Origin of the sequence: Rhizobium aethiopicum, from assembly GCF_900094625.1 — a bacterium.
In the GTDB taxonomy this organism is placed as follows: domain Bacteria; phylum Pseudomonadota; class Alphaproteobacteria; order Rhizobiales; family Rhizobiaceae; genus Rhizobium; species Rhizobium aethiopicum.
The window spans coordinates 225781-339838 of the sequence record NZ_FMAJ01000007.1 but is presented as its reverse complement, the minus strand read 5'-3'; the positions used below and the strand labels follow the sequence as shown (position 1 = coordinate 339838).

The following is a 114058-nucleotide window of genomic DNA, read 5'->3' as shown; positions in this document are numbered from 1 at the left end:
TCATCGTCGGCGTGCTGATCATGGGCATTGCCGAAAATGTTATGAATCTGCTGAATATCCAGGCATTCTATCAATATGTCGTGCGTGGGCTGATCCTGCTGATCGCGGTGCTGCTCGACAATTTGAGATCTTCGGCTGCGGGACGACGAGGATGAGCCAAAAGCGGGCAGGGGACGAAATCGAGCTGAGGCATGGCGACCTCGCCGTTCGGGTCAGCCGCGCAGGCGCTGCCGTCACCGCTGCGACCTATCGGGGGACACCCTTTCTCGTGGCGGCCGGCGGGCCAGATGGTGCGATGGCGAATTTTGCGATGGTGCCGTTCGGCAATCGTGTCGAAGGCAATAGGATGTCCTTTGCCGGACGCGACTATGCCTTCCTGCCGAATACTTCCGATCCGCTCTATCGGCACGGCGACGGCTGGCTCGGGTTTTGGGAGCTTGAAGAGGCTAGCCCGGCGCATGCGCTGTTCTGCTTTTCCCGCCCCGCCGACAAAGTTTCACCCTATGCCTATCTGACCCGGCAGGAGATCCGTCTCACCGGCGATACCTTGGCGCTGACGCTTTCCGTGGAAAACCGGGGGCAAACCGCGCTTCCCTTCGGGCTCGGTCAACATCCCTTCTTTGTCCGGACGCCAGAGACGAGGCTGGCGATTGCGGCCGAGCGCTACTGGAACGAGCGGCCCGACCATCTTCCTGAGAAGGCCGGCCCTGTGCCCGACGAGTTCGATTTCAGATCCGGCAAGCTGCTGCCGCAAAAATGGATGAACAATGCCTTCGAGGGCTGGAATGGGCGAGCGGCCATCGCCTGGCCGGAGCTTGGAATTCAGGCGGCGCTGGAAGCCGAGGGTGCGCTTGATCGCTTCATGCTTTATGTGCCGGTCGACCGCAGCGACTTTTTCTGCCTGGAGCCGATGAGCCACCTTCCGAATGGTCATCACCTGGCCGATTTCGGCGGACTCGCGCCGCTTTCGCCAGGTGAGGTCATTGCCGGCAAGATGACGATCCTGATGTCCGGGCTGCCGGTTCAATCGGAGGTGAGATAGATGGGTGGTCGGCTGCAAGGCAAAAACATCCTGATCACGGGCGCCGCGCAGGGTATCGGCCTTGCGATCGCCAAGGCGTTCATTCGGGAGGATGCCGCCGTGTATCTCATCGATCGCGATGGGGCGCTGCTGGCGCAGGCAGCGGGAGAGGTCGCGAGCACCGGCGGCCGGGTTGGTTATCTGCCGGCCGATATCACCGATAGCGGAACGATCACGAGGGCGGTTGCGCAGGCGAATGACGAGATCGGGACGCTAAATGCGCTTGTCAACAATGCCGGGGTCAACGTCTTCGCCGAACCGCTCGACACGACGGACGAGGCGTGGAGCCGCTGCTTCGACATTAATCTGAAGGGAGCATGGAATTGCTCCAAGGCGGTGCTCCCCGGCTTTATCGAGCGGGGCGGCGGCGTCATCCTCAATATCGCCTCCACGCATGCCTTCACCATCATTCCGCACACCTTTCCCTATCCGCTCGCCAAACACGCGCTGCTCGGGATGACGAAATCCCTGGGGCTTGAATATGCGCCCCGCAATATCCGCGTGAACGCCCTCGCCCCGGGCTATGTCGCGACCCAGAAGGTGATCGATTACTGGAACAGCTTTCCGGATCCGGAGGCGGCAAAGGCCGAGACGATGAAACTGCATCCCGGCGGCCGCATCGCGACGCCGGAGGAAATCGCCATGGCGGCCGTGTTCATGATTTCCGACGAATGCCCGTTCATGAATGCCACCTGCCTGACGGTCGACGGCGGCCTGAGCGTGCTGCAGCATCCCGTTTGAAAAATGCTCAATTCGTGCTGGCTTTTTACAGGCCTGTCGTCTTCTCGATATAGAGCGTTATATTGTTCTGCGGGGGAGCCTATCCAATCTCCCGCCGGCACGCAGCGGCGCCCCGCCGCTTGCTTGATAAAGTGAGGGCATGATGTCGTCCGAAAACCGTTCACACTTTTCGGCATCATGCTCTGAAAGCTCAATCGAAAACAGGAGGACGGCATGCAGATCAATCGCACGGCTTCGGCTCATTGGGCCGGTGGACTCAAGGATGGCAAGGGCCTGATCTCAACCCAGAGCGGCGCGCTGACGGACTATCCCTACGGCTTTGCCAGCCGTTTCGAAGGCATTCCCGGCACCAATCCGGAAGAACTGATCGGTGCTGCCCATGCCGGCTGCTTCACCATGGCGCTGTCGCTCATCCTCGGCGAAGCCGGTTTCAATGCCGAGCATATGGAAACCTCCGCCAAGGTGACGCTCGAAAGTGTTGAGGGTGGCTTTGCCGTCACCGCCATCCACCTTTCGCTCTCCGGCCGCATTCCCGGCGCCGATGAGGCAACTTTCACCGAGCTTGCCAACAAGGCGAAGGCCGGCTGCCCGATTTCCAAGGCGCTCGCCGCCGTTCCGATTACGCTCGACGTCAAGCTCGCCTGATTTTCCTGCCTGTTGCCGATGAAGTGCCGCGCGTCTAACGTCGCGGCACTTTCATTGGGGTCATCGTCAGATCGTTCCGAAATTGACCGTGCTCAATCCGTGGGTATCCGTGGCATTGACAAATGACAGCTGATATCTTACGACTGAGGAAATTCAAAATTCGTCAGTCGTAACTCGAGGCATCGAAACTCATGAACGACATCGCGGAAAATACGCTCGACGTCACGCGGCAGGAGAATGTCACGCGCATTCTCGACGCGGCTGAGCGGCTGTTCCGTCACTACGGTTACAGCAAGACGACGGTGGCCGACATCGCCCGCGATCTCGGCATGTCGCCAGCCAATATCTATCGTTTCTTCGCTTCGAAGGTGGAAATCCATCAGGCGCTTTGCGGGCGCATGCTCGCTACCGCCTATCAAATCGCCTACGACATCCGCCATCAGCCGATCAGCGCCAGCGAGCGGTTGCGCCGCTATGTCGAAACCCAGCATCAACTGACGCTGGATCTGATGCTCGATGAGATGAAGGTGCACGAGATGATCATCGTCGCGATCGAGCGCGACTGGCATGTGATAGAGAAACATATCGATCGCGTCCATGATCTCATCGCCGAGATCATCGCCGAGGGCATCGCAGCCGGGGAATTCGCCGAGCAGGATCCGGTCGTTGCTTCACGCTGCTTCGGCGCGGCGACGATCAATCTCGTCCATCCGCAGATGGTGGCCCAATGTCTTGCTAAAACCAACCGCGCAAGCGTCGACGAACTGATCGATTACGTGATCAGGGCGCTCAAGAAATAAGCGACGGCAAAGGCCGCCGGAAATCCCGAAACGATCTAGGAGTGCGGAAGATGTTTTCGCTGAAGACCGTCAGTAATCGCATGCCGTCCGTCGCGAGCCTCGTGCTCGTCGGCGCCATCGGCATCGGCCTTTCCGCCTGCTCGGAAGAAAACGCTGAGGTCAAGGAAGTTATCCGGCCGGTGAAGGTCGTCGAGATCGCCAGGGCCGACGATACCCGCAAGCTTGATTATTCAGGCTCGGTCAAGGCGCGCACGGAGATGAATCTTGGATTCCGGGTGGCGGGCAAGATCACCGAGCGGCTCGTCGATATCGGCGACCGGGTGATGCCGGGCGACGTTCTCGCCCGGGTCGATGCCACGGATTACCAGCTCGCCGTCAAGACGGCGGAGGCCAATCTCGCCGCTGCGGAAAGGGGCGTCGAAACCGCCGATCTCGCCAACAAGCGCGCCGAGCAACTGTTCGACAAGAGCGTCGCTCCGAAGTCGCAGCTGGAGCAAGCCGCGCTCAGCCATGACCAGGCTGTTTCGCAGCGCGATGCAGCGCTCTCGGCACTCGATCAGGCGAAGAACCAGGTGAGCTACACCGAACTCCGGGCCGGCCAGAGCGGTATCGTCACCGCGATAAATGCCGATATCGGCCAGGTCGTCGGCTCCGGCAGCCCTGTTGTCACCGTTGCAGTCGACGGCGAAAAGGAAGTGCAAATCGCGGTCCCGGAAAACGACATTGCCGAATTCAAGCCCGGCAAGACGGTCAAGGCCAGTTTCTGGGCGGACGATCGGCTGGTGCTCGACGGCAAGGTGCGCGAGGTTTCCGGCAGCGCCGACCAGCAGTCGCGCACCTTTGCGGTTCGGGTGAGCCTGCCGAACGATCAGCGCGTATTGCTCGGCATGACGGCGACGATCGAAGCCGATGTCAACAACGGTAACAGCTATGTCGCGATCCCGCTGAGCGCCCTGGCTGAGAAGGACGGCAAGCAAATGGTCTGGACCGTCGACCGCGACACGGCGACGGTGCATGGCCGCGCCATCAAGGTCGCCGATTTCACCGCCGACGGCGTGCATGTGACCGAGGGTCTCGATAGCGGCGATCTCGTCGTTGCGGCTGGCACCCAATTCATGAGCGAGGACCTGAAGGTGAAGGTGCCGGATCAGCAGTCGGCCCTGGTTGCTACGGATCAGACGGTGCGCTGATCGCGTCGAAAGGACACAAGACCATGGACGCCACCACCACCGAGAAGCGGCCTTTCAATCTGTCGCGCTGGGCGATCGGACATCCGAGCATCGCGCGTTTCCTCTTCGGGCTGATCATCATCACCGGCGTGCTCGGGCTGATGCGCATGGGCCAGCGCGAGGATCCCGAATTCACCTTCCGCGTCATGGTCGTCCAGGCGCTCTGGCCGGGTGCTTCCATCCAGGAAATGGAAGACCAGGTCGTCAACAAGATCGAGCGCAAGCTGCAGGAAACGCCACATCTCGACTGGGTGAAATCCTATACGCGGGCGGGCAGCGCCATCATCACCCTGCAGGTGCAGGGCGACACGAATTCGCAGGAGGTGGCGGATGCCTTCTATCAGGTCCGCAAGAAGGTCGGCGACATCGCGAACGAACTGCCGCAGGGCCTGCTCGGCCCCTATTTCAACGATGAGTTCGGCGATACTTTCATCACGCTGCATTCGATCAGCGGCGAGGGTTATTCCTATCCGGAACTGAAGAAATACGCGATCCAGGCGCGCGACATGCTGCTGACGACACCAGGCGTCGAGAAGGCGGTCATCATCGGCGACCAGCCGGAAAAAATCTATATCGACGTCTCGTCCAAGGCGCTCGCCGAGCGCGGCCTGACGATCCTCGACCTGCAGAACGCCATCAAGGGCCAGAACAATGTCGACCCGGCAGGCTCCGTCGATACCGGCCTCCGTTCGGTGCGCATTTCGGTCGAAGGCGACGTGAAGAAGGCGGCCGATATCCGCGAGTTGCGCCTGCGCGCCGGCGGCCAGGTGACGCGCCTGGGCGATATCGCCACAGTCAGTTCCGGGCTCGAAGATCCCTACCAGCGCAAATATCGGTTCAACGGCCATGACAGCGTCCAGGTCGGCGTCGTCATGGCCAAGGGCTTCAACGTGACTGATGTCGGCAAAGACGTGGAGGCGACCTATCATCGCTTCGAGGAGGCGCTGCCTTACGGTGTTGCGGTCGACCAGATCGCCAACCAGCCCGACGTGGTGACGGATGCGATCAGCGAATTCATGCATGCGCTCGGCGAGGCTCTGGTCATCGTGCTTGTCGTCTCTTTCCTGTCGATCGGCTGGCGCTCGGGCCTCGTCATCGCCATCGCCATTCCGCTTGTCCTCGCCGCCACCTTCGCGCTGATGTACGAACTTGGCATCGACCTGCAGCGCATCTCGCTCGGCGCGCTGATCATCGCGCTCGGCCTGCTGGTCGACGACGCGATGATCGTCGTCGAGATGATGGAGCGAAAGCTGGAGGAGGGGCTGGTCAAGATCGAGGCGGCAAGCTTTGCCTATTCCTCGACCGCCTTCCCGATGCTGACCGGCACGCTGATCACCACGGCCGGCTTCATCCCCGTGGGTTTCGCCGCATCGACGGCCGGCGAATATGTGCGCTCGCTGTTCTACGTCGTCGGCATCGCGCTTGTCACCTCGTGGTTCGTCGCGGTCTATTTCACGCCGTGGCTCGGCTACATGATCCTCAAGCAGCGCCATCACGCCGGCGAGCATCACGACGCTTTCGACACGGGCTTCTATCGCCGGCTGCGCGGCACGGTCGGCTGGGCGGTTCGCCATCGGGTCATCGTACTGCTGTTGACGCTCGGGACATTCGTCACCAGCCTCTGGGCGTTCCAGTTCATCCCGCAGAATTTCTTCCCGCAATCCTCGCGGCCTGAGATCCTCGTCGATCTCTGGTTGCCCGAAGGCACCAGCATTCGGGAAGTCGAGGTGCAGGCAAAGGCGCTCGAAGCGAAGATGATGGACGACCCCGATAAGCGGTTCATCGCAACCTATATCGGCGAAGGTGCACCACGCTTCTTCCTGCCGCTCGACCAGCAGCTGCGCAATCCGAACTTCGCCCAGCTTCTGGTCATGGCGAAGGACGAACCGGCGCGCGAACGGCTGATTGTCAAGCTGCGCACCATCCTTGCGGAAGATTTCCCCGACGTTCGCGGCAAGGTCGACCGCCTGTTCCTCGGCCCGCCCACAGGCTGGCCGGTGCAGATGCGCGTCATGGGACCTGACCGCCAGGAAGTGCGTGAAATTGCCGATCAGGTGAAGGCGCGCTTTACCGCCAATCCGATGCTTGGCGCCATCCATGACGACTGGCTGGAGCCGGTTCCGGCGATGAAGCTGGTGATCGATCAGGACCGCGCCCGGGCGCTGGGTGTCACCTCGCAGCGCGTGCGCCAGATGCTGCAGACTGCCATGTCCGGCGCTGCGCTCGACGATTTCCGCGACGGCGAGGAGACGGTCTCGATCGTAGCCCGCGAGCCGGATGCCAGTCGCTCGCTACTGTCGGCCGTCAACTCCGTCTATGTGCCGACGGATTTCGGCGGCTTCGTGCCGGTCTCGCAGGTCGCCAAGGTCGTGCCCGTCATGGAGCAGGGCATCGAATGGCGGCGCGACCGACTGCCGACGATCACGGTGCGCGCGACGCTGCCCGACGGCGTGCAGCCGAACGACGTTGTCATGAAGATGTATGCCGACATGAAGGACCTGCGCGACAGCCTGCCTGCCGGCTACAAGGTCGAGATCCAGGGCGGCGCCGAGGATGCGGCGGAAAGCCAGATGTCGATCGCGGCCAAGGCGCCGATCATGCTTGCCGTCATCATCGTGCTGCTGATGGTGCAACTGCAGCATTTCGGCAAGGCGATGCTGGTGCTTGCCACCGGGCCGCTCGGCATCATCGGGGCTGCGGCCGCCTTGCTGATCAGCGGCGCGCCCTTCGGCTTCGTGGCGATCCTCGGCGTCATCGCGCTGCTCGGCATCATCATGCGCAACTCGATCATCCTGGTCGACCAGATCGATCAGGATATCAAGGCCGGCATGCACCGGCAGGAAGCGATCGTCGGCGCGGCCGTTCGGCGTTTCCGGCCGATCATGCTGACGGCGCTGACCGCCGTGCTGGCGCTGATCCCGATCTCCCGCGGCGTCTTCTGGGGTCCGCTCGCCTTTGCGATGATGGGCGGCATCCTGGTTGCCACAGTGCTCACCATTCTGGTTCTGCCCGCCGGTTACGCCCTGTTCTTCGGCCGCGAGCCGAAGGCGAAGGACGAGCCAGGGCGGGATGCCGACGCCGTCCAGGAAGAGGCGGATGACAGACATCCGCCGGCGTTGGCAGCCGAGTGAAGGCGGCGCGGCGAAAGCCGCGCCGTTTTCCTTTCGAGGTTGCTTCGCCTGGGCTCGCGCCGATTCCCTTGCCGCCTCGAAAAAGCTAAGCTCGTGAAAGCATGCCGGGGGAGCACCGCGAACCCGGCCGCTCACCACGAGGAGGGCGCGATCATGGCTGATTATCGTCTGGAAACGAGCTGGCGTCCGATCGAAGGCGGTTTCGGGCGCTTGACCTTAACGCTCTTCAACCTTTCCTCCGAGCCTCTTTCCGGCTTCTCGCTCGCCTATACGTCGGAGACGCGGGCTGCCGACACGCATGTCTGCGACGGCGGCAGCCTCAAGCGGCAGATCGCGCATTTTCATGAATTCCTGCCGCCCGAGGGGCTGAGCGTGCCGCCGGGCGGGTGCTGGCGGTTTACCGTCGAAGGGCTGACCCGGGAGCCGAAACATGCGACATCGGGCGTCAAATCGGCCTATCTCACACTTGGCGACGGGCGCCATCTTCCCGTCGGTTTCGGCGATCTCATTCTCGAAGGCCGGGATGGCGGTGCGGCGCCGCCGCTTCTGCCGTCGGGCCGCGCGGAGGAGCCATATTCGCTGCTGCCCTGGCCGCTGGCGCTTGGGTTGAAGGCGGGAGAGCTGCCGGTCGTCCTTTTTCCGGACGAGAGGACACCGCCCGAGGCGGTTAAGGCGTTGTCCCTGGTTCTGTCGCTCTACCAGCGGCTCTTTCCGGCCGAAAACGTGCCATTCTCGCTCAGCGCCGTAAAGGGCGGGCGCGTCATTCGTTTCGTCACCGAATCGTCGATCGCTGCGTTCGCCTACGAATTACGATTTGCCGCGCAGGAGGTCGTGCTCTCCAGCGCAGATAAGGCGGGCCAGCACTATGGGTTGATCAGTCTGGCGCAACTGATGCACGGCGCGCGTGCCGATCGGGAGCGCTTCAAATTCCCGAATTTCGGCACGATCGCCGACCAACCGCGATATGACTGGCGCGGTTGCCATCTCGATGTGGCCAGGCAGTTTTTTCCGGTCACGGACGTCATGCGGCTGATCGATATTCTTGCCTGGAACAAGCTCAACATCTTTCATTGGCACCTGACCGACGACGAAGCCTGGCGGCTGGAGGTCAAGGCCTATCCGGAGCTTACGGAGATCGGCGCGCGGCGCGGGCCGGACCAGATGCTCGTGCCGCAGCTTGGCGACGGGGCGGAGCCGCGCTCCGGCCATTACACGCAGGAGGATGTCAGGCGGATCGTCGCGCATGCCTCGGCGCTGCATATCGAGGTGGTGCCGGAGATCGACGTTCCCGGCCATAGCACCGCGACGCTGTTCTCGCTGCCCGCACTCGTCGACGGGCAGGAGGCGCCGGAAAGCTACCGCGCGGTGCAGGGTTATCCCAACAACGCCCTCAACCCGGCGGTCGAATTCACCTATGAATTTCTCGGCGAGGTGTTCGACGAGATGGCCTCACTGTTTCCCGGCGAATATATCCATATCGGCGGCGACGAGGTGGCGAATGGCGCCTGGCTTTCCTCGCCGCTCTGCAGGGCTTTGATGGAGCGGGAGAAACTTGCCGGCACGGCCGAGCTGCAATCCTATTTCCTGAAGCGCATCAAGACGATGCTGTCGAAGCGCGGCAGGAAGCTTGCCGGCTGGAACGAGGTCTCGCATGGCGGCGGCGTCGATCGCGACGGCACGTTGTTGATGGCCTGGGAAAAGCCTGCGGTCGGGATCGAGCTGGCGCAGCAAGGTTACGACGTGGTGATGACGCCTGGCCAAGCCTATTATCTCGACATGGCGCAGGATGAAGCCTGGGAGGAGCCCGGTGCGAGCTGGGCGGGCCATGCACCGCCGGAACATACCTATGCTTACGAGGCCGAGGGCGAATTGCCGGAAGCGCTGCGGGAAAAGATGCGCGGCATCCAGGCGTGCATCTGGACTGAAAACTTCCTCTCACGCGCCTATTTCAACCGGCTGGTCTTTCCGCGGCTTTCGGCAGTCGCTGAAGCCGCGTGGACCTCATTGGAACGCAAAGACTGGGACCGGTTTGCTGCGATCGTGCGGATGTGGCCGGTACTTTAAAGCACGGCTGCTTCAGCCTTCAGCCCCAGCAGCGCGGCGCCGATCAGGCCGGGTTCGATGCGGCATTGGCTGGGCACCACCAGCGGACGGTCGAACTTGCGCAGGGTGCGGCCGCGCACCGCCTGGTCGAGCTCGGCCAGCAGCGGCTCGACATTGGAAAGCCCGCCCCCGACCGGAACGATGGTGGCGCCGGTTATGTTGATCGTCAGCGCCAAGGGCGAGGCGACGAGATCGACATAGACGTTGATCGTGCGCGTCGCTTTCTTCTCCCCTTGCCGCCACGCATCGATGATCTCTTCGCTCGAAAGGTCGAGATCATGCAATGTTTTGTGCAAGCGCTCCAACCCGCGGGCGCCGCCGATGGTGTCGACGCAGCCCTTCTGGCCGCAGCCGCAGGCATAGGCGGGAATGGCGACGGACGGATTTCCGGCCGCCGAGGCGATGATCGGGCCATGACCCCATTCACCGGCGAAACCACCGGCCTCGTTGACGAGACGCCCCTCGGCGACAAGGCCACCGCCGACGCCGGTGCCGAGGATGGCGCCGAAGACGATGCGGTGTCCTCGGCCAGCGCCGAGGCCGGCTTCGGCCATGGCGAAGCAGTCGGCGTCATTGGCGATCAGTACCGGCAGTCCGAGTTCGGCTTCGAGGTCGGCGGCCAGCGTGCGGCCGTGGATGCACGGAATATTGGCGCAGGTCAGCCGCTGCGTATCGGGATCGACGACGCCGGCGATGGAGAGGGCAATGCGGCTCGGCTCTTCGCCGGTCTCGGCGATGATGTCGCGAAGGGTCTCGACAAAAGCGGAGAAATCCTCCTTCGGTGTCGGCCGGCGGCCGAGGGGGACGATGTCCTTTTCGGAGCGGGCGATGCCGCCCTTGATGGCGGAGCCGCCGATGTCGAATGAAATGATCATTGCCACCCCGCCATCTCTTTGGGTCTTTGGTGTCTGCTCGCACTGTTGGCGGGGAAATACAAGCCTTCATTCGCGGTCGGGCCAGGTTGTGCCGTATGATGCCGCACCGGATGAACGAGGTGGACATGATCGACGCCGCGCCACAATTTCTGCCTCGTAAGTCATTCAATTGGCATATTGCCTCGCCAGAATTCAGCCCGACATTTCCACCATTCACCGGTATCATGACCATCGAAAACGCCGATTCCAACAGACGCAGAAGACCACGTCCGCCACGTCCCAAAGGCCGCCGCCTTTCAGCCGTCTTGCGGCAGCTGGCTGCCGACCAGAGCCGGGAATGGATTTCGATCGGCGACCTGTTCCAGACGATGGGCGACAGGGCGATCAGCGCGCTGATGCTGATCTTTGCGCTGCCGAACGCCTTTCCGACACCGCCCGGAACCTCGGCCGTGCTCGGCGCGCCTTTGGTTTTCCTGGCGGTGCAACTGACCTTCGGGCTCAAACCCTGGCTGCCGAAGGCGATTGCAAACCGCTCGATGCGGCGGGAGGACTTCGAGACCATTGTCGGGCGCGTTCATCGCTGGCTCGCTTGGGCCGAGCGCATGCTGAAGCCGAGGCTTGCGATCTTCGCCGAGCCGCCGGCGGAATATTTCGCCGGCCTCGCCTGTCTGCTGCTTTCGATCGTGCTGGTGCTGCCGGTTCCGCTTGGCAACATCCTGCCGGCGATCACCATCTCGGTCTTCGCTTTCGGCATTATGGGCCGTGACGGGCTCTTCGCACTCATCGGCTTCATCATGACGACGGTGTCGCTCGTCATCGCCGGCGGCGTGATTTACGGTCTGGCGAAGGCGTCGATTTATTTCATCATGCAATGGTTTGCCTGAGCGGTGTCGCCAACGGGCTCGACATTTCCCGGAATTTTGTTTTGATCTGGCGCGATAGAGACTCACATCATGCCGGTGGCGGCAAGCCGGCTCATTTTGCGCGGTAGGCATCATATGGCAAAAAGATCCGAGACCCCTGCACGGCTCGACGATGCGGCGCGTGCCGGCTGGCTTTATTACGTCGCCGGGCGCACGCAGGATGAAATCGCCGCCGCGATGGGTATTTCACGGCAATCGGCGCAGCGGCTGGTATCGCTTGCAGTCGCCGAGCGTCTGATCAAGGTGCGGCTCGATCATCCGATCGCCGCCTGCCTCGAGCTTGCCAATCAGCTGCGGCGGAAATTCGGGCTGAAACATGTGGAGGTGGTGCCGAGCGATGCGAGTTCCTCATCGACCACCGTCGGCATCGCCGAAGCGGCCGCGGCCGAGATCGAGCGCTGGCTGAAGCGGCCGGAACCGATCGTGCTGGCGGTCGGTACCGGCCGCACGCTGAAGGCGGCCGTCGACCAGCTTCCGGCGATCGAATGTCCCAATCACCGGATTGTCTCGCTCACCGGCAACATCGCGCCTGATGGGTCGGCCGCCTATTACAACGTCATCTTCAGCATGGCGGATGCGGTCAAGGCGCGGCACTATCCTATGCCGCTGCCGGTGCTCGTGACCTCGGCCGAGGAACGGGAGCTTCTGCATGGCCAACAGCTGGTGCGCTCGACGCTCGACATGAGCGCCCAGGCCGACGTCACCTTCGTCGGCATCGGCGAGCTCGGCATCGACGGGCCGCTCTGCGTCGACGGTTTTCTCGAGAAGGACGAGATGATGGAGCTGATGCGCGGGGGCGCCGTCGGCGAAATCTGCGGCTGGATCTTCGATGTCGACGGCAAGCTGCTCGACAACCCGATCAACGAGCGCGTCGCCTCGGCGCCGATCCCGTCACGCGAGGCATCGATGGTCATCGGGCTTGCCAAAGGCAAACGCAAATTCAAGGCAATCCGCGCTGCCGTCGTCGGCCACCAAATCAACGCTCTGATTACCGACGAGGAAACGGCTGAGTTTTTGCTCAAAAGCTGAGCAAAAAATATTCCAATCAAATCAAATAGAAGACTGCCGCCTTCGGCATCGCAGCAACGATTGCGATTGACATTTTTCGCCCCGTGGTGAGTAATTGCCCATGAGCAAAGCGAATGCTCACATCTCGTCTTCTGGGAGGAAGATATGACATTGAGAACTTTCCTGCTGGGCGCCTGCTCAGCATTGGCGTTTGCCGGCATGGCTTCGGCCGAGACGCTGACAATCGCGACCGTCAACAACGGCGACATGATCCGGATGCAGAAGCTGACGGATGATTTCAAGGCGAAGAATCCCGGCATCGATCTTGAATGGGTCACCCTCGAAGAAAATGTGCTGCGCCAGAAGGTTACGACCGACATCGCGACCAAGGGCGGCCAGTACGACGTTCTGACGATCGGCACCTACGAGGTTCCGATCTGGTCAAAGCAGGGCTGGCTGCTGCCGCTCGACAATCTCGGCGCCAACTACGACGTCGACGACCTGCTGCCGGCAATCCGCAGCGGCCTGACCACGGACGGCAAACTCTATGCTGCGCCGTTCTACGGCGAAAGCTCGATGGTCATGTACCGCAAGGATCTGTTCGACGCCGCCGGCCTGAAGATGCCGGACGCCCCGACCTGGGACTTCGTTGCGGATGCTGCCCGCAAGATCACCAACAAGGACAAGGAAATCTATGGCATCTGCCTGCGCGGCAAGGCCGGCTGGGGCGAGAACATGGCCTTCCTGACCGCCATGTCAAACTCCTTCGGAGCGCGCTGGTTCGATGAAAGCTGGAAGCCGCAGTTCGATCAGCCTGAGTGGAAGGAGGCTTTGGACTTCTACGTCAAGCTGATGAAGGACGCCGGCCCTCCGGGCGCTTCTTCGAACGGCTTCAACGAAAACCTGGCGCTGTTCCAGACCGGCAAGTGCGGCATGTGGATCGATGCGACCGTTGCTGCCTCCTTCGTCAGCAACCCGAAGGAATCCACGGTTTCCGACAAGGTCGGCTTCGCGCTCGCCCCGGACAAGGGCCTAGGCAAGCGCGGCAACTGGCTCTGGGCCTGGAATCTCGCCATTCCGGCAGGCTCGCAGAAGGTCGAAGCCGCCGAGAAATTCGTCGCCTGGGCAACGAGCAAGGACTACACCAACCTCGTTGCCCAAAAGGAAGGCTGGCTGAACGCACCTCCCGGCACCCGCACCTCGCTTTATGCGAATGCGGAGTACCAGAAGGCTGCTCCCTTCGCCAAGATGACGCTCGATTCGATCAACTCGGCCGATCCGACAAAGCCGACCGTCAAGCCGGTCCCCTATGTTGGTGTCCAGTTCGTGGCGATCCCCGAATTCCAGGGCATCGGCACGGCGGTGGGCCAGCAGTTCTCGGCAGCCCTTGCCGGCCAGATTTCGGTCGACCAGGCGTTGCAGAGCGCACAGCAGCTGGCAACGCGCGAAATGACCAAAGCCGGCTACATTAAATAAAACCTCCTGAGCAAGAGGCGGATCCTTGACAATCCGCCCCTCTGGGTCGCCGATTGCCCAACTGCATCGGCGGCCTCTTTTTCCAGACAAAGCTGCCTTGCGGCCGCTCCCCGCTTCAGTCCAGATCGGTGATTGCCATGGCAACGTTACACACCCGTTCCGCCGCGCGCCTGATGATCGCGCCCTCCGTGCTCTTCCTCTTTGCATGGATGATCGTCCCGCTCGCGATGACGATCTATTTCTCGCTCTTGAACTACAATCTGCTCAATCCGGGCATGGAAAGCTTCGTCGGCTTTCTGAATTACGAATATTTCCTTTCCGATCCGGCCTTCTTTGCGGCCCTGGTCAATACGCTGCTGCTCGTCGCCGGCGTGTTGCTGATCACCGTCATCGGCGGCATCGCCTTCGCACTTCTGCTCGATCAACCGATGTACGGACAGGGCATCGTGCGCATCCTCGTCATCGCTCCGTTTTTCGTCATGCCGACGGTGGCAGCGCTGGTCTGGAAGAACATGTTCATGAACCCGGTCAACGGCCTCTTCGCCCATCTTGCGAAGGCGCTGGGCCTGCAGCCGATCGACTGGCTGGCGAATGCGCCGCTGTTTTCCGTCATTCTCATCGTCGCCTGGCAGTGGCTGCCCTTTGCCACCCTCATCCTGCTGACCGCGCTGCAGTCGCTCGACGAGGAGCAGAAGGAGGCGGCCGAAATGGACGGTGCCGGCGCGATCTCGAAATTCATCTACATCATCCTGCCGCACATGGCGCGCGCCATCACCGTGGTGATCCTGATCCAGACTATCTTCCTGCTTTCGGTCTTCGCCGAAATCCTCGTCACCACCAATGGCGGGCCGGGCACCGACAGCACCAATCTCACCTATCTCGTCTATGCGCAGGCGCTCCTGCAGTTCGATATCGGCGGCGCTTCGGCGGGCGGCATCGTCGCGGTGGTGCTGGCCAATATCGTCGCGATCTTCCTCGTCCGCCTCGTCGGCAAGAATCTGGAGGCTTGAGAGATGGCAAGAAAAGTCACAACCCGGCGCAAGGTCATCGTGACCGCGGTCGCCTGGACGCTCGGCATCCTGATCTTCTTCCCGATTCTTTGGACGTTCCTGACCAGCTTCAAATCGGAAGCCGATGCCATCGCTTCGCCGCCGCAGTTCCTGTTCTTCCACTGGACGGCTGAGAACTATGCGGAGGTGCAGAGCCGGTCGAACTATCTCAGCCACTTCATGAATTCGGTGGTCATTTCCTTCGGCTCGACGTTGATCGGGTTGATCATCGCCATCCCGGCCGCCTGGGCGATGGCGTTTTCGCCGACCAAGCGAACGAAGGACGTGCTGATGTGGATGCTCTCGACCAAGATGATGCCGCCGGTCGGCGCGCTGATCCCGATCTATCTGCTGTTCCGCAATTCGGGCCTTCTTGATACGCGCACCGGGCTGGTGATCGTACTGACGCTTATCAACCTGCCGATCATCGTCTGGATGCTCTACACCTACTTCAAGGAAATCCCCGGCGAAATCCTCGAAGCGGCGCGCATGGACGGGGCGTCGCTGATGAAGGAAATCGTCTACGTGCTGACGCCGATGGCGGTGCCGGGCATTGCCTCGACGCTGCTTCTGAACATCATCCTTGCCTGGAACGAGGCATTCTGGACGCTCAACCTCACCGCCTCGAAGGCGGCGCCGCTGACGGCCTTCATCGCCTCTTATTCCAGCCCCGAGGGCCTGTTCTACGCCAAACTCTCGGCGGCCTCGACCATGGCGATCGCGCCGATCCTGATCCTCGGCTGGTTCAGTCAGAAACAACTCGTCCGCGGCCTGACCTTCGGCGCAGTGAAATAAGAAAAGGGAGACAAACATGGGCAGCATTACCCTTCAGAAGGTTTCCAAGGTCTTCGGCGAAGCCAAGGTCATCCCTTCGATCGATCTCGATATCAATGACGGCGAATTCGTCGTCTTCGTCGGCCCGTCGGGTTGCGGCAAGTCCACGCTGCTCAGGCTGATCGCCGGTCTCGAGGATGTCTCCGGCGGCAAGATCGTCATCGACGGCAAGGACGCCACCGAAAAGGCGCCCTCGGAGCGCGGCCTTGCCATGGTGTTCCAGTCCTACGCGCTCTATCCGCATATGAGCGTGCGCAACAACATCGCCTTCCCGCTGAAGATGGCCGGCGCCGACAAGGCGGAAATCGACCGGAAGGTGACGGATGCCGCCCGCGTGCTGAACCTCACCGACTATCTGGAGCGCAAGCCGCGCCAGCTTTCCGGCGGCCAGCGCCAGCGCGTCGCGATCGGCCGTGCCATCGTGCGTCAGCCTTCGGCCTTCCTGTTCGACGAACCGCTGTCGAACCTCGACGCCGCTCTGCGCGTCAACATGCGTCTCGAGATCAGCGAATTGCACCAGCAGCTGAAGACGACAATGGTCTACGTCACCCACGATCAGGTCGAGGCCATGACCATGGCCGACAAGATCGTCGTGCTGAACAGGGGAAATATCGAGCAGGTCGGCTCGCCGCTCGAACTCTACAGCCGTCCGCGCAACCTTTTCGTCGCCGGCTTCATCGGTTCGCCGAAGATGAATTTCATCAAGGGCCAGAACGCGGCCGAGCTCGGCGCGCACACGCTCGGCATCCGCCCCGAACACGTGCTGCTGTCGATGGAGAGCGGTGATTGGAAGGGCAGGGTCGTGGTCGCCGAGCATCTCGGCTCCGACACGTTCCTGCATATCGATGTTGAGGGGATCGGCATGGTGACGGCGCGCGGCAGCGGCGATTTTGCCGCCAAGGCGGGCGATACGGTCTATCTGACGCCGGACCGTTCGCGCATTCATAAATTCAACGAGGGCGGTCTCGCTATCTGAGGCGGGCAGCCGGCTGGGGGCAGGCATGCGAGCCGGGCGATGGCGCCCGGCCGTCTCGGCAAGACCTTCAAGAGGACTAAAACATGACGTGCAAACTTTCGCTGGCAACGCTTTCGGACGCGGCGCGCACTGCCGCCATCCCTTCTTATGAGAGGGCGTCGCTGAAAGCCGGGATCGTGCACTTCGGCGTCGGCAATTTTCACCGTGCCCATCAGGCGATCTATCTCGACGACCTCTTCAACCAGGGCGTTGACCATGACTGGGCGATCGTTGGCGCCGGCGTGCTGCCATCGGATGCCGCCATGCGCGAGAAGCTCGCGGCCCAGGATTTCCTGACGACGGTGGTCGAGCAGGACAACAACAAGACAGCGGCGCGTGTTACTGCGCCGATGATCGACATCCTGCCGGTCGGCGATCACGCCGCGATCATCGCCAGGCTTGCCGATCCGCAAATCCGCATTGTCTCGCTGACGATCACCGAGGGCGGATACTTTATCGATGCTTCTGGCACCTTCAATCCGGCCCACCCCGATATCGCCGCCGATGGACAGAATCCCGGCGCGCCGAAGACGGTTTTCGGTCTGATTGTCGCCGGCCTGAAGGCCCGCAGGGATAGAGGCATCGAACCGTTCACCGTGATGTCCTGCGACAACATTCCTCATAACGGCGTCGTCACCGCCAATGCTGTTGTCGGCACGGCCGCACTTTCGGATGCCGCCCTGGCCGACTGGATCCGCGCCAATGTCGCCTTCCCGAATGCGATGGTCGACCGCATTACGCCGGCGACGGGCCAGCGGGAGATCGATTTTCTCAGGGACAATTTCGGGATCGAGGACAACTGGCCGGTTTATTGCGAAGAATTCAAGCAGTGGGTCCTCGAAGACAAATTCACGGCCGGACGGCCGGCGCTCGAAAAGGTCGGCGTGACCTTCGTGCCCGACGTTACCCCTTACGAACACATGAAGATCCGCATCCTCAACGGCGGGCATGCCGCGATCGCCTATCCGGCGGCGCTGATGGATATTCACTTCGTTCATGATGCCATGGAAGATCCGCTAGTCCGTGCCTTCCTCGCCAAGATCGAGAAAGACGAGATCATCCCGATCGTGCCGCCGGTGCCGAACACGTCGCTGACCGATTATTTCGCACTGATCGAGCATCGGCTTCTCAATCCGAAGATTGGCGACACCATTCCGCGTCTGGCGCAGGACGGTTCGAACCGCCAGCCGAAATTCATCCTGCCCTCGACGCTCGACAATCTGCGCCAGGGCAGGGATATCGTCGGTCTGGCGCTGGTTTCAGCGCTGTGGTGCCGTTATTTCGCCGGCAAGACCGACAGCGGCAAGGATATCGTCTTCAACGATGCCAGCGCCGAGCGCCTGCATGCGGCTGCGCTGAAAGCAAAGGACGACCCCTCAGCCTTCCTCGTCTTCGACGATATTTTCGGCGAAGCGGCAAAATCAGAACTGTTCCGCAAGCGTTTCGCCCATGCGCTCAAAAGCCTGTGGGAAAAAGGCACGCGGGAGACGCTGCAGCTCTATCTCGACGGCAAACTTGCAGTGTAAGGGAATCCTGATGGCGGCATCGGCTGCCGCCATCAGGGACGGTCATGTCCGAATTGAACTCAGGTTGGGTCTTTCATGGCTGATGCTGAACCAAGGCTGGTCATCTTCGATTGCGACGGGGTGCTCGTCGATAGCGAGCCGATCTCGATCAGCGTGCTCGTTCGGGCGATGAGCGATCTCGGCGTTTCGATCACGGAGGACCAGGCCTATGAGCGTTTTCTCGGCCGCAGCCTCTCGACTCTCGTCGACACGCTGGAAACCGAATTCAACGTCCATGCCGGTGAGGAATTCCTGGAGCGCATCCGCACCGATCTCTACGCGCGATTCCGCACCGAGCTGAAGCCGATCGAAGGCATTGCGGCGACGATTGACGGGCTCGGCATTCCCTGCTGCGTCGCCTCTTCAAGCCAGATGGAGCGGATCCGGCTATCGCTTTCCGTCACCGGACTTCTCGATAAACTTCCCGACATCTTCAGCGCCACGATGGTCAAACGCGGCAAACCCGCGCCCGATCTGTTCCTGCATGCGGCCCGGCAGATGCGGGTCGAGCCCGACGTCTGTCTTGTCATCGAGGACAGTCCGGCCGGCATTGCCGCCGCCAAGGCCGCCGGTATGACGGTCTTTGCCTTCACCGGCGGATCGCATGCGAACTTCGCCGGTTACCGGGCCGAACTCGACCGGCTTTCGCCTGATGTGGTGTTTGACGCCATGCCGGATTTGATACACCTTGTCCGCAACCATAAGCTGGACGGGACCGAGATTTGATGCGTGATCATGTGGTTGCGGTGGATGTCGGCACCGGCAGCGCGCGCGCCGGCGTTTTCGATGCCAGCGGTCGTCTGCTGGCCAAAGCCGAACATCCGATCGCAATGAACCGGCCGCGTCAAAACCACGCAGAGTACGATTCGGAAGACATATGGTTGGCCGCGTGTACAGCGGTGCGCAGGGTGATGGAGCAATCCGGTATCACCGCCGCGTCGGTCGCAGCGATCGGCTTCGACGCTACCTGTTCGCTGGTCGTCCGTGACGTCGAAGGCCGGCAGATCAGTGTGTCGACGGGAGGCGAGCAGCGTTTCGACACGATCGTATGGCTCGATCACCGGGCGCTGAAGGAAGCCGATTTCTGTACGGCGACGGAACACAGGGTGCTCGACCATTCCGGCCGGGTCATGTCGCCTGAAATGGAAATGCCGAAGCTGATGTGGCTGAAGAAGAAGCTGCCGGCGACATGGGAAAAGGCCGGCTATTTCTTCGACCTTGCCGATTTCATGACCTGGAAATCGACTGGATCGCCCGCCCGTTCGCGCTGCACGCTAACGGCAAAATGGAACTATCTTGCCCATCTCGAAAAGGGCTGGCAGCAGGATTTCCTACAGCGTATCGGTCTCGACGATCTTCAGGCGCGCGGCCAGCTACCGGATGAGACTGCGCCGGTCGGCGGCAGTATGGGCCGGCTGACGCCTGATGCGGCCGAGGCGCTGGGGCTGACCACGGAGTGCCATGTCTCCGCGGGTATGATCGATGCTTATGCCGGCGCCCTCGGAGCTCTCGCCGGTTATGCCGCCGATCCAGTGAAACGCGAACGCCAACTGGCGCTGGTCGCCGGCACGTCAAGCTGCATCGTCGCCTTTTCACAGCAGCGCAAGCCGAGCCATGGCATGTGGGGCCCCTATTACGAGGTTGTCTTCCCGCAGTCCTGGCTGGTGGAAGCCGGGCAATCTGCGACCGGCGCACTGCTCGATCATATCGTGCGCATGCATGCGGCCGGCGGCGAGCCAACGGCGACGCTGCACCAGAAGATTGTCGCGCGCATCGCCGAATTGCGCGCAGAGGAGGGCGAGGCTTTCGGCGAGCGCATTTTCGTGCTGCCGGACTTTCACGGCAATCGCTCCCCGCTTGCCGATCCGCATGCCGTCGGGGTCATCAGCGGGCTGACTCTCGATACATCGTTCGACGGGCTCTGCGCGCTCTATTGGCGGGCTGCCGTCGCAATTGCCCTCGGCATTCGCCATATCCTCGAGAATATGAAGGAGTATGGCTACGTGCCTGATACGCTGCATATCGCAGGCGGGCACGTGAAAAACCCGGTGCTGATGGAACTCTATAGCGATGCCACCGGCTGCAAGGTCGTAGTGCCGAAGATGAACGAGGCGGTGCTGCTCGGCACGGCGATCGCGGCATCCGTCGCCTGCGGCCTGCATGATGATTTGGCGGCAGCCGGCGAGGCGATGTATCCCGGCGGCGACGAACGGTTTCCCGACAAGGCGAAACAGGTGTTTTACGACCGCGACTATCGCCGTCTTCTGGCCATGCAGCGGCATCGCGCCGAACTGGAAGCGCTGCATTAGAAGACAGCCAGTTTCAGTGGTTCGCAGTTTCGCCGAGAACGGTCGCGAATTCCAGCATGCGGCGGCGGCGAAGGGCTGCCTCCTCTCCGACTTCGAGAATGACGGATTCCGAAAGACAGTCGAGCAACGCGATCAGCGGCGGAAGATTGTCGAGATCGGGGGCGCGAGCCGGCGGCAAGGGTAGCATGACGTTTGACTGATCCGCCATCCAGTCTGCTTGTTGCGGCGAAATCAGCACGACCTTGTAGCCGTAGCGCCGCGCGGTTCTGGCAAGCAGCCGTGCCTTGGCGAATCGGCGGCAGTCGATGATCACGAGCAAAGCGTCGTCGACGGCCTGCCGGGCGAAGAGTTCGGCAAAACGGTTGTCAGTGGCATCGAGCGTGCGGACGCCGTCGCGGGCTTGCGTCAGCCGCTGGCAGAAATGGTTGGCAAGGCTCGCAAGCCGCGCATGAGTGGCGATCGAGACTTCGCGGGCGGTGCTGATCAAACGGACGGCTTCGGCCCAATGCGGTTGCGCCGTCAAATGATAGATGTGATGCAGGGCCTGGATCTGTTCGGCAACCAGCACGGCAAGCGGCTTGCCCTCCGCAGCGTCCGCATGCAGCTCGCTCATGGCGCTCTGCAACTGCGCCGGCGATGTCGTCACGGTCTCGCGAATCTCCACCTTGACGCTGTCCAAACCCTGATAGCCGAGCGCGCGCAGGAAGCGCCCGACGGTCATCGGCGACAGATCCAGCCTGTCGGCGACAGAGGCTGCCGTTTCGAACGGCAGGTCATTCAGGTGTTCGGAGAAATATTTCGCGATACGGCGCTCCGCCGGTGTGCCGCTTTTTACGTATTGCCTGAGCTTGTGCACAAAGTCTTCCACATCAGCCTCCCCGTATTTCCTCAGAGGCCTTCCGTGGATGCGCTATCGCGACCCCTTGTCTTGGCAACTATTTTCGGAAGCTGCTTCTCAGGTTCATGCTTATTTCTGTATGTCATAATATTATATTTGTTCTAATATTGCGACAAGTTTCTATTACAGCCTGCAATTTTATTCTCTCTTGTCGGTGGCATTCGCCTTTCCTACATCTTCTGCGCAACCGGAGACGCCGACAATATGATTCTCGATGCCGCACGACTTTCGCTCGCCAATCTGTTCGCGCAGGAGACGCGCTCGGTTTTCTGGAAGGTTCTCGGCCTGACGCTTCTCGTGCTCGTGGGCCTCTGGTTCGCGTTGCGCGGGGCCTTCATGGCCTTCCTCTTTCCCTGGCTCACCAGCTTTTTTCCCGAGATGCCGGATTGGGCGGGGTGGTTCGCGCTGGTTTTCGCGATCTTCGCCGGGATCGGCCTTGCGCTCGTGCTGGCGCTCTTGCTTTCGCCGGTGACGGCGCTGATCGCGGGCCTTTTCCTTGACGATGTCGCCGAGGTCATCGAAAAGCGTGACTATCCCGGTGACGCACCGGGCACCGCCATGCCGCTCGGCCCGGCGATGGCAAGCTCGATCAAGTTCCTCGGAGTGGTGATCCTCGGCAATGTCGTGGCGTTGTTGCTGCTGTTCATCCCCGGCGTCAATCTGATCGCCTTCTTTCTGGTGAACGGCTACCTGCTCGGACGGGAATTTTTCGAGTTCGCCGCCATGCGCTTTCGTCCCCCTCAGGAGGCACGGCTCTTCCGCGCCAAACATGCGCCGACGGTCTTTTTCGGCGGGCTGGTAATCGCTCTCTTTCTGGCGATCCCCGTGGTCAACCTGCTGACGCCTCTCTTTGCGGCGGGCATGATGGTGCATCTGCACAAGCTGATTTCCGCAAAGGATGCCGGTCCTCGCGCCTGAGCTTCAACCGGGTAAGGCTGATGTCTCGTACATCGATGCGAATTCAGCGCTCGGCGGGATCGGCTTGATGATGTCGATCAGCACGCCGTTCGGGTCGGCGGTGATGAAATGCCGCTGGCCGAAATCCTCGTCGCGGATTTCCTGGAGGATCGGCAGGTTTGCGCTGCGGCAAGCCGCGTACACCACATCGACATCGGCAACCTCGAAATTAAGGAGCAGTCCGGACACCTTGCCGCGAGCCACGGCCGGGATGGATTCGTGGCTGCCATGGAGAATGGCAAGAGCGACATTTTCTTCCTCTGTCGATTGCAGATGAACGTACCAGTCGCTCTCGAACAGCGCCCTGAAGCCGAAATGCGCGCAATAGAAGCGGGCGGAACCGGCAACGTCTTCGGTCATGATGACGGGATAGTAGCTCGTCGATTTCATCACTTTCCTCCCTGGTTACATACAGACTGTATGTTTTTGTCCTTAACATACAATCTGTTTGTATGTAAAGAGAAATGATGAGCCGCAGCAATCGCGAAAGAACGGAACAGACAAGGCAGGCGCTGATCGATGCGGGGCGGCGCCTCTTCGTCGAGAAGGGCTATGCCGAAACGGCTACGCCGGAGATAGCCGCGGCGGCGGGTATGACGCGCGGAGCGCTCTATCATCATTTCGAAGACAAGAAGGCGCTCTTTCGCGCGGTTGTCGAAAGCGAGGCGCGCGCAGTTGCGGAAGCGATCGAGGCATGTCCGGCGCCTGATGATGCGCCGCGAGACGCGCTGCTTGCCGGCGCTTCGGCCTATTTCGATGCGATGATGGCGGACGGCCGCACGCGGCTGCTGTTGATCGAGGCGCCTGCCGTTCTCGGCCTGCCGGCGAGCCAGGCGATCGATGCGGAGCATGCGGAAACGGTATTGCGGGCAGGACTTGCAGCCATGCTTCCGGGCGCCGGCGCTGCTCTTGGGCCTTTGACATTGCTGCTATCGGCGTGCTTCGACCGTGCGGCGATGGCGATTGAGGCGGGCGGGGAAAGGCGGAGTTACGAGCAGGCGATCACTGTTTTACTCGACGGCCTCGCCGATCACTTGCGGCGGTAGCTCGACGAGTGGGGCCGGCACATCCGAACTCTTCTCCGGCGATTTGCAAATATCGGCGATGACGCAGCGTTCGCATTCGGGACGGCGCGCCTTGCAGGTGTAGCGTCCGTGCAGGATCAGCCAGTGATGGGCGTGATAGAGATAGTGTTTCGGCACCACTTTCATCAATCGTGCTTCGACTTCATCCGGTGTCTTGCCGGGAGCAAGCCTGATGCGATTGGCGATCCGGAAAATGTGGGTATCGACGGCCATGGTCGCCTGGCCAAAGGCCATAGACAGCACGACATTGGCAGTCTTGCGGCCGACGCCCGGCAGGCGAACCAGTTCCTCGCGCGTTTCCGGCACCTTGCCGGCGAATTCGTCGACCAGCATTTGCGAGAGCGCGATGACGTTTTTCGCCTTGTTGCGGTAGAGGCCGATCGTCTTGATGTAATCGCGAACCTTGTCCTCACCGAGATCGAGCATTTTCTGCGGCGTGTCGGCCGCCTTGAACAGCGCCCGTGTCGCCCTGTTGACACCGGCATCGGTGGCCTGGGCGGAGAGAGCTACCGCCACGACAAGGGTGAAAGGGTTGGTGTGCTCCAGCTCGCCCCGCGGCTCGGGCCGCTGCACCGAAAAGCGACGGAAGATTTCCTCGCGCTCCACCAGCGAATAGACGGTTTTCACCGCCGTCGCCGGCTTGCGGCGGACGATCACATTCGTGCCTCGCGGCGGGGATTTGATTTTCGGATTCGCCATGGAAACTCTATACTCAGCGGTCATGATGGAAAGCAACGCCAACAGCTCTCACGAGCAGCCTGTTTTCGCCGCCGAGCTCTTCCCCCACCGGTCGCTCGGCCGCCGGGGTTTTAAGGTGCTGCTCATTCTCTCCGGCGCCGTCTGCTTTCTCTATGGGATGTTCTTCATCGCCACCGGCGCCTGGCCGATCGGCTTTTTCTTTGGATTGGATTTCGCGCTTCTCTACGGTGCCTTCTGGCTGAATTACCGCTCCGGTAGGGTGCGCGAACAGGTCACCGTGTCGCGCACGGACGTATCGGTGCGCAAGTTTGCCCCGTCGGGGCGGATGGTGGAGCATCATTTCAACCCGTTCTGGGCGCGTTTCCTCGTTCGAAGGCACCATGACATCGGCATCCTCTCGATGCATATTTTCGGCGAGGGCCGACGCACGGATATCGGCTCCTTCCTCAATCCTGACGATCGCGAAAGCTTCGCCAAGGCCTTCAAAGGCGCGCTCGCCACAGTCAAGCAGCGTATCTGAGCCTATCACGCGCGCAAGAATCGGGTGGTTTACCCCGGACCTATTGATTATCTCCTTGTTACAAGGAGAAAGACCATGGATATGATCGCGAATCCGCAGACCGACATCACGCCTGACGGCCCTGATTACGATATCGTCCGTCGGGTCATCGAACTCATCACCGAGGATTACCGCGACCAGCCATCGCTGGAGGCGATCGCCGCGCGGCTCAACCAGTCGCCGACGCAGCTGCAAAAGACCTTCACCCGCTGGGCCGGCCTCTCGCCCAAAGGTTTCCTGCAGGCGGTGACGCTCGACCACGCCAAGCGGCTGTTGCGCAAGGAAGATATGCCGTTGCTCGAGACGTCGATCGAGGTCGGCCTGTCCGGGCCGAGCCGGCTGCATGATCTCTTCGTCACCCATGAGGCGATGTCGCCCGGCGAATGGAAGGCCAAGGGCGGCGGCCTCATCATCCGTTACGGCTTCCACATCTGCCCCTTCGGCGTGGCGCTGATCATGGTGACCGACCGCGGCCTCGCCGGCCTTGCCTTCAGCGATTCCGGCGACGAGAGGGCCTGCCTCGAAGACATGACCTGCCGCTGGCCGAACGCCGGTTATACCGAAGACCTGCAGGCGACGATGCCCTATGCCGCCCGCATCTTCGAACCCGGGAAATGGTCGTCCGAGCAGCCGCTCCGCGTCGTGTTGATTGGCACGGACTTCCAGGTGCGTGTCTGGCAGAGCCTCATGAAGATACCCTTCGGCAGGGCGGTCACCTATTCCGACATCGCCGAGGATATCGGCCGGCCGACGGCGCAGCGCGCCGTGGGCGCGGCGGTGGGGGCAAATCCGATCTCCTTCGTGGTGCCCTGCCATCGGGCGCTCGGCAAGAACGGTGCGCTGACGGGCTACCACTGGGGCCTTACCCGCAAACGGGCAATGCTCGGCTGGGAATCGGCGCATGCGTAGCGCGCTAAAAAGCACGGCTTGAAGCGTTTCAGGCCGGTTCGGCCAGTTCCAGCAATGCTTTCGCCGCGCCTTCATCGGTGATCAGCGTATTGCAGCCGATGCGTTTGATCGTGGCGCGGATGGCGGTGGCCCGGTGGGCGCCGCCGGAGGAGAGCACGATGTGCTTGGCCTCCTTCAGCATGTCGAGATCGACGGACATCACGCGCTGGTTGATCGAGTGGTCGACCGAATTGCCGTCCTTGTCGAGAAAGTTGAACATGGTGTCGCAGACGCAGCCGGCATTGATCAGCTCCTGCAGCTCGGCCTTCGATATCCAGCCTTCCGACAGCGAGGTCGAGTGCGGGCCGATATCGCCGCAGCTGACGATCGCGAGATCGAGGCTCTCAGCGAGACGGTAGATCGTATCCAGCCCGCATTTTTCGATGAGGTTGCGTTTGGTCTCGACTGAATCGACGAGCAGTGGCGCCAGGAACATGTAGCATTCGGCGCCGAGCTGATTGGCCAACCGCCAAGTGTAGTCGATAGGGTTTGTCTGGTGCACGGCAACTATACCGCCGAGCAGCGAAACGACCTTGCAGTTGGTGCGGCGCGGCGGCCGGAAGCTCGCCAGCGAGGCGGTCATGGTGCGACCCCAGCCGACACCGATCGTATAGTCGTCGGGGATGGCTTCGGAGAGGAACTGGCCAAGCGCCAGACCGACATTCTTTGCCAGCGAATCGACGTCGCAATGGACCGGTGCAGGCACGACGATCGCCTCGTCGAGGCCGTAGGCACGCTCCAGCTTCACCGAAAGCTCGACGCAATCGCCGATCGAATCGTTGATCCAGATCTGCACTTCACCGCGTTTCATCGACTCGTCGAGCAGGCGGATCACTGTCGTCCGGCTGATGCCCAGCTGTTCGGCGACGTCCTTCTGGGTCAGGCCCTCATTGTAATAGAGCCATGCGGCCCTCAGCCGCAGCGAGGACGCTTCGGAATAGGCGGTATGGGTGCCGCGTTTGAGCTTGACCACGTCTCCTCCTGCAGGATTGCTGTCCTAAATGCGCGCGATCTTTAAGATTCGCTCCTCGCGCATTAATGTCGTCATGTCAAAACCGCCGCACACTTTTGCGCGACCTGCCCTCAATTCTCTTGAGGACAGGGGCTTTCGACGATGCGCTTGCTGCTGGGATAATGACGGGCGTGACACTTATGTCAATTGAAATGCACAAATGTCCTTGACTTTTCCTTGGCGGGGCGTTGATAGTCCTCGCGACATAAAGTCGTTCCTGTCCGTCCGAGGAGGACATAGTGCGGGCATGCCGAAAGTCACGACCGGCCTTCGCGCCTCAGGCGGTATCGCTTGCGCTCGAGCAGCCGTTCACACGCGGCCGGAACACGTCGACTGTCCCTCACGTTTATGAATCATCCGTGACGGAAGCGCGTATATTCGCCTGCAGCATGCAAACCATCTGTCCCTAGATCATCTCTTTGCCGGGCGGAAGTCGCGCCGGTCCGCTCTGAATTCAATAAGGATCACCAACCATGACATCCAAGCTTGACCAACTTCGCGAGATTACCACCGTCGTCGCCGATACCGGCGATATTCAGGCCGTCGCCCGCCTGAAGCCGGTCGATTGCACGACCAACCCATCCATCGTTCTCAAGGCGCTCGGCACCGAAATGTTCGCTGACGACATGAAGGAAGCGATCGCCTGGGGCAAGAAGCTAGGCGGCGATGCAAATGTCGCCGCAGCAGCCGTCGCCGACCGCCTTGCCATCTCCGTCGGCGCTGCCCTGGTGAAACTCGTCCCCGGCCGCGTTTCGACGGAAGTCGATGCCGACCTGTCCTTCGATACCGAAGCATCGCTGAACAAGGCACGCAGCATCATTGCCGCCTACAAGGAACGCGGCATCGAGAAGGACCGTATCCTCATCAAGCTTGCGTCGACCTGGGAAGGCATTCGCGCAGCGGAAATCCTGCAGAAGGAAGGCATCGACTGCAATCTGACGCTGCTCTTTTCCAAGGCACAGGCGATCGCCTGCGCCGATGCCAAGGTTTTCCTGATTTCGCCCTTCGTCGGCCGTATCCTCGACTGGTACAAGAAGTCGACGGGCAAGGATTTCACCGCCGAGGAAGATCCAGGCGTCCTGTCCGTCCGCGACATCTACAACTACTACAAAGCCAACGACATCAAGACCGTCGTCATGGGCGCATCCTTCCGCAACACCGGCGAAATCGAAGCGCTGGCCGGTTGCGACCGCCTGACCATTGCTCCGAACCTGCTCGACGAGCTTTCGAACGACCAAGGCAAACTCGAGCGCAAGCTGTCGCCTGAAACGATCAAGCCGGCCGCGAAAATTGCCGTCGACGAAAAGACCTTCCGCTGGATGATGAACGAAGACGCGATGGCGACCGAAAAGCTCGCCGAAGGCATCCGCGCTTTCGCCAAGGACCTGGGGACGCTGCGCACTATGGTGCAAAAGGAATTGCAGCTCGCCGCCGCCTGATAGGGTTCGGCAAAGGATCGCAGGCGCGGTGGTCTACTGGCAACCGCGCCTTTTTCATGCTGTTATCAAAGACCTATTCGGCCGGAGGCGAAGATGGAGGAGGAAAGGACAACGTCTCTGGCGGTGCTTTCCTCCCGACATGCAAGCTTCATCATCGCCGCCCTTGCCGGCTTGGCAGTCTTCCTGGCCGTGACCTCGCGGGACGTCAGCGCCCGCAACGTGCTGTTCGGATGGAATGCCAGCGCCGGCGTCTTCATCGCGCTCAGCTGGCACAAGATGCTGCGGGCGACGGTCGATAGCATCCGCAAACGTGCCGAGGATCTCGATTTTTCCGACACGGTTCTGTTGGCTCTGTCGATCGGCGCGGCGCTTGCGAGCATCGCCGGCATCGGCCTCGAACTTCATTCGATCAAGGAGGCGGCGCCCGACGTCGCGCTGGCACGGGCGGGTGCCGCCGTGCTGACGATCCTGATCTCCTGGGTCTTCCTGCATACGCTTTTCACCATCCACTATGCCCACTACTATTATGGCGGGGCGAACGAAGAGGGCGGTCTCAAATTTCCCGATGGAATCGAAGAACCCGGCTATTGGGACTTCCTCTATTTCTCTTTCACCATTGGCGTTGCCGCGCAGACTGCGGATGTTGCGGTGAGCTCGACCAGCATGCGCAAGCTGACGCTGCTGCACGCGGTGCTGTCGTTCCTGTTCAATACGACGATTCTGGCATTGGCGATCAATGTCGGGGCGAGCCTGCTATAATAGGCCGTGCCCGGGCGATCGCGAGAATCCGAGCCATCAGTTCCTCGGGCGGACGGGTGGGAGATAAACGCAGGAGCAGGGCAGGCGCACCATCTGCCCTGGAAACAGGAGGCAATGATGGAAAGCGCCGCAAGCCGGTACCGACCGGCCGATCTTGTTCTGCTCCTCGGCAGGCTCCTGCTGTCGTTGATCTTCTTGCATGAAGGCTGGTCGCTTGCGGCAAATCTCCCGGCGACCATCGACACGTTCGCGAAATTGGGGCTGTCAGCGCCGATAGCCCTCGCTACCATCGCCCTTCAGTTGGGAGCCGGCGCTTCCGTTGCGATCGGTCTCCTCGGCCGTCTCGGTGCCACGGCGCTGGCGCTCTTCTGTCTGGCGACCGCCCTGCTTTTCCATACGAACTTTGCCAGCCACAACGAACTCCTGCATTTCGAGAAGGACCTGGCGATTGCCGGTGGCATGTTCGTCCTGGCGGCCACCGGCGCGGGATCGATATCGGTCGACAACCTTCTGAAAAGGCGGCCAAGAGGCATTCATCCCTGGCTGAGGGCCGTGATGTAATCGCATGCGTCCGCAATCCGACGGTAGTGGAACCGATTACAAGACCGCCTGGCCGGCCATCAGCGCCAGAACCAGGAAGATCAGGAAGATCACCAGCGCAATACCGAAGAGCACGCGGGCAATGGTCGCGGTGGCGGCGGAGACGCCGGAGAAGCCAAAGAAGCCGGCGACGATGGAAATAACGAAGAATATCAGAGCCCATTTCAGCATGACATCATCCTTTGCGTTTGCCTGAAAAGACGCGGCAACCGGGAAATTGTTCCATTTCGCGCGAAATCGGACGGTGTCCGCTGCCGTCGGCGTGGCTCCTCTATGTTGCCTGTCAGCCGTGATTGATCATCACATGGCGAACGGCGGTATAATCCTCCAGCGCATAGACGGACATGTCCTTGCCGTAGCCCGACTGTTTGAGGCCGCCATGCGGCATCTCGTTGACCAGCATGAAATGCGTATTGATCCAGGTGCAGCCATATTGCAGGCGCGCGGCTGTCTTCATGCCGCGGCCGACATCCCTGGTCCAGACCGAGGAGGCGAGGCCGTAGTCGCTGTCGTTTGCCCAGGCGATGGCGTCGTCGGGATCGGAGAAGCGGGTGACCGAGACGACCGGCCCGAAGACCTCGCGGCGGACGATCTCGTCGTCCTGCAGGGCGCCAGCTATGACGGTCGGAGTGAAGAAGAAGCCCTTGTCGCCTGAGACAGTGCCGCCCGCGGTGATCTCCATGTGCTTGTGCTCTGAAGCGCGAGCGACGAAGCTCTCGACGCGGTCGCGCTGGCGCCTGGAGATCAGCGGCCCGATCTCGTTTTCGGTATCGTCAGCCTGGTTGAAGCGGATGCTGGCGACAGCAGAGGAGAGATCGGCGACGAAATTGTCGTAGACCCGGGCGTCGGCATAGATGCGGCAGGCGGCGGTGCAGTCCTGGCCGGCATTGTAATAGCCGAAGGTGCGGATGCCTGACACGACGGCATCGATATCGGCATCGTCGAAGACGATGACCGGGGCCTTGCCGCCGAGTTCCAGATGGGTGCGTTTGACGGTCTTGGCTGCGGCCTGAAGCACCTTCTTGCCGGTGGCAACATCGCCCGTTATCGAGACCATGTTGATCTTGGCATGGTTGATGAGCGCATTGCCGACGCTTTCGCCACGGCCGAGGATGACGTTGACGACGCCTTCGGGAAGAATGTTGGAAAGCAGCTTCGCCATCTTCAGCGCTGTCAGCGGCGTCTGTTCCGAGGGTTTGAAGACGACGGTGTTGCCGCCGGCGATCGCGGGCGCCAGCTTCCAGGCCATCATCATCAGCGGATAGTTCCACGGCGCGATCGAGCCGACTATGCCGATCGGATCGCGGCGGATCATCGAGGTGTGGCCGGGCAGGTATTCGCCGGCGGCAGGCCCATGCAGGTTGCGCACAGCGCCGGCGAAGAAGCGATAACAATCGACGATCGCCGGGATTTCGTCGTTCAGCACCGAATTGATCGGCTTGCCGCAGTTCAGCGCCTCCAGCGCGGCGAAACCGGTGGCATCCTTCTCGATCGCGTCGGCAATCTTCAGGAGATAGCCGGAGCGTTCGGAAGGCGTCGTCTGCGACCAGCTCGCGAAGGCTTTTTCTGCGGCGTCGACGGCGGCATCGATCTGGGAAAGCGAGGCTTCGGGAAGGTCGATCACCGTCTCGCCGGTCTTCGGGTTCAGGATGTGCTCTTCCGTCTCCGTACCTTTTTCGAAGCGGGAACCGATCAGCATTTGGATATCCATGATGTTCTCCCTGTCATTTGCCGCCGCCGGCGATCTGGTCGCCGTCGCGCGTGAGGTAATAGGCTGCCAGGATCGGCACGAAAGTGACGAGCACCACGACCATGGCCACCACATTGGTGACGGGCCGCTGGCGCGGGCGGATGAGTTCTTCGAGCATCCAGATCGGCAAGGTCGATTGCTGGCCGCCGGTGAAGGTGGTGACGATGACCTCGTCGAAAGAAAGGGCAAAAGCCAGCATGCCGCCGGCCAGAAGAGCGGTGCCGATATTTGGCAGGATGACATGACGAAAAGTCTGGAAGCCGTCGGCGCCGAGATCCATCGAGGCCTCGATCAGTGAGCCGGAGGTGCGGCGGAACCGGGCGACGGCATTGTTGTAGACGACGACCACGCAGAAGGTGGCGTGGCCGAGTACGATAGTCCACACCGAAAAGGGGATGTCGAAAAGGCTGAAGGCCGAGCGTAGCGCAATGCCGGTGATGATGCCGGGAAGGGCGATCGGCAGGATGACCAGCAGCGAGATCGCCTCGCGGCCGAAGAACTTCGTTTGGCTGACCGCCGCCGCGCAGAGCGTGCCGAGGACCAGCGCGATTGCGGTGGCGATGACGGCGACCTGCAGGGAAAGGCTGAGTGCCGACCAGACGTCCGGCCGGTTCCAGGCGACGGCGAACCATTGCAGAGTCAGGCCGGGCGGCGGCCATTGATAGCTCTTCTCCTCGGTGGTGAAGGCATAGATGAAGATCAGCAGGATCGGCAAATGCAGGAAGAGCAGTCCGACGGCGGCGGCGATCTTCAGGGGCAGCGGCGCTATCTTGAGGTCAGAGTGCATCGAAGGCTCCCTGTTTCTTGGCGAGCCACAGATAGAGCGCCATGATAACGATCGGCACGACGGAGAAAGCGGCCGCCAGTGGCACGTTGCCGGCCGTTCCCTGCTGAGCATAGACAGCCTGGCCGATGAAGAGCCTGGAAGAGCCGATTATCTGCGGGATGATGTAATCGCCCAAGGTCAGCGAGAAAGTGAAGATCGAACCGGCGACGATGCCCGGCAGCGCCAAGGGCAGCAGCACGGTGCGGAAAGTCTGGCGAGGTGTGGCGCCGAGATCCGCCGAGGCCTCTATGAGGTTGCCAGGCACACGTTCGAGGGCCGCCTGCGTCGGCAGGATCATATAGGGCAGCCAAACATAGACGAAGACGATGAAGGTGCCGAGGTAGCTCACCGAGAGAGAATTGCCGCCAATGACGGGCAGGTTCAGGACGCCGTCGAGCAACCAGGAGAGATGGAGCTTTTCGAAGATCCAGGTGAGGATGCCCTCTTTGGCGAGGATCAGTTTCCAGGCATAGATCTTGACGAGATAGCTCGACCACAGCGGAAGCATGACGCCGAGATAGAAGAGCGCCTTCCATTTGCCATGGGCATAACGCGCCGCATAGTAGGCAATCGGGAAAGCGATCAGCGCGGAAGCGACGGTGACGAGAGCGGCCATCACGACGGTGCGGATGATGATGTCGAAATTCGTCGGGCTCAGAAGCTGGGCATAGGTCGAAAGCGTGAATTCGTAATTCACCAGCCCGGAAAAATCGTCGATTGAGAAGAAGCTCTGCAGAAGCAGGGCGATCAGCGAGCCGATATAGATGATGCCAAGCCAGAGCAGCGGCGGCGTCAGCATGAGAAAGAGCAAGAGCTTCGGGCGTCGCCAGAAGGTGTCCGACATCAGGCCGAAAAACCCGCTACGTCGCGGAAGGATCGATGTCTTGCCGCCTGACATGGTGAGCGCCGTCATGCCGCGTCGTCCATATAGTGGATATCGGCAGGCTGCCAGCCAAGCCGGATGCCGGCGCCGATTTCCGGCACGGATGAGCCGGCCGGCAGCATGACATGCAGCCGGCTGCCCTTGAGATCGACACTGAGGCGCGTGGCCGCGCCGAGGAAACTTGCGCTCTCGACTTTCGCCTCGACGCCGTCGCTTGCCAGCCGGATCGCTTCGGGGCGCAGGCTCGCCCAGCGCTTCTCGCCGCCGAGGGACGCCATCAGATCAGGCGCGATCACGTTGGACGAGCCGACGAAATCGGCGACAAAGCGGGTCTTCGGACAGCGGTAGATATCCTGCGGCGTGCCCTGCTGGACGATGTTTCCATTGTTGAAGACGGCGACCCGATCGGCCATGGACAGCGCCTCGCCCTGATCATGGGTGACGAAGACGAAGGTGATGCCGAGCGCGCGCTGCAGGCTCTTCAATTCCTCCTGCATCTGCTCGCGCAGCTTCAGGTCAAGCGCGCCGAGCGGCTCGTCGAGCAGCAGCACCTTCGGCTTGTTGACCAGGGCGCGGGCGAGCGCCACGCGTTGACGCTGGCCGCCGGAGAGCTGACCGGGGCGGCGGGCGCCGTAACCCGGCAGCTTGACGAGTTCGAGGGCATCATTCGCAGCCTTCATCCGCTCCACCCTGCCGATGCCCTTGACCATCAGCCCGTAGGCAACGTTGTCGAGAATGTTGAGATGCGGAAAGAGCGCGTAGTCCTGGAACACGGTGTTGACGTTGCGCCGATAGGGCGGAACGCCGTCGGCCGTCTCGCCGAAGATCTGAATGCGGCCCGCCGTCGGCTGCTCAAAACCGGCGATCAGCCTCAGACAGGTCGTCTTGCCGGAACCGGACGGCCCGAGCATGGCAAAGAATTCGCCGGGCGCGATCTCGAGATCGACGCCATCGACGGCGCGAACCTGGCCGAAATGGCGCGATACCTGCTGGAAACGGACGGCTGACGTCATTGGGGGCTCCGGGATAACTAGGTCCTGCCGTGTAAGCCCGTCATCTGCACTGCCGGGCACCTTCTCACCGCTCGGGGAGAAGGGGACACGCCGCGTTGCTTTCGCTTACCAGCTTGTCGCGGGCACGTCCCATCTCCCCGCAGGCGGGAGAGGGTTAGGGTGAGGGGCTGTGACGCACTACCTACCGCCGATCACGCCGATATAGTCCGACACCCAGCGGTGATAGGGCACGCATTCGCTCTGCGACGTGCATTTGGCGACCGGGGTCTTCCAGAACTTGATCTTGTCGAAGTGATCGAAGCCGTTGGTGGCGCAGCCGGTATCGCCCATCAGTGCGTTGCCCTTGCAGGCAGCGGGAACGGAGGGCACGGCGCCGAACCAGGCGGCGGCATCACCCTGGACCTTGGCCTTCAGCGAATGTTCCATCCACATATAGGCGCAGTTCAGATGTTCGCTGTCGACATGCAGCATGGTGGTATCGGCCCAGCCGGTGACGCCTTCTTCGGGGAAGGTGGAGCCGATCTTCTGCTTGTCGGCCTGCAGCAGGTTGACCTGGAAGGGCCAGGAACCGGAGGCGACGACGCCTTCGTTTTTGAAGTCATCGATCTGGATCATCGCGTCGTGCCAGTAGCGCGAGACGAGCTTGCGCTGGCCGCGCAGCAAGTCGAGGGCGGCCTTGTACTGATCTTCGGTTAGTTCGTAGGGGTCCTTGATGCCGAGATCCGGCTTGTGGGCCATCAGATACATGGCGGCGTCGGCGATATAGATGGCGCCGTCATAGGCCTGGACGCGGCCCTTGTTCGACTTGCCGTCGGGCAGGGTCTGTTCTTCGAAGACGACTCCCCAGCTGGTCGGCGGCTTATCCTTGAAGGCGTCGGTATTGTACATCAGCACGTTCGGCCCCCAAAGGTAGGGCACGCCGTAATGCATGCCGCCGACCGTGTACCACGGGCCATTCTGCAGCCGCTCGTCGACATTCTTGAAGCTCGGGATCAGATCGGTGTTGATCGGTTGGACACGCTTGCCGGCGATGAGGCGAAGCGACGCGTCACCCGACGCCGTGACGAGATCAAAGCCGCCCTCGTTCATCAGCGAGACCATTTCATCTGAGGTGGCTGCGGTCTTGACCGAAACCTTGCAGCCGGTTTCCTTTTCGAAATCGGTGACCCAGTCGTAGTTCTTGTCGGTTTCGCCGCGTTCGATGTAGCCGGCCCAGGCGACGATGCTGACGGCGCCCTCGCCCTTGCCCAAGGCTTTCAGCGGTTCGGCGGCGACCACCTGCGTCGCGAAGCTCAGACATGCAAGCGCTGCCGTGCAGGATTTCAAGAGAGTCCTCATCATCCGTCTCCCGGTTTGGTGCCACTTCAGTGGCCGTTCGTTCCCGGTTAAGAAGGTGACCCGAAAATGCCGGTTTCGCAAATTCATTAAACAGAAGGACGATATCGGAAATTCCGATATTAGCGGATGCGCCCGGAGCGCATGCTTTCGGCGATGCCCACGAAATCGCGCGCTGCCTGCGGCAGGCTGGAACCCTTGCGCCAGACCATGCCGACCTGCACGACAGGCAGCGAGCCGGAGACGTCGCGGCTCTCGATGCGGTCGCCTTCGAGCGACCAGGGGCGATAGACGAGATCGGGAAGGAGCGCGACGCCGGCGCCTGTCGCGACCAGGCTGCGCACCGCTTCGACAGAGCGGGTGCGGAAGGCGACATGCGGGCGGGCGCCGAGCGCCGACAGCAGCTTGCCGGTGTTCTCTTCGATTTCGTCGACCGTCAGCATGATCAGCGGTTCGCGAGCGATATCGGCGACCGAGATGATGTCGGCCGACACGAGAGGATGGCCCATGGGCAGCCATAGCCGATAGGGCGAGGTTTCCAGGATTTCCGCCTGCAGCGCCATGCGGTCGCGCAGGTTGGAGATCACCATAACGGCGACATCAAGCTCGCCGCCGACCAGCAGATGTTCGAGATAGCCGCCATTGTCCTCGATGGCGCTGACCTCGATCCCAGGGCAGGCGCGCCGGTATCGCGCCAGCAAGTCGGAGAGCACGTAACCGGCGACGAGCGAGGTGACGCCGATGTTCAAGGTGCCGGAGAGGGCACTTTGCTGGCCTGAGAAGCTGGTGCGCGCATCGGAGACGGACGCCAGGATCTTCGTCGCGTGACGCAGAAACTGATGGCCGTTATGGGTGATCGTCAGCCCGCGAGGGTGGCGCTCGAAGAGCGCGACTCCGAGGTCCGTTTCGAGCTCTTTCAGCGCTTCCGTCACCGAGGATTGCGAGATCGAAAGGTTCTGCGCCGCCCGTGTCACCGAACCTTGTTCGGCGACGGCGACGAAATACTGGATCTGGCGAAGCGTGAAGGCCATGGGCGTTTAGAGCATGGCGGAATGTGCCGTGGCAAGCAGGCGAAAAATTCAGACCTTTTTTGGGATTTTACTGAAATGGGGCGAGCTCGGCGCGTCCATTTAAACTTTCCGAAACGTCATTTCCCTAGCATCTCGGCACCTGTCCTGCGTTGGAGTTTGAGATGGCGGAGCAGTTGGCGTGAAGGCCTTACTGCGCATATTCCGGCCTTCCCGGAAATTGGCAATCATTGTCGGCGGAGTCGCGCTTCTGGTGGGCGTTTCCGGTGGTGCGGCAGTCTATGTCGGCAAGGACAGGCTGATTGGCGTCGCCGCTGGCGGCCATGGGCTCGAATGCAGCGACGTCAACCTGGTGACGATCAGGAAGCAGGATCATGTCTGGATTCGGAAATACATCAAAACCGAACCGACCGATGGCATGACACGGGTCAGGACCGCGCTTCGCGTCGCCCAGGCCGTCTATGCCGCGCAGAAGCCGGATCTGGTGCAGGTGGTGGTGCTCGATGAGAACGGTCCCACGCTGCGCGCGGACATTCGCGGCCGGGCGATCGGCGCCGACGTCGTTTATATCCCGCATCCCGACAAGACCATTCCGGGCCTCGACGATAAAACCTATACCGCCCGTTACTATGACGGCAAAGCCAGCGAAAACGGGCTGTTCTTCGGCGAGCGCATCGAGTTGCCGGCCGACGAGATCGCGATGATCAGCGCTGCTTTCAAGGAACCGGAGGATTGTGTCGATCCGGTCGCCGTTGCCTCTACCAAGGGCGACGAGGCGGACAAGAAGGCTGCGGCGAAGAACAAGAAGGCGGATGGCGTCGGCCATGGCGTAGCGCCGGAGGCCGGAAGCGAAGCAGCGCCTGCGGCCGGGGACCACGGCACCGATACGATGTCCGAGGCGCCGGCCGAAGAGCCGCCGGCAGAAGCCGCCAAGACCCACTGAACAGCGGCATGAAAAAAGCGGAGCGCCGGCCGGCACTCCGCTTTGTTTTTCCTGCATGTCTTCCTGTCAGTCGGCCTTACTGCGGCGGGCCGGGAAGAGGATGACGTCGCGGATCGATGGCGCGTTGGTCAGAAGCATGATCAGACGGTCGACACCGATGCCGAGGCCACCGGCCGGCGGCATGCCCTGGTCGATCGCGTCGAGGAATTCCTCGTCCAGCTGCTTTGCCTTTTCGCCGCGGGCATGCGCCTGTTCGAGCTGCTCGACCATGCGACGGCGCTGCTCTTCGGGATCGTTGAGTTCGGAGAAGGCGTTGCCGAGTTCCCAGGCGTTGCAATAGGTCTCGAAGCGTTCGACAAGCCGCGGCTCGCCCGGCACTTCCTTGGCGAAGGGCGAGATGTCCTTCGGGAAATGCGTGACGTGGGCCGGCTGGATCAGCGTGGCTTCGACCTTTTCCTCGAAGAGGAAGGCGAGGCATTCGCCCCAGGTCCAGTCCTTCTCGACCTCGAATCCGGCAGCCCTGGCGGCGGCGCGGGCGTCTTCATCGGTCTTGATGGCGAGGAAATCGATACCGGTCGCTTCCTTGACGGCATCCGGCATCGGCACGCGCTTGAACGGTCCCTTGAAGGACAACCGCTTGTCGACGAAGTCGAATTCTGTCGTGCCGTGAATGGAGAGCGCCAGGGTCTCGAACATCCGCTCGACGAGGTCCATCATGTCCTCGTAATCGGCATAGGCCCAGTAACACTCCATCATGGTGAATTCGGGATTGTGCCGGGTGGAGACGCCTTCGTTACGGAAATTGCGGTTGATTTCGAAGACCTTGTCGGTGAGGCCCGAGACCAGCGTGCGCTTCAGGAACAGTTCCGGCGCGATGCGCAGGTACATGTCGAGCTTCAGCGTGTTGTGATGCGTCTTGAACGGTTCGGCAGTGGCGCCGCCATAGACCGAATGCAGCATCGGTGTTTCGACTTCCATGAAGCCGTCATTTTCCATGAAACGGCGGATGCCGGAGACGATCTTCGAGCGCTGCTGAAAGCGCAGCTTCGAATCCTCGTTGGTCATGATGTCGAGATGGCGCTTGCGATACCGCAGCTCGATGTCGGAGAGGCCGTGCCACTTCTCAGGCATCGGCAGCAGCGACTTCGTCAGCATTTCGATCTTCTGCGCATTGATCGTCAGCTCGCCGCGCTTGGTGCGGCGCACGATGCCGGTGACGCCGATAATGTCGCCAATGTCGATCATCGGCAGCAGCGCGCGGGCTTCCTCGCCGGTTACATCCTTGTGCGAGAAGATCTGGATCTTGCCGGAGGCATCATGGAGATCCATGAACATGCCCGAGTTGCGCGAGGAGTAGACGCGGCCGGCAACCGTCACGACGTCCTGTGTCTCGACATCGGCTTCCAGAGATTCATACTTGGCGCTCAGTTCGGCATTGGTCAGCGTCCGGTGGAAATGCGCCGGATAGACGTCTCCGATCTGCTCGCGCAGCAGCTTCAGCTTCTGGGCGCGCACCTCGGTCGCGTCGGAGGAGAGGGTGTTTTCGGTCTTGTTGTCAGCCACTGTCGAAATCCTCTGACTATTCTTACTTCGAGCCGACGAGGGCGGCGACGGCCTGGGCGGCAAGCTTCAGGCGCTGTCGGACGACGGAGCGTCCGAGGATCGCCATGGAATCGAAGAGCGGCAGGGAGCGCGACGAGCCGGAGACGGCGACGAAGAGCGGCGAGACCACGACCTTCAGCTTCTTGCCCATGCGGTCGGAGATCGCTCGCAGTTCCGCCTCGATCGTCTCGACGTTCCATTCGAGGATCTTTTCGAGATCCGGCTGGACGGTGTTGAGGATCTCCAGGATCTCTTCCGGCGGCGACTTGATCTTGGCGAAGTCGGAGGGCTGCAGGCCGAGATCGGACTTCAGCAGGAAGCCGGCGAGATCGGGCAATTCGCCGAGCTTGGAAATGCGCGTCTGCGACAGGCGCAGGCCCGCCAGCAGCCGGTCGTTTTCCATCGCCCAGGTCAGCACGCGCGCCCGGAATTCCTCTTCGCTGAGCTTTTCGCGGATCCAACGGCCGTTCAGCCAGTCGAGCTTCTGGATGTCGAAGATCGCCCCGGCCTTGGAGAGATTGTCCGGATCGAACTTTTCGGAGAGCTCTTCCATCGTCAGAAGCTCTTCGCCCTCGGCGATCTGCATGAAGAACAGACCGAGGAAGTTCATCAGTGCTTCGGGGATATAACCGAGCGCCGAATAATAGGAGATCGAGGTCGGGTTCTTGCGCTTCGACAGCTTCGACTTGTCGGCATTGCGCATCAGCGACAGATGCATGAAGACCGGCTGCTCCCAGCCGAAATAGCGATAGAGCAGGATGTGCTTCGGCACCGACGCCAGCCATTCCTCGCCGCGCGCCACGTGGGTGATCTTCATCAGATGGTCGTCGATGACGTTGGCCATATGATAGGTCGGCATGCCGTCGGCCTTGATCAGGACCTGCATGTCGACGGAATCCCACGGAATGGAGACATCGCCATAGACGCCGTCGGTGAAGTCGCAGGAGCCTTCGGCCGGGATCTTCATGCGGATGACCGAGGCTTCGCCCGCAGCTACACGAGAGGTCACTTCCTTGGCCGTGAGGCTCAGGCAGAGGCCATCATATTTCGGCGGCTTGCCGGCGGCGCGCTGCGCCTCGCGCATCTGCTCCAGCCGCGCGGGCGTGCAGAAACAGCGGAAGGCATGGCCGTTGTCCAGCAATTCCTGGGCGTAGGGCTGGTACATCGGCTTGCGGTCGGACTGGCGATAAGGGCCGTAGGGACCGCCGATATCGGGGCCTTCCTTCCATTCCAGTCCGCACCATTTCAGCGCGTCCAGCACCTTCGTCTCGAATTCCGGAGTCGAGCGCGTCGCATCGGTATCCTCGATGCGCAGGATGAACTCGCCGCCGTGCTTCTTGGCAAAAAGGTAATTGAAGAGAGCGATATAAGCGGTGCCGACATGCGGCTCGCCGGTCGGCGAGGGAGCGATGCGGACGCGGACGCCGGTAGCTGTCCCGGAAACTGTCATTGTATGGGCCCGTCAATGAATGCCGGACTGCTTTCACGGGAAAGCGACGTTCGGCCGGAAGGATGCAGATATCTTCGGCAAACCGGCCGAAAAATGGGCATTCGCCCGCACCATCAGCCGATCGTCCGTTCGGCTGGCCTTAGGCCATATTCAACCGGGCGCGTCAAGGAAAACCACGTCCGCAACGGCTTCCGGCGCGGAGCGGGGCGCGCTGGTTGCAGCGCGCCCTGCCGTATCAGCCTCAGTGCGCGCCTTCGCGTTTGCGCTTGCGGGCGTTGCGCGCGAACATGTTCAGCACCTCGACCAGCGCCGAGAAGGCCATGGCGGCGTAGACGTAACCCTTGGGTACGTGGAAGCCCATGCCTTCGGCGATCAGCGTCGTGCCGATCATCAGTAGGAAGGCGAGCGCCAGCATGACGATTGTCGGGTTTCTCTCGATGAAGTTGGCGAGCGGAGTCGCCGCGACCAGCATGACGGTAACGGCGGCGATGACGGCGATCACCATGATCGGCAGGTGCGGCGTCATGCCGACGGCGGTGATGATGCTGTCAACGGAGAAGACCAGGTCGAGCAGCAGGATCTGACCGATGGCCGATGCAAAGCCTGTCGTGACGGACTTCGCGATGAAATCCTCCTGATGATCGATCGGATCGACCGTGTGATGAATTTCCTTGGTGGCTTTCCAGACGAGGAAGAGACCGCCGGCGATCAGGATAAGGTCCTTCCAGGAGAAACCATGTCCGAAAGCCTCGAACAGCGGTTCGGTCAGTTGCACGATCCAGGCGATGGTGCCGAGCAGCGCCAGGCGCATGATGAGGGCCAGACCGATACCGATTTTGCGGGCCTTCTCCCGGTGCTCGGAGGGCAGCTTGTTTGTGAGAATGGAAATGAAGATCAGGTTGTCGATGCCGAGAACGACTTCCATCACCACCAGCGTGATGAGCGCCACCCAGGCGGCCGGATCCTGAATGAGCGTCATAATTTCCTGCATTAGCTTATATCCCCTTGCGTCACCGATGACGCCCGCAATGTAGTGTCCGCGGTCTGCTGCGCAAGCGCCGCAAGGGGATATACGAAATCGATATGACTTTTATTCCCTAATAGGTAGCCAGATTTCAGTGACGCCCATGCCGGTACGAGGATCGAAGCGCTCGTCGTAGCGTTCGAACATGTCAGGTGTTTCGCCGTGCTCCAGGCCTGAGGTGGGCCACCATGCGCCGAAAATCCGGTTCATGGTCACGGAAATGCCGGAGACATGGCCGCGATGGATGAAGACGACGTAGCGCTGGCCGGGAAGCTTAAGGGTTGCGAAATCCGGGGGCAGATCGCCGGTATCGGAGATTTCGGCCGCGGCCATATAGCGGAATTTCTCCGCTTCGCCGTCGATATGCGTACAGATGCCGTAGGCGACATTGCCCTTCTGGCCGGAGATATGGCCGAAATGGGCATTGAACCTCTGCCAGAGGGAGGGAATGGCGGCATTGTCGCCATGGGCGTAAATCTCCTGCAGGCCGGCAAAGAGCATGGGCTGAAGGTTTTCGAAGCGGGGCGGTTCGAGGTCGTTGAGGTGGGCGGGGTCCATTCTGATCGGCTCCAGCAAGACAAGATTGCGGGCGTGCCTTTGTCTGCGCACCGCATCCGGCGTCATGCCGAACTGGTCGCGGAAGGCACGGGTGAAAGCCTCGTGCGAGCCGTAGCCCGCGCAAAGCGCAACCTCGAGAATGGTGGATGAACCGCCGACCAAGGCGGGCACGGCGCGGCTGAGGCGCCGCCCCCTGATATAGCCGCTGATCGAGTGGCCGGTGACCAGCCCGAAGACGCGCGACAGATGGTAGCGCGACAATCCGGCTGCTTCCGATATCTGCTCCAGCGATATATCGCTTTCGAAATGGCTCTCTATGAACCAGATCGCCCGTGCGATGGCGCTCATTTTCACTCCCCTGGTTGCGGCTTCTTCCTTAGAGAAAAGCCGAAAGCCGGGTTTGATCGTTCTTGCGGAGTTTTGGCCGATGCAAGGGAGCAGTCAAGAAAACGTATCAGGCGGTGTCGTGCCGGCGCGCGCCATAGGCTGCCATGAAGACCCTGATCGCACCGCGGATGACGCGGTCGATCTCTTCGCGGCTTGGCGGTTCTTCCATGCTGCCGAACAGGCGCAGCTTGAAGAAACTGCCGCTGGCGAGATCGAGAAACTGGCCGGCGGCGAGATCGATGTCGTCGATTTCAAGCGTGCCCTCGGCGATGTGGCGCTCCAGGAAATCGCGCATGATGGTGCGCAGATTGACCGGACCCTTGAAGAAGCGCTGACAGAGGGCCGGCATGCGGTCTCGAACGCCGAGAACGGTGCGCATGGCGGTGATGACCTTTTCGTCGGTCATGTGGGTGACGAAGCTTATCCCGAATTCGTACAGCCCCGATTCGAGATCGTCATGCTCGGCAAGCGCCGTGCGCACTGCGGCCACGAAGGCGGCGCGCTCGTTCTCGACCATCGCCGAAAACAGCTCTTCCTTGTTGGTGAAGTAGACGTAGAGCGTCCCCTTGGAAACGCCGGCCTCACGCGTCACATCGTTCATGCTGGCGGCATCGAAGCCCATTTTCATGAAGACGCGTTTGGCGCCATCGAGGATCTGCTGGCGCTTGGCCGGATCTTCGCCCGCGGCGAATCGGCCTCCAGCGGGGGGAGGGCTGAATACGGCGGCATTGTCGGATTTCAGCGTCATGTCTCCTTAACCGTGTTTTCGGTTTCGCCTCTTCCTTAAAAGAAATCGAACCGATTGGTTCTATGCATCTTGATATGGCGGGAAAACAGGTTTATGTCAACTGAACCGAACCGTTCAGTTCGATTAATTACTCCAAGATCGGTAAGTGGCCATGTCGAGCAACCAGAAAAGCAATGTCGCGCGTATCGTCAGCGAAAACGCCGAAGCCGAAGAGGCCAAGGCCGCGGCCGTTGCGGAGGCTCCGTCGGCGGAAGCGCGCGAGAAGCCGTCTGCCCCCGCGCAGTCGGCGCCGGCTTCGGTCGCAGCTCCTGCGGCTGCCAAGAAGCGCCGCAGTCCGGTGCTGCCGATCGTCGTGCTCGCGCTTCTCGCAGGCGGCGCCTGGTATGGTTACGAGTGGTGGACGAACGGCCGCTTCATGGTGTCGACCGACGACGCCTATATCGAAGGCGACATCGCAACGATTTCGCCGAAGGTCACGGGTTACGTCGCGAAGGTGAACGTCGTCGCCAACCAGGAAGTCAAAGCGGGCGACGTGCTGGCCACGCTCGACAATGGCGACTACCAGAACGCCCTCGATCAGGCCCAGGCTCAGATCGCCACCGAACAGCTTTCGCTGCAGCGTATCGACGCGCAGATCGAAGGCGCCAATGCGAGCCTCGCGCAGGCGCAGGCGCAGAAGGTGGCACTCGAAGCGGCCGTTCGCGGTGCCGAAATCACCCAGAAGCGCCAGAGCGAGCTTCAGGCGAAGTCTGTCGGCACCGCCGCCGATCTCGACAGCGCCAATATTGCCCTCGACCAGGCCAAGGCCAATCTTGCCGGCGGCGATGCCAATATCACCGCTGCGCGGGCCAACATCACCATTCTTCAGGCCCAGCGCAAGGAGGCGGAAGGTTCGGTCCGGTCACTGGAAATCTCGCGTGACAAAGCCGCCCGTGATCTCTCCTTCACCGTCCTCAAGGCGCCTTATGACGGCATCGTCGGCAACCGCTCCGTCCAGGAGGGCGATCTGGTGTCACCCGGCCAGCGCCTGATGGCGCTCGTTCCGGTGCGTGAGCTTTATATCGACGCCAATTTCAAGGAAACGCAGATCCAGCATCTCGTTCCGGGCTCGAAGGTCGACGTTCATGTCGATGCTTATGATGACCACCCGATCGTCGGCACCGTCGTTTCGATTTCGCCGGCGTCCGGCTCGGTCTTTTCACTGCTGCCGCCGGAAAACGCCACGGGTAATTTCACCAAGGTGATCCAGCGTGTGCCGGTGCGCATCGCGCTGCCGCAGGATGCGCTCGACAGCGGGCGTCTGCGCGCGGGCCTGAGCGTCGTCGTCGACGTCGATACCCGCACGGCGCCGAGCAAGTAAGACTTCAGAGCGATTCCAGCAAAACTGTGCAGCGGAATTCCGTGAAAAAAATTGCTCTGGAAAGGCGGAGGTAGTCCCATGGCCGGAAGCGCGACAGCAACAGCGGGTACGATTCCGGCAGCGCCTGCTCACGCCGACGACCGCATGGATCCAAGGAAGCTTATCGCCTTCTTCGCGATGGTGCTTGGCATGTTCATGTCGATCCTCGACATCCAGATCGTCTCGGCGTCGCTTGCCGAGATCCAGGCCGGCCTTTCAGCCGGAAGCGATGAGATCGGCTGGGTGCAGACATCCTACCTGATCGCCGAAGTCATCATGATCCCGCTCTCGGGCACGCTGGCGCGCATCATCTCGACGCGTTATCTCTTCGCGATTTCGGCCGCCGGCTTCACCATGGCGAGTGCTCTTGCGGCAACGGCGACGAATATCGATCAGATGATCGTCTATCGCGCCATCCAGGGCTTCATCGGCGGTGGGATGATTCCGTCGGTCTTCGCGGCCGCCTTCACCATCTTCCCGCCGTCGAAGCGCAGCATCGTCTCGCCGATCATCGGCCTTATCGCGACGCTGGCGCCGACCATCGGCCCGACCGTCGGCGGCTATCTCAGCCACGCCTTCTCCTGGCACTGGCTGTTCCTCGTCAATATCATTCCCGGCATCATCGTTACCATCGTCACCTGGAACTTCATCGATTTCGACAAGCCGGAACTGTCGCTCTTCAAGAAGTTCGATTGGTGGGGGCTGGTGTCGATGGGCATCTTCCTCGGAGCGTTGGAATATGTGCTCGAAGAGGGCAATTCGAACGACTGGTTCAACGACAGCGCCATCGCCATCGCGGCCGTCGCTTCGGCTGTCGCGGCCGTCGTCTTCTTCTATCGTGCCTTCACGGTTGATTTTCCGGTTGTCGACCTCAAGGCCTTTGCCAATCGAAATTTTTCCTTCGGCTCGGTCTTCTCCTTCGTCATGGGGATCGGTCTTTACGGCCTGACGTATATCTACCCGGTCTATCTCGGAAGTATCCGCGGCTACGACTCGCTGATGATCGGCGAGACGATGTTCGTTTCCGGCCTTGCGATGTTCTTCACCGCGCCGATCGCCGGCCGGCTGTCGACGAAGATGGACCTGCGCCTGATGATGGTGATCGGATTCACCAGCTTTGCCGCCGGCACATATATCATGATGCACCTGACGGCGGATTGGGATTTTTACGAACTGTTCATCCCGCAGATCCTGCGCGGTTTCGGACTGATGATGTGCATGGTGCCGATCAACAACATCGCGCTCGGCACGATGCCGCCCTCGCGCATCCGCGGCGCCTCCGGCCTGTTCAATCTCACCAGAAATCTCGGCGGCGCCGTCGGCCTTGCCGTGATCAACACAGTGCTCACCAACCGGCAGGACGTGCATTACGAGCGGCTGCGGGAGAATATGGACTGGGGCAATCCGGCGGCGATCGACCAGATGAACAACATGGCCGCGAACTTCAACACCTATGGCATGGACGGCGCGTCGGTGGCGATCAAGCAGATGGTCGGCCTTGCCACCAAGCAGGCGATCATCCTCTCCTTCAGCGATGTGTTCCTGATCCTGACCGTGCTTTTCCTGGCGATGATTCTCGGTGTTGGTATGATCCAGAAACCCGCGCCGCAAGGCGGGGGAGGAGGTGGCGGCGGCCACTGACCTCCGGCTTCCGCCCCTTGAAAAGGCCCTCTCCCCGGAGGGCCTTTTTATTTGCCGTTTTTGCGGCCGCTGTGTCATCAGCCGCGTGATCGCTCGTCCGACGCGATTTGAACCACAGTTGGCGAAAATCAGTCCGCGGTTCGCCCTTCCGATTTTTTGATTTACGTACATCAAGTTTGGCGCTAATGGTCTCGTCAGGAGGAACGATGAGGCCAACTGTTCACGATATCGCCGCTGCGGCGGGCGTCAGTCTCGCCACTGTCGACCGGGTTCTCAACCAGCGTCCCGGCGTGCGCCACGTCACGCGGGAGAAGGTCGAGACCGCAATTCGCGAGCTCGGTTATATCAGAGATCTCGCCGCCGCCAATCTCGCCAAGGGCCGCACCTATCCGCTGGTCTTCATCCTGCCGGCCAGCGACAATTCCTTCATGCACGGGCTCAATGCCGAGATCCGGCAGGCGATCCTCCGATCGCCGGCAGAACGCACCGATATCCGCACCATCGAAGTGCCGGCTTTCGATCCGGCTGCCCTCGTCTCCGTGCTCGACGAGCTTTCCCGGGGGAAGCCTTGCGGCATAGCGATGGTCGCGACCGATGCGCCTGAAGTGCGGGCGATCGTCGACAGGCTGGTGCGCGACGGGTTTCCGATCGTCACGCTGGTTTCCGATCTGACCGGGTCGCTGCGCCATCACTATGCCGGCGTCGACAATATCGCCGCGGGCCGTACGGCTGCCCGCCTGCTCGGCCGTTTTCTCGGGCCGCGAAAAGGCGACGTCGCGGTGCTTGCCGGCTCCATGGTGGTGCGCGACCATCGCGAGCGGCTCGAGGGCTTCACCTCCGTCATGGCCGAGGAATTTCCGGACCTTGCGATCCTGCCGGTTCTCGAAGGGCGCGACGATCCCGAGGTCGCCCATCGGCTGGTTGCCGACTCGCTTAAAAATGCCGGCATCGTCGGCGTCTACAGCCTCGGCGCCGGCACTCGCGGCCTCATCCGGGCGCTGAAGGAAAAAGCCGTTGACCGGACGCTGACCGTGATCGCCCACGAATTGACCGTGCATACGCGGGCGGCGCTCATCGACCACACGATCGATGCGATCCTCAACCAGGATGCCGGCCATGAGGTGCGCAGCGCGATCCGGGTGCTGAAAGCCAAGGCGGATGGGCTCGCCGTCATCGAAGCGCAGGAACGCATCCGTCTCGACATATTCCTGAAAGACAATCTGCCGTAACGGCAAAGGAGAATACCAAATGTATCTCGGTCTCGATCTCGGAACCTCCGGCGTCAAGGCGATGCTGATCGACGGCGATCAGAGGATCGTCGGCTCGGCCAATGGTTCGCTCGACGTCTCGCGCCCGCATTCCGGCTGGTCGGAGCAGGAGCCGGCCCATTGGGTGCGCGCCACGCAGGAGGCCGTCGCCGGGCTCAAGGCGAAACATCCGAACGAACTTGCCGCGGTCAAGGGCATCGGCCTTTCCGGCCAGATGCACGGCGCGACGCTGATCGATGCGAGCGACAAGGTGCTGCGTCCCTGCATCCTCTGGAACGACACGCGCAGCCATGTCGAGGCCGCGGCACTCGATGCCGATCCGCGCTTCCGCGCGCTGACCGGCAATATCGTCTTCCCCGGCTTCACGGCGCCGAAACTCGCCTGGGTTCAGAAGCATGAGCCCGATGTCTTCGCCAAGGTCGCCAAGGTGCTGCTGCCGAAGGATTACCTGCGCCTCTGGCTGACCGGTGAATATATTTCCGAAATGTCGGATTCGGCAGGCACCTCCTGGCTCGATACCGGCAAGCGCGGCTGGTCGTCCGAACTGCTTGCAGCCACCAACCTTTCCAAGGAGCAGATGCCGGCGCTCGTCGAAGGCACGGAGCAGGCCGGAAAGCTGCGGTCGGAGCTGGCGGCGCAATGGGGCATATCAGGCACTGTCGTCGTTGCCGGCGGCGCGGGCGACAATGCGGCATCGGCCTGCGGCATGGGCACGGTCAGCGATGGCGCCGCCTTTGTATCGCTCGGCACATCGGGCGTTCTCTTTGCCGCCAACGGTTCATATCTGCCGAAGCCGGAAAGCGCCGTGCATGCCTTCTGCCATGCGCTGCCCAACACTTGGCACCAGATGGGTGTCATCCTGTCGGCCACCGATGCGCTCAACTGGCATTCCGGTGTGACGGGCAAATCCGCCGCCGATCTCACCAGCGAACTCGGCGAGACGCCGAAGGCGCCGACCGGCGTTACCTTCCTGCCCTATCTCTCCGGCGAGCGCACCCCGCACAACGATGCCGTCATCCGCGGCGCCTTCATCGGGCTCGGTCACGAAAGCAGCCGCGCGGTGCTCACGCAGGCGGTGCTTGAAGGTGTGAGCTTCGCTCTCCGCGACAATCTCGAAGCGCTGCGTTCGGCCGGCGCCGGCATCTCGCGCGTCACGGCGATCGGCGGCGGTTCGCGCTCGCACTACTGGCTGGCATCGATCGCCACCGCGCTCGGCGTTCCGGTCGACCTGCCGGCCGACGGCGATTTCGGCGCGGCATTCGGTGCGGCCCGCCTCGGCCTGATCGCAGCAACGGGGGCAGATCCGACTGCCGTCTGCAAGCCGCCGGTGACCGCCGGCACGATCGAACCGGTCTCGGCGCTGAAGGGCGCCTACGAGGATGGCTATAAGCGCTTCCGGGCACTTTATCCGGCGATCAAGTCGCTGGCGCATTGAGAACTGGAGCCGGCGGCCCTCATCGGGCCGCCGAATGGCACCAACGCTAAGACTGAAATACGAACCCAAGGAGACCCCAACATGAGCACCGGATTTTTCGGCGATATCCAGAAGATCAAATATGAAGGCCCGGACAGCACCAATCCACTGGCCTTCCGCTATTACCAGCCGGACGAGATCGTTCTCGGCAAACGCATGGAAGATCATCTGCGTTTTGCTGTGGCCTATTGGCACACCTTCACCTGGCCGGGCGGCGATCCCTTCGGCGGCCAGACCTTCCTGCGTCCCTGGTTCGAAGACTCGATGAAGGCTGCCAAGCTGAAGGCCGACGTCGCTTTCGAATTCTTCTCGCTGCTGGGTGCGCCCTACTACTGCTTCCATGACGCCGACGTGCGCCCGGAAGGCAAGAACTTCGCCGAGAACACCAAGAACCTCAACGAGATCGTCGACTATTTCGCCGAGAAGCAGGCTGCCACCGGAACCAAGCTGCTCTGGGGCACGGCGAACCTCTTCTCCAATCGCCGCTACATGTCGGGTGCTGCGACCAACCCGGATCCCGATGTCTTTGCTTTCGCAGCCGCGACAGTCAAGACCTGCATCGACGCCACCCAGAAGCTCGGCGGCGAGAACTACGTACTCTGGGGCGGCCGTGAAGGTTACGAGACGCTGCTCAACACCGATCTCAAGCGCGAGCTCGATCAGCTCGGCCGCTTCCTCAACCTCGTCGTCGAATACAAGCACAAGATCGGCTTCAAGGGCACGATCCTGATCGAGCCGAAGCCGCAGGAGCCGACCAAGCACCAGTATGATTACGACGTCGCGACCGTCTACGGCTTCCTCAAGAAGCACGGTCTCGAAAACGAGGTGAAGGTCAATATCGAGCAGGGCCACGCGATCCTCGCCGGCCACTCCTTCGAGCACGAACTGGCGCTTGCCAACGCGCTCGGCATCTTCGGCTCTATCGACATGAACCGAAACGACTACCAGTCCGGCTGGGATACCGACCAGTTCCCGAACAATGTTCCGGAAATGGCGCTGGCCTATTACCACGTCCTGGCAGGCGGCGGTTTCAAGACCGGCGGCACCAACTTCGACGCGAAGTTGCGCCGCCAGTCGCTCGATCCTGCAGACCTCCTGATCGGTCATATCGGCGGCATGGATTGCTGCGCCCGCGGCCTGAAGGCGGCCGCCAGGATGATCGAGGACAAGGCCCTGTCGCAGCCGCTCGCCGATCGTTATGCCGGCTGGGAATCGGCCGAGGCGCAGAAGCTCTTCCGCGGCGAGTATTCGCTGGATGAGATCACCAGCTGGGTCGAGAGCAAGGACGTTAACCCGCAGCCGAAATCCGGCAAGCAGGAATTGCTCGAAAACGTCGTCAACCGTTACGTCTGATGCCAGGCGCCGGCGGCCGCTGGTCGCCGGCGCAACTTTTCCAGCCGGTTATTCTATCGCCGTTCAGCGCTTCAACCAGTTGCGCGACGGCGCGGAGACTGAGTTTCGAACAATGAGATCCGGCCGCAGCAGGATTTCCGTTTCGGCCGGGCGCCCATCGGACAGAAGGTCCAGCAGCAGCGCCATCGCCTGTTTGCCGATCGCCGTCCTCGGCTGGCGGATCGTCGTCAGCGACGGGGATATGAAGACGGCCTGCGGCACGTCATCAAAACCGGTCACGGAGAAATCCCGCGGAATATCATAGCCGCGTGCGCCGAGCCCGATCATGACGCCGATCGCGGTCTGGTCGTTCACGCACATGAAGGCTGTGGGAAGCGTGTCGCGCATGAAAAGCTGTTCGACCGCATGCCGGCCGCTTTCGATCGTGCCGTCGCCTTCGAGCACGATCCTCAGGTCACGCGGAACGCCGGCTGCGTCGAGACCGGCATCATAGCCCATGCGGCGTCTGGTGTAGGCGAGCCGGGTGCGGGAATCGCCGATGAAGGCGATCTTGCGATGGCCTTCGGCCAGCAGCAGATCAACTGCCTTTCGCGCGCCCTCGGTATCGTCGACGCCGACATAAGGAATGCCGCCGTTGAAGACGGGTTCGAAGACGCCGACGCTCGGCGGCAGCCGCGCCGTCATCGTCTGGTGACCGAAGGGCAGGATGCCGGTGAAGAGGATGAGCCCCGCGGCCTGGTTCGAATTCAAGAATTTCAGATATTCGAGGCCGCGCTGGGCGTCGTTCTGGGTGTGGCCGATCAGGACGCCGTAGCCGTGCGCACGCGCCTCATTCTCGAGTCCGACGAGGATGTTGGAGAAATTGGGGTCGCCGATATCGGGCGCCACCACGAGGATCATGTTGGAGCGGCCGAGCCTCAGGCTGCGCGCCATGGCATTGGTCGTATAGCCGGTGATGGCGATCGCCTGGTTGACTTTGAGCCGCGTCGAATTGGCGACCTTTTCCGGCGTGTGGATTGCCCGGGAAACCGTCGCGATGGAGACCTCGGCGATCCGGGCGACGTCTTCGATTGTAGCGGGCGTGGAATTCGACACTGGGCTCTGCCTTAAGGCTGTCTTCGCCGCGACACTACACAGACTTGTCGAGAGGTCAAAGGCAAGCTTCAACTCATCTGTGTGAATCCACGATGTAAACCTTTACATGGCCGATGTAAAGGTTTACATACGGCTCAAAGCGGTCGGGAGCCGCACGCGCACGCCTGAAGACCCTCAGCGGTGTTAGAAAGCGTGCGCTCGTTCAAGATGACGGAGCGTTGCCGGTGCTGCCGGGACGCGCAGCGCTCTAGGGGGAGGGCATTATGACCGTGGAGATCGCCGACGCCGCACCCGTGGTTCTGTCCGCCAGGCGCATATGCAAATCCTTCAGCGGCGTGCAGGTCCTCTTCAGTGTCAACTTCGACCTCCACGCCGGTGAAGTCCATGCGCTCATGGGTGAAAACGGCGCCGGCAAATCCACGCTCGTCAAGGTGCTATCAGGTTTCGAACAGCCTAGTTCCGGTGAGATCCTGCTCGACGGCAAGCCCGTGGTGCTGCCGCCGAATGGTGCTGCGGAAGCGCTCGGCATTGTCATCATTCACCAGGAGTTCAATCTTGCCGACCATCTGACCGTGACCGAGAGCCTTTTCCTCGGTCGCGAGGTGACGCGTTTCGGCGTGCTCGACCGCAAATATATGCGCGCCGAGACGCGCAAGGTCCTCGACGTGCTCGGTTCGCATGTCGATGAGAACGCGCTGATCAGCACGCTTTCCATCGCCGACAAGCAGATGGTCGAGATCGCCAAGGCGATCAGCCGCGATGCGCGCGTCGTATTCATGGATGAGCCGACCGCCGTGCTGTCGCGGGAAGAGACCAATATGCTCTTCAAGCAGGTCCGCAAGCTTCGCGACCAGGGTACGAGCTTCGTCTTCGTCTCCCACAAGCTTGACGAGGTGATGGAGCTGACCGATCGGGTGACGGTGCTGCGCGACGGCCAGTGGGTCAAGACGTCGCCCACATCCATTCTGGACGGGGAATCGATCGCGCAGCTGATGGTCGGCCGCGAACTCTCCAGCCTCTACCCGGCCAAGGTCGAACCCAATGTCGACGAGGAGGTCGTCCTGCGCGTCTCCGCGGTCTCGACCGGCTATGTCAGAGATGCGAGCTTCGAGGTACGCAAGGGCGAGATCATCGGTTTTTCCGGTTTGATCGGCTCCGGGCGTACCGAATTGATGGAGGCGATCGCGGGTCTGCGGCCTCGCCTCGAAGGTGAGGTGGTCATCAAGGGGCAAGCGGTCCCCTCCGGCGACGTTCACGCCGCCAATCGCTGCGGTCTTGCCTATATGACCAAGGACCGCAAGTCGAAGGGTCTGCTGCTGCGATCGGGCATGGCGACCAATCTGACGCTGCAGTCACTCGGAAGGCATTCTCGCCATGGCTATCTCAGCCCGGGCAGTGAGGCGGCCGCGCTGGCGAAGGCTAAGCGCCGTTTCGACATTAGAGTTCGCGACGCCAATATCGTCGCCGGCCGGATGTCGGGCGGAAACCAGCAGAAGCTGCTGCTCGCGAAGGTCATGGAGACCGATCCTGACATCATCATCATCGACGAGCCGACGCGCGGCATCGATGTCGGCACCAAGCAGCAGATCTATCATTTCATTTCGGCTCTCGCCCGAGACGGCCGGTCGATCATCGTCGTCTCGTCGGAAATGCCGGAGGTGATCGGGCTCTGCACGCGAGTGGCGGTGATGCGCGAAGGCCATATCGTCGGCGTGCTCGAGGGCGACGAGATTTCCGAGCAGGAGATCATGCGTTACGCCGCCGGGCTCAAAAAGAAGGCGGCCGCCTGAGGCCGCAAGCAGGCTTCGCCGACGCGCAGGACAAACAGAGTGCCCAGACAATACGGGACGGGAGGTTGGTTTTGGAAATGAGTGTCAACGAGGAGACCAGGGAAATCCGGCGCCGATCCTGGCGGGATGTCGACCTGCGCGCAGTCGCGCCTTTCGTCGCCCTAGCGCTGCTCCTGATCGTCGGAGCCCTGGTCAATCCCAATTTCATCGGCATCACCAACCTTGCCAATGTCGCGACGCGCAGCGCCTTCATTGCCATCATCGCGGTCGGCGCGACCTTCGTGATATCGGCGGGCGATCTCGACCTGTCGGTGGGTTCGATGGTGGCCTTCGTCGCCAGCCTGATGATCCTGCTGATGAATTCGGCCGCCATCGAAAATCCGGCCCTGATGCTGATGGCTGCGGTCGTCTTCACGATCGCCGCCGGTGCGCTGTGCGGTTTGGCGAACGGCCTCATTACCACTGTCGGCAAGATCGAACCCTTCATCGCGACGCTCGGCACGATGGGCATTTATCGCGGCCTGACGACATGGCTGTCGCAGGGCGGTGCGATCACGCTTCGCTCGCCCGATATCCAGACGCTCTATCGCCCGGCCTATTTCGGCACCATCGCCGTTGTGCCGGTGCCGATCGTGGTGATCCTGGCGGTGACGGCGGTCGCGGCCTTCATCCTCTATCGCACCCGATATGGACGCCATGTCGTGGCTGTTGGATCGAACAGCGATGTCGCCCGCTATTCGGGTATCGCGGTCGACCGGGTGCGCACAATCGCCTTCGTGATCCAGGGGCTGTGTGTCGCCATCGCCGTGCTGCTCTACGTTCCGCGTCTCGGTTCGACGTCGGCGACGACGGGCATCCTGTGGGAGCTGCAGGCGATCACCGCTGTCGTTGTCGGTGGCACGGCGCTCAAGGGCGGCGCGGGCCGGGTCTGGGGCACCATCTGCGGCGCCTTCATTCTCGAACTCGTCGGCAACATCATGCTGCTTTCGAATTTCATCAGCGAATATCTGATCGGCGCCATTCAGGGTGCAATCATCATCATCGCAATGTTCGTCCAGCGCTCGCTGGTACGAAAATCATGATCGTACCTGCTTCAATTGGTCGGGCATACAGGGCGCCCGGTCCCAGTGTGGAAAAGTCCCTGAACTCATTGGGAGGAAATAGCATGCGGAAATTAATGTTGGGTCTGGCTGTTGCGGCGGTGACTTTCGCCGGCGCTGCCTATGCACAGGACAAGAAATTCACGATCGGCGTGTCCATCCCGGCCGCCGACCACGGCTGGACCTCGGGCGTCGTCTTTCATGCCGAACGGGTCGCCAAGCTGCTGATGGCCGAACATCCGGGTCTTAACGTCATCGTCAAGACCTCGCCTGATGCGGCCAGCCAGGCCAATGCCGTGCAGGATCTCGATACGCAGGGCATCGACGCCCTCGTCATCCTGCCGTCGGATCCGGATCCGCTGGTCAACGCCATCAAGGAAGTCAAGGACAAGGGCAAATTCGTCGCCCTCGTCGACCGCGCGCCTAGCAACAACGATAACTCCGTGCGTGACCTCTACGTTGCCGGCAACAATCCGGCGCTCGGCGAAGTCGCCGGCAAGTATATCAAGGACAATACGCCGGACGCCGAAGTCGTCATCATCCGCGGTCTGCCGATCCCGATCGACCAGCAGCGCCAGGACGGCTTCGACAAGGGCATTGCCGGCTCGAACGTCAAGGTCCTCGACCGCCAGTACGGCAACTGGAACCGCGACGACGCCTTCAAGGTCATGCAGGATTACCTGACGAAGTACCAGAAGATCGACGTTGTATGGTGCCAGGACGACGACATGGCCGTCGGCGTTCTTCAGGCGATCGAGCAGGCCAAGCGCACCGACATCAAATATGTTGTTGCCGGTGCTGGCTCCAAGGACATGATCAAGAAGGTCATGGATGGCGACAAGATGATCCCGGTCGACGTTCTCTATCCGCCGGCAATGGTCGGCACGGCGATGGAACTGACGGCCGCAGCTCTCTTCGACCAGGTTCCTGTTCACGGCAATTACATCCTCGACGCGACGCTCGTCACCAAGGACAATGCCAAGGACTTCTACTTCCCGGATTCTCCGTTCTGATCCACTGACTACGCAAGTGCGCCCAATCGGAAGGATGGGCGCACTTTGCCGTCGTTTTTGGTGCGCCCGAATGCTGCACGTACCTCTTGCCCGCCAAAGCCCATCGTGATTAGTTCGCAGCCATATCCATCTGGCTTCGTGTCAGATCTGCGAGTTGAGAGCAAGGAAGCGTCTTGCTCCCGCCGAAATGCGTGCTACAAGTTTTCAGAAACGTTTACGGTCGATGTTCAGGGAGGAATCTGACATGAAGACGATTAAGGGCCCCGGCCTTTTCCTTGGCCAGTTTGCGGGTGATACCGCGCCTTTCAATTCCTGGGAAGCGATTACCGAATGGGCGGCCGACATCGGCTACAAGGGTGTCCAGGTGCCGACCTGGGCGAGCCAGCTGATCGATTTGAAGAAGGCTGCGACTTCCAAGGATTATTGCGACGAGTTCGCCGGCAAGGCCCGCGAAAACGGCATCGAGATCACCGAACTCTCCACCCATCTGCAAGGCCAGCTCGTCGCCGTTCACCCGGCCTATGACGAGGCTTTCGACGGTTTTGCCGCACCAGAGGTGCGCGGCAATCCGAAAGCCCGCCAGGAATGGGCGGTAGAGCAGGTTAAGCTGGCGCTGACGGCATCGAAAAACCTTGGCCTCAAGGCGCATGCTACCTTCTCCGGCGCGCTTGCCTGGCCTTTCATCTATCCCTGGCCGCAGCGCCCGGCCGGTCTGGTCGAGACGGCCTTCGACGAGCTTGCCCGTCGCTGGACGCCGATCCTCAACCATGCGGACGAGAACGGCGTCGACGTCTGCTACGAGATTCATCCGGGCGAGGACCTGCATGACGGCATCACATTCGAGATGTTCCTGGAGCGCGTGAAAAACCATCCGCGCGCCAACATGCTCTACGATCCCTCGCACTATGTTCTGCAGTGCCTCGATTATCTCGAGAACATCGACATCTACAAGGACCGCATCAAGATGTTCCACGTCAAGGATGCGGAGTTCAATCCGACCGGGCGCCAAGGCGTCTATGGCGGCTATCAAGGCTGGGTGGAACGCGCCGGCCGCTTCCGTTCTCTCGGCGACGGCCAGGTCGATTTCGGCGCGGTCTTCTCGAAGATGACGGCCAATGATTTCGACGGCTGGGCCGTGGTCGAATGGGAATGCGCGCTGAAGCATCCGGAGGACGGTGCCCGCGAGGGCGCGGAATTCGTGGCGGCTCATATCATCCGCGTCACCGAGAAAGCCTTCGACGATTTTGCAGCCGGCGGCACGGACCAGGCGGCGAACCGGCGGATGCTGGGGCTTTAAATAAGAAGCGTGCCGTGAGGCTGTCCCTCACCCTAACCCTCTCCCCGTTTTGACGGGGAGAGGGACTTGCCACACCGACGGAGTTGGCATCGACGTCGCGGCATTTCCTTCTCCCCGCAAGCAGGGAGAAGGTGGCTGCAGTCGGATGAGGGGCGCATCCGCACCAGATTAAATTTCAGGAGGACAAGTATGGCAATCGAAGCATCATCTGAACAGAGCCGCGAGCCGCGCATCCGGCTTGGCATGGTGGGCGGCGGCGCGGGCGCGTTCATCGGTGCGGTACACCGCATCGCGGCGAGGATCGACGATCAGTACGATCTCATCGCCGGCGCGCTGTCGTCGACGCCTGATAAGGCGGTTCAGTCCGGCCGCGACCTCGGCCTCGATCCGTCGCGGACCTATTCGAGCTACCGCGAGATGGCGATCCGCGAGGCGAAGCTGAAGAACGGCATCGAGGCGGTGGCGATCGTCACGCCGAACCATGTGCACTATGATGCGGCCAAGGAGTTTCTGAAGCGCGGCATCCATGTCATCTGCGACAAGCCGCTGACATCGAACCTTGCCGATGCGAAGAAGCTGAAGAAGGTCGCCGACGAGAACGGCGCGCTCTTCGTGTTGACGCATAACTACACCGGTTACCCAATGGTCCGCCAAGCACGCGAGATGATCGCGAACGGCGAACTCGGCGATATTAGAGTGGTTCAGGCAGAGTATCCGCAGGACTGGCTGACGGAAGCGGTCGAGCAGACAGGCCAGAAGCAGGCCGCCTGGCGTACCGATCCGGCGCAGTCCGGCGTCGGCGGGTCCACAGGTGATATCGGCACGCATGCCTATAATCTCGCTTCGTTTATATCAGGCCTGGAGCTCGACAGCCTGGCGGCCGATCTCGACAGCTTTGTCCCCGGCCGCCGGCTTGATGACAACGCCCATGTCATGCTGCGTTTCAAGGCGAAAGGTTCGGAGAAGCCGGCCAAGGGCATGCTCTGGTGCAGCCAGGTGGCGCCCGGCCACGAAAACGGCCTGATGGTGCGCGTCTACGGCAGCAAGGGCGGGCTGGAATGGACCCAGAAGGACCCGAACTACCTGTGGTACACGCCATTCGGCGAGCCGAAGCGGCTGATCACCCGCGGCGGCGCCGGCGCAGGTGCGGCGGCCGGCCGTGTTTCGCGCGTGCCGTCAGGGCATCCGGAAGGTTACCTCGAAGCTTTTGCGACGATCTATACGGAAGCCGCACATGCGATCAACGCCCGGAAGAAGGGCAAGGCAGTCGATAAGGCGGTGATCTATCCCACCGTCGACGACGGCGTGAAGGGTGTCGCCTTCGTCGAGGCCTGCGTTGCCTCGTCCAAGAAAAACGGCGCCTGGGTGAAACTCTGAGCTTTGACGATCCGCCCCTCAGATGGCCTGGGGCGGAGTCGCGAGAATGCCGAGGCGGCGTTGAACCGCCTCGGCTTATCGTCATGTCTCAGGCTGTAGCGCGGTTGCGCTTCACGAGACCATCGACGCTGAGTGGGCCGGCGCCTGCCGCCACCAGATAGAGAAACACGAAGCAGAACAGGATCGCGGCGACGCCGCCGTTCTGCGCGGGATAAAAGCTCTTTCCCGCATGACCGATGAAGTAGGCGAAGGCCATCAGGCCTGAGAGCACGAAGGCCGCGATGCGAGTCTGGAAACCCACTAGGACGAGGAAGCCCAGGATGAGTTCGATCAATCCGGCAATCCAGGAGAGCGAGCCTATTGGCGGTACGCTTGCCGCTGCCGGAAAGTGCAGGATCTTCTGCGTTCCATAACTGAAAAGCACGAGCGACGAGACGATGCGCAGCAGGCTCAGCAGATGCGGCTGCAGCAGATGGATCGAAGACAGCATTGGATTCCTTTCATGTTTGCGATGTCTTCGCTGTGTAGTGATCACGGGCCCAGCAGCAAGTCACGACTGCTGACATTCGCGTTATGAGAGCGGGTGAGGGGCAGCAGGGCAATCGGCTGCGACGAGACGATACCTTCTGCTCGTCGTGCAAATACTGTAACGTTGCAGTTTTTCTCCCTGGGACCTGTACTTTGCTTTCCCGCTTGGCTAAATCCCGCCACGGTCAGTCCACATGCTGAGAGACGGGGATTACAGATGATCGATGCGAAGACGCTTGCAGGCCGCTTTCCCGGCGATTTCACCTTCGGTGTTGCCACCGCCGCCTTCCAGATCGAAGGCGCCGGCAAGTCCGACGGCCGCAAGCCGTCCATTTGGGATGCCTTCTGCAACATGCCTGGCCGCGTCTATAATCGCGACAACGGCGACATTGCCTGCGACCACTATAATCGCCTGGAGCAGGACCTCGACCTGATCAAGGAGATGGGTGTCGAAGCTTACAGGTTCTCCATTGCCTGGCCGCGCATTATCCCCGACGGCACGGGCCCGGTGAACGAGGCCGGCCTCGATTTCTACGACCGGCTGGTCGACGGCTGCAAGGCGCGCGGGATCAAAACCTTCGCGACGCTCTACCACTGGGATCTGCCTCTGCTGCTTGCCGGCGACGGCGGCTGGACGGCGCGTTCGACCGCCTTTGCTTTTCAGCGCTACGCCAAGACGGTGATGAACCGTCTCGGCGACCGTCTCGACAGGGTGGCGACCTTCAACGAGCCCTGGTGCATCGTCTGGCTGAGCCATCTCTACGGCATTCATGCTCCCGGTGAGCGCAATATGCAGGCCGCGCTGCATGCCATGCACTACATGAACCTCGCCCATGGTCTCGGCGTCGAGGCAATCCGTTCGGAAGCACCCAATGTGCCGGTCGGGCTCGTGCTCAACGCAGCTTCGATCATTCCCGGCTCCGACAGCCCGGCCGATCTAGCCGCTGCCGAACGTGCTCATCAGTTCCACAACGGCGCCTTCTTCGATCCGGTCTTCAAGGGTGAATATCCGCGGGAATTCGTGGAGGCGCTCGGCGATCGCATGCCCGTCATCGAGGATGGCGACCTGAAACTCATCAGCCAGACACTCGACTGGTGGGGGCTGAATTACTACACGCCCGAGCGCGTCGCCGACGATGCCGAACGCCAGGGCGATTTCCCTTGGACGGTGAAAGCGCCGCCGGCAAGCGACGTCAAGACCGACATCGGCTGGGAAATTTATGCGCCAGGCCTGAAGCTTCTGGTCGAGGACCTCTATCGCCGCTACGACCCGCCGGAATGCTACATCACCGAGAACGGCGCCTGCGACAATACCGGTGTCGTCGACGGCGAGGTCGACGATACGATGCGTCTCGACTATCTCGGCGGTCATCTCGCTGTCGTTGCCGATCTCATCAAGGACGGCTATCCCTTGCGCGGCTATTTTGCCTGGAGCCTGATGGACAATTTCGAATGGGCTGAAGGCTACCGCATGCGCTTCGGTCTCGTCCATGTCGACTATGAGACGCAGCTGCGGACGGTGAAAAAGAGCGGCAAATGGTATCGCGAACTCGCGACGCATTTTCCGAAGGGCAATCACAATGGGGGGCAACCTGCCATCTAGGTTCGATGGCCGGCGGTTCGCCCTCAATGTTCGGGCCAACGGCAAAAAATCGACCGGCGGAAATGTGCAGCAGGCGGTTGCTTAAACGTTTCTGAACCCTTGACTGGCAAAGTCCGATGGTCAGGGAGCCGGAATGCAGATAATTGGAAAATTGCAGAGCAAGGGATCCGGAATAAGCCGTCATATCACCGTCACCGGCGTGCTGTTCTCCTTTGCGGTCATCGTCGCGGTCGCTACCATCATGGTGTTGACTGCACTCGAGCGCGTAGCTGAAAACGCCAATGTCCTTGATGACGAGCGCTCGCGCGAAACGACAATCGGAGCATTGAAGACTTTCGAGGATCAGCTCGGTGCGACGCTCGACGATTATGCCGCCTGGGACGATGCCGCCGCCAACGTCTATGCGCCCGATGGCATGGCGTGGACGGTCAGCAACTACGGCGAGATGTCGGTCAACAGCTCGCTTTTCGACATGGCGATCGTGATCGATGATGCGAAGAATGCGATCATAGCCTACCGCGATGGCAAACCGATGGAGGAGCCGCTGGCGGATTTCTTCGCGCCCTCGCTCTGGAAGCTGTTCGACGTGGCGAAGGCGGCCGGTTCAGCCGATACTCCCCAGGCGGTCGGTTTCGTCACCACCAAACGCGGTATTGCCGCTGTCGGTGTGGCCTTGGTGCGGAAGAAATCCGGCGCCCTTGATGCGCCCGCGGGGCAGCACCGCTATCTCGTTTTTGCCCGTCATCTCGATGACGACAGGGTGGCCGGGCTCGGTCAGACCTATGTGATCGGCGGACTGAGGCTGGCGGCGCCGAGTTTCTCGGCCGAATATCTGGTGCCGATCGTCGATCCGGCGGGGGCAACGATCGGCAAGCTCGTCTGGAACTCGCGCTCACCCGGCAATATTGCCTACGCGCAGGTGCGACCGATGGTCATCCAGGCGCTCGGTCTCGTCGGGCTTTTCTTCGTGGTGCTGCTGGCGATCGGTTGGCTTGCCGGCCGGCGCCTGAAGGCGGAGGAAAACAGCGCCCGCGAGGAGGCGTTGCGCGACAGGCTGAGCGGCCTCTCCAATCGCGACGGGCTCGGGCTTGCCGTCGATCGATTTGTCCTCGAAGCGCGCCAGGCCAAGCGCAACGTGCTGCTCCTCTATCTCGACCTCGACGGGTTCAAGGAAGTCAATGACAGCTATGGACACGGCACCGGCGACCAGTTGATCCGCGCGGTCGCGGCCGGGCTCGAGGTGTTGATCCCGCAAGGCGCGGTTCTCGCCCGCATCGGCGGGGACGAATTTGCAATCGCCTTTCTCTCCGATGGCGAGAATGCCGCCGCTCTGCAGCTTGCCGAGCAGATCCTCGATTTTCTTGTCGAACCGCTGGAGATTGGTCGCCGTGTCGTCGTCGTCGGGGCCAGTATCGGCATCGCCATGTCGCCTGCCGGCGCAATCGATCGCGAGGAGCTGGTGCGCCGTTCCGACCTTGCCATGTACAAGGCGAAGGAGGCCGGCCGTGCGCGCATGACGCTCTACGATCCATCGATGGACGCGGACCGCGAGCAGCGAAATGCGCTGGAGCTCGATCTCAGGATCGCCATCGAAAGCGGCGACCTGACGCTGGTCTACCAGCCGTTGGTCGATGCCGCCACGCATGCGCTGAGCGGCGTCGAGGCGCTGGTGCGCTGGAACCGCCCGGGCCACGGCCCGGTTTCACCCGAGCTGTTCATCCCGATCGCCGAGACCAGCGGCCTCATCGAATCGCTCGGCCTGTTCGTGCTGCGCAAGGCCTGCGAGACGGCCAAGCAGTGGCCGGAGCTGGACGTCTCGGTCAATGTTTCGCCTGGCCAGTTCCGCAATCCCGCCTTCACCGACTATGTGCGCTACGTGTTGAAGCAGACGGAGATCGAGGCCAGCCGCATCACCCTCGAGATCACCGAAGGGTATATGATCCAGAATCCGCAGCGTACCCGCCAGTCGATCGAGCGGCTGAAGGGCCTGGGGGTGAAAGTGGCGCTCGACGACTTCGGATCCGGCTTTTCCTCGATCGGTTACCTCAGGCAGTTCGGCTTCGACCGCATCAAGATCGACCGCTCGCTGGTCATGGGCGTCAACGAGGATAAGCGCCAGCGCGAAATGCTGCAAGCGACGGTGGCGCTCGCTCGCTCGCTCGATATCCCGGTGACGGCTGAAGGCATAGAGACCGAGGGGCAGGCGGTCGCCATGCGCCTGTTCGGCTGCGACTGCCTGCAGGGCTATTTGTTCGGAAAGCCGCTGGCGGCCGAGCGAATTACCGAGATGCTAAACGAACTTCGTGCTGCGGAACCGTCAACCTTGCGCCGTCTCGGTGCCGCCTGACGGCGAAATTCGCGTGGGCGCAAGCTCAGTGAAAAGCAACAGGCTCTTAGCTGCCGATATGCCGCCGGCCGCGTTTTTTTGCCAGCGTGATCTGATGCTGCCGCTGACGGTAGCGCAGCCGGTCTTGCTCGGTGCGTCTGGGATAACAGTGGCTGCAGGAAACACCTTCCTCGTAGAACGGCGAGGCAATTTCCTCGGCGGTGATCGGGTTGCGGCAGGCGTGGCACAGCTTGTGTTCGCCTTCCTTTAGCCCATGCTCGACGGAGACGCGCTCGTCGAACACGAAGCAGGCGCCCTCCCATAGGCTTTCTTCCTGCGGCACTTCCTCCAGATATTTCAGGATGCCGCCCTTCAGATGATAGACCTCGTCGAAACCTTCAGCCTTCATGAAGGCGGTGGCCTTCTCGCAGCGTATGCCGCCGGTGCAGTACATTGCGACTTTCGGCTTGTTGTGCAGGCCCGTATTCCCCCGCACCCAATCCGGAAATTCGCGGAATGTCTTCGTCTTCGGGTCGAGCGCGCCGCGAAACGTGCCGATCGCCGTCTCATAGTCGTTGCGGGTGTCGATGACGATCGTATCGGGATCGGAAATCAGCGCATTCCAGTCCCGAGGCGCCACATAGGTGCCGACCACCTTGTTGGGGTCGATGTCTTCGACGCCCATGGTGACGATTTCCTTCTTCAGCTTCACCTTCAGGCGCAGGAAAGGCATTTTCGAAGCGCGGCTTTCCTTGTGCTCCAGGCTCGAAAATTCCGCCTGAGCACGCAGGAAGGCGAGCACGGCGTGAACGCCGGCATCCGGTCCCGCAATCGTGCCATTGATGCCCTCATGCGCGAGAAGCAGCGTTCCCTTGACGCCGTTTTCTTCGCAAAGCGTTTGCAGCGGTGCCTGCAAGCTGGCGAAGCGCGGCACGGAAACGAAATGGTAGAGCGCCGCCACGAGGAACGGGCTGGTGTGTGTCAGGCAGTCGGTCATGCGCCGGAAATATAGAAAATCACCGGACCGCGCAATTCCCTTCGCCGATGGCGGCGCAATGACGGGACCGATTATGCTTTGGCTTTCCATTCGGAAAACGGCCGCACGCCGAAATTTCGGTCGGGCGCATCGTCGAGAAGGCTGATGAATTCGATCGAATGCCCGTCCGGATCCTTGAAATAGATCGACAGCGCCGGCATCCAGCCGAGAACGACCGGCTCGATTGCGGCTTGGCCGGTGAAGCCGAGAGGTTCGACGCCTTTTGCCTTGAGATTGGCGGGCGCCTGCAGCACGCCATCGACAGTCACGCGGAAAGCGATATGCAGCCGCATCTTCAGGGGGCTGCTTCCCGTTTCCCAGAGGCCGAGCATGCCGGTCTTCCTGTCGTCAACCCAGAGGAAGGCGACTTTGCGCTCCTCGAACGTAGCCGCCGGCTCTAGCCCGACGACATCGCGGTAGAAATCGACGGAGGTCTTGAGATCGGCAACTGTCAGATGGGTCTCGTAGAGCCCGAGCACCCTTGGCATAGCGGCGTTTTCTGTGATCATTTCTTCCTCGCGGTTAAGTTCCTTTGGTCGACCACCGGAGGCTAGGACCTCAAGATAAGTTGAGGTCAATGGGTTTGGCGATATTTCCAGGATGCGCCGTCTCTCAGCTCCCGGCGGCCAGCCAGAGAAGCTCGATACGCTCCGACTCCTCGTCGGGATCATCCGCGAAGACCGCTTCGGCCTTAACGAGTGCTTGCCGGCGGTCTTCCTGCTGGCGGAAGATGATCGCGTCGAGAAGATGCGCCAGATCGTCGTTGCGGGTGAAGAGTTGTGGCTCGGCTTCCACCAGTTGGCAGAGTACGGCAAGGTCGTGAATGTGGCCAAGATCCTCGACGAGTGCCTTGGCCGCATTGCGCTTGGCCTTCATCGCACCTGGCCAGATGTCGCGCAAAAGAGCGTGGTAGAGCCGGTAGTCGTAGGTCCGCTTGCGCAGATCGTGGAAATTGTCGGCCGATGCATCGCCGTGGCAGCCGGCAAGCGCGGCCTTGGCCTTGCGCGCGGTGCGGCGCCAGCTCCTCGCCAGCATGCGGGCATTCTTGCGGTGGCCGGCATCGAAGGAGATCCCATCCAAAGAGGCGATCGCTTCCTTCAGGGTGCCTGAGGTTTCCGTCAACCGCTGTTCCAGGCCGCTCTCGGCCTCCGCCATCCAGTCGCGGCGCCCCTCGAGAATGGTGACGATCCGGCCGAGCGCTTCGCTTTCTTCTTTCCCGCGGGCTGAATGCTGCAGATATTGCGCGGTGCCGATGAGCGCGGCAGCGTCGCGGATTGCCGAAAGCGCGCGCGCGGCATCACGCAGTCTGGCATTTTCGCGCGCCCGGAAGTCCGGCACCTCGCGCGCTACGAGCCGGTAGAGCGAGCGCAATCGCTTCAGGTTTTTTCGGAAGGAATGGATCGCCTCGTGCGCGCCGTCGGGCCGCTCTTCGAGAAAGGTGATGGCGTTTTCCAGTTGCTCGGTCGCGACGCTCCGGAAGGCCTCGGTGAAATCGGCGTCAGGCCGAATGCGATAGGCCATGCCTGTCGTGCCCGTATTCTGTCGCAAGGGCCTGATTGGAATAGCGGAAATCGCCGGTCACTTCGCGGCCGAGCCAGAGGGGCAGGGCTGGCTTGTCGGTTTCCGCCGCCATCTCCACTTCGGCGATGACCAATCCGCGATGTTCGCCGGCAAAGACGTCGACCTCCCAGACGAAGCCCTCATGGGGAACACGGTAGCGCGTTTTCTCGATGACGATGCCGATTGCGTTCTGCAACAGCTCTTCGGCATCGGCGACGGGGATATCATATTCGAATTCGTCACGAGTGATGGCGCTGCGGCCGATCTTGATCGTCAGTCTCGCTTTCCTGCCGTCGAGGATGCGGACTCGAACGGAACGGTCGTCCATCGAGGCGATGTAACCCTGCCTGAGGACAGATTTGGTTTCGACGGCTGAACGCCATCCATCGCTGCGTACGAGAAACTTCCGCTCGATCTCTTTCGCCATATTAGTGAACCTTTTGTGACGATTGCTGCACGGTAGACCAATTTCCAAGCATTTCATACCCTTCTTCTCAGACAACCCGGTTTTAGCTCGACAAGGTTCGGCGGGGACGTTATTCGGGATGCAAATTTCAATCGTTTCAAGGAGGTCATGCGGCCATGGGCGACAAAACAGAGAAGCTCCTTTCCATCCTGAAACTCCAGCCGGTCGTTCCGGTTCTTATCGTCGATGACGCCAAGTCTGCGGTGCAGCTGGCCCGGGCGCTCGTCGCAGGCGGCCTGAAGGCAATCGAGATCACCATGCGCACGCCGGCGGCACTCGAGGCCGTGCGTGCCGTCGCCGCCGAGGTCGAGGGCGCCGAAGTCGGCGCCGGCACGATCCTGAATGCCGCCCACTGGCAAGCCGCCGTCGAGGCCGGTTCGAAGTTCATCGTCAGTCCGGGCACGACGCAGGAGCTGCTCGATGCCGCTGCAGATTCCGATGTGCCGTTGCTTCCCGGAGCTGCCACTGCCAGCGAAGTCATGGCGTTGCGCGAAGAAGGCTACCAGGTGCTGAAGTTCTTTCCGGCCGAGCAGGCCGGTGGCGCCGCTTACCTCAAGGCGCTCTCTTCGCCGCTCGCCGGCACGCTGTTCTGCCCGACAGGCAGCATTTCACTGAAGAACGCCCGAGATTATCTCTCGCTGCCGAACGTCGTCTGCGTTGGTGGTTCCTGGGTTGCGCCAAAGGAATTGGTCGCAGCCGGCGACTGGGCGGGGATCACCAGACTCGCAGCAGAGGCCGCGGCTCTGAAAGCCTGAGGTCGCAAGGGCGGGAAGAGCGCCAGGTGCAATCATCACGCCCACTATTTGTATTTCAGCCGTCGCAAACCTATGTTCTCCTCCGGCCTCAAACAGGGAGATGACGAGGAATGTTCGACGCAAAGAAGCTTCTCGACCAGTTCTTGGGTTCGCAGGTGCCGGGTCTCGGCGGCTCGGTCCGTGACAGGGCGGGTGATGCCGTACAGACGGCAAAGAACAATCCGATGAAGACCGGCGCGATCGCTGCCGCGCTCCTCGGCACCAAGACCGGCCGCAGTATTGCCGGTAACGCACTGGCAATCGGCGGCCTGGCCGCCATTGCCGGTCTCGGCTACCAGGCCTACAAGAATTACCAGGCGGGCCAAGCGCCTGCGGCCCCCTCGGATGCACCGTCGGCGAACAACCCGGTTCTCCTGCCGCCGCCTGTCGAATCCGGCTTCGGGCCGGCGTCGCCTGCCGGCAGCAATGAATTCGTGCTGGTGCTGATCCGCGCGATGATCGCCGCCGCCAAGGCAGACGGCCATATCGATGGCGCCGAACGCGCCCTCATCATGGACAAGATCAAGGCCGCCGACGTCAGTGGCGAGGCTGCAGCCTTCATCGAGCGCGAACTCGCCTCTCCGACGGATATCGACGCGCTCGTCGCTGCCGCAGTGACGGAAGAACAGCGCGTCGAACTCTACACCGCTTCACGGATCACCATCGAGCCGGATTCGCGCGCCGAGCGCGGTTATCTCGATCTGCTTGCGGGCCGTCTCGGCCTCGCCGACCAATTGGTCGACCATATCGAGGCGACTGTGTCGTCCGCCAAGACGACCTTGTCACAGTAACATCTAGGCCGGTTGCCTTTGTCGGGCGGCTGGCCTATCCACTCTGCCGAAAAGGGGAGTGAACATGCGCGATCTTGCAAATTTCAAGGGCTGCCCGGCGCCGAAGCCGGTCACACTGAAGGGCCGTTTCGTTACCGTCGAGCCCTATCGCCGCGAGGAACATCTCGAAGCGCTGTGGAAGGGGCTCGGCGGCATGGGCATCAACCCGCTGCTTCTCTATTTCGCGCAGGACGACTTCTCCGGCATCGAGGATTTCGCCAGCTGGCTCGAAGCCGTCCACACCAAGTCCAGTTGGCTCACCCATATCTTCCGCGACAACGCCACCGGCAAGATTGTCGGCATGGCGAACTATATGCGCGCGGACCCGGCAAACGGCGTCGTCGAGATCGGCGGGGTGGCTCATGGTCCCGACATGAGCCGTTCGCCGCTGTCCACCGAGGCGCATTACCTGATGGCCAAGCACGTCTTCGAAGATCTCGGCTACCGCCGCTACGAATGGAAATGCGACAACAAGAACGAAGCGAGCAAAACGACGGCTCTGCGCTACGGCTTCAGCTTCGAAGGCGTCTTCCGCCAGCACATGATTTCCAAGCACCGCAACCGCGACACCGCCTGGTTCTCGATGATCGACGCCGAATGGCCGCTGATCAACGAGGCCTTCGAAGCCTGGCTTTCGCCCGAGAATTTTGACGCCGCCGGCAGCCAGATCCGCCGCCTGCAGGATATCCGCGCCGATCTCGAAAAGGAAAGGCTCGTATGAGCCCGGAAAGCCGCTCGCAGGCAATCGCCGCCGCCATCATCCTGCTCGGCGCCGGCCTCGTCCTCTATTTCCTGCCGACCATCGTTCTGTGGATCGGCAATTTCTCGCCGGCGCTCGGCATCCTCGTCGGCGTCTGCCTGATCATGGCATTTTTTGCGGTCTTCTGGCTGCGGGCGCGCTACCAGCGGAACAGGGGAAAATAGTCTACCCTTGCAGCGAGGCGCCAAGCAGCAGGACGCCCATCAGGATGACGAGCACGGCGCCGAGGATTTCGATGGCGTTGCCGACCCAGATCGAAGCCGTCGAGCCGCGCCCGGAGAGGCGGACGGCCGCACCTTTGGCGGTGACGGCAAGCGTGGCAAGCACGGATACGGTAATCGCCGTGCCGAGCGACATGGCGGCGACCGAAAGCGCGCCGCCGAGATAGAGGCCGTTCAGCAGCGAGAATGTCATGACAAGCAAAGCCCCGGAGCAGGGGCGGAGGCCGACAGCAACGATCGCCGACCAAGCCTCGCGGGTGCTGAACTTGTCGCCGGCGAGCAGCGCCGGATCGGGCACATGGATATTGCCGCAGGTCTCGCAGGCCAGGCCGGGAATGGAGGTGTGGCCGGCGTCGACGGCCTGCGCCTTGCCGCTGAAAGCATAGGCCTGACGTTCGGCCGCATTGTCCTTCCAGTCGAGCATCATGCTGACCGGACCCGCCGGCGTCGCCATCAGCCGGCGGCGCGGCAGGTTGCCTATCATCGAACGAAGTTTGCGGAACAGCAACCAGCCGCCGAAGAGGATGACCATGACGAAGCTTGCGATTTCCATCGCATGGGTGGCCGCCGTCAAAGTGATGCCGGTGCCGCGCAGCACCAGCCAGGCGCCACCGACCAGCGCCACCGCGACCACGCCTTGGACGAAGGCCGAAATGAAGGAGATGACCACGCCGCGCTTCAACTCGACCTCGTTGGCGATCATGTAGGAGGAGATGACCGCCTTGCCGTGGCCGGGGCCGGCGGCATGGAAGACGCCGTAGGCGAAGGAAAGGCCGACCAGCGATGTCAGCTGCCACGGATCCTCCCGCATGCCCTTCAACGCACCCGTCAGCGCCCGGTAGAAGGCCTGCTGTTCATAGTTCACGTAGAGCAGAAGCGGGGCGAACGGGCCGCCGGTCGGCTGGAAACTCGGTTCGGCCGTGCCGATGCCGAGCGGCGATTGCGCATGGGCGAGGCTCGCCGCCGTCAGAAGCGCAAGGAGTGCTGCGGAAAGGATGAGGTACGGGCGTCTTATCAGCATGTGATCTCCAGCCGCGTGGCGAAGAGTTTGGACATGTTGGTGCCGGTGGGGTCGTTGAAGAAGGCATCGGTCAGCGACTGCTTGTTTTCCGAGATCACCTCGTCGGCATCCGGCCTTACCACCTGGTGTTTGCACGCCTTGAAGCTGTCGCCGACCGTGGCCAGTTCGTTGTCCGTCGGAAAGTCGATAGACGTATAGAGCGTCGGGTCATAGACGCCGAACGTAAGCCTGCCCTTGAGCGGCATCTTCTCGGCCGGCTTGACCGCAAAAAACATCAGGAGCTGGCCGTTCTTATAGTCGACATGGATGATGTCGGGCTGCTGAACGGTGACGCTTTTCCCGTTGATCGTCAGGTTCATGTAATAGTCGTAATCGGCAAGCGATTGCTTCACCGTTTTGCCGACCTGCGCGAGTTCGTTCGGCTCCAGCTTCAGATCGGTGTTCTTGTCAAAATCCATGACGACCGAGGAGGAGAAGACCTCGTCAAAGCGCCAGACATTGCGCAGTTCCTCGATGCTGCCGTCAGCGCCGGCCACGACTTCGAGCCGCGCCTCCACGAAGATGTGCGGATGCGCAAAGGCCGCTGCCGGCGCCAACGAAAGAAGCGCGGTCATCAATGGTATGGATTTGTTCATGCGTCCCGCTGCCTTATTCGCCCGACCCGAGTTCTTGCCAGAAATTGGGACGGAATTGGGACCGGCTTGTCGGTTGATCTCGATCGGCGCCACTCCATCTTCCGGCCGGGCCGGTCTTTCCGCGCAATCTCACGGATGCTTCTTGAACCAATTGTGCAGGTAATCGACGAAGATCCTCACCTTGGCCGGCAGGTAGCGGCGGTGCGGATAAACGGCATAGATGCCGCGGTCGGTCGGGATGTAATCGTTAAACAGCGTCACCAGCTCGCCGCTTTCGATCGGCTTGCGGGCGACGAAATCGGGAATAAGGGCGATGCCGATGCCGGCGAGTGCAGCGCGCAATGTCGCGTGCGGGCTGTTGACCTCTATCGGGCCGGAGACGGAGACGGCGAAGGTGGTGTTGTCGGGATTGTGAAAGCGGATGCTGCCCTGGGTGCGTGAATTGGTATCGATGATGAAGGGAAGACTGGAAATGTCGGTCGGATGCTCCAGATCGGGATGGCGCTCGAGAAAATGCGGGGTGGCGCAGAGATGGACGCGGAAATCGGAAATTTTGCGAGCGATCATCCCGGAATCTTCGAGCTTGCTGATGCGGATCGCCACGTCGAACCCTTCCTCGATCAGATCGACGAAACGGTCATCGGCGGCGATCTCCAGCGAGAGGTCCGGGTTTTCCCTGGAGAAATCGATCAGCGACTGGCCGACGTCGGCATCGACGAAGGTGCGGGGCACGGAGACGCGCAACCGTCCCTTCAGCTGTGCATTGTTTTCGCGCACCAGATCGGCAAGGTTGTCGATCTCCTTCAGAATATCCGAGGCGCTGCGATAATAGGTGTGGCCGGCCTCCGTCATCGAGAACTGCCGGGTGGTGCGATTGAGCAGCAGCGCGCCGAGTTCGTCTTCCAGTTCGCGCACATATTTGGAGAGCAGCGCCTTTGAGCGGCCAGTGCGCCGCGCGGCGGCGGAGAAGCCTTCGGCCTCGACGACATCGATGAAGGCGCGTATGCGCGTCAAGGTATCCATGGATACTTCCTAAAACTGTTTCGGAACGTTGAACAAATTGAGCCGCGCTGTTCAATATTTTTTTGCCCGGAGGATTAAAAAATCGCTTGATTATGAAGGCGAATATTCTTATCTCCCAGTCAGCCCAAAGTCGCACGTGCCCATGGGTGTCCGCCGAACCCTCGAATTGGTGAGGAAATCGGTAAGGTACCTGGAATTAACCCCTCCAGTCGCTATTCCGGCCAACCGGAAAATGCGAGGACGCCTGAAGCAACGACGGTGCGGGCCTTTTTGTTCTCTCCCTGCTTTCCATCAGCGGGGGTTACTGAAGAGGCACACCATCATTGCCGGAAGTGCGGTTGGGATTCTCCCTCCAATCCATGGCAGACAAAGCCGAACTTACACCGCATCGCGGCGTTGGTTCATTATCCGCGCATCGAGCGCTTGCTATGGTTCCGGGGTCTCCACCGGCTGGTTCCAATGCGAGTTCTCGTATGCCCTTTGTCCTCCGGTTCTTGCCGGAGCTCTGGAACTGGAAGAGGGAATCGATATGACCACCCAGCGCATCCGCGACTTTCTCGCAACCCGACGTCCCGACGGTCCCTGCCTCGTGGTTGATCTCGATGTCGTTCGCGACAATTTCCACGCCTTCCGCCACGCCATGCCGGACAGCGCCATCTACTACGCCGTCAAGGCCAACCCGGCGCCGGAAGTGCTGAAGCTGCTCGCCGGCCTCGGTTCCAATTTCGATTGCGCATCCGTTGCCGAAATCGAAATGGCGCTCGAAGCCGGTGCGACCGCCGCCCGCATTTCCTATGGCAACACGATCAAGAAGGAGCGTGATGTCGCGCGTGCACATGCGCTCGGCGTCAGCCTCTTTGCGGTCGACAGCCACGAGGAAGTCGAGAAGATTTCGCGCGCCGCTCCCGGCGCCCGTGTCTTCTGCCGCGTGCTGACCGATGGCGAAGGCGCCGAGTGGCCGCTGTCGCGCAAGTTCGGCTGCGTCCCGCAGATGGCCGTCGACGTTCTCGTCTACGCTCATCAGCTCGGCCTGCAGTCTTATGGCGTCTCGTTCCATGTCGGTTCGCAGATGACCAAGGTCGATGCCTGGGATTCGGCGCTTGCCGATGCCAAGCGCGTCTTCGTATCGCTTGCCAAGCAGGGCATCCACCTGCAGATGGTCAACATGGGCGGCGGCTTCCCGACCAAGTACCTGCGCGACGTTCCGTCGGCAGAAGCTTACGGCAAGTCGATCTACCAGGCGCTGCGCACGCATTTCGGCAACCAGATCCCGCAGACGATCATCGAGCCGGGCCGCGGCATGGTCGGCAATGCCGGCGTCATCAAGGCTGAGGTTGTGCTGATTTCGAAGAAGTCGGACAATGACGATGCGCGCTGGGTTTTCCTCGACATCGGCAAGTTCGGCGGTCTTGCCGAGACGATGGACGAAGCCATCCGCTATCCGATCCGTACGGAGCACGATGGCGACGACATGGAGCCCTGCGTCATCGCCGGCCCGACCTGCGATTCGGCCGACGTACTCTACGAGAAGAACCTCTATCCGCTGCCGATCTCCCTTTCGATCGGCGACGAGGTTCTGATCGAAGGCACCGGCGCCTATACGACGACCTATTCGGCGGTCGCTTTCAACGGTTTCGAGCCGCTGAAGGCCTACGTCATCTAAGTCGTTTCCGCCGGCCCCGTAGCCAGCCGGGGCGGCAACTTCACAATTTCCTTCATCGCCGCTGATAACGGTATTGGGTACGGGAGGCCAAGATGGCCGCTGTTCTTGATTCTGTCCGCGCATTCTTTGCGCCTACCACTTTCGCCATCGACGCCGAAAATCCTTCCGACGTCGTTGCCCGCGAAAACCTGCTCGACCGCGTCATGGGTCCGGGCCGCCGCAAGAAATCGTCCGAGAAGATCCGCCGCAACCGGATTCCGGCCGAAGGCCTTGCGCTCGTCGCGCGTGATCGCGACGGCCACCTCATCGGGACGGTGCGGCTCTGGAACGTCGAGGCCGGCGTCAACGATGAAGGCACGCCGATTACCGCGCTGCTGCTCGGCCCGCTTGCCGTCGATTCGCGGCACGGCGGCAAGGGCATCGGCTCGGCGCTGATGCGGGCAGCGATCCTCGAAGCGAAGAACCGCGGCCATGGCGCCGTGCTGCTCGTCGGCGACGCAGCCTATTACGAGCGTTTCGGCTTCTTTGCCGAGAAAGCTCGCCACCTTGTCATGCCAGGCCCGTTCGAACGCTCGCGCTTTCTTGCGCTCGAGCTCACGGAAGGCTGGCTGGACGGCGCGGCCGGCATGATCGTCCCCTCGGGGCGCATGCTGGCCGGCGCGCCGGTTCGCCGCGCCGCTTGAGGCGGCGCGCTCGCCGGACACTCGGGGAAACGCCCCGAGGCAGGCGACGTCCGCGCCGCTTGATCATCCAGGCAGGCAGGCCAATCGTGATTCGCGGTGCGGATCGTCTTTCAGTGACGGGGCGGGTGAGGGGTGCGAACAACCGCTCGCCAGCGGACACAATCGCGTGAAATGTGCGGTCGGCACGCGAACATGATGCGCCGATATCCTATCTTGCGCCGCATGATCCGTATTTTTCTCCTTCTCCTTTTCTTCTGCCTGTCGCTCGTCGCAACAGGTCCGGCGTCCCCCCAGAGCACGGCTTCCGCCGCCGGGCTTGGCCCGCGCCTCGACCGTGCGGCGAGCGATCCGGCGCTGCGGCCGCTGAAAACGGTGATCGTCGCTCGCGACGGGCGCGTGCTCAGCGAACGCGGTTTTCGGGGTCATTCGCCGGCGGAATCGACCAATATCAAATCCGCTTCGAAATCGATCATGTCGGCGCTCGTCGGTATCGCAATCGGCAAGGGACTGCTGGACGGGCCGGATCAGAAGATCGCGCCGATCCTGAAGACCGACCTTCCCGCATCGCCCGACCCGCGCCTCAACGACATCACCATCGGCAATCTTCTCTCGATGCAGGCGGGGCTCGGCCGCATGTCGGGGCCGAACTACGGCCGCTGGGTCTCCTCGCGCAACTGGGTGCGCTTTGCGCTCTCGCAGCCGTTCGCCGATCAGCCCGGCGGCGAGATGCTCTATTCCACCGCATCGACGCATCTGCTTTCGGCCATTCTGACCAAGGTCAGTGGCCGCTCGACCCTGGTGCTTGCCCGCGAATGGCTCGGCCCTGTCGAGGGTTTCCGCATTGGCGCATGGGAGCGCGACCCGCAGGGCATCTACCTCGGCGGCAACCAGATGGCGATGAGCGCCCGGTCCCTGCTTGCCTTCGGCGAGCTTTATCGCAATGGCGGGCGCACGGCCAAGGGAGAGCAGGTGGTGCCTGCCGACTGGATCGCGCAATCCTGGCAGCACCGTACCAATTCGCGTTTCTCCGGCGACGAATACGGCTATGGCTGGTTCACGCGTGTAATCGGCGGCGAGCAGGTGCATTTCGCCTGGGGTTATGGCGGCCAGATGCTCTACATCGTGCCGTCGCTCGATCTGACCGTCGTCATGACCTCGGAAGAGAACGGTCCTTCGGCTAGAAGCGGCTACCGGGATTTGCTGCACGGTCTGCTGGCCGATATCATCGGCACGGTCCGGGCGGCTTGACTGCGCCGCTTGGGGAAAACCACCGGTCGTTCGATTTTTAACGAAGGCTCCAATCAAACCGCAAAGTGCTTGCTGTAGGTTCTTCGGCCAGAACCTTGGAAAAGCGCCATGCTACTGGATCTCAGGACGATCTATTTCATTGTTGCCGTGAGCTGCGTCGTGCTGGGCATTCTCCAGCTTGCGGCCTATGCGACCGGCCGCTTCGAGAGGTGGCCGCTCTGGTGGGGCTTGAGCAACCTTTTCGTCGGCGTCGGTTCCTTCCTTGTCGCGCTGCGAAATCTTGTCCCCTACGTCGTCTCGGTCGATGGCGGCAACGTCGTCACCATCGCCGGCTATATGCTGATGTTTTTTGCCGTCCGCATCTTTTCAGGTCGGATTCTCGACCAGCGCTATTTCTGGCTTGCCATCTTTCTCGGCAGTATTCCCGTGGTGCCTATCGTCAGCGATCCCTCGGCGGTCTCGGCAAGGCTCCTCTACGTCTCCGTCGTCTGCTGCCTTTGCGATCTTGCCGTCGCCAGGGAGGCGGTCAGCATTGTTCGCCGCGAGAAGCTTTATTCGGCCGCTTTGCTCGTCGGCCTCTACGTCTGCACCGCCATGATCTTTGCGCTGCGCAGCATCCTTGCGGCGACCGGCGAGATCGGCGGGCCGGATCCTTTCGGCGGCAGCGTAGCGCATAGCTGGATGGCGGTATCGGCGGTCGCTTTCATCATGCTGCGCAGCATGGCCATGGTGCTGATGGCGGCCGAGCGCAGCCGCAATCAGCTGACGGAACTCGCCCACCACGATCCGCTGACCGGCGCGCTCAATCGCGGCGGCCTTGCCCAGCACGTACCCGCTCTCGCTTCCCAGCCGATATCGCTGCTGATCATCGACATCGACCATTTCAAGCAGTTGAACGACCGGCACGGCCACGCCACAGGCGACGAGATCCTGCGGCTTTTCGCCAGCGTTGCGAGAGGCATTCTGCGCTCTGGCGATCTGCTCGCCCGGCAAGGCGGAGACGAATTCCTGGCGGTGCTGAAAAACATCTCCCAGACAGATGCGGTGGCGATTGCTGAGCGCATCCGCCTCGACTTCGCGGCCGCCGTCGCGCAGCGGCCGGATCTCGCCGTGTTTCCGACGCTAAGCATCGGAGTCGCGACGCGCGAAAGCGACGCAGATTTCGAACGGCTCGTGCATCAAGCCGACGAGGCGCTCTATCGGTCGAAACGCGAAGGCCGAAATCGCGTCGAAGCCTTCTGGGAAAACCAGCAGGCCGCATAGCGCTCGGGATACCGATCTAAATATTCTGGTCCATGGTCTCGGCGGGAATTTCATCGGCGTTGTGGATGCGCACGACGGTAGCCGGCACGCCGGCTACCGTGCAATGTTCGGGGACCGGCTTCAGCACGACGCTGCCGGCAGCGATTTTGCTGAAGGCGCCGATTTCGATATTACCGAGGATCTTGGCGCCTGCGCCGATCATCACGCCGTGGCGGATCTTCGGATGGCGGTCGCCCGTCTCCTTGCCGGTGCCGCCGAGCGTGACATTCTGCAGGATCGATACTTCGTCTTCGATCACCGCCGTTTCGCCGATGACGATGCCCGAGCCATGGTCGAGCATGATGGATGCGCCGATCCGTGCGGCCGGATGAATATCCGGGCCGAAGACCAGCGAGGCGAGATTGGCGAGCCAGGTCGCGATCTCCGGGCGGCCGGCATTCCAGAGCGCATGGGCGATGCGGTGCGTTTGCAGCGCATGAAAGCCCTTGAGGTTCAGAAGCGCGTGCAGAAATGTCGTGCAGGCCGGGTCGCGCTCACGCACGGCTGCGAGATCGGCCTCGACCTTTCGCATGATATCGTCGTTCAAGGTGGAGAGGATAAGATCGAACAGATTGCCCGTTTCCACCTGCGTCACAGAAAGCCGTGCGGCCAGAACACGGGCGATGATCTCATTATCGCCGCTCGCGTCCGTCACCTCTGTCGCGAGTAACCGGCGCAATATCGGCTCCCGCATAGCGAGCTCGGCGGCCTCGGTGCGGATCGCTGCCCAGATGGAAGTATCGCTCAAGGGCGGCGGCTGTTGCTCGGCCAAACTGAGGCCGGTCGATTTCGGCATTCCCGTTTCCTCTGTGGCCAAGCGGAGCAAGGCGCTGCCCGCGTGCCGCTCATGTTTCGCCGCGATAAGGCATTTGGCAAGCGATATTCCGTAGCCTGGCTGGTTGTTTCAGCCAGCGGACGGCTGCAGGTCAGACGTCAGTTCCGGACGGGCGGCGCCAATGATAGAGCACGTCGGGCTCTCTTTCCTCGTTGTTAGCCCCGTCGGTCTCGTTGTCGGCGGAAAACCCGTGCCGCTCGTAGAAAGCGCGGGCCCCGATATTGCGCTGGAACGTCCAGAGCCTGATTTCATCCATCTCCTCTTTAGCGCCGGCGAGCAGCAGGGAGCCGATGCCGATGCCCTGGAAATCCGGAAGAACGTAAAGCTGCTCTATCCAGTTATCGCCGTAGGCGATGACGCCGACGAGCTTGTTTCGCATGGCAGCGCCGAGGATGGTGCAGTTCGGCAGGAGGTGCATGCGCCAATACTGCTCTTCTTCCTCAGGCGTGTGCAGAACGGGCAGCCAGGGCAGGCGTTGCCAGAGCGCCGCGCGTCTGATGCCTGCCGCCGCCTGCATTTGGTCGGCGCTGAGCGTCACGAGTTCGGGTTCCGTCAAGGCGCCTCCATTGCCGGCACCGCCGCCTCAAGCAGAAATATCGACGACGCCGCAATCGCCGGCTTCGGAAGCGAAGGCAAGCAGCTTGCCGTTTGCGCTCCAACTCATTGCCGTGATCGCGCCCTTGCCGGGGCGGCGCAGCAGCGCTTCCTTGTTGTCAGCAACGCGCACGGCGAGGATCATGCCGTCGATGAAGCCGATCGCGAGGATATCCTCCAGCGGATGGAACTTCACCGAGGTCGCCATGATGTTGGCGCGGGTGCCGAGTTCGAGCGGCGCCTTGCCCATCGGGCCGTCCTTGCCCTGGAAAGGCCAGACGATTGCCGCCGGCGCGCCCGAGGAGGCTAGCCATTTGCCTTTGACCGACCAGGAGAGCGATTTCACCTTGGCGGGATAGCCGGTCATGCGCATGTGGCGGGCTTCCGCGCCGGGCTTGCTGTCGAGCTTCCAGCCGTGCAGGGCGTTTTCCTGCATCGAGGTCACGAGGAAATTACCATCGGGCGAGAAGGTGACGCCGGTATGCGCGCCCTTCCATTCGAGATCGACCGGTTTGGCGCTCATGCCGACCCAGTGCAGCGACACCCCGTTATAGCGGGCGGCGGCTATGCGCAGACCCTTCGGCGCGAAGGCGAGGCCCTCGACCGTGCGCTCCTCCGGGAATTCTTTGGTGGTGCCGTCGACAAGACGCACGAGCGAACTCTTGCCGTAAGAATAGGCGATGGCACCTTGCGGCCCGGCCGCGACCTGCGAGATCCATTTGCGCGGCGCGGCCGCCAGTTCGCTGACGCTGCCGTCGGCGGCCATGCGGAGAACCTTGCCGTCCTCGCCGCCCGAAATAAGGCTTTCGCTGTAGGGATCGCGGGTCACGGTGAGCATGCCCTGATGGGCTTCTGAAACCTTCTCGCCGCCGTCCAGCCGGTGAAACGTGCCGTTTGCGCTCGCGAAGAAGGGAACATCACCTAAAAATTCGACGGCCAGAACGTGGCCGTCGAGATCAAGCGGTGCAACTGTCGGCATCAGGCGGCTGCCTCGCAGGCCTTGAAGGAGGCTTCCAGCTTTTCGCGGTCGAGATCGCGGCCGATGAAGACGAGGCGGCTTTCATGCTTCTCGCCTTCCTTCCACGGCCGCTGGTGATCACCTTCGATGATCATGTGCACGCCTTGGACGACGTAACGCTGGGGGTCGTCTTTGAAGGCGATGATGCCCTTGAGACGGAGAATGTTCGGGCCCTGCACCTGGGTGACTTTTTGAATCCACGGGAAGAAGCGCTCCGGGTTCATCTCGCCGCCCCGCAGCGACACCGACTGCACCGTCACATCGTGGATCGGCGACATCGCGCCATGATGATGGTCGTGCCCATGATGATCGTGATCATGGCCATGATGGTGGTGGTCGTGATCATGATCGTGGTGATGATGATCGCAATCGGGGCCACAGACATGGTCGTCGTGGCCGTGTTCCAGGAAATGCGGATCGTTTTCGAGCGCGCGCTCCAGGTTGAAGGCGCCCTGATCGAGCACGCGGGCAAGGTCGACGCCGGAGCGGCTGGTCTTGTAGACGCGGGCGGCCGGGTTGATGGCGCGGACGATGTCTTCGATCACGTCAAGTTCGTCCGGGGTAACGAGGTCGCTCTTGTTGATGACGACGACGTCGGCGAAGGCGATCTGGTCTTCGGCCTCGCGGCTGTCCTTGAGACGCAGCGGCAGGTGCTTGGCATCGACGAGGGCGATGACGGCGTCGAGCTCGGTCTTGGCGCGCACGTCATCGTCCATGAAGAAGGTCTGGGCGACCGGGACCGGATCGGCGAGGCCCGTCGTCTCGACAATGATGCCGTCGAAACGGCCGGGGCGGCGCATCAGGCCTTCGACGACCCGGATCAGGTCGCCGCGCACCGTGCAACAGACGCAGCCATTGTTCATCTCGTAGATTTCTTCATCCGACTCGACGATGAGGTCGTTGTCGATGCCGATTTCGCCGAATTCGTTGACGATGACCGCATATTTCTTGCCGTGATTTTCCGACAGGATCCGGTTGAGCAAGGTCGTCTTGCCGGCGCCGAGATAACCGGTGAGCACGGTAACGGGAATGGGCTTCTGGGTGGAGATCGCGTCGGTCATAAGAACCTCTAGATTAGGCGTGCGGCCGAGCGGCTTCGGACCGGCTGCTTGAACGGTTGGTCTCATATAATGGTATGGGCACGGCAGTTCAAAGGATTTTATATGTTATAAGATCACGTCGCCGCCCGATGCAGATGATCCCTTCAACGGAGCTCGCTGGCGTCGAATGCATCGACATCCTCCAGAAGTTCCACCAGCCCCTTCACCGCATGCGCAATCAGTGCTTCGCCCTTTTCGGCCGTCGCAGCCGTGGCATTGCCTGCCACGCCCTGCGCATTGAGATCCGACATCTTCCAGCCGAAGGCATGCGGGCCGTAGGCGCGCAGGTGCTTGAAGCGGTTGGCAAATTCCGTCTGCCGCGAAGGAAAATTCCTTGCCTTTGTCATGTCTACCCTGTTGGGGTGAAGCGCCAGCATGACCGACGTCTCGATATCGCCGCCATGAATGCCGATCGCCTTTTCCTCCGGCGCAATCACGCCATCCGGCAGGCCGAAGCGGGTCCAGCTCGTCGCCACCGCCAGCATGGCAAAGCGAACCCGCGCCTCGGTCGCGACGACTGATATGAGCGGTGAATTGCCGCCATGGGCATTCAGTATGACGAGCTTGCGGATGCCCCGTTTCGCCAGCCCTTCGGCGATGCCGAGCCAGCGGTTGACCGCTTCGTCGAAACCGAGCGTCTTCGTTCCTTCAACATCCATATGCTCTATGGAGTAGCCGACCGGTTCGACGGGCAGAAAGTTGACCGGCAGCCCGGCGGGCAGAGCCGTCTTCAATCGTCCGGCGATGCCTTCGGCAATCAGCGTGTCGGTTTCGAAGGGCAAGTGAGGGCCGTGCTGCTCATGGGCGCCAAGCGGCAGTACGGCGATCGGGTGGCGCCCGCCGGGGGCACGGACCGGGCCGCTATCGTCGAAGCGGGGCGAAGGCGTCATCATCCGGTCGTTGCCTCTTGTTTATGACGAGATCCTGGGCAATGTCATAGCGCAGCGGCGTCAGGGCTTAAAGATCAAAGGGATGGCTATGGGAAAGAAGCATAAGGACGGCAAGAAGAGCAAGTCCAAGAAGAAGGACCAGACGGAGTATACGCTTATCGACCTCTCGCCGGCGCTTACCCAGGCGGCTCGTTCCATGCGTACGGTGCTCTCGCGCAACCTCTTCGAAAGCGGCCTCTATGCCGGCCAGGACGGCGTCATTCTCTCGCTCGCCGAGAGCGACGGCATGACGGCGGGCGGTCTTGCTCAAAAGCTCGGAGTGAAAGCGCCGACCATGACGCGGACAATCGGCCGCATGGAGGCGCAGGGCTTTCTCGAGCGCAAACCCGATGCCGAGGATGCGCGCCTCACCAAGGTCTATCTCACTCAGCTCGGCCGCGACAGCGTGCAGGCGATCGAGATGGCGGCCTTGGCCTGCGACAGACTGGCGACGCAGGAATTTTCAGACAAGGAAATCCGCAATCTCGTTCGGCTGCTGAAGGCGATCGACTCCAATCTGCAGGCCGAGGCGCTTGCCATCGAAGAGCCGGACGAGGACTGAAATTTCCCTGAAAAGACGAATTGCCTCCGCCGCTTAAATCTTTTAATTAAACATTTTAAGGGCCGCGCCGGTTTTCCGGTGCGGTCTTGCTGTCTTGCGTGCTGCCTGGAGGAGGACACGTGGTCCAGAAGATCAAGCTTTCGACAATCGCCGAGACGCTCGGCATCTCAACGGCGACCGTGTCGCTCGCCTTGCGCGACAGTCCGCTGGTTGCCGGCAATACGCGGGAGAAGATCAAGGAGCAGGCGCGCGCGCTCGGCTATATTTACAATCGCCGTGCCGCCAGCCTGCGCACCTCGCGCTCCGGTATCATCGGCGTCGTCGTGCACGACATCATGAACCCGTTCTATGGCGAAATCCTGAAGGCGATCGAAAGCGAGCTCGACCGCAGCCGCCACACCTTCATCTTGTCCAATCATTACGACAATGTGGAAAAGCAGCGCACCTTCATCGAGACGCTCCTGCAGCTCGGCGGCGACGGCGTCATCATGTCGCCGGCGATCGGAACGCCGCCGGAAGATCTGCAGCTGGCGGAAGAAAACGGCATGCCGGCGATCCTCGTCGCCCGCTCGATGGACGGTCTGGAGCTGCCGACCTATCGCGGTGACGACAGCTACGGCATCTCGCTCGCCACCAATCACCTGATCGGTCTCGGTCACCGCTCGATCGCCATGATCGGCGGCACGGACCAGACGTCCACCGGCCGCGACCGCTATCAGGGTTATGTCAACGCGCTGCGCAAGGCGGGCATCGAAGTCGACCCGAACCTGCGCATTCCCGGCCCGCGCTCGAAACAGGGCGGTTTCGAAGCCGCGGTGCACTTCCTCTCGCTGCCGCAGAAGCCGACGGCGGCAGTATGCTGGAACGATCTCGTCGCGATCGGCCTGATGAACGGCATTGCCCGCGCCGGCCTGGTGCCGGGCCGAGACATTTCCGTCACGGGCTATGACGATCTTGAGGAAGCCTCGATCGCCACGCCGGCGCTGACGACCGTCTGGAACGGCCAGACCGAAGTCGGTCGCCTGGCTGCGCGCGCGCTTCTCGATCGTCTCGCCGGCAGCCACGAACCCGACGGCATGCATCTCATCAAACCGGAAATGCGCATCCGTCAGTCGACCAGCCCTCATCGGCCACGCGCCTGAACCAGACCCCGTCCAAGAGGAAAAGCCATGTCCCGCATCGCCATTCTCGTTCCTGGGAAGATACACGAGCGTGTTCTTGAAAGGTTGAAGGATCGATTTGAGATTATCGCTGTCGCCCGCGAGCAAAAGCTGGCGCTCGACGGCGGGACCGCCGGCCGCATCCGCGGCGTCGCCGTCTCCGGCGCTTTTCCCGGCGCCTGGATGGACCAATTGCCTGACGTCGAAGTGATCGCCAGTTTCGGCGTCGGTTATGACGGCATGGATGTGAAGCGTGCAGCCGAAAAGGGTATCGTCGTCACCAATACGCCGGATGTTCTGAATGATGAGGTTGCCGATACGGCGATCGGCCTGCTCTTGAACACGATCCGCGACTTGCCGCGGGCCGAGGCCTGGCTGCGTGCGGGCAACTGGAAGCCAGGCACGGCTTTTCCGCTGTCACGTTTCTCCCTCAAGGGCCGTCATATCGGGCTTTACGGCCTTGGCCGTATCGGGCTTGAGATCGCCAAGCGGCTGGAGCCGTTCAAGGTGAAGATCAGTTATCACACCCGTTCGCGCCACTCGGATGCCCCCTACGACTATTACCCGACGTTGAAGGAATTGGCGGAGGCGGTGGACACGCTGATCGCCATCGTTCCGAAGACGCCGCAAACGCACAAGACGATCGATGCCAATGTCCTGGCCGCTCTCGGGCCGAACGGAGTTCTCGTCAATGTCGGCCGCGGCTGGACGGTTGATGAAGAAGCGCTGAGCGCTGCCCTCGCATCAGGCGCGCTCGGTGCGGCTGGCCTCGACGTCTTTTATGAAGAGCCGAGCGTGCCATCCGGCCTGCTGGAGCCGGCCAATGCCGTGCTGCTGCCGCACGTTGCCTCCGCCTCTGTGCCTACGCGCATAGCGATGGCTGATCTGGTCGCCGACAATCTGATTTCTTGGTTCGAGAAGGGGGCGGCGTTGACGCCGGTGCCGGAGACGCCGCAAAAAATCCAGCGCGACTGAGCTCAACTGCCTCCTAGCTCACCTCTGGGCGATCGCCTGCGCCGTGATAAGTGACGGTTTTCCGGCGGCGTGGCTGCGGGCGGCGTCGCCGAAGGCGGCAAACAGCCTGTTCGACGCCTTGTCGGTTTCGGCCCAATATTCCGGGTGCCATTGCACGCCGATGGCGAAGGCCCCGGCATCGATAACGGAAACGGCCTCCACCGTGCCGTCTTCGGCGGTGGCTTCCACCTGCAGGCGCGGCGCGGTTCTGGCGATCGCCTGGCGATGCAGCGAATTCACGCGGATATCGCCCGGGCCGAGAATACCTGCGATGCAGGAACCTTCTCTGATATGGACGGTCTGACGGATGGCGTACATGCCGTCACGGTCGACGCCCTCCGGCCGGCGATGGTCCCAAATGCCGGGCTGCTCATGGATCTCGCTTGCCAGCGAGCCGCCGAGAGCGACGTTCAGTTCCTGAATGCCGCGGCAGATGGCGAGCAGCGGGATGGCGCGATTGATGGCGCGGCGGATGAGCGGCAGGCTGGTGGCATCGCGGGCGGGGTCGAAGGGGCCGTCCCTGTCCATCGCCTCGGCGCCGTAAAGCGAGGGATGCACATTGCTGGCCGAGCCTGATACCAGCAGGCCATCGACGCGGTCGAGGATCGCGTCGGGATCATAGCCTGCCTCGAAGGCGGGGATGACGAAGCCCATGACACCGGCCGCATTCAATGCGGCACTGAGATATTGATGCTGCACGGCATGCCAGGTCGCGCCGTCGAAGCTGCGGATATCGGCAGGAATCGCAACGATCGGTTTCGTCATGTTTGCCCCGGTAAAATCTTCCGTTCGTCGTTTGTGCCGCCAGAACGACCGAGAAGTCAACGCCTGGCATTGTCGGCTGGTCAAATTGCGGCGTAAGTGGCGCCACGGCTCTGCGGCTGGCGCTAAGCTGCTGATTTTGATGGGTGGTGAAACGCCGCTTATTGCTATCTTGATGCCAAAGGCTAATAGACTAAAGCTTGAATCGCGGCCTTCGCCATGCTTAGCTCTGCCCTCGCTGCGGGTAGGGGTGAAGATCGCCGCGCAGTGCAATCCATATGGGAGGTTTTTGATGGATCGTCGTTCGTTTTTCAAGAAGGCGGGGACCGCCGGCGCCGGAGCGGTTGCCGCAACGGCATTGGCAGCGCCTGCGATCGCGCAGGAGAATCCGAAGATCGCGTGGCGCATGACGTCGTCGTTTCCGAAGAGCCTGGACACGATCTATGGCGGTGCCGAGGATATCTCCAAGCATGTCGCCGCCGCCACCGACGGCAATTTCACCATCCAGCCGTTCGCGGCCGGTGAAATCGTGCCCGGCCTGCAGGCCGTCGATGCGGTGGCCGCCGGCACGGTCGAGGCAGCGCATACCACCTCCTATTATTTCGTCGGCAAGGACCCGGCCTACGCGTTCGGAACGGCCATTCCCTTCGGCCTGAACAGCCGCCTGACCAATGCCTGGTTCTACGAGGGCAACGGCAACAAGCTGATGAACGAATTCTACGCCACGCAGGGCATGTATGCCCTGCCGGCCGGCAATACCGGGGCGCAGATGGGCGGCTGGTTCCGCAAGGAAATCAATACGCTTGACGATTTGAAGGGCGTCAAAATGCGTATCGCCGGCCTTGCCGGACGCATCATGGAGAAGGTCGGCGTCATTCCGCAGCAGATCGCCGGCGGCGACATCTATCCGGCGCTTGAAAAGGGCACGATCGATGCGGCTGAATTCGTCGGCCCCTATGACGACCTGAAGCTCGGGTTCCACAAGGTGGCGAAATATTATTATTACCCGGGCTGGTGGGAAGGCGGTCCGACGGTGCATGGGTTCTTCAATCTTGAAAAGTGGAGCAACCTGCCGAAGCATTATCAGGCGGCGCTCACCGACGCCTGCGCCTTCGCCAACACCAACATGCTGGCAAAATACGACATGAAGAACCCGACGGCGCTGAAGCAGCTGGTTGCGGAAGGCGCGACGCTACGTCCGTTCAGCCAGGAGATCATGGAAGCCTGCTTCCAGGCCGCGACCGGCATCTACAGCGAAATCTCCGGCACGAACCAGTATTTCAAGAAGATCTACGAAGACCAGACCGCCTTTAAGCGGGATGCCTATCTCTGGATGCAGCTTTCGGAATACACCTTCGATACGTTCATGATGATCCAGCAGCGGGCCGGGAAGCTTTAGTTTTCCGCCGACGCCTGATCTCAGCTGATGAAAAAACCCCCGGATTTCGGTCCGGGGGTTTTCTTTTTCGCGTTATTTGCCGGGCGCCGGCGCTCCGGGCAGGCCGTTCAGCGGCGGCAGGCTAAGGCCCGGCATCTGCGGCGAGCCATTGCCGCCGCCCACCGGCGGCAGGCCGAGTTGGCCGCCGAAGCCCGGCACTTCGATCTTGATGGAGTTCGGGTCCACTTTCGGGCCGCGGTCCAGCCAGTAGGTGACCGATTGCGGCCAGAAGATCACGATCGCAACAAGGATCAGCTGCATGCCAACCCAGGGGAGGGCGCCCATGTAGATATCCGAGGTCTTGACCTCCCTACCGGCGATAGAGCGCAGATAGAAGAGCGCGAAGCCGAAGGGCGGATGCATGAAACTCGTCTGCATGTTGACGCAGATCAGCACGCCGAACCAGATCAGGTCGATGCCGAGACTGGAGGCGACGGGGGCTAGCATCGGGATGACGATGAAGGCGATCTCGAAGAAATCGAGAAAGAAGGCGAGGACGAAGATGAAGATGTTGACGAAGATCAGAAAACCGACCGGGCCGCCGGGGATGCCCGACAGCATGTGCTCGATCCAGCGCGAACCATCCATGCCCTGGAACACCAGGCTGAAACAGGTCGAGCCGACCAGGATCATCACCACCATCGACGTGATATGGGTTGTCGACGTCATCGCTTCGCGGATCAGCGGCCAGGTGAGACGGCGGTTCATGGCTGCCAGCGCCATGGCGCCGACGACGCCGAGGGCGCCAGCTTCTGTCGGCGTCGCAAGGCCCATGAAGATCGTGCCTAGCACGAGGAAGATCAGCACGATCGAGGGCACCATGCCCATCAGCACCTTGACGAGCAGCGCCCAGTTGAAGTCGCCGCGTACCTCTTTCGGCAGCGGCGGCATCGATTTCGGCCGGATGATTGACATCACCAAGATGAAGAGGACGAAAATTGCCACCTGCAGGATCGAGGGGCCGATGGCGCCGAGATACATGTCGCCGACCGATCTGCCGAGTTGATCGGCGAGAACGACGAGCACGAGCGAGGGTGGGATCACCTGCGTAATCGTGCCGGAAGCGGCAATGACGCCGGTTGCAAGGCGCGGGCTGTAGCCATAACGCAGCATGATCGGCAGCGAGATCACCCCCATGGTGATGACGGAGGCCGCCACCGTGCCGGTGATGGCGCCGAGCACTGCGCCGACAAGGATGACGGCGTAGGCGAGGCCACCGGGGATGCCGCCGAAGAGCTTGCCGGTGCCTTCGAGCAGATCCTCGGCAAGCCCGCATCGCTCCAGCACCGCCCCCATGAAGGTGAAGAAGGGGATGGCGAGCAAGAGGTCGTTGGAGACGATGCCGAAAAAGCGCAGCGGCAGCGCTTGCAGAAAGGCTTCGCTGAAATGACCGGTGATGATGCCAATGATGCCGAAGAACATGCCGACGGCGGCGAGCGAAAAAGCGACCGGAAAGCCGTAGAGCATGAAAATGACCATGCCCAGGAACATGGCCGGCGGAATGATGCCGAAATCAAACAAATCAGTTCTCCCGGGCGCGCTACTGCAGCGGCTTTTCGTATTTGGTGTCGATGCTGATTTGGCCGGTGAGGGCGGCGATCCGCTTGATCAGCTCGGAAACGCCCTGAAGGGAAAGCAGTGCGAAGCCGGCGACGAGGATCAGCTTGACGGGCCAGCGGATCAGCCCGCCGGCATTGCCCGATATTTCCCCCTGCCGATAGGAAAGCGCGAAGAAAGGCCAGCAAAGCCAAGTCAAGAAGACGCAGACGGGGATGAGGAACAGGATCAGGCCGACGATGTCGATCCAGATCTTCGCCTTGTCGGACACTGCGCCATAGATCAGGTCGACACGAACGTGTTCATTGTTGCGCAACGCATGCGAGGCGCCGAGCATGACGACGAAGGCGAAGAGATACCACTGGATCTCAAGCCAGCCGTTCGAACTGTAGTTGAAGGCATAGCGGACGATGGCATTTCCGGCGCTGATCAGACAGCAAAACAGGACCATATATTCGGAAAGTTTGCCCATGATCCGACTGACCGAATCAATCAGCCGGCTTGCCGCCAGAAGTGTCGACATTCGTTTCCCTTATTCTTGTCCTGCCGTTTTTCGGCAGCTTTCCCTCTTTGGAATCGGTGTAGACCACGGCCTCTGAAATTGGAAGGACAAATGCCTTGCTTTAGAGCATAGTCTAAGGTGCAATGGACCGATGATATGATCCGCCTGGATTCCCACAACTATCGCGTGGATAAATTATTCCCTTAATCTCGCCGTTAGGATGCATTATCTAGCAAAGGCTGCGCCGTTCGCCCAATGGTTTTAGAAAATTTGCCCAATTGTTTGATTTGATTGAAATCAATTTTTAAAGGGTTGGCTTTAGAATTCCCGCGCACAGGGAAAGTGTGGATGAAGCCAGATAACCCGAACAGGGTCCCTACTGATGTCTATTTGTCGTTTGTGAGCTCCCTGTCCGGGAACCGCATGACACTTCTTGCCGGCGTGATCGTGCATGTAGCGACGTGCCTTGCCGTCGCCGCCAAGACGCAGTCTTCCGTCTACATTCTCCTCGCTGCCGCATTCCTTCTGGTTTTCGTCGTTCGCATGGCCACCTTCAGGCAGTTTGATCGCGTCGACAAGGTGACGCTGTCGCACGCCGGAATCGAGCGCTGGGAGCGGATTCTGGTCGCCGGCGCGGCCTGCACCACGGCGTTGCTTGGCATCGCCAGCGGCTACGCGATCTTCGTCGTACACGATTCCTTTGCAGAGCTTGCCTGCATTGCCGTCACAATGGCGACCATGGTCTCCGTCGTCGGCCGCAATTACGGTTCGCGCCTGGCGGTCGATCTTCAGACATTCTCCTGTTGCCTGCCGATGATCGTCTGCAGCCTATTGGCGCTGGATTTCTATCGGGGCCTGCTGTCGATCTTCCTCATTCCCTTCTGGCTGACGACACGGGCCATGGCGAACGGCGTGCGCGAGTTTCTTTACGAGAATGTCATCGCCCGCCGGGAAATCACCATTATCGCCGACCGTTTCGATACCGCGCTCAACAATATGCCGCATGGCCTGGTGATGGTCGACGCCGAAAACCGTATTCAGGTCGTCAACCGCAAGGCCTGCGAACTATTGAAGATCGGTGCGCCGGAGCGACTGAAGGACCGTGATCTCGGCGCCGTGCTGCGTTATGGCGCACGTTACAGCTTCATGGACGCCTCGCAGCCGGAGCTCATCCTGCGCCAGCTCACACAGGTTGCCGAAGGGAACCTGTCGCGCACACTCATCCATTTTCCCGAGGGACTGTCGCTCGAATTCTCAGCCAGCCGAAGGGCCGACGGCGGCGCGGTGCTGATCTTCGAAGATGTGTCGAGCCGGGTGAAGGCGGAGCAGAAGATCATGCACATGGTCCGCTTCGATGCGCTGACCGGCCTGCCGAACCGCGAATATTTCGGGCAGCTGGTGCAGGAATATCTCGCCAGGCACCCGCGGAAGTCCGGACCGCTCGGCTTCATGGTCCTCGACATCGACGAGTTCAAACATGTCAACGACATGCGTGGTCACGTCACCGGCGACCATCTGCTTTGCGCCATTGCCGCCCGCATCAAGCAGACCTGCGGCAACGCCATCCTCGGCCGGCTGATGGGTGACCAGTTCATCCTGTTCTTCCCGCATGCGAAGGAGCCGAGCTCACTTGACCTCGAGATCCGTCGTGTGCACGCCGCGATCCAGGGGCATTATGAGGTCGACGAACTGACCTTCCTTGTTTCGCTCAGCGCCGGCTACGCCATCCTCGAAAGTTCCGCCTTCGCGATGGACGAATGGAGCGTCAAGGCCGATCTCGCGCTGTTCGAGAGCAAGTCCCGCTTCAAGGGCGGCATATCCGGCTTCGAGCGCGAGATGGACGGGCGCTATATTGAACAGCAGAAGCTGAAGGCCGACCTGCGTGAAGCGGTCGCGGCGCAGGCGCTGCATCTCGTCTTCCAGCCGATGTTCCGGTCCGACGGCTCACGTATCGAATGCGCCGAGGCGCTGGCTCGCTGGGTTCATCCGACGAAAGGCGCGATCCCGCCCGACGTCTTTATCCGGCTTGCCGAGGATATGGGCATCATCTCCGACATCACCCGTTTCGTGCTGTTCAAGGCCTGCAGCGAATGCGTGAGCTGGCCCGAGCACATCGCCGTCTCGGTCAATCTCTCGGCGCGGGATCTGCGCGATGCCGACATCCTATCGGTGGTCGCCGACGCGCTTGCCCATTCAGGGCTGGATGCGGCGCGGCTGCATCTCGAAGTCACCGAAAGCTGCCTGATCGACGAGCCACAGGCCGTGCGCGCCATTCTGGCGGAGCTCAGAGCCCGCGGCATCACCATCGCCATCGACGATTTCGGCACCGGCTTCTCCAGTCTCAGTTACCTCGACACGCTGCCGCTCGATATCGTCAAGATCGACCGCTCCTTCGTGCGCAATATCGTCGAGGATACCCGTCGCCTCAAACTGTTGCGCGGTACCGTCCACCTTGCGCGCGAGCTCGGCCTCAAGATCGTCATCGAGGGGGTCGAAACCGAAGAGCAGCTGGCGCTGCTCAACAAACACCGCAGCACGGACCTCGTGCAGGGCTATGTTTTTTCGCCGCCGGTGCCTTCCCAGAATATTGCGCTGTTGCAGCATGGCATCGGCCGCCGCCCCGTCCAGCGTCGCCGCAACAAGGTCGCCTGAGCGTTCCGCAACTGCCACCTTTGCCCGCGGGTACGCCGTTAACCTTAATAATCTATAAACGGCCCGAATTATCGGATTTCCTTGCCTAAATTTGGCTGGTGTATGATTAATGATCCGTTAACGAGCGGATCAAGAAATGTCGGATACACTGTTCAAGCGAAGTGATTTCAGCGCGAAAATTTTGGAAATTTTGGATCATGTCGAATATCGTCGCGTCGAAAGCAGCGAAGACATGGAGCAGGTGGAGCGCCTGCGCTACAAGGCTTACAAGGCCCATGACGTCCTGGCACTCGCCCCGAAAGGCCTGCTTGATGACAGCGATTTCGACAGCCACGCCTATATTTTCGGGTTGTATTATTATGGTGAGCTGATCAGTACGATCCGGGTTCATTATGTGACACCCGAGCATCGCCTCAGCCAGTCCGGCGGCGCTTTTCCCGAGGCTATGGACGAGCTCCTGGACGCGGGTCTGACCCTGATCGATCCGGCGCGTTTCGCTGCCGATCCGGAACTCACCGCCGACCTCCCATGGGTGCCCTATCTGACGCTGAGACCCACCATTGTTGCGGCCGCCTATTTCCGTGCTGATCGCGTCCTTCAGTTCGTCCGGCCGCCGCATGCCGCTTTCTACAAACGGGTCTTTTATGCCGATACGGTGGTTCCTGGCCGGCTGGCGAAGAACTACGGCATCGACATGACGCTGATGGCGACGAATGTGATCGAGGTCGGGCGCAAGCTGTTGACGCGCTATCCCTTCTTCATCTCCAGCGCCAGCGAGCAGCGCATGATGTTTTCGCGCAATCCGAACGACACTCTGCCACCGCTCACCATCATCCCGACGGCGCGTTTCGTGCCGCAAGGAGAACTCGGCACCGACCTGCCGCTGTGATTTCCCCTGCTCTCCGGATGGGAGATGATATGGGTCTATGACAAGATCCGCAGCCGGCATCCTCAGGCCTTTTCCTCGCCGGAGAAGGTGGTTCGCACCGCGGCTGCGGCATTCTCATGCATTGCGCTTTTGCGTGTCATTGTGTAATTCCTGCAAACAGGGACTTCCCTCGGCCAAAAGAGGGAATCAGGCAGCGCTAAAGCATTTCAGGGAGACGATATTTATGGCCGAACATCATACCGGACCGGTCGAGACCGGCGCGCCGATGGATTACAAGGAACATGAGCAGACCTACAACATGTTCATTGCCGGCACGAAATACGGCACGATGCTTCTCATCGTTCTCCTCTTGGCGATGACGGCCGGTTTCTTCGGCGGCGCCGGTCTGCTTGGCGGTCTCTTCGTCTTCATCATTCTTCTCGCCGCCGGCATCTTCCTGGTCCGCTGATCGCGGCTGGCGCATCGGCCGGAAAATCGGAATCGGTTTTCGGAAAGCGCGATGCGTCGATCCAGGAGTTGGAGCGTCGTTGTGCGTCCGAGGGGACGCGAGGGGCTCTAAGGGGAGGGGAGGCTTCTCCGAAGCTTTGTGAATTAGGTGCTTGGCCTGCGCAGGCGAAGCCTGCGGCGGTCTGGCTGACCCGGAGGAGGGGGCAGTTGGGCAATATTGTATTCGTTGCAAAAGAATTTGCGGACGGGGAGACGCGTGTCGCGGCCTCTGCGGAGACCGTGAAAAAGATGAAGAGTTTCGGCTTCGATGTCGTGGTCGAAGCCGGTGCCGGTGCGGCTTCGCGTATTTTGGATGGCGAGTTCGAGGCCGCCGGCGCCAGAATCGGCAGTTTTGCCGATGCCGCTGCTGCAGACGTGGTGCTGAAGGTGCGCCGCCCGGGCCCATCGGAAATTGCGGGGTACAAGAGCGGCGCCGCCGTCATCGCGGTCATGGACCCTTACGGCAATGACGAAGCGATCGCCGCTTTCGCAAGCGCCGGGCTGTCGGCCTTCGCGATGGAACTGATGCCGCGCATCACCCGTGCCCAGTCGATGGACGTGCTTTCCTCCCAGGCCAATCTCGCCGGCTACCAGGCGGTCGTCGAGGCGGCGGCGGTCTATGACCGAGCCATGCCGATGATGATGACGGCGGCAGGCACGGTGCCGGCCGCCAAGGTCTTCGTCATGGGCGCCGGTGTCGCCGGCCTCCAGGCAATCGCCACCGCCCGGCGCCTCGGTGCTGCGGTCTCGGCCACCGATGTCCGCCCGGCCGCCAAGGAGCAGGTCGCTTCGCTCGGCGCCAAGTTCATCGCCGTCGAGGACGACGAGTTCAAGGCGGCGGAAACGGCCGGCGGTTATGCCAAGGAAATGTCGGCCGACTATCAGGCCAAGCAGGCAGCCCTTGTCGCCGAACACATTGCCAAGCAGGATATAGTCATCACCACCGCTCTCATTCCCGGCCGGCCGGCGCCGCGGCTGGTGTCGCGCGCCATGCTTGCCTCGATGAAGCCGGGTGCGGTCGCCGTCGATCTTGCAGTCGAGCGCGGCGGCAACATCGAGGGCGTCGTTGCCGGCGAGGTCGCCGATGTCGAAGGTGTCAGGGTGATCGGCTTTGCCAACATGCCGGGCCGGGTCGCGGCCAGCGCCTCGGCGCTCTATGCCAAGAACCTCGTCACCTTCCTCGAGACCATGGTCGACAAGGAAACCAAGTCGGTCGTCGTCAATCTCGACGACGAGCTCGTCAAGGCGACGATGCTGACCTATGCCGGCGGCGTCGTTCATCCCGCCTTCGGCGGCGCGAAGAAGGGAGATCTCTGATGGCCAGTGAAGCAATGGACAGGGCCCTGCAGCAGCTGAACGACGCGGTAGCGGCCGTCACCGCCGCAGCCGCGCATGCCCCGGAGGCGGCAAGCGCTGCGACCGGCGGGGCGATCGATCCCTTCGTCTTCCAGCTGGCGATCTTCGTCTTGTCGATCTTCGTCGGTTATTACGTCGTCTGGTCGGTGACGCCGGCGCTGCATACGCCGCTGATGGCGGTGACCAATGCGATCTCCTCCGTCATCGTCGTCGGCGCGCTGCTGGCGGTCGGCATTTCCACCAGCGGGCTTGCGACCGGCTTCGGTTTCGTCGCCCTCGTGCTCGTCTCGGTCAACATTTTCGGCGGCTTCCTGGTCACGCAGCGCATGCTGGCGATGTACCGCAAGAAGGACCGGTGAGGAAACGATGACCAATATCGCAGCTTTCCTCTACCTCGTCTCCGGCGTGCTCTTCATCCTGGCGCTGCGCGGCCTGTCGCATCCGGCCACTAGCCGCAAGGGCAATCTCTACGGCATGGTCGGCATGGGGATCGCCATCCTGACGACGCTGGTGCTGGCGACGCCCAACTTCGGCGGTTTCGTGCTGATCGTCCTCGGCCTTGCCATCGGCGGCAGCGTCGGCGCCTATGTCGCCCGCACCATCCCAATGACCTCGATGCCGCAGCTCGTCGCCGGCTTCCATTCGCTGGTCGGCCTTGCCGCGGTGCTGGTCGCCGCCTCGGCGCTCTACACGCCCGCCTCCTTTGGCATCGGCGAGATCGGCCATATCCACACCGAGGCGCGCATCGAAATGGCGCTCGGCGTGGCGATCGGGGCACTGACCTTCACCGGCTCGATCATCGCCTTCCTGAAGCTCGACGGGCGCATGTCCGGCAAACCGATCCTGCTGCCTTACCGGCATCTGATCAACGCCGCGCTGCTGGCGCTGATCGTGCTCTTCATCGTCGGCCTTGCCTTGACCGAAAGCCATTTCGACTTCTGGGCCGTCGTGGCGCTGTCGCTGGCGCTCGGCGTGCTGCTGATCGTGCCGATAGGCGGCGCCGACATGCCGGTCGTCGTCTCGATGCTGAACTCCTATTCCGGCTGGGCTGCAGCCGGCATCGGCTTCACGCTCGGCAATCTGGCGCTGATCATCACCGGCGCGCTCGTTGGCTCTTCCGGCGCCATCCTCTCCTACATCATGTGCAAGGGCATGAACCGCTCCTTCATCTCGGTCATTCTCGGTGGTTTCGGCGGCGAGACGGCATCGGGTGGAGCCGACACGTCGGACAAGACCGTCAAGCTCGGCTCGGCCGAGGATGCTGCCTATTTGATGGCGAACGCCTCGAAGGTGATCATCGTGCCGGGATACGGAATGGCGGTCGCCCAGGCCCAGCACGCGCTGCGCGAACTTGCGGACAATTTGAAGAAGAACGGCGTCGAGGTGAAATACGCGATCCATCCGGTCGCCGGCCGTATGCCGGGCCATATGAACGTGCTGCTTGCCGAAGCCAATGTTCCCTATGACGAAGTCTTCGAGCTCGACGACATCAATTCGGAATTCGCCCAGGCCGACGTCGCCTATGTCATCGGCGCCAACGACGTCACCAATCCGGCGGCACGCGACGACAAGACCTCGCCGATCTACGGCATGCCGATCCTCGACGTCGACCGGGCCAAGACCTGCCTGTTCGTCAAGCGCTCGCTCGGTTCGGGTTATGCCGGCATCGACAACACCCTGTTCTACAAGGACGGCACGATGATGCTGCTCGGCGATGCCAAGAAAATGACCGAGGATATCAATAAGGCGATCGCGCATTGAGCCGATGAGCCGCTCTTTTGGGCGGCTTTTCTCATATCTCACCCGGTACAAGCGTCATCTTCTCGACGCCGATCGCCAAGTTGAGCCCTTCCTGCGCCTGGACATTCAGCGGCTGCAGCATGAAGGCCTTATTGGTGCCGCCGGCAATCACCTTTGCGCCGGCACCGGCACCGAGACTCGCATCGGCGCCGATGCCATAATATTCGCCGGCAAGGGCGAATTCAGGCATGTCCGTGCCTGTCTTTGCCAGCACCTGCCAGATCATCACGCTCTTGCCGGTCTGGCCGAGGTCGATGCCGAATTTCTCTATTTTGCCGGCATAGACCGCCTTGGCGCCGCCGGATGCCGGTGTATAGGTGCAGATGAGATTCTTCTGCGAGGTGACGATTAGACCCTGGCCGCCATCCGAACCGCAGACCAGACGGCCAAGCGTCACATAACTTTCCGCGCTCGCCGGGCTTGCCATGGCAGCAGCCGCCAGAGCAGCGGCGGCGATCATCGTTTGCTTGAACATGATCCTTCTCCTTGAAAACGACCTGTTCGAAACGGGTTGAGGTGGCGATTGTTCCTGAGCTATTCTCGCTCCAGCGTGGCGCGCTGGGCCGTCAGCACCCATATCAGACCTTCCGGTTTGAAATCGACCTCGACCGTACCGCGGAAAGCGGAGGCGGCGTGCGCCTTTATGACTGTTGTGCCGAAGCCCGAACGCGACGGCTCTGTGACCGGTGGACCGCCGCGCTCCTCCCAGGTGAAGCGGAGCAAGGCATCCGGCTTGTCTTCCTCCCGGACATCGTGCCAGTTGAAGCGGACGCGGCCCTGCGGGACGGAGAGCGCACCATATTTCACCGAATTGGTGGCGAGCTCATGCAGGGCGAGGCCGAGATTCTGCACCGCATCCGGCTTCAGGACGAAATCTTGGCCGGTGATTTCGATCTGCTCGCGCGATTGCGGGAAGGCCTGCAGATGAATGTCGACGACGCGCCGCAGCGACACGCCTCCCCATTGCTCGCTGGTCAGCAGCTCGATCGAACGCACGAGCCCCTCAAGGCGGTCGGCGACGGCGGCCTGAAAGGTTTCGACGCTGTCAGCCTGCTTGGCGAGCTGGCGCATCATGGCCTGCGCAAGTGTGAGAAGGTTCTTGGTGCGGTGGACGAGTTCGTGCATGACGAAGCGCAGCCGGTCCTCGGTCTGGCTGCGATCGAAAGAGGCGTTCGAAAGAGCGATCGCCACCTGGTTTGCCTCGATGACGCTCGTTTCCACCGGCGAGACGATATGGCCCTCGCCCATCCGGTTCGCCATGTCGGCGATCTCGCGGATGGTGGTGCGGACCTGCCTTGCGACCGCATAGGCGGCCAATACGGCGACGAGCACGAGTGCGACGCCTCCGATGATGAGGAAACGCCAGGTGCTGAGAATCGAAGCCTGCGCCACCGGCCCCCAGATCACCGTCTTCCACGACCAGCCCGTAATCTGCGCATAACCTAGAAGCATGTGCGGCAGGATCGTCTTATCCTCGAAGACGCCCCGGGAAAGCCTAAGCGCCGGCAGGATGCGCGGATCGAAGGGCGTGCCGGGCTCGAGGGCGGCGGGACCGGCGGCAACGACAACGTGACCGCTTTGATCGACAACGGCGGCCGACCAGCCGGGAGCAAGGCCCTGGGTCGTGACGAGCCTGCCGAGATCCTTGGCATCCTGAGTAATGATGAGGGCGGCGACCGGGTCGTTCTCTCTTGGCAGAGTGACGTTATAGACCCATTCGTCGCTGGTTCTGCCGCGAAAAACATCGGACGCCTCGATGCGGCCGGATGTTATGGCGGCATCGAGCGCGGCGATATTTGCCATTTTTCCGAGCGGCGTGCCGAAAGGCCGGCGTGTGTTCAGCAACTGTTGACCGGTGCGGTCGACGGCGAGGACGTAGAGCGTATTGTTCCGCAGAGCCGTTTCCGTGCGCTCGTGGAAGGAGGCGAAATCGCCGTTTTCAAGCTCCGGGGAGGTCGACAGCAGTCGCAACGTCGTCGCCATGTCCTGAAGCTGGCGATCGATGATGCGCGAAAGGGCAAGCGCGTCCTGTGCCGTCTCGCGCTTCAGCGTCGAGCGCTGGTTGTCCTCCAGCTGCAGCAGAAGCAGCGCCACGAAGGCGAAGATCGGCAGCGCGATCGCCACCGCCATGGCAACGAGATAGGTGCCGATCGAAGCTTTGGGAAAGAACAGTGCGATGATCTTCATCTAGTGCGCCACACCGCCTGCGCCAATGCATTGCCGAAATTGAAAAGAAGAAGTCCGCCTGCAACTCCAAGTGTTGCCGCATCCTTTGCGCGTCTCGAAAGAGACGCGGCGCTGTCTTGCGCGCTGCCCGCAACAGTTCTCGTCTGCGGTCAGGAAAGCAAAGATCCGCATCTCTCGCAAACCGCCCTCAACATGTTTTCGCACACCCCGATAGCGGGCTATCGAAGCAGTCACATGTTAGGGGGAGCAAAAGCAGGTTGCAACATCGTATGACGTGCCATCGAAGACGACGGAGGTTTTTCCGCCTCCCTTTTCAAAGCGATGCGGCCGCCTTCATGACGGTTCGCTTCCGCCGCCCGTCGCTGCATACGCATCGGACCGGTCATCGATAAACGGGCTCTGCCGAAGGGTTGTTGAACACCAAAGTATTGGGACATCCGGTGATCCGGCCGCCCCAATTCACATCCTTAGCCGGCTGGCGCGCCGACTCGTGCCAGGCCATCGCGGGCCGGCTGGTATTTCGGATCAAGTCCGACCGCATGGCGATAGGAGCGGGCGGCCTTGGCCTTGTCGCCGCGGCGTTCGTAAACGAGCGCCTGGTTGGCCCAGGATTCGGCGATGTTGCCGTTGAGCTCGATCGCATGGTTGAAATCGGCAAAGGCGTTGTCGTCATCATTCAGTGCGAAGTAGGAGACGCCGCGGCCGTTATAGGGTTCGGGCGAATTCGGCGCGAGCGAGATGGCCTTCGAGAAATCATCGATCGCCTTATCCTGCTGATTCCGCTTCTGGTAGATCAGCCCACGATTGTGATAGGCACGGCCATCCGTCGTGCCGAGCTGGATCGCCTTGCTGAAGTCGTTGAAAGCCGCATCGTCCTGGCCGGCCATGCGATAGACATTGCCGCGGCCGATATAGGCGACGTCATAGCTCGGATTGATCTGCAAGGCGGCATTGTAGTCGGCAATCGCCTGCTGCTGCTGTCCCATGTTGCGATAGACGAGCGCGCGGTTGGCATAGGCCTGGAAGAAGCGCGGGTTGATCTGCAATGCCGTGTTGAAATCGTTCAGCGCCTGGCGGAACTGGCCGCCGCGTCCATAGGCGGAACCGCGGACGTTATATCCCTCCGGATCCCTCGGATTGGCGTTGATAACAGCCGTCAGCGACGCGATGTTCTCTTCCGAGCCCTGCGCCTTGTCGATGCGGATCACGGCATCCGTGGTGTTGGTCGTCTCGCAGCCGGCGAGGCCGAACATGGCGGCCAGTGCCAAAGCCGGCAGGAACGCCGTTTTCTGCAAGCGGCAGGTGCGGGACGGATTGAAGGTGGTATCAGCCATTCGGGCTCGCTTTCCCCATGCGGCATATCCGATATCGGGATATGCGATCTTCAGCGGCAAACTAAAAAGGCGGCGGCGAACCAATCGCCCCCGCCACAATGCATCTGAAAACGTCGAAAAAACGACGGCAACGCTTAGCGTGCGACCAGACCTTCGCGCTGGGCGCGCTTGCGGGCCAGCTTGCGAACGCGGCGAACAGCCTCGGCCTTTTCGCGAGCACGCTTCTGCGACGGCTTCTCGTAGTAGTCGCGCATCTTCATTTCGCGGAAAATGCCTTCGCGCTGCATCTTCTTCTTGAGAGCGCGGAGAGCCTGATCGACATTGTTATCGCGGACAAGTACCTGCACGAGAATCACGTTCCTTTGGTTTGGTTGATGCCTGAGGCGGCGCAGCGCCAGGGGCAAAAATATAACGTTCGCGCGGCCGCAGCCTTGCGATTGGTGATGCGGGATAGCAGATCGAGTAGGGGAAGTCCAGATGGATATCGGAGGCAGGCGGAAAAATCAGATCTGCCCGGCATCCTCTCTTGAGAGAGCCGCTTCCGGCAGGGCTTCATCCAGCGCGGCGATAGCCTCCTTCAGCGCCGTCCGGATCCGGAGTCGATCGGCAGGCTCCAGTCGGCTCATATCCAGATGCAGGTCGAGACCAGAGAGATGTTCGCTCAGAACCCGGCTCTTGTGGTTCGCGCCGAGCGTCAACCCATCGACCGCATAGGGCACGATCTCGCGCTGTATGCCCTTCATCGTGATCGGCGGCAGGGGGTGGGCGTCGACGATTTCGTTCACCAGCGCATAGGTTTCGTAGCTGATGACGATCTCTCCACCCTCGGCGATCGATTGTAGCCGGGCCGCCAGATTGGCTTCCGCGCCGATGATCGTATAGTCCATGCGGTCATTACTGCCGAAATTGCCGACGTTGCAGTAGCCGCTGTTGATTCCCATGCGCACGACGAAAGGCTCTTCGGTGCCGTTTCTGCGCCATCTGTCCTTGAGTTCGCCGAGGCGGCGCTGCATGTCGACGGCCATCCGCAGGCAGGCTTTCGCGTCTTCTTCCGGACCCCTGGTTTCCGGGTCGCCGAAGAAGACCAGCATGGCGTCGCCGATGAACTTGTCCACCGTGCCGCCATGGGCGAGCGCAATGTTCGACATCTCGGTCAGATATTCGTTGAGCATCTCCGTCAACGCTTCCGGCTGCAGTCGCTCGGTGGTCGCCGTGAAATCCTTGATGTCGGAGAAGAAAATCGTCAGGCGCTTGCGCTCGGTATGGACCACGACATCTTTCTGTCCGCTGAAGATGCTCTTGTAAATCTGCGGCGAGAGATAGCGCGAAATCTTCAGGGAAACGCTGGCCAGGAATTCGTTTGCCGTTTCCAGGTCGCGGTTGGCGCTATGGATTGCGCGCGCCTGCTGGCGCTGCAGCAGAATAAAGCTGAGGCCGATGATGGCGACAAAAAGAAAGTAGCAGAGCAGATATTTGAAGGCGAAGACATTGCTTGCATAGGGTTGCTTGATGACCACTTCCTGGATGCCACGCACATCGCCGACCTTCCAGTCGGTCTTCGGGCTTTCGGGATGGCTGTTGTGGCAGGCGACACAGGCCTGGCCCATGACGACGGGCGTGATGAACCGCAGGGTATCCGTCAATCCGACGCGGGCGAGGTCGTTCAACGTCTGCTGCGGATTGGCCCGCAAAGCAGCAAGCGCTCGTCGCTCGAAATCGTCAAGTTCGTGGGAAGCCCGGCTCTTGAACGGTAGGTCGGAGACGAAGCGGTAGGTGATATTGGCCTGCTGCTCCTTGACGACGTCGCCAAGTTCCAGCGAAAGTGTCGCCGGCAGCGGGATGGCGCCTGGTATGTTGGCGTAGTTGTGGGAGACGACCGTGCCTGCTGTCGCGCCGCTGGCGTGTGCGGCCAGAACCCGTCCCACGACATTGGCGGAATAATAGGAGCGGATGCTCGATATCAGCGAGCTCATATCACGCGCCTGACGTCTGAGCGTATTTCCGGAGAGATCGCTGATGTCGAGCCAGACCGCAAGCGGCAGCCCTGCAAGCATCGCCAGCACGACGACGATCAGCCAATAGCCGCTGCGGCGCACGGCGGTTTCGGAAATCACGGGAGCCCTCGTCTCTAACTTAAAAGCATTCGCGCTTCGCGCCTTTACAAGAACATTTCGCCGCGCGCCCGGCAAGGGCGAAGCCTTTGCCGTCCAAGCAAAAGCGTTGCCGATCCGACGGCGTCGCCGAATTTAAAGACGCTTCTGCGCCACCGACGGAAAGCGGAAGGCGGGACCGCGAAAAGAAGCGCCCGGAGCGCAGGTGCGAATGGCGTTCGGGTTGAAAGCGGCGTAGCCTGTCAGCCGGCAGGTGCGGGGCCGCTCGATCGGCCGTGGGAGGGGACACCGGTTGAGATGATGACGCGCGCGCAGCAAATCGGTGTCGTTATCGGCCTGTTGATCGTGGCCGCGCTGACGATGCTGCGGGCAGCCGATCCCGCCATTTTCAAGCTGATCCGCGGCGTGACTTTTGACGAATATCAGCGTCTGCTTCCGAGGACCTTCGAGCCAATGCCGGTTCATGTAATCGACATCGACGAGGCGTCGCTGCGCGAATTCGGTCAGTGGCCGTGGCCACGGGACCGGTTGGCCCTGCTGGTGGACCGGCTATCTCAACTGGGTGCTGCGGCCATTGCCTTCGACATTCTCTTTTCCGAGCCGGACCGGCTGTCTCCGCGCAATGTCGTGCGCGAGGTCGTCGGGGTCGATCCGTCCCTGGCCGAGAAACTTCCCGACAATGACGAGATATTTGCCGGCTCGATTTCCGGCAAACCCGTCGTGCTCGGCTTCGGACTTTCCAACGAGGGCAGTTATCGGCCGCCTGTCAAGGCGGGCTTTGCTTTCACCGGTGAAAGCCCCGTCTCGGCGGCGCCTCATCTTGCCGCATCGACGCCGCTCAGACCGCAATTGGCAGCCAACGCGGCAGGGCTCGGCCACATCAGTCTCAATCCCGGCAATCCTTCGCCGGTGGTGCGGGCAGTGCCGTTGTTCCTGACTGACGGCGTGCAGCTCTATCCCAATCTTGCTGTCGAAGCGCTGCGCGTCGCACAGGGCGTATCGACCTATGTATTGGCCGGCGCTCCGGATCGCGCCGGCGTGATGACATCGGCAAAGATCGGCGATTTCGTCGTGCCGCTGACGGCGGAGGGTGAATTCTGGCTCTATGTCAGCCCCGACCGGGCTGAGCGCTATATATCCGTCCGTCAGGTGCTCGCCGCCGAAGGCGCCTCTCCCGAGCTCTCCGCCGCCATTAACGGCAGCATCGTCTTCGTCGGCACCTCAGCGGCGGGCCTGCAGGACATCCGCGTCACGGCGCTCGGCGAGAATGTTCCCGGCGTTTCGATGCATGCGCAGGCCGTCGAGCAGATTCTCTCCGGCCGTTTCCTGTCGCGGCCCGATTGGGCGGACGGGCTGGAAATCCTGACGATCGCGGTGCTCGGTTGCCTGCTCGTCGTGGTCACTACCTTCGTCAGTCCCGCCGTCGCACTGGTCTGCGGCCTGCTCATAACCGCGATGGCGCTCGTGGCCTCCTGGCTCTCCTTTCTCTATGCGGGGCTTCTTCTGGATCCGCTGGCACCAATCGTCAGCGGATCGGTCACCCATTTCGCCGCAACCTCGTTCCGCATCCTGGTGATCGACCGGGAAAGGCGGGAGGTGCGGCGGGCTTTCGGACATTATCTTTCTCCGTCGCTGCTCCATCGCATCGAGCATAACCGCGACGCATTGCGTCTCGGTGGGGACGACCGCGAGTTGACGGTGATGTTCGTTGACGTCAGGAACTTCACCGAGATGAGCGAGCGGTTGGCGCCGGCCGATGTCGTTGCATTCCTGAACACACTGCTCGACGCGCTGAGCCGGCATGTCGTGGCGAATGAAGGCACGCTCGACAAATTTATCGGCGATTCGATCATGGCGTTCTGGAATGCGCCGGTTGATGTTGCGGATCACGAGACCAGGGCGGTTCGCACTGCGCTCGCCATGCGAGAGACACTCGCAGAACTGAATGCCGGCGACGCCTTCGGCTTCGGGCCCGATCAGGAGGTCGGCATCGGTATCGGCATCCATACCGGCCTTGCCTGCGTCGGCAATATGGGCGCCAAGACCCGCTTCAATTATTCGGCCGTCGGAGATGCCGTCAACGTCGCGGCCCGCATCGAGTCGTCCTGCAAGGAGGTCGGTTTCGATATCCTCATCTCCGACAGCACGGCACGTTCAGTGCGGGGGATGGCGTTGATCGAGGCCGGCGCCCTTCCACTCAAGGGAAAGAGCAGCCGCACCAAGATCCTTGCCGTCGTCGGCGATGAGCGCGTCGCGGCATCCCGTGAATTTGCTGCGCTCGAGGTCGTTCACCGGCAGTTGATGCAGGCCCTGCAATCGCACTCGCGAAACAGCCGGAAACTCATCGGTACGGCAAAGCTCAGGGCGGTGCAGGTGATCGGCGGCCTGGCGGAATTTTACCAGCGCATATCCGGCAGGACCGATCATTTCCGCGAGGCGCCGGAAGGGTCGAAAAGAGCGCCGCCGACTGACCGCCTCAGCGGTCACGATTGAAATTCCGACCGCTGTCGTGGCTTCGATCTCCGGCATGATCACGATCTCGATGTCCATGGTGGTCGCGGTCGTGTCGGCGATGATCCTCGCCGTGATTTCCCGGCTTGCCATCATCATCATGCCGGCCATGGCCCTCGTGCTTGTCAGGCCTATCCGGCTTATCATGGTGCGGCCTGTCGTGATGGGGCTTGTCGGGCTTGTTCGGGCGCTCCTTTTGTGGCTCGGCCTGTCTCTGTGGCGGATCCTGCCTTTGCGGCGCAGGCGCAACTGCCGGCGGAGGCCGCGTTCTGTCCTTTCTTTCGGGCACAACGGAGGCCATATTGCAGCCGCCGAGCATGCCGATGCCGCCCGCCAGCCGCTGGTTGCCGGACAGGAAGGGCAGGGCGCGGGGATTTCCGAGCGTATCGAGAACGCTGGGATCGACCCGGCGGGCCGGCGTCATATCGCCGTTTGGCTTGGCCACGACGCAGTCGCAGCGCTGCTGCAGCTGCCGGCAGCCGCCGGGGCCGCAGAAGCGGGCTTCGCCGTTCAAGAGGACGACGGCGGTGGTGCCGTCGGGACCGACATAAAAATCGAATGCGGTGCCGCGCACCCCGATCGTGCCTGCCGGCGTCAGGATTTGATAGGCCGAGGATTTGGAATTGCCGCTGACCCAGCGGAAGGTTCCCTTGGCGGCCTTGATGGTGAGTTTCCTCACCGATTGAGAATCGTCGAAAACATACTTGTCAATGACGACGGAGGAACCCCAGCCGACCGCAAGTTTGGTGCCGTCCCTAAACAGAAACTGGCCGAGTCCCGACTGTGATGTCCTGATGCGTTCGTCGCGGTGAACGCTTGTGTTGACTTCGATTGGGCCGGCTTGTCCCGTTACCTCGGTCTTGATGAGGACAGCCTGGCCCACCGGCTCGGCAGTCGCCAGCTGGGCGCCGCAAAGCACAGTAAAAACCGTCTGGAATAATAAACGCCGCCCCTGCATGATACACCAGCCCCGGCAAATGGGGAAAATTAGCATTTTAGTAACTGCTTGTCTTTTCGCCCTCTTGGGTTAGGTGAGGCCCGCCGCCGGGTGGGAAGCCAGCTTGCGCATCATCCTGCCGAATGGCGTTTATTCGAGATTGGGAAGCGGCGCTCGGCACCATCGGAAATTGCGCAGTTTTCGACATGATGTCGTTCAGTGTCAAAAGCGAAGCTCTCGCGCGTCGCAAAAGAGCCGTTGTGCCGCATTTGGATTTGCGATTTGTATGGGCGCGAGAACAGTCCTTGCCTGAAGGAGAAGAAGGCGGATGCGGAAATATTCGGTTTTTGCCGTGGCGCGGGAGGCCCTTCGCGGCCACAGAGGTTGGGAGAAGCAGTGGACTTCACCGGAGCCACGCGCCGAATACGACGTCGTCATCATCGGCGCCGGCGGGCACGGCCTGGGAGCCGCCTATTATCTCGCCAAGGAGCACGGCATCACCAATGTGGCGGTGATCGAGAAGGGCTGGCTCGGCGGCGGCAATACCGGGCGCAATACCACCATCATCCGCTCGAACTATCTCTACGAAGAGAGCATGCACATCTACGAGCATTCGATGAAGCTCTGGGAGGGGCTGTCGCAGGAGCTTAATTACAATGTGATGTATTCGCCGCGCGGCGTGATGATGCTCTCGCACAATATTCACGACCAGCAGTCCTTCAAGCGGCACATCCATGCCAACCGGCTCTACGGCATCGACAATGAATGGCTGACGCCGGAGCAGGCCAAGGCCTATTGTCCGCCGCTCGACATCTCCGCCAGCGCGCGCTACCCGATCAATGGCGCGGCGCTGCAGCGGCGCGGCGGCACCGCACGGCACGATGCGGTCGCCTGGGGTTATGCGCGGGCGGCCTCCGACCGAGGCGTGCATATCATCCAGAACTGCGAAGTGACCGGCATCCGGCGCGGCCCCGACGGACGGGTGACCGGGGTCGAGACCTCGCGCGGCTTTATCGGCGCCAGAAAAGTCGGCGTGTCGGCCGCGGGCCATACGTCAACCCTCATGAAGATGGCGGATGTGCGGGTGCCGTTGCAATCGAGCCCGCTGCAGGCGCTGGTTTCCGAGCCGCTGAAGCCGATCTTCCCATGCGTCGTCATGTCGAACACGGTGCACGCCTATATCTCCCAGTCCGACAAGGGAGAACTCGTCATCGGCGCCGGCACCGACCAATACAATTCCTATTCGCAGACCGGCGGGCTGCAGATCATCACGCATACGCTCGACGCCATCTGCGAACTCTTCCCGATGTTCCGACGCGTCAAGATGATGCGGCAATGGGGCGGTATCGTCGACAATACGCCGGACCGTTCGGCGATCCAGTCGAAGACGCCGGTCCCCGGGCTTTACGTGAATTGCGGCTGGGGCACCGGCGGCTTCAAGGCGACGCCGGGATCGGCCAATCTCTTCGCGCACCTGATCGCCCGCGATGAAGCGCACAAGTTCAACGCCGGGCTGACGCTGGAACGCTTCCGCAGCGGCCGGCTGATCGACGAAGCGGCTGCGGCCGCGGTGGCGCACTGATGATGAATATTATCTGGAAGCCCGCTTTCGTCGCTCACCCCCTCACCCGCCTTGCAGGCACCTTCTCCCCGCTGGGAAGAAGGGGAGGAGAAGGAAATCTCACATGCTGCTGATCCATTGCCCTTATTGTCAGGAAGAGCGTTCCGAGCTCGAATTCCGCGGCGCCGGTGACGCGCACATAGTGCGGCCGGCCGACATCGCTTCGATCTCGGACGAAGAATTCGAAGAGTATTTCTTTCTGCGCGAGAACCCCAAAGGGCTGATCTTCGAACGCTGGCGGCATATTCACGGCTGCGGCCGCTTCTTCAATGCCGCGCGCGACACGGTGAGCGACAAGTTCATCACGACTTACAAGGCAGGCGAGCCGAAGCCGCGGATCGGTGCCGAGGCCGAACAGCATAGCCCTGTCGAGACATATGAAGCCGTGGAAGGAGAGGCGCAATGAGCGGTGCTAATCGTATCGCCGGGAAGGGTCGCCTGACGCCGGCCAAGACTGCGCGTTTCAGCTTCGACGGCAAGGGCTATACGGCGCTGGAAGGCGATACCGTCGCCTCGGCGCTGATCGCCAACGGCATTCATCTCGTCGGCCGGTCGTTCAAATATCACCGGGCCCGCGGCATCCTCTCGGCAGGGGCCGAGGAGCCGAACGCGCTGATCGACGTTGCCCGCGATACGGCGCGCAAGCAGCCGAACGTGCGCGCTACGGTGCAGGAAATCTTCGACGGCATGATCGTCCAGTCGCAGAACCGCTGGCCCTCGCTTGCCTACGACGTCGGTGCGGTCAACAATCTGATGTCGCCGTTCTTCGCCGCCGGCTTCTACTACAAGACCTTCATGTGGCCGCGTTCCGCCTGGAAACATGTCTACGAGCCGTTCATCCGCCGTGCCGCCGGCCTCGGCGTCGCCCCGACGGAAGAGGATCCGGACCATTATGCCAGCCGCTACGCCCATTGCGACGTGTTGGTGGTCGGCGCCGGTGTTGCCGGACTGTCGGCGGCGCTGGCCGCGGCCGAGACGGGCGCCAAGGTGATCCTCTGCGACGAGCAGGCGGAAGCCGGTGGTGCGCTGCGCTATGATGCCGGCGTAACGATCGACGGGCAGGATGGTTACGCCTGGGCGCAGAAAACCGTGGCGCGGCTGAAGGCGATGGACAATGTCGAAGTGCTCATCCGCACGACCGCCTTCGGCTACTACAACCACAATTTCGTCGCCCTCGCCGAACGTGTCACCGATCATATTGCCAAACCATCGAGAGATCTGCCGCGCGAGCGGCTGTGGCAGGTCCGGGCCAAGCGAGTGATCCTCGCCAACGGCGCGATCGAGCGGCATATGGTATTTCCGAACAACGACCGGCCCGGCATCATGCTGGCTTCGGCAGGGCGGATGTATCTCAATCATTACGGCGTTGCCGTCGGCAGCAATGTAGGCATCTACACGGCGCATGACTCCGCCTATGAGGCGGCTTTCGATCTGAAGCGCGCCGGCGTTTCGATCGCCGCCATCGTCGATTGCAGGCAGGCGCCGGGAGAGGCGGTGCTCGCAGAGGCGCGTTCGCTCGGCATCGATGTTCTCACAGGCCAGTCGGTCGTCAACACGGCGGGGCGGCTGCGCATCTCATCGATGACGGTAGCGCGCAACGGCGGCGGTTCGCCGCGCAAGATCGCGGTCGATGCGCTCTTGGTTTCGGCCGGCTGGACGCCGTCGGTCCATCTGTTCTCGCAGTCGCGCGGTAAGGTGGCCTTCGAACCGGAAAGCCAGCGCTTCCTGCCCGGCACCTATGCCCAGGACTGCCTCTCCGTCGGCGCGTGCAACGGCACCGACGACCTGCAGCAAACAGTCGAGGAATCGCTTGCTGCCGGCGAACTGATGGCGCAGGCCGCCGGCAAGAGCGGTGGCGGGAAGATCACGATTTCCGCCGAGCAGCCCTATGATTGGACGGGCGGCATGATCGGCGCTGCCGAAGGCGCCGGGCCGAAGACGAACGCCAAGGCCTTCATCGATTTCCAGCACGACGTCTGCGCCAAGGATATCCGCCTTGCCGTGCGCGAAGGCATGCATTCGATTGAGCATATCAAGCGCTTTACGACCAACGGCATGGCCTCGGACCAGGGCAAGCTTTCCAACATGCATGGCCTGGCGATCGCCGCGGAAATGCTCGGCAAGGAAATCCCGCGGGTCGGTCTCACCACCTTCCGCGCCCCCTATACGCCGGTGACCTATGGGACACTGATCGGCCATTCGCGCGGGAAGCTGTTCGATCCGACGCGCAAGACGCCGCTGCACGACTGGGAAGAAGCCCATGGCGCTGTTTTCGAGGATGTCGGGAACTGGAAGCGCGCCTGGTTCTACCCGCGCTCGGGCGAGAACATGCATCAGGCCGTCGCGCGCGAATGCCGGACGGCCCGCCAATCGGCAGGTATCTTCGATGCATCGACGCTCGGCAAGATCGAGGTGGTAGGCCCGGATGCGGCGAAATTCCTCAACCTCATCTACACCAATGCCTGGGACACGCTGAAGCCCGGCAAAGCGCGCTACGGCATCATGACGCGCGAGGACGGTTTCGTTTATGACGATGGCGTCGTCGGCCGCCTGGCCGAAGATCGTTTCCATGTGACGACGACGACAGGCGGAGCGCCGCGTGTTCTCCACCATATGGAAGACTACCTGCAGACGGAATTTCCCGATCTGAAGGTGTGGCTGACCTCGGTGACCGAACAATGGGCTGTTATCGCCGTGCAAGGGCCGAAGGCGCGCGAAATCGTCGAGCCTCTGGTCGAAGGGCTCGATCTTTCGAGCGAGGCCTTCCCGCATATGAGCGTTGCCGAGTGCACGGTCTGCGGCGTACCGGCGCGACTCTTCCGCGTGTCCTTCACCGGCGAAATCGGCTTCGAAATCAACGTGCCGGCTGATTACGGCCAGTCGGTGCTCGAAGCCGTCTGGGCCAATGCCGAACCGCTCGGTGCTTGCGTCTACGGCACCGAGACCATGCACGTTCTTCGCGCCGAGAAGGGCTATATCATCGTCGGCCAGGACACGGACGGGACCGTGACCCCTGATGACGCGGGCGTCGCCTGGGCGGTTTCGAAGAAAAAGAAGGACTTCGTCGGCATTCGCGGACTGCAGCGGCCGGACCTTGTCAAGGAGGGGCGCAAGCAGCTCGTCGGTCTCGTCACCAAGGACCCGAAGCTGGTGCTTGAAGAAGGCGCGCAGATCGTCGCGAGCCCGAACGAGCCGAAGCCGATGACGATGCTCGGCCACGTCACATCGTCCTATTGGTCCGAAAATTGCGGTAGGTCGATCGCCTTCGCGCTTGTCGCCGGCGGCCGGGCGCGGATGGGCGAGACGCTTTATGTGCCGATGCCGGACCGGACGATTGCCGTCGAAGTGACGGATCTGGTGTTCTTTGACAAAGAAGGGGGTCGCATCCATGGCTGATGTCGCAATTCGCAAGCCGGCGCTGGCCGGCCGTCTCGGCGGCTCCGCCACAGTGCGCCTGACAGTCGCACCGCCCGCAAGTCGCGTGGCGCTGCGCGCGCCGGCAGGGTCGCTCAAAGCACTTTCCTTGGCTCTCGGCCTGTCCGTGCCGACCACTCCGAAGACGTCCGGCCGCGCCGGTGCGCGATCGGCGCTCTGGATCGGGCCGGACGAGTGGCTGTTGATCGACGAAGCGGGCGGCGATCTGATGGCGGCGTGTTCAAGCTCCGGCGCGCTGCATTCGGCGACCGACGTTTCCCACCGCAATGTGGCAATCATCGTTTCGGGACCGGGTGCGGAGGCCACGCTTGCGGCCGGCTGCCCGCAGGATCTGTCTCTTTCTTCCTTTCCGGTCGGCGCTGCCTCACGTACGATCTTTGGCAAGGCCGAGATCGTGCTTCTCCGCACGGAGGAAGATACGTTCCGGGTAGAGTGCTGGCGGTCGTTTTCCGATTTTGTTTTCGGGCTTTTGGCCGAGGCGGCGGAAGACGCCGGGCACTGAGGCCTACAAGCCGGCTGCTTAGTCTAGCGGCTGAACAGCGAGCAACGGTTACGCGTCCGAGAGCCTGATACTGCGGGCATGGTGAAGGACTTCATGGACAACCGCGTCGCTCTCGGCGGCGCGTGAAACGACATGAAAGATGATCGGTTGTACAGGGATATCGGCAAACACGCGCCTCAGAGATCAAGAAGATGATCTCGAGCTACGTCGGAGAGAACAAAGAATTCGGGCGCCAGTACATCGCTGGGGAACTCGAGGTCGAGTTCTGTCCTCAGGGCACGCATGCAGAGCGATGCCGCGCAGGGGGGTGTTGGAATACCCGGCTTTTACACAAAGACGGGTGTCGGCACGGCTGTCGCTGAAGGGAAGGAAAGCAAGGTATTTGAAGGCCAGGAATACATCCTTGAGCGCGGAATTTTTGGTGATTTGGCGATCATCAAGGGCTGGAAGGCCGACGAAAGCGGCAACCTAATCTTCCGCAAGACCGCGCGGAACTTCTCGCGATCTTTGAGCGGCCCTCGAGCGGCGCCCTGTTCAAACTTGTGGAGCTTGCGGATGGTCTCTCGTTTGAGGAGATTGCGTCCAAGACCACGGATCACTACCTGACCTAGACGGAATGATTGTGTTCTCCTGCGCTGTGAGAACACCGCGCTTTGCGGTATGACGGTCTAGCGGGCAATGGTGAAGGCTTCTACGACGTGCAGCGCAACGGCTGGGCAACGCTTGGGCGGCGTCCTTGTCGCCCAGCCACTGCTTACATCGGGTGCTTTCCGTCTTGAGAATTTCCCGTTTGCGCATTCCCCGCTTGATCATTGCCGTTACGGTCGGATAACGTGGCCGCTGTCAGCAGCTCGGACAGGCCGCCGACTATTTCCGCTTTTAGCGCAAAGGTTTACTGCATAATTTCCTTGGACCAGAATCGGCTAAGGTGAAATCATGCAGCGGCAAGGGTTTGGGGTGTCGATGAAACGCGAGAGCGTGCGGGAGAAGAACAAGGAAGACAAGCTGCTCCGCATCAAGAAAGCTGCTTTCGACCTGTTTCTTTCCAAAGGCTTCGACGACACGACGACGCGCGAGATTGCCACCGCCGCCGGCGTGGGTATGGGCACCGTCTTCGTCTATGGCGAGACCAAGCGCGATCTTCTGTTTCTGATCGTCAATGACGGGCTTGAGATGTGCATCGAGGAAGCACGGGCTTTGATCAGCCCGGAAAAATCGCTGCTGGCCAATCTGCTTATCATCTTGCGGCGTCACTATCAGTATTTCGCGGAAAATCCCGTTCTGTCACAGGCCGCCTTGCGGGAGATGTATTTCTACCAGTCAGGCACGCAGGCAGAACGCTTCAATCGCACCCGTCATGCCCTGCGTCATTTGCTGACCGACTTGATCGACGAGGCGCTCAAGGCGGGCGTCATCAGCGCCTCCGAGACAGCAGAGATGATCGCGCAGGCTATATTTGCCATTTATCAAGTTGATCTGCGCATCTGGCTTTCAGACAATGAACTGAATCTCGAGGACGGAACCGAAAGACTACGGCGACAGATCGAAATCGTCATGAAGGGCCTGTCTCCTCATAGATCGGCCTTGAGGCTATAACGCCTGATCTCCAACTGATCGAAGCAAGCGGATACGATCTACCTTGGGCGACAAAACGGTCTGTAAGATCGTAAACGCCTTCTCATCTCAAAAAAATGAGCATGATCAAATTGACAGTCGGCAGGTTCTGTGCGATTTTTGATCACGCTCAAAAATTCTGGTGGAGGCCAGAAAGATGAGATGCCGGAAGCCACTTCCGGTTTGGTTCCGCCCTGGCTAGGTGCGTGGGCGGACGGAGGATCGAGGATTATTGTCATGCAGGATTTATCGGCCCCGGCGGATTGCCGGCGAGGCATTGCGCTCGCTGTTGCGCCAAACGGGGGAAGACGCACAAAAGCGGATCATCCCGCCTTGCCGATTGCGCCGCAGGAGCTTGCGGAATGTGCGGAAGCCTGCCTGACCGCAGGCGCCAGCATGATCCATGTGCATGTACGGGACGCAGCAGGCCAGCATTGCCTGGATGTGGATTGTTATCGAGCCACAGAAGAGGCCATCCGCGCACGGGTTGGCGAACGATTGATCGTGCAGGTCACGACGGAAGCGCTTGGCCGCTATACACCGAAGGAGCAAAACGATCTCGTGCGTAGGCTGCGTCCACAAGCCTGTTCCATGGCTCTGCGGGAAGTTGCGCCCGATGCACTGCACGAAATCGCCTTTTCCGATCTACTTGAATGGATGCGCCGGGAGCGGATCTTTCCGCAGATCATTCTGTACGATGCTGCGGATGTGGCCCGCTTGCAGGACATGCGCCTGCGTGGGGTCATTCCGGCGGACGATATTCCGGTGCTTTTTGTACTTGGCCGCTATACGGCAAGCCAGCAATCCAGCCCGGCCGACCTGGGTGAATTTCTCGGCGTGGCCCGGCAAGCTTCCTTCTCACACTGGACAGTCTGTGCCTTCGGCAAGGATGAAGCCGCCTGCGCGGTGACAGCCGCACTGCTGGGCGGACATGCGCGCCTTGGCTTCGAAAACAATCTTTTCCTCCCTGATTGCACGGTGGCTGCAGACAACTCGGCTCTGATTGCGCCGGTGGCGAACGCTCTTCGCCATCTGGGACGATCCCTTGAAACCGCAGAAACGCAACGGGCCGCACTGGAAGCGATCTGGTGATGGCGACTGAAGACGAAAATATTGGAGAATGCTGATGTCAAACACAGCACAGGCCACCGGCGAATTGACCGGGCTTCGGTCACTAGAGAACGCAAAGGAATGGATGCGCGATCGCCTTGCCAAGCGCATCCACCCCCTTGGTCTGACCGACCCGCAGGCAACGCTGGAAACGATCGAAGCGCTGACCGGGCTAGATGGTGAGCACTGGGCGAGGGCCTGGATCGCAACCGGCAACCATTTCATGGCCATTGCCGGTGGGCATATGGCGGGCGGTGATGTGGCGGCAGCACGCGGTGCCTATTATCAAGCCTATGGCTTCTACTTCCTGGGTCGCTTCCCTTGTCCCAATCATCCGGCCAAGGAAGAAAGCTACAGGCTGGAACTCGATGCCTATGCGAAATTCGGTGCGCTGGCAGAACCGCCCATTGTGCCGGTCAGCCTGCCTTTCGAGGCTCCCGATGCGCTATCCGGTCAAATTCGCTTCTACTTGCGCAAACCTGCAGGCGTGGAGAAGCCTCCCGTTCTGATCATGTGGGGCGGCGTCGATGCCTGGAAAGAGGAGATGACAGAGCTTTCGAACGCTCTCGTTGCCCAGGGTATCGCGACCATTGCCATGGATAATGTCGGCACGGGAGAATCGCCCCTGAAGGCGCGGCAGAACGGCGAAATCCAGTTTCTGCCGGTCATCGAATGGGCAATGAAGTCCGAGGACCTCGATGGCAGCCGGATTGGCCTGATCGGTCGCTCCTTCGGCGGTCACTGGGCAACCAAACTCGCCCACCTGATCCCGGGAAGCCTTCGCTGCGCTGTCAACTGGGGTGGCGGCGTCCATTACATGTTTCAGCCGGAATGGGTGGAGGCGTCGCGTTATCCCGACAGCTACCTCATGGAACTGGTGGAAACCCGCAGCCGCATGTTGGGCGCGAAGAATGACGCCGAATATGTCGAAGGTTTCCGGGTTCTTTCGCTTCTCGATCAGGATCTTCTGTCGCGCCCCTCTGCGCCGCTGCTGCTGGTCAACGGCAAGGAGGACAAGCAATGCCCGATCGCCGACATCCATCTTCTGCTCGAACACGGCAGCCCGAAATCCGTCCGGCTCTTTCCCGGCGGACACATGGGCTTTGGCCCACACACCGTCCCCACGATCGTGTCGTGGGTCCGCAACCACCTGACCTGACGGAAAGGATTTCGCCATGAGCAATTGGCGGCTGATGATGCCCACCACGGAGGCCTATCTTCTCGATAAGGTTCTCTATGAACTCCACCACAAGCCGGATGATCTTGCGGCCTATAATCAGAACAAGGCGGCCTATCTGGCGCGCTTCAAGCTAAGCCCCGAGATGGCCGAGATGATCAGCGGCAATGACGTGGCCGGTCTCTACGAGGCCGGCGTGAACCCCTACCTGTTGCGCGCCCACTGCATCGGCGTGCGCATTCCCGAAGACGTATCGCTTGCGGCACTGCGCAGCCTGATGAAAGAAGGAGACGACAAATGGCTGAATTAACCGGAATCTATACGGCAAGCCACACGCCGGTGATGCTGAATTTTCCCGACCGTATCCCGGCGGAACTGCGCACGGAAATCTTCGGCGCTTACGAGGCCATGGGCCGCGACTTCGAGGCGGGCCAGCCGGATGCGCTGGTGGTCCTCTCCAACGATCACCTGCACAACTTCTTTCTCGACAATTTTCCAGCCCTCTGCATCGGTGTCGGCGAAAGCTATGAAAGCCCCGTCGAACATTGGCTGAAGGCGAAGCGCCGCGTCTTTACCGGCCATCAAGCCTTTGGTTCCTATCTGCTGCAGGAAGCGCTGAAGGCCGATTTCGACCCGAGCTTCTCCATGGAAATGGTGCTCGATCACGGCTCGCTGACACCGCTGGAGCTTGCGGGCCTCGACCCGAACCTGCCGATCGTGCCGATCCTGTTCAACTGCGTCCAGCCACCCATGCCCACCATGCGGCGCTGCTATCAGTTCGGCAAGTTCCTGGGCGACGCCATCCGTCGCTACGACGGCGTCAAGCGCGTGGCAATCCTTGCCACCGGCGGAATTAGCCATGACATCGCGACACCGCGCATGGGCATGGTGAACCGCGATTTCGACGAGACTCTGCTGAAATTTTTCGAAGCAGGTGATCCCGATGCGGTTATCCAATATGCCTCGGAGCAGGTGCATACCGCCGGCAACGGCGCCGAGGAAATCCGTATGTGGATGGCGGCCATGGGCGCTGCTGACGGATTGCCGTTCCGCCGGGCCTATTACCGGGCCG

General features: G+C 61.5%; 103 protein-coding genes and 3 pseudogenes (2 of these 106 running past the window's edge). 66 read left to right on the top strand and 40 right to left on the bottom strand.

Annotation, left to right across the window (positions count from 1 at the left end):
* From araH to GA0061105_RS17600, 8 genes are all read left to right on the top strand, one after another.
* Positions 1–155 carry the end of an L-arabinose ABC transporter permease AraH gene (gene araH / locus GA0061105_RS17640; RefSeq protein ID WP_064694216.1) on the top strand. It extends 796 nt beyond the left edge of the window, so only the last 155 of its 951 coding nucleotides appear in the window; the start codon falls outside the window, past its left edge; its stop codon occupies positions 153–155.
* The gene (locus tag GA0061105_RS17635) at positions 152–1042 is read left to right on the top strand and encodes an aldose 1-epimerase (RefSeq protein WP_092751810.1); all 891 of its coding nucleotides are present in this window, start codon (positions 152–154) and stop codon (positions 1040–1042) included. The genes araH and GA0061105_RS17635 overlap by 4 nt, the downstream gene beginning before the upstream one ends.
* Positions 1043–1822 (top strand): SDR family oxidoreductase, encoded by a 780-nt coding sequence (locus GA0061105_RS17630; RefSeq protein WP_064694218.1) that lies wholly within the window; start codon positions 1043–1045, stop codon positions 1820–1822. It begins immediately after the preceding gene.
* A gap of 213 nt (positions 1823–2035) precedes the next feature.
* Positions 2036–2467, top strand: coding sequence for an OsmC family protein (locus GA0061105_RS17620; RefSeq protein WP_092751808.1), 432 nt, complete (start codon positions 2036–2038; stop codon positions 2465–2467).
* Between the two features lie 191 nt (positions 2468–2658).
* Positions 2659–3267 (top strand): TetR/AcrR family transcriptional regulator, encoded by a 609-nt coding sequence (locus GA0061105_RS17615; RefSeq protein WP_092751806.1) that lies wholly within the window; start codon positions 2659–2661, stop codon positions 3265–3267.
* 50 nt (positions 3268–3317) lie between these two features.
* Positions 3318–4457 carry an efflux RND transporter periplasmic adaptor subunit gene (locus tag GA0061105_RS17610; RefSeq protein WP_092751804.1) on the top strand — a complete coding sequence of 380 codons (1140 nt, stop codon included), beginning with the start codon at positions 3318–3320 and terminating at the stop codon, positions 4455–4457.
* A 23-nt stretch (positions 4458–4480) separates the two neighbouring features.
* Positions 4481–7627 (top strand): efflux RND transporter permease subunit, encoded by a 3147-nt coding sequence (locus GA0061105_RS17605; protein ID WP_092751802.1) that lies wholly within the window; start codon positions 4481–4483, stop codon positions 7625–7627.
* A gap of 153 nt (positions 7628–7780) precedes the next feature.
* A complete protein-coding gene (locus GA0061105_RS17600) occupies positions 7781–9691 on the top strand; it encodes a beta-N-acetylhexosaminidase (protein ID WP_092751800.1) in 1911 nt (636 codons plus the stop codon).
* Here GA0061105_RS17600 and GA0061105_RS17595 read toward each other — a convergent pair.
* Complete coding sequence (locus GA0061105_RS17595) at positions 9688–10605, bottom strand: ROK family protein (protein WP_064694223.1); 918 nt, start codon at positions 10603–10605, stop codon at positions 9688–9690. The genes GA0061105_RS17600 and GA0061105_RS17595 overlap by 4 nt on opposite strands.
* Positions 10606–10910: 305 nt before the next feature.
* Here GA0061105_RS17595 and GA0061105_RS17590 point away from each other — a divergent pair, with 305 nt between their 5' ends.
* The 9 genes from GA0061105_RS17590 (at position 10911) to GA0061105_RS17550 (ending at position 20784) form a co-directional block, all read left to right on the top strand.
* Positions 10911–11489 carry an exopolysaccharide biosynthesis protein gene (locus GA0061105_RS17590; RefSeq protein ID WP_208601663.1) on the top strand — a complete coding sequence of 193 codons (579 nt, stop codon included), beginning with the start codon at positions 10911–10913 and terminating at the stop codon, positions 11487–11489.
* A 114-nt stretch (positions 11490–11603) separates the two neighbouring features.
* Positions 11604–12557, top strand: coding sequence for a sugar-binding transcriptional regulator (locus tag GA0061105_RS17585; RefSeq protein WP_064694224.1), 954 nt, complete (start codon positions 11604–11606; stop codon positions 12555–12557).
* A gap of 144 nt (positions 12558–12701) precedes the next feature.
* The gene (locus GA0061105_RS17580; protein ID WP_092751798.1) at positions 12702–14012 is read left to right on the top strand and encodes an ABC transporter substrate-binding protein; all 1311 of its coding nucleotides are present in this window, start codon (positions 12702–12704) and stop codon (positions 14010–14012) included.
* 137 nt (positions 14013–14149) lie between these two features.
* On the top strand, positions 14150–15022 hold the full coding sequence (locus GA0061105_RS17575; RefSeq protein ID WP_064694471.1) for a carbohydrate ABC transporter permease: 873 nt from the start codon (positions 14150–14152) through the stop codon (positions 15020–15022).
* A 3-nt stretch (positions 15023–15025) separates the two neighbouring features.
* Positions 15026–15856 (top strand): carbohydrate ABC transporter permease, encoded by an 831-nt coding sequence (locus GA0061105_RS17570; RefSeq protein ID WP_064694226.1) that lies wholly within the window; start codon positions 15026–15028, stop codon positions 15854–15856.
* A gap of 16 nt (positions 15857–15872) precedes the next feature.
* Positions 15873–16871 (top strand): ABC transporter ATP-binding protein, encoded by a 999-nt coding sequence (locus GA0061105_RS17565; RefSeq protein ID WP_092751796.1) that lies wholly within the window; start codon positions 15873–15875, stop codon positions 16869–16871.
* Positions 16872–16954: 83 nt separating this feature from the next.
* Positions 16955–18436 (top strand): mannitol dehydrogenase family protein, encoded by a 1482-nt coding sequence (locus GA0061105_RS17560; protein ID WP_092751794.1) that lies wholly within the window; start codon positions 16955–16957, stop codon positions 18434–18436.
* Between the two features lie 75 nt (positions 18437–18511).
* Positions 18512–19201: an HAD family hydrolase gene (locus tag GA0061105_RS17555; RefSeq protein WP_092751792.1), complete on the top strand. Its 690-nt coding sequence runs from the start codon at positions 18512–18514 to the stop codon at positions 19199–19201.
* A complete protein-coding gene (locus GA0061105_RS17550; protein WP_092751790.1) occupies positions 19201–20784 on the top strand; it encodes an FGGY-family carbohydrate kinase in 1584 nt (527 codons plus the stop codon). The genes GA0061105_RS17555 and GA0061105_RS17550 overlap by 1 nt, the downstream gene beginning before the upstream one ends.
* Positions 20785–20797: 13 nt before the next feature.
* On the opposite strand, the gene GA0061105_RS17545 is transcribed toward GA0061105_RS17550, so the two are convergent.
* Positions 20798–21652, bottom strand: a complete 855-nt coding sequence (locus GA0061105_RS17545) for a MurR/RpiR family transcriptional regulator (RefSeq protein WP_064694231.1) — start codon at positions 21650–21652, stop codon at positions 20798–20800.
* A 234-nt stretch (positions 21653–21886) separates the two neighbouring features.
* On the opposite strand from GA0061105_RS17545, the gene GA0061105_RS17540 reads away from it, so the two are divergent.
* On the top strand, positions 21887–22600 hold the full coding sequence (locus GA0061105_RS17540) for a sulfate transporter family protein (RefSeq protein WP_092751788.1): 714 nt from the start codon (positions 21887–21889) through the stop codon (positions 22598–22600).
* 3 nt (positions 22601–22603) lie between these two features.
* On the opposite strand, the gene GA0061105_RS17535 is transcribed toward GA0061105_RS17540, so the two are convergent.
* Positions 22604–23029 (bottom strand): VOC family protein, encoded by a 426-nt coding sequence (locus GA0061105_RS17535; protein ID WP_064694233.1) that lies wholly within the window; start codon positions 23027–23029, stop codon positions 22604–22606.
* 77 nt (positions 23030–23106) lie between these two features.
* Between GA0061105_RS17535 and GA0061105_RS17530 the strand changes: the two genes are divergently transcribed.
* Entirely contained in the window at positions 23107–23685 is a 579-nt protein-coding gene (locus tag GA0061105_RS17530; RefSeq protein WP_064694234.1) for a TetR/AcrR family transcriptional regulator, read from the top strand.
* Here the strand turns inward: GA0061105_RS17530 and nth are convergent.
* Complete coding sequence (gene nth, locus GA0061105_RS17525; protein WP_208601662.1) at positions 23650–24447, bottom strand: endonuclease III; 798 nt, start codon at positions 24445–24447, stop codon at positions 23650–23652. The genes GA0061105_RS17530 and nth overlap by 36 nt on opposite strands.
* Between nth and GA0061105_RS17520 the strand changes: the two genes are divergently transcribed.
* Both GA0061105_RS17520 and GA0061105_RS17515 read left to right on the top strand, forming a co-directional pair.
* Complete coding sequence (locus GA0061105_RS17520) at positions 24446–24943, top strand: DUF2244 domain-containing protein (RefSeq protein WP_092751786.1); 498 nt, start codon at positions 24446–24448, stop codon at positions 24941–24943. The two genes, nth and GA0061105_RS17520, sit on opposite strands and share 2 nt — an antisense overlap.
* A gap of 75 nt (positions 24944–25018) precedes the next feature.
* Positions 25019–25891 (top strand): methylated-DNA--[protein]-cysteine S-methyltransferase, encoded by an 873-nt coding sequence (locus GA0061105_RS17515; protein ID WP_092751785.1) that lies wholly within the window; start codon positions 25019–25021, stop codon positions 25889–25891.
* 28 nt (positions 25892–25919) lie between these two features.
* Here GA0061105_RS17515 and GA0061105_RS17510 read toward each other — a convergent pair whose 3' ends face one another.
* On the bottom strand, positions 25920–26903 hold the full coding sequence (locus GA0061105_RS17510; RefSeq protein WP_064694238.1) for a sugar-binding transcriptional regulator: 984 nt from the start codon (positions 26901–26903) through the stop codon (positions 25920–25922).
* A 512-nt stretch (positions 26904–27415) separates the two neighbouring features.
* Between GA0061105_RS17510 and tal the strand changes: the two genes are divergently transcribed.
* The 3 genes from tal to GA0061105_RS17495 all read left to right on the top strand — a co-directional run bounded on the left by tal (position 27416) and on the right by GA0061105_RS17495 (position 29701).
* Positions 27416–28381, top strand: coding sequence for a transaldolase (gene tal / locus GA0061105_RS17505; protein WP_064694239.1), 966 nt, complete (start codon positions 27416–27418; stop codon positions 28379–28381).
* Between the two features lie 93 nt (positions 28382–28474).
* A complete protein-coding gene (locus GA0061105_RS17500) occupies positions 28475–29140 on the top strand; it encodes a DUF1345 domain-containing protein (RefSeq protein WP_092751783.1) in 666 nt (221 codons plus the stop codon).
* A 114-nt stretch (positions 29141–29254) separates the two neighbouring features.
* Positions 29255–29701, top strand: a complete 447-nt coding sequence (locus GA0061105_RS17495; protein ID WP_064694241.1) for a DoxX family protein — start codon at positions 29255–29257, stop codon at positions 29699–29701.
* A gap of 36 nt (positions 29702–29737) precedes the next feature.
* On the opposite strand, the gene GA0061105_RS17490 is transcribed toward GA0061105_RS17495, so the two are convergent.
* The 7 genes from GA0061105_RS17490 to GA0061105_RS17460 form a co-directional block, all read right to left on the bottom strand.
* The gene (locus GA0061105_RS17490; protein WP_020922323.1) at positions 29738–29911 is read right to left on the bottom strand and encodes a DUF1328 domain-containing protein; all 174 of its coding nucleotides are present in this window, start codon (positions 29909–29911) and stop codon (positions 29738–29740) included.
* A gap of 112 nt (positions 29912–30023) precedes the next feature.
* On the bottom strand, positions 30024–31451 hold the full coding sequence (locus tag GA0061105_RS17485; RefSeq protein ID WP_092751781.1) for a gamma-aminobutyraldehyde dehydrogenase: 1428 nt from the start codon (positions 31449–31451) through the stop codon (positions 30024–30026).
* Between the two features lie 13 nt (positions 31452–31464).
* Positions 31465–32277, bottom strand: coding sequence for an ABC transporter permease (locus tag GA0061105_RS17480; protein ID WP_064694243.1), 813 nt, complete (start codon positions 32275–32277; stop codon positions 31465–31467).
* Positions 32267–33229: an ABC transporter permease gene (locus tag GA0061105_RS17475; RefSeq protein ID WP_092751779.1), complete on the bottom strand. Its 963-nt coding sequence runs from the start codon at positions 33227–33229 to the stop codon at positions 32267–32269. Before GA0061105_RS17475 ends, GA0061105_RS17480 begins: the two co-directional genes overlap by 11 nt.
* Complete coding sequence (locus GA0061105_RS17470) at positions 33226–34212, bottom strand: ABC transporter ATP-binding protein (protein ID WP_092751777.1); 987 nt, start codon at positions 34210–34212, stop codon at positions 33226–33228. Before GA0061105_RS17470 ends, GA0061105_RS17475 begins: the two co-directional genes overlap by 4 nt.
* Positions 34213–34389: 177 nt before the next feature.
* Positions 34390–35550 carry an ABC transporter substrate-binding protein gene (locus tag GA0061105_RS17465; RefSeq protein WP_092751775.1) on the bottom strand — a complete coding sequence of 387 codons (1161 nt, stop codon included), beginning with the start codon at positions 35548–35550 and terminating at the stop codon, positions 34390–34392.
* A gap of 119 nt (positions 35551–35669) precedes the next feature.
* Positions 35670–36578 (bottom strand): LysR family transcriptional regulator, encoded by a 909-nt coding sequence (locus GA0061105_RS17460; RefSeq protein ID WP_064694247.1) that lies wholly within the window; start codon positions 36576–36578, stop codon positions 35670–35672.
* A gap of 178 nt (positions 36579–36756) precedes the next feature.
* Here GA0061105_RS17460 and GA0061105_RS17455 point away from each other — a divergent pair, with 178 nt between their 5' ends.
* Positions 36757–37518, top strand: coding sequence for a hypothetical protein (locus GA0061105_RS17455; protein ID WP_092751773.1), 762 nt, complete (start codon positions 36757–36759; stop codon positions 37516–37518).
* Positions 37519–37584: 66 nt separating this feature from the next.
* Here GA0061105_RS17455 and lysS read toward each other — a convergent pair whose 3' ends face one another.
* From lysS to GA0061105_RS17430, 5 genes are all read right to left on the bottom strand, one after another.
* Entirely contained in the window at positions 37585–39081 is a 1497-nt protein-coding gene (lysS, locus tag GA0061105_RS17450) for a lysine--tRNA ligase (RefSeq protein ID WP_092751771.1), read from the bottom strand.
* Between the two features lie 22 nt (positions 39082–39103).
* Positions 39104–40570, bottom strand: coding sequence for a glutamate--tRNA ligase (gene gltX / locus GA0061105_RS17445; protein ID WP_092751769.1), 1467 nt, complete (start codon positions 40568–40570; stop codon positions 39104–39106).
* Positions 40571–40811: 241 nt separating this feature from the next.
* The gene (locus GA0061105_RS17440) at positions 40812–41561 is read right to left on the bottom strand and encodes a TerC family protein (protein WP_092751767.1); all 750 of its coding nucleotides are present in this window, start codon (positions 41559–41561) and stop codon (positions 40812–40814) included.
* 99 nt (positions 41562–41660) lie between these two features.
* A complete protein-coding gene (locus tag GA0061105_RS17435) occupies positions 41661–42500 on the bottom strand; it encodes an AraC family transcriptional regulator (RefSeq protein WP_092751765.1) in 840 nt (279 codons plus the stop codon).
* Between the two features lie 106 nt (positions 42501–42606).
* The gene (locus tag GA0061105_RS17430) at positions 42607–43287 is read right to left on the bottom strand and encodes a TetR/AcrR family transcriptional regulator (protein WP_064694253.1); all 681 of its coding nucleotides are present in this window, start codon (positions 43285–43287) and stop codon (positions 42607–42609) included.
* 151 nt (positions 43288–43438) lie between these two features.
* Between GA0061105_RS17430 and GA0061105_RS17425 the strand changes: the two genes are divergently transcribed.
* From GA0061105_RS17425 to xylA, 5 genes are all read left to right on the top strand, one after another.
* Positions 43439–44647, top strand: coding sequence for an HlyD family secretion protein (locus tag GA0061105_RS17425; RefSeq protein ID WP_092751763.1), 1209 nt, complete (start codon positions 43439–43441; stop codon positions 44645–44647).
* Between the two features lie 78 nt (positions 44648–44725).
* Positions 44726–46327 (top strand): DHA2 family efflux MFS transporter permease subunit, encoded by a 1602-nt coding sequence (locus GA0061105_RS17420; protein WP_064694255.1) that lies wholly within the window; start codon positions 44726–44728, stop codon positions 46325–46327.
* Positions 46328–46533: 206 nt separating this feature from the next.
* The gene (locus GA0061105_RS17415) at positions 46534–47556 is read left to right on the top strand and encodes a LacI family DNA-binding transcriptional regulator (protein WP_064694256.1); all 1023 of its coding nucleotides are present in this window, start codon (positions 46534–46536) and stop codon (positions 47554–47556) included.
* A 19-nt stretch (positions 47557–47575) separates the two neighbouring features.
* Positions 47576–49030, top strand: a complete 1455-nt coding sequence (xylB, locus tag GA0061105_RS17410; RefSeq protein WP_092751762.1) for a xylulokinase — start codon at positions 47576–47578, stop codon at positions 49028–49030.
* A gap of 81 nt (positions 49031–49111) precedes the next feature.
* The gene (gene xylA / locus GA0061105_RS17405; protein ID WP_064694258.1) at positions 49112–50422 is read left to right on the top strand and encodes a xylose isomerase; all 1311 of its coding nucleotides are present in this window, start codon (positions 49112–49114) and stop codon (positions 50420–50422) included.
* Positions 50423–50485: 63 nt separating this feature from the next.
* On the opposite strand, the gene GA0061105_RS17400 is transcribed toward xylA, so the two are convergent.
* Positions 50486–51517 carry a LacI family DNA-binding transcriptional regulator gene (locus tag GA0061105_RS17400; protein WP_064694259.1) on the bottom strand — a complete coding sequence of 344 codons (1032 nt, stop codon included), beginning with the start codon at positions 51515–51517 and terminating at the stop codon, positions 50486–50488.
* 263 nt (positions 51518–51780) lie between these two features.
* Between GA0061105_RS17400 and GA0061105_RS17395 the strand changes: the two genes are divergently transcribed.
* The 5 genes from GA0061105_RS17395 to GA0061105_RS17375 all read left to right on the top strand — a co-directional run bounded on the left by GA0061105_RS17395 (position 51781) and on the right by GA0061105_RS17375 (position 58094).
* The gene (locus GA0061105_RS17395; protein ID WP_092751760.1) at positions 51781–53307 is read left to right on the top strand and encodes a sugar ABC transporter ATP-binding protein; all 1527 of its coding nucleotides are present in this window, start codon (positions 51781–51783) and stop codon (positions 53305–53307) included.
* Positions 53308–53384: 77 nt separating this feature from the next.
* Entirely contained in the window at positions 53385–54389 is a 1005-nt protein-coding gene (locus GA0061105_RS17390) for an ABC transporter permease (protein ID WP_092751857.1), read from the top strand.
* 83 nt (positions 54390–54472) lie between these two features.
* The gene (locus tag GA0061105_RS17385) at positions 54473–55420 is read left to right on the top strand and encodes a substrate-binding domain-containing protein (protein ID WP_064694262.1); all 948 of its coding nucleotides are present in this window, start codon (positions 54473–54475) and stop codon (positions 55418–55420) included.
* Between the two features lie 244 nt (positions 55421–55664).
* Positions 55665–56717, top strand: a complete 1053-nt coding sequence (locus GA0061105_RS17380) for a sugar phosphate isomerase/epimerase family protein (RefSeq protein WP_092751758.1) — start codon at positions 55665–55667, stop codon at positions 56715–56717.
* Between the two features lie 189 nt (positions 56718–56906).
* Positions 56907–58094: a Gfo/Idh/MocA family protein gene (locus tag GA0061105_RS17375; protein ID WP_092751756.1), complete on the top strand. Its 1188-nt coding sequence runs from the start codon at positions 56907–56909 to the stop codon at positions 58092–58094.
* Positions 58095–58182: 88 nt separating this feature from the next.
* Here the strand turns inward: GA0061105_RS17375 and GA0061105_RS17370 are convergent, their stop codons facing one another.
* The gene (locus GA0061105_RS17370; RefSeq protein ID WP_064694265.1) at positions 58183–58584 is read right to left on the bottom strand and encodes a DoxX family protein; all 402 of its coding nucleotides are present in this window, start codon (positions 58582–58584) and stop codon (positions 58183–58185) included.
* A 255-nt stretch (positions 58585–58839) separates the two neighbouring features.
* On the opposite strand from GA0061105_RS17370, the gene GA0061105_RS17365 reads away from it, so the two are divergent.
* Both GA0061105_RS17365 and GA0061105_RS17360 read left to right on the top strand, forming a co-directional pair.
* Positions 58840–60225 carry a GH1 family beta-glucosidase gene (locus GA0061105_RS17365; protein WP_092751754.1) on the top strand — a complete coding sequence of 462 codons (1386 nt, stop codon included), beginning with the start codon at positions 58840–58842 and terminating at the stop codon, positions 60223–60225.
* 133 nt (positions 60226–60358) lie between these two features.
* A complete protein-coding gene (locus GA0061105_RS17360; RefSeq protein ID WP_092751752.1) occupies positions 60359–62572 on the top strand; it encodes a putative bifunctional diguanylate cyclase/phosphodiesterase in 2214 nt (737 codons plus the stop codon).
* A 46-nt stretch (positions 62573–62618) separates the two neighbouring features.
* Here GA0061105_RS17360 and trhO read toward each other — a convergent pair whose 3' ends face one another.
* The 4 genes from trhO to GA0061105_RS17340 all read right to left on the bottom strand — a co-directional run bounded on the left by trhO (position 62619) and on the right by GA0061105_RS17340 (position 65574).
* On the bottom strand, positions 62619–63548 hold the full coding sequence (gene trhO, locus GA0061105_RS17355) for an oxygen-dependent tRNA uridine(34) hydroxylase TrhO (protein ID WP_092751855.1): 930 nt from the start codon (positions 63546–63548) through the stop codon (positions 62619–62621).
* A 71-nt stretch (positions 63549–63619) separates the two neighbouring features.
* The gene (locus tag GA0061105_RS17350; protein WP_092751750.1) at positions 63620–64096 is read right to left on the bottom strand and encodes a VOC family protein; all 477 of its coding nucleotides are present in this window, start codon (positions 64094–64096) and stop codon (positions 63620–63622) included.
* Between the two features lie 103 nt (positions 64097–64199).
* Positions 64200–65108, bottom strand: a complete 909-nt coding sequence (locus GA0061105_RS17345) for a CHAD domain-containing protein (protein WP_092751748.1) — start codon at positions 65106–65108, stop codon at positions 64200–64202.
* Entirely contained in the window at positions 65086–65574 is a 489-nt protein-coding gene (locus GA0061105_RS17340; RefSeq protein WP_064708662.1) for a CYTH domain-containing protein, read from the bottom strand. The genes GA0061105_RS17345 and GA0061105_RS17340 overlap by 23 nt, the downstream gene beginning before the upstream one ends.
* 155 nt (positions 65575–65729) lie before the next feature.
* Between GA0061105_RS17340 and GA0061105_RS17335 the strand changes: the two genes are divergently transcribed.
* The 4 genes from GA0061105_RS17335 (at position 65730) to GA0061105_RS17320 (ending at position 68161) form a co-directional block, all read left to right on the top strand.
* Positions 65730–66368 carry a 2-dehydro-3-deoxy-phosphogluconate aldolase gene (locus tag GA0061105_RS17335; RefSeq protein ID WP_064694271.1) on the top strand — a complete coding sequence of 213 codons (639 nt, stop codon included), beginning with the start codon at positions 65730–65732 and terminating at the stop codon, positions 66366–66368.
* A 110-nt stretch (positions 66369–66478) separates the two neighbouring features.
* Positions 66479–67198, top strand: coding sequence for a tellurite resistance TerB family protein (locus GA0061105_RS17330; RefSeq protein ID WP_092751746.1), 720 nt, complete (start codon positions 66479–66481; stop codon positions 67196–67198).
* A 64-nt stretch (positions 67199–67262) separates the two neighbouring features.
* Entirely contained in the window at positions 67263–67958 is a 696-nt protein-coding gene (locus tag GA0061105_RS17325) for a GNAT family N-acetyltransferase (protein ID WP_092751744.1), read from the top strand.
* Positions 67955–68161, top strand: a complete 207-nt coding sequence (locus tag GA0061105_RS17320; protein WP_064694273.1) for a hypothetical protein — start codon at positions 67955–67957, stop codon at positions 68159–68161. The genes GA0061105_RS17325 and GA0061105_RS17320 overlap by 4 nt, the downstream gene beginning before the upstream one ends.
* A gap of 1 nt (position 68162) precedes the next feature.
* Here the strand turns inward: GA0061105_RS17320 and GA0061105_RS17315 are convergent, their stop codons facing one another.
* The 3 genes from GA0061105_RS17315 to GA0061105_RS17305 all read right to left on the bottom strand — a co-directional run bounded on the left by GA0061105_RS17315 (position 68163) and on the right by GA0061105_RS17305 (position 70897).
* Entirely contained in the window at positions 68163–69239 is a 1077-nt protein-coding gene (locus tag GA0061105_RS17315; RefSeq protein WP_092751742.1) for a nickel/cobalt transporter, read from the bottom strand.
* The gene (locus GA0061105_RS17310) at positions 69233–69874 is read right to left on the bottom strand and encodes a DUF1007 family protein (RefSeq protein WP_092751853.1); all 642 of its coding nucleotides are present in this window, start codon (positions 69872–69874) and stop codon (positions 69233–69235) included. Before GA0061105_RS17310 ends, GA0061105_RS17315 begins: the two co-directional genes overlap by 7 nt.
* Before the next feature lie 129 nt (positions 69875–70003).
* Positions 70004–70897 carry a LysR family transcriptional regulator gene (locus GA0061105_RS17305; RefSeq protein ID WP_092751740.1) on the bottom strand — a complete coding sequence of 298 codons (894 nt, stop codon included), beginning with the start codon at positions 70895–70897 and terminating at the stop codon, positions 70004–70006.
* A gap of 529 nt (positions 70898–71426) precedes the next feature.
* Here GA0061105_RS17305 and odc2 point away from each other — a divergent pair.
* The 4 genes from odc2 to GA0061105_RS17285 all read left to right on the top strand — a co-directional run bounded on the left by odc2 (position 71427) and on the right by GA0061105_RS17285 (position 75754).
* A complete protein-coding gene (odc2, locus tag GA0061105_RS17300; protein WP_092751738.1) occupies positions 71427–72560 on the top strand; it encodes an ornithine/lysine decarboxylase in 1134 nt (377 codons plus the stop codon).
* Between the two features lie 92 nt (positions 72561–72652).
* On the top strand, positions 72653–73243 hold the full coding sequence (locus tag GA0061105_RS17295) for a GNAT family N-acetyltransferase (protein WP_092751736.1): 591 nt from the start codon (positions 72653–72655) through the stop codon (positions 73241–73243).
* A 222-nt stretch (positions 73244–73465) separates the two neighbouring features.
* Positions 73466–74491: a serine hydrolase domain-containing protein gene (locus tag GA0061105_RS17290; protein WP_092751851.1), complete on the top strand. Its 1026-nt coding sequence runs from the start codon at positions 73466–73468 to the stop codon at positions 74489–74491.
* A 108-nt stretch (positions 74492–74599) separates the two neighbouring features.
* Entirely contained in the window at positions 74600–75754 is a 1155-nt protein-coding gene (locus GA0061105_RS17285) for a GGDEF domain-containing protein (RefSeq protein ID WP_092751734.1), read from the top strand.
* Positions 75755–75770: 16 nt separating this feature from the next.
* Here the strand turns inward: GA0061105_RS17285 and cysE are convergent, their stop codons facing one another.
* From cysE to GA0061105_RS17260, 5 genes and pseudogenes are all read right to left on the bottom strand, one after another.
* A complete protein-coding gene (gene cysE / locus GA0061105_RS17280; protein ID WP_092751732.1) occupies positions 75771–76589 on the bottom strand; it encodes a serine O-acetyltransferase in 819 nt (272 codons plus the stop codon).
* Positions 76590–76697: 108 nt separating this feature from the next.
* Positions 76698–77145: pseudogene (locus tag GA0061105_RS17275) on the bottom strand (GNAT family N-acetyltransferase).
* 66 nt (positions 77146–77211) lie between these two features.
* Positions 77212–78201 (bottom strand): WD40 repeat domain-containing protein, encoded by a 990-nt coding sequence (locus tag GA0061105_RS17270; RefSeq protein ID WP_092751730.1) that lies wholly within the window; start codon positions 78199–78201, stop codon positions 77212–77214.
* The gene (locus tag GA0061105_RS17265) at positions 78201–79301 is read right to left on the bottom strand and encodes a CobW family GTP-binding protein (protein WP_064694281.1); all 1101 of its coding nucleotides are present in this window, start codon (positions 79299–79301) and stop codon (positions 78201–78203) included. The genes GA0061105_RS17270 and GA0061105_RS17265 overlap by 1 nt, the downstream gene beginning before the upstream one ends.
* 143 nt (positions 79302–79444) lie before the next feature.
* Complete coding sequence (locus tag GA0061105_RS17260) at positions 79445–80233, bottom strand: creatininase family protein (RefSeq protein ID WP_092751728.1); 789 nt, start codon at positions 80231–80233, stop codon at positions 79445–79447.
* An 85-nt stretch (positions 80234–80318) separates the two neighbouring features.
* Here GA0061105_RS17260 and GA0061105_RS17255 point away from each other — a divergent pair, with 85 nt between their 5' ends.
* The 3 genes from GA0061105_RS17255 (at position 80319) to GA0061105_RS17245 (ending at position 82966) form a co-directional block, all read left to right on the top strand.
* The gene (locus GA0061105_RS17255) at positions 80319–80831 is read left to right on the top strand and encodes a MarR family winged helix-turn-helix transcriptional regulator (protein ID WP_064694283.1); all 513 of its coding nucleotides are present in this window, start codon (positions 80319–80321) and stop codon (positions 80829–80831) included.
* A gap of 119 nt (positions 80832–80950) precedes the next feature.
* Positions 80951–81973 carry a LacI family DNA-binding transcriptional regulator gene (locus tag GA0061105_RS17250; RefSeq protein ID WP_020922290.1) on the top strand — a complete coding sequence of 341 codons (1023 nt, stop codon included), beginning with the start codon at positions 80951–80953 and terminating at the stop codon, positions 81971–81973.
* 27 nt (positions 81974–82000) lie between these two features.
* Positions 82001–82966: a 2-hydroxyacid dehydrogenase gene (locus GA0061105_RS17245; protein WP_092751726.1), complete on the top strand. Its 966-nt coding sequence runs from the start codon at positions 82001–82003 to the stop codon at positions 82964–82966.
* Positions 82967–82984: 18 nt separating this feature from the next.
* Here the strand turns inward: GA0061105_RS17245 and GA0061105_RS17240 are convergent, their stop codons facing one another.
* A complete protein-coding gene (locus GA0061105_RS17240; RefSeq protein WP_092751724.1) occupies positions 82985–83770 on the bottom strand; it encodes a gamma-glutamyl-gamma-aminobutyrate hydrolase family protein in 786 nt (261 codons plus the stop codon).
* 289 nt (positions 83771–84059) lie between these two features.
* On the opposite strand from GA0061105_RS17240, the gene GA0061105_RS17235 reads away from it, so the two are divergent.
* The gene (locus GA0061105_RS17235) at positions 84060–85166 is read left to right on the top strand and encodes a TRAP transporter substrate-binding protein (RefSeq protein WP_064694286.1); all 1107 of its coding nucleotides are present in this window, start codon (positions 84060–84062) and stop codon (positions 85164–85166) included.
* Positions 85167–85238: 72 nt separating this feature from the next.
* Here the strand turns inward: GA0061105_RS17235 and GA0061105_RS17230 are convergent, their stop codons facing one another.
* Both GA0061105_RS17230 and GA0061105_RS17225 read right to left on the bottom strand, forming a co-directional pair.
* Positions 85239–86726 (bottom strand): TRAP transporter large permease, encoded by a 1488-nt coding sequence (locus tag GA0061105_RS17230; RefSeq protein WP_092751722.1) that lies wholly within the window; start codon positions 86724–86726, stop codon positions 85239–85241.
* Between the two features lie 19 nt (positions 86727–86745).
* The gene (locus GA0061105_RS17225; protein ID WP_064694288.1) at positions 86746–87285 is read right to left on the bottom strand and encodes a TRAP transporter small permease subunit; all 540 of its coding nucleotides are present in this window, start codon (positions 87283–87285) and stop codon (positions 86746–86748) included.
* Between the two features lie 327 nt (positions 87286–87612).
* Between GA0061105_RS17225 and GA0061105_RS17220 the strand changes: the two genes are divergently transcribed.
* From GA0061105_RS17220 to GA0061105_RS17195, 6 genes are all read left to right on the top strand, one after another.
* Complete coding sequence (locus GA0061105_RS17220) at positions 87613–89916, top strand: putative bifunctional diguanylate cyclase/phosphodiesterase (RefSeq protein ID WP_092751720.1); 2304 nt, start codon at positions 87613–87615, stop codon at positions 89914–89916.
* A 136-nt stretch (positions 89917–90052) separates the two neighbouring features.
* Positions 90053–90805: an N-acyl amino acid synthase FeeM domain-containing protein gene (locus GA0061105_RS17215; RefSeq protein ID WP_064694290.1), complete on the top strand. Its 753-nt coding sequence runs from the start codon at positions 90053–90055 to the stop codon at positions 90803–90805.
* Between the two features lie 223 nt (positions 90806–91028).
* Complete coding sequence (locus GA0061105_RS17210) at positions 91029–91253, top strand: aa3-type cytochrome c oxidase subunit IV (protein ID WP_064694291.1); 225 nt, start codon at positions 91029–91031, stop codon at positions 91251–91253.
* Between the two features lie 206 nt (positions 91254–91459).
* On the top strand, positions 91460–92608 hold the full coding sequence (locus GA0061105_RS17205) for a Re/Si-specific NAD(P)(+) transhydrogenase subunit alpha (RefSeq protein ID WP_092751718.1): 1149 nt from the start codon (positions 91460–91462) through the stop codon (positions 92606–92608).
* Positions 92608–93006, top strand: a complete 399-nt coding sequence (locus GA0061105_RS17200; RefSeq protein WP_092751716.1) for a proton-translocating transhydrogenase family protein — start codon at positions 92608–92610, stop codon at positions 93004–93006. Before GA0061105_RS17205 ends, GA0061105_RS17200 begins: the two co-directional genes overlap by 1 nt.
* Positions 93007–93013: 7 nt before the next feature.
* Positions 93014–94408, top strand: a complete 1395-nt coding sequence (locus GA0061105_RS17195; protein ID WP_064694294.1) for an NAD(P)(+) transhydrogenase (Re/Si-specific) subunit beta — start codon at positions 93014–93016, stop codon at positions 94406–94408.
* Positions 94409–94439: 31 nt separating this feature from the next.
* Here the strand turns inward: GA0061105_RS17195 and GA0061105_RS17190 are convergent, their stop codons facing one another.
* The 5 genes from GA0061105_RS17190 to GA0061105_RS17170 all read right to left on the bottom strand — a co-directional run bounded on the left by GA0061105_RS17190 (position 94440) and on the right by GA0061105_RS17170 (position 100082).
* The gene (locus GA0061105_RS17190) at positions 94440–94922 is read right to left on the bottom strand and encodes a DUF992 domain-containing protein (protein ID WP_064694295.1); all 483 of its coding nucleotides are present in this window, start codon (positions 94920–94922) and stop codon (positions 94440–94442) included.
* A 59-nt stretch (positions 94923–94981) separates the two neighbouring features.
* Entirely contained in the window at positions 94982–96634 is a 1653-nt protein-coding gene (locus GA0061105_RS17185) for a sensor histidine kinase (RefSeq protein ID WP_092751714.1), read from the bottom strand.
* A 467-nt stretch (positions 96635–97101) separates the two neighbouring features.
* On the bottom strand, positions 97102–97968 hold the full coding sequence (locus GA0061105_RS17180) for a tetratricopeptide repeat protein (protein WP_064694297.1): 867 nt from the start codon (positions 97966–97968) through the stop codon (positions 97102–97104).
* A 134-nt stretch (positions 97969–98102) separates the two neighbouring features.
* Positions 98103–98315, bottom strand: coding sequence for a 30S ribosomal protein S21 (gene rpsU, locus GA0061105_RS17175; RefSeq protein WP_003585885.1), 213 nt, complete (start codon positions 98313–98315; stop codon positions 98103–98105).
* 156 nt (positions 98316–98471) lie between these two features.
* A complete protein-coding gene (locus GA0061105_RS17170; protein WP_092751712.1) occupies positions 98472–100082 on the bottom strand; it encodes an adenylate/guanylate cyclase domain-containing protein in 1611 nt (536 codons plus the stop codon).
* A gap of 297 nt (positions 100083–100379) precedes the next feature.
* On the opposite strand from GA0061105_RS17170, the pseudogene GA0061105_RS17165 reads away from it, so the two are divergent.
* Positions 100380–102550: pseudogene (locus GA0061105_RS17165) on the top strand (CHASE2 domain-containing protein).
* Between the two features lie 5 nt (positions 102551–102555).
* Here the strand turns inward: GA0061105_RS17165 and GA0061105_RS17160 are convergent.
* The gene (locus GA0061105_RS17160) at positions 102556–103548 is read right to left on the bottom strand and encodes a FecR family protein (RefSeq protein ID WP_092751710.1); all 993 of its coding nucleotides are present in this window, start codon (positions 103546–103548) and stop codon (positions 102556–102558) included.
* Between the two features lie 307 nt (positions 103549–103855).
* Between GA0061105_RS17160 and GA0061105_RS17155 the strand changes: the two genes are divergently transcribed.
* The 10 genes and pseudogenes from GA0061105_RS17155 to GA0061105_RS17110 form a co-directional block, all read left to right on the top strand.
* Positions 103856–105109, top strand: coding sequence for a sarcosine oxidase subunit beta family protein (locus GA0061105_RS17155; RefSeq protein ID WP_064694300.1), 1254 nt, complete (start codon positions 103856–103858; stop codon positions 105107–105109).
* 103 nt (positions 105110–105212) lie between these two features.
* Entirely contained in the window at positions 105213–105554 is a 342-nt protein-coding gene (locus GA0061105_RS17150; RefSeq protein WP_092751708.1) for a sarcosine oxidase subunit delta, read from the top strand.
* The gene (locus GA0061105_RS17145) at positions 105551–108544 is read left to right on the top strand and encodes a sarcosine oxidase subunit alpha (protein WP_092751706.1); all 2994 of its coding nucleotides are present in this window, start codon (positions 105551–105553) and stop codon (positions 108542–108544) included. Before GA0061105_RS17150 ends, GA0061105_RS17145 begins: the two co-directional genes overlap by 4 nt.
* The gene (locus GA0061105_RS17140) at positions 108537–109085 is read left to right on the top strand and encodes a sarcosine oxidase subunit gamma (protein WP_064694303.1); all 549 of its coding nucleotides are present in this window, start codon (positions 108537–108539) and stop codon (positions 109083–109085) included. The genes GA0061105_RS17145 and GA0061105_RS17140 overlap by 8 nt, the downstream gene beginning before the upstream one ends.
* Positions 109086–109264: 179 nt before the next feature.
* Positions 109265–109586, top strand: a pseudogene (locus tag GA0061105_RS17135) (CoA transferase subunit A); the annotation flags it as partial.
* Positions 109587–110048: 462 nt separating this feature from the next.
* Complete coding sequence (locus GA0061105_RS17130; RefSeq protein WP_245304363.1) at positions 110049–110681, top strand: TetR/AcrR family transcriptional regulator; 633 nt, start codon at positions 110049–110051, stop codon at positions 110679–110681.
* Positions 110682–110936: 255 nt separating this feature from the next.
* A complete protein-coding gene (locus GA0061105_RS17125) occupies positions 110937–111791 on the top strand; it encodes a beta-keto acid cleavage family enzyme (RefSeq protein WP_092751703.1) in 855 nt (284 codons plus the stop codon).
* 34 nt (positions 111792–111825) lie between these two features.
* A complete protein-coding gene (locus GA0061105_RS17120; protein WP_092751701.1) occupies positions 111826–112968 on the top strand; it encodes an alpha/beta hydrolase family protein in 1143 nt (380 codons plus the stop codon).
* 16 nt (positions 112969–112984) lie between these two features.
* Entirely contained in the window at positions 112985–113296 is a 312-nt protein-coding gene (locus GA0061105_RS17115; protein WP_092751699.1) for a subunit of meta cleavage enzyme, read from the top strand.
* Positions 113284–114058 carry the 5' portion of a DODA-type extradiol aromatic ring-opening family dioxygenase gene (locus GA0061105_RS17110; protein ID WP_092751697.1) on the top strand. Its footprint extends 77 nt past the window's final position, so the window shows 775 of its 852 coding nt (coding positions 1–775); it begins with the start codon at positions 113284–113286; its stop codon lies off the right edge, out of view. Before GA0061105_RS17115 ends, GA0061105_RS17110 begins: the two co-directional genes overlap by 13 nt.

What these genes read in the sequence shown, in the direction of transcription:
- GA0061105_RS17635 (WP_092751810.1), top strand. Translation starts at nt 152, where the DNA reads ATGAGCCAAAAGCGGGCAGGGGACGAAATCGAGCTGAGGCATGGCGAC.
- GA0061105_RS17630 (WP_064694218.1), top strand. Translation starts at nt 1,043, where the DNA reads ATGGGTGGTCGGCTGCAAGGCAAAAACATCCTGATCACGGGCGCCGCG.
- GA0061105_RS17620 (WP_092751808.1), top strand. Translation starts at nt 2,036, where the DNA reads ATGCAGATCAATCGCACGGCTTCGGCTCATTGGGCCGGTGGACTCAAG.
- GA0061105_RS17615 (WP_092751806.1), top strand. Translation starts at nt 2,659, where the DNA reads ATGAACGACATCGCGGAAAATACGCTCGACGTCACGCGGCAGGAGAAT.
- GA0061105_RS17610 (WP_092751804.1), top strand. Translation starts at nt 3,318, where the DNA reads ATGTTTTCGCTGAAGACCGTCAGTAATCGCATGCCGTCCGTCGCGAGC.
- GA0061105_RS17605 (WP_092751802.1), top strand. Translation starts at nt 4,481, where the DNA reads ATGGACGCCACCACCACCGAGAAGCGGCCTTTCAATCTGTCGCGCTGG.
- GA0061105_RS17600 (WP_092751800.1), top strand. Translation starts at nt 7,781, where the DNA reads ATGGCTGATTATCGTCTGGAAACGAGCTGGCGTCCGATCGAAGGCGGT.
- GA0061105_RS17595 (WP_064694223.1), bottom strand. Translation starts at nt 10,605, where the DNA reads ATGATCATTTCATTCGACATCGGCGGCTCCGCCATCAAGGGCGGCATC.
- GA0061105_RS17585 (WP_064694224.1), top strand. Translation starts at nt 11,604, where the DNA reads ATGGCAAAAAGATCCGAGACCCCTGCACGGCTCGACGATGCGGCGCGT.
- GA0061105_RS17580 (WP_092751798.1), top strand. Translation starts at nt 12,702, where the DNA reads ATGACATTGAGAACTTTCCTGCTGGGCGCCTGCTCAGCATTGGCGTTT.
- GA0061105_RS17575 (WP_064694471.1), top strand. Translation starts at nt 14,150, where the DNA reads ATGGCAACGTTACACACCCGTTCCGCCGCGCGCCTGATGATCGCGCCC.
- GA0061105_RS17570 (WP_064694226.1), top strand. Translation starts at nt 15,026, where the DNA reads ATGGCAAGAAAAGTCACAACCCGGCGCAAGGTCATCGTGACCGCGGTC.
- GA0061105_RS17565 (WP_092751796.1), top strand. Translation starts at nt 15,873, where the DNA reads ATGGGCAGCATTACCCTTCAGAAGGTTTCCAAGGTCTTCGGCGAAGCC.
- GA0061105_RS17560 (WP_092751794.1), top strand. Translation starts at nt 16,955, where the DNA reads ATGACGTGCAAACTTTCGCTGGCAACGCTTTCGGACGCGGCGCGCACT.
- GA0061105_RS17555 (WP_092751792.1), top strand. Translation starts at nt 18,512, where the DNA reads ATGGCTGATGCTGAACCAAGGCTGGTCATCTTCGATTGCGACGGGGTG.
- GA0061105_RS17550 (WP_092751790.1), top strand. Translation starts at nt 19,201, where the DNA reads ATGCGTGATCATGTGGTTGCGGTGGATGTCGGCACCGGCAGCGCGCGC.
- GA0061105_RS17540 (WP_092751788.1), top strand. Translation starts at nt 21,887, where the DNA reads ATGATTCTCGATGCCGCACGACTTTCGCTCGCCAATCTGTTCGCGCAG.
- GA0061105_RS17535 (WP_064694233.1), bottom strand. Translation starts at nt 23,029, where the DNA reads ATGAAATCGACGAGCTACTATCCCGTCATCATGACCGAAGACGTTGCC.
- GA0061105_RS17530 (WP_064694234.1), top strand. Translation starts at nt 23,107, where the DNA reads ATGAGCCGCAGCAATCGCGAAAGAACGGAACAGACAAGGCAGGCGCTG.
- GA0061105_RS17520 (WP_092751786.1), top strand. Translation starts at nt 24,446, where the DNA reads ATGATGGAAAGCAACGCCAACAGCTCTCACGAGCAGCCTGTTTTCGCC.
- nth (WP_208601662.1), bottom strand. Translation starts at nt 24,447, where the DNA reads ATGACCGCTGAGTATAGAGTTTCCATGGCGAATCCGAAAATCAAATCC.
- GA0061105_RS17515 (WP_092751785.1), top strand. Translation starts at nt 25,019, where the DNA reads ATGGATATGATCGCGAATCCGCAGACCGACATCACGCCTGACGGCCCT.
- tal (WP_064694239.1), top strand. Translation starts at nt 27,416, where the DNA reads ATGACATCCAAGCTTGACCAACTTCGCGAGATTACCACCGTCGTCGCC.
- GA0061105_RS17500 (WP_092751783.1), top strand. Translation starts at nt 28,475, where the DNA reads ATGGAGGAGGAAAGGACAACGTCTCTGGCGGTGCTTTCCTCCCGACAT.
- GA0061105_RS17495 (WP_064694241.1), top strand. Translation starts at nt 29,255, where the DNA reads ATGATGGAAAGCGCCGCAAGCCGGTACCGACCGGCCGATCTTGTTCTG.
- GA0061105_RS17490 (WP_020922323.1), bottom strand. Translation starts at nt 29,911, where the DNA reads ATGCTGAAATGGGCTCTGATATTCTTCGTTATTTCCATCGTCGCCGGC.
- GA0061105_RS17485 (WP_092751781.1), bottom strand. Translation starts at nt 31,451, where the DNA reads ATGGATATCCAAATGCTGATCGGTTCCCGCTTCGAAAAAGGTACGGAG.
- GA0061105_RS17480 (WP_064694243.1), bottom strand. Translation starts at nt 32,277, where the DNA reads ATGCACTCTGACCTCAAGATAGCGCCGCTGCCCCTGAAGATCGCCGCC.
- GA0061105_RS17475 (WP_092751779.1), bottom strand. Translation starts at nt 33,229, where the DNA reads ATGACGGCGCTCACCATGTCAGGCGGCAAGACATCGATCCTTCCGCGA.
- GA0061105_RS17470 (WP_092751777.1), bottom strand. Translation starts at nt 34,212, where the DNA reads ATGACGTCAGCCGTCCGTTTCCAGCAGGTATCGCGCCATTTCGGCCAG.
- GA0061105_RS17465 (WP_092751775.1), bottom strand. Translation starts at nt 35,550, where the DNA reads ATGAGGACTCTCTTGAAATCCTGCACGGCAGCGCTTGCATGTCTGAGC.
- GA0061105_RS17460 (WP_064694247.1), bottom strand. Translation starts at nt 36,578, where the DNA reads ATGGCCTTCACGCTTCGCCAGATCCAGTATTTCGTCGCCGTCGCCGAA.
- gltX (WP_092751769.1), bottom strand. Translation starts at nt 40,570, where the DNA reads ATGACAGTTTCCGGGACAGCTACCGGCGTCCGCGTCCGCATCGCTCCC.
- GA0061105_RS17440 (WP_092751767.1), bottom strand. Translation starts at nt 41,561, where the DNA reads ATGCAGGAAATTATGACGCTCATTCAGGATCCGGCCGCCTGGGTGGCG.
- GA0061105_RS17435 (WP_092751765.1), bottom strand. Translation starts at nt 42,500, where the DNA reads ATGAGCGCCATCGCACGGGCGATCTGGTTCATAGAGAGCCATTTCGAA.
- GA0061105_RS17430 (WP_064694253.1), bottom strand. Translation starts at nt 43,287, where the DNA reads ATGACGCTGAAATCCGACAATGCCGCCGTATTCAGCCCTCCCCCCGCT.
- GA0061105_RS17425 (WP_092751763.1), top strand. Translation starts at nt 43,439, where the DNA reads ATGTCGAGCAACCAGAAAAGCAATGTCGCGCGTATCGTCAGCGAAAAC.
- GA0061105_RS17420 (WP_064694255.1), top strand. Translation starts at nt 44,726, where the DNA reads ATGGCCGGAAGCGCGACAGCAACAGCGGGTACGATTCCGGCAGCGCCT.
- GA0061105_RS17415 (WP_064694256.1), top strand. Translation starts at nt 46,534, where the DNA reads ATGAGGCCAACTGTTCACGATATCGCCGCTGCGGCGGGCGTCAGTCTC.
- xylB (WP_092751762.1), top strand. Translation starts at nt 47,576, where the DNA reads ATGTATCTCGGTCTCGATCTCGGAACCTCCGGCGTCAAGGCGATGCTG.
- xylA (WP_064694258.1), top strand. Translation starts at nt 49,112, where the DNA reads ATGAGCACCGGATTTTTCGGCGATATCCAGAAGATCAAATATGAAGGC.
- GA0061105_RS17395 (WP_092751760.1), top strand. Translation starts at nt 51,781, where the DNA reads ATGACCGTGGAGATCGCCGACGCCGCACCCGTGGTTCTGTCCGCCAGG.
- GA0061105_RS17390 (WP_092751857.1), top strand. Translation starts at nt 53,385, where the DNA reads ATGAGTGTCAACGAGGAGACCAGGGAAATCCGGCGCCGATCCTGGCGG.
- GA0061105_RS17385 (WP_064694262.1), top strand. Translation starts at nt 54,473, where the DNA reads ATGCGGAAATTAATGTTGGGTCTGGCTGTTGCGGCGGTGACTTTCGCC.
- GA0061105_RS17380 (WP_092751758.1), top strand. Translation starts at nt 55,665, where the DNA reads ATGAAGACGATTAAGGGCCCCGGCCTTTTCCTTGGCCAGTTTGCGGGT.
- GA0061105_RS17375 (WP_092751756.1), top strand. Translation starts at nt 56,907, where the DNA reads ATGGCAATCGAAGCATCATCTGAACAGAGCCGCGAGCCGCGCATCCGG.
- GA0061105_RS17370 (WP_064694265.1), bottom strand. Translation starts at nt 58,584, where the DNA reads ATGCTGTCTTCGATCCATCTGCTGCAGCCGCATCTGCTGAGCCTGCTG.
- GA0061105_RS17365 (WP_092751754.1), top strand. Translation starts at nt 58,840, where the DNA reads ATGATCGATGCGAAGACGCTTGCAGGCCGCTTTCCCGGCGATTTCACC.
- GA0061105_RS17360 (WP_092751752.1), top strand. Translation starts at nt 60,359, where the DNA reads ATGCAGATAATTGGAAAATTGCAGAGCAAGGGATCCGGAATAAGCCGT.
- trhO (WP_092751855.1), bottom strand. Translation starts at nt 63,548, where the DNA reads ATGACCGACTGCCTGACACACACCAGCCCGTTCCTCGTGGCGGCGCTC.
- GA0061105_RS17350 (WP_092751750.1), bottom strand. Translation starts at nt 64,096, where the DNA reads ATGATCACAGAAAACGCCGCTATGCCAAGGGTGCTCGGGCTCTACGAG.
- GA0061105_RS17345 (WP_092751748.1), bottom strand. Translation starts at nt 65,108, where the DNA reads ATGGCCTATCGCATTCGGCCTGACGCCGATTTCACCGAGGCCTTCCGG.
- GA0061105_RS17340 (WP_064708662.1), bottom strand. Translation starts at nt 65,574, where the DNA reads ATGGCGAAAGAGATCGAGCGGAAGTTTCTCGTACGCAGCGATGGATGG.
- GA0061105_RS17335 (WP_064694271.1), top strand. Translation starts at nt 65,730, where the DNA reads ATGGGCGACAAAACAGAGAAGCTCCTTTCCATCCTGAAACTCCAGCCG.
- GA0061105_RS17330 (WP_092751746.1), top strand. Translation starts at nt 66,479, where the DNA reads ATGTTCGACGCAAAGAAGCTTCTCGACCAGTTCTTGGGTTCGCAGGTG.
- GA0061105_RS17325 (WP_092751744.1), top strand. Translation starts at nt 67,263, where the DNA reads ATGCGCGATCTTGCAAATTTCAAGGGCTGCCCGGCGCCGAAGCCGGTC.
- GA0061105_RS17320 (WP_064694273.1), top strand. Translation starts at nt 67,955, where the DNA reads ATGAGCCCGGAAAGCCGCTCGCAGGCAATCGCCGCCGCCATCATCCTG.
- GA0061105_RS17315 (WP_092751742.1), bottom strand. Translation starts at nt 69,239, where the DNA reads ATGCTGATAAGACGCCCGTACCTCATCCTTTCCGCAGCACTCCTTGCG.
- GA0061105_RS17310 (WP_092751853.1), bottom strand. Translation starts at nt 69,874, where the DNA reads ATGAACAAATCCATACCATTGATGACCGCGCTTCTTTCGTTGGCGCCG.
- GA0061105_RS17305 (WP_092751740.1), bottom strand. Translation starts at nt 70,897, where the DNA reads ATGGATACCTTGACGCGCATACGCGCCTTCATCGATGTCGTCGAGGCC.
- odc2 (WP_092751738.1), top strand. Translation starts at nt 71,427, where the DNA reads ATGACCACCCAGCGCATCCGCGACTTTCTCGCAACCCGACGTCCCGAC.
- GA0061105_RS17295 (WP_092751736.1), top strand. Translation starts at nt 72,653, where the DNA reads ATGGCCGCTGTTCTTGATTCTGTCCGCGCATTCTTTGCGCCTACCACT.
- GA0061105_RS17290 (WP_092751851.1), top strand. Translation starts at nt 73,466, where the DNA reads ATGATCCGTATTTTTCTCCTTCTCCTTTTCTTCTGCCTGTCGCTCGTC.
- GA0061105_RS17285 (WP_092751734.1), top strand. Translation starts at nt 74,600, where the DNA reads ATGCTACTGGATCTCAGGACGATCTATTTCATTGTTGCCGTGAGCTGC.
- cysE (WP_092751732.1), bottom strand. Translation starts at nt 76,589, where the DNA reads ATGCCGAAATCGACCGGCCTCAGTTTGGCCGAGCAACAGCCGCCGCCC.
- GA0061105_RS17270 (WP_092751730.1), bottom strand. Translation starts at nt 78,201, where the DNA reads ATGCCGACAGTTGCACCGCTTGATCTCGACGGCCACGTTCTGGCCGTC.
- GA0061105_RS17265 (WP_064694281.1), bottom strand. Translation starts at nt 79,301, where the DNA reads ATGACCGACGCGATCTCCACCCAGAAGCCCATTCCCGTTACCGTGCTC.
- GA0061105_RS17260 (WP_092751728.1), bottom strand. Translation starts at nt 80,233, where the DNA reads ATGATGACGCCTTCGCCCCGCTTCGACGATAGCGGCCCGGTCCGTGCC.
- GA0061105_RS17255 (WP_064694283.1), top strand. Translation starts at nt 80,319, where the DNA reads ATGGGAAAGAAGCATAAGGACGGCAAGAAGAGCAAGTCCAAGAAGAAG.
- GA0061105_RS17245 (WP_092751726.1), top strand. Translation starts at nt 82,001, where the DNA reads ATGTCCCGCATCGCCATTCTCGTTCCTGGGAAGATACACGAGCGTGTT.
- GA0061105_RS17240 (WP_092751724.1), bottom strand. Translation starts at nt 83,770, where the DNA reads ATGACGAAACCGATCGTTGCGATTCCTGCCGATATCCGCAGCTTCGAC.
- GA0061105_RS17235 (WP_064694286.1), top strand. Translation starts at nt 84,060, where the DNA reads ATGGATCGTCGTTCGTTTTTCAAGAAGGCGGGGACCGCCGGCGCCGGA.
- GA0061105_RS17225 (WP_064694288.1), bottom strand. Translation starts at nt 87,285, where the DNA reads ATGTCGACACTTCTGGCGGCAAGCCGGCTGATTGATTCGGTCAGTCGG.
- GA0061105_RS17220 (WP_092751720.1), top strand. Translation starts at nt 87,613, where the DNA reads ATGAAGCCAGATAACCCGAACAGGGTCCCTACTGATGTCTATTTGTCG.
- GA0061105_RS17215 (WP_064694290.1), top strand. Translation starts at nt 90,053, where the DNA reads ATGTCGGATACACTGTTCAAGCGAAGTGATTTCAGCGCGAAAATTTTG.
- GA0061105_RS17210 (WP_064694291.1), top strand. Translation starts at nt 91,029, where the DNA reads ATGGCCGAACATCATACCGGACCGGTCGAGACCGGCGCGCCGATGGAT.
- GA0061105_RS17200 (WP_092751716.1), top strand. Translation starts at nt 92,608, where the DNA reads ATGGCCAGTGAAGCAATGGACAGGGCCCTGCAGCAGCTGAACGACGCG.
- GA0061105_RS17195 (WP_064694294.1), top strand. Translation starts at nt 93,014, where the DNA reads ATGACCAATATCGCAGCTTTCCTCTACCTCGTCTCCGGCGTGCTCTTC.
- GA0061105_RS17190 (WP_064694295.1), bottom strand. Translation starts at nt 94,922, where the DNA reads ATGTTCAAGCAAACGATGATCGCCGCCGCTGCTCTGGCGGCTGCTGCC.
- GA0061105_RS17185 (WP_092751714.1), bottom strand. Translation starts at nt 96,634, where the DNA reads ATGAAGATCATCGCACTGTTCTTTCCCAAAGCTTCGATCGGCACCTAT.
- GA0061105_RS17180 (WP_064694297.1), bottom strand. Translation starts at nt 97,968, where the DNA reads ATGGCTGATACCACCTTCAATCCGTCCCGCACCTGCCGCTTGCAGAAA.
- GA0061105_RS17160 (WP_092751710.1), bottom strand. Translation starts at nt 103,548, where the DNA reads ATGCAGGGGCGGCGTTTATTATTCCAGACGGTTTTTACTGTGCTTTGC.
- GA0061105_RS17155 (WP_064694300.1), top strand. Translation starts at nt 103,856, where the DNA reads ATGCGGAAATATTCGGTTTTTGCCGTGGCGCGGGAGGCCCTTCGCGGC.
- GA0061105_RS17150 (WP_092751708.1), top strand. Translation starts at nt 105,213, where the DNA reads ATGCTGCTGATCCATTGCCCTTATTGTCAGGAAGAGCGTTCCGAGCTC.
- GA0061105_RS17145 (WP_092751706.1), top strand. Translation starts at nt 105,551, where the DNA reads ATGAGCGGTGCTAATCGTATCGCCGGGAAGGGTCGCCTGACGCCGGCC.
- GA0061105_RS17140 (WP_064694303.1), top strand. Translation starts at nt 108,537, where the DNA reads ATGGCTGATGTCGCAATTCGCAAGCCGGCGCTGGCCGGCCGTCTCGGC.
- GA0061105_RS17130 (WP_245304363.1), top strand. Translation starts at nt 110,049, where the DNA reads ATGAAACGCGAGAGCGTGCGGGAGAAGAACAAGGAAGACAAGCTGCTC.
- GA0061105_RS17125 (WP_092751703.1), top strand. Translation starts at nt 110,937, where the DNA reads ATGCAGGATTTATCGGCCCCGGCGGATTGCCGGCGAGGCATTGCGCTC.
- GA0061105_RS17120 (WP_092751701.1), top strand. Translation starts at nt 111,826, where the DNA reads ATGTCAAACACAGCACAGGCCACCGGCGAATTGACCGGGCTTCGGTCA.
- GA0061105_RS17115 (WP_092751699.1), top strand. Translation starts at nt 112,985, where the DNA reads ATGAGCAATTGGCGGCTGATGATGCCCACCACGGAGGCCTATCTTCTC.